We start from the raw sequence: 113239 nt of genomic DNA on the forward strand, positions 1-113239 counted from the left end.
ATTTCTCCTGCAGGCTCTTCACCACGTCCTGGTCCTCGAAGAACAGCACGGTACCGGCGCCGGCGGCGAAGGAATCCATCTTGGCCTCGGTCGAGGCGAAGCTGTCGGCCGGCACGATCTTGCGCAGGATTTCCTTGGTCAGGTGCCAGAATTTGTCGCTCTGCTTGCCGAACAGGATCACGGCGCGCGAGCTCTGCGAATTGAACGAGGAAGGCACATGCTTGATCACGTCCTGGATCAATCTGCTGATCTCTTCCTCGCTCTTGGGCAGCGTCTTGCCCAGGGCGTATTGGGTGCGGCGGGTCTTGATATGGTCGATGAAGGACTTGGACATGAGAAGAATTTCTCTCTCAATGAAAATTTGCCAATGCGGAAGAGGTGCTCAAGCAACCTCGACGGCAGACTTGCATGCCCTGAAACGGACATGTCGAAAACCTGCATAATCTCGATCGTTAAGTTCGATGAAATTGATATGTCGATCGCGGCGCCCGTCAGCCGCCACTGTCGACACCCGTCTCGGCCACGGCTTCCAGGCGGGCGGCGATTTCGCGGCGTAGGGTGCGGCGCAGTTCCGCGGCCTTGTAACGCCGCTCCTCGGTCGGTCCGCTGACTTGGAGCGTCGGCACGGCCGAGGGGCGCCCCTCGTCATCCACCGCCACCATGGTGAAGTAGCACGAATTGGTATGGCGACGGGTGCCGGAGCGGATGTTCTCCGCCTCCACCCGGATGCCGACCTCCATCGAGGTCCGGCCGGCATGGTTGATCGACGCCAGGAAGGTCACGAGTTCCCCGACCTGGATCGGTTCCTTGAACATCACCTGATCGACGGAGAGCGTCACCGCATATTGGCCCGAAAAGCGCGAGGCGCAGGAGAAGGCGACGCGGTCGAGCAGGTTGAGCAATGCGCCGCCATGCACCTTGCCGCTGAAATTGGCCATGTCCGGCGTCATCAACACGGTCATTTCCAGGCGGCGGCGATCCATGGTTCTTCCCCTGATCTCATTGCTCGCCGCCGAGTGTAATGAAGAGGCCGTGGATGAAAAGCCGCGATCAGGTCTTGCTCACCGGTTGGGAACGCAGGCGGCTGGCGATGGCCGGGTCGGCGCGACGGCACAGCTGCGGCGGCAGGCCCTTGAGGATGAGTTCGAGGTCGGCGACCGCCATGCTGCCGATCTCGAACAGGGCGTCCCTGGTGCCGCCGGTGCGATGGGCCGAGAACACCATGTTCGGTGTGGCGCGCACGGGATCGTCGGCCGGGACGGGTTCGACCGGGAAGACGTCGGTGGCCACGCGGATGTGGCCGCTGCGGGCGGCCGCGATCATGGCCTGGAAATCGACCACCGCGGCCCGGCTCATCAGGAGGAAGGCCGAACCCTTCTGCATCAGGGCAAATTGCGGTGCGCCGAGGAAATGGGCGTTTTCCGTGGTGGGGGCGGCGAACACGACGACGAAACGGCTGCGTTCCAGCAGCGTATCGAGGTCGCTTTGCCGGCAATCCAGCCGCTCGATGATCTCGGCCGGCAGCCAGGGGTCGTAGACCCTGACCTCGTTGCGGAACGGGCGGATGAGCTCGCGGAATTTGCGGCCGAGATCCCCGAAGCCGATGATGCCGACCGGGGCGCCCTCGAAGCGGATGGTATCGAGATTGGCTTCGAGGCCATAGGTCTCGGAGCCGGCGCGGAAGGCGCGGTCGGCGGCGCTGATGCCCCGGCCGAGATCGAGGGCGAGGCCGAGCGCCGCTTCCGCCACCGGGGCCGCGAAGGCAGAGGCCGGTGTCAGCACCCAGACGCCGCGCGCCTGGCAGGCGGCGTAATCGATATTGGGCAGGAAATTCGTTTCGACATTGATGATGGCCTTCAGCTGCGGGGCTCGCCCGAGCCGTTCGCGCGGCATAGCCGTCTGCCCGATGATGGCCACGGCGTGGGGCAGCAGCGCCTCGATCTCGTCGTCATGCATCGGCCTGGCCTCGCTGATGACAAGGCGTCCGAGGCTTTCGAGCCGGGCTCGCACCGCCGGCGTCATGATCTGCTCGAGCGTACGCGGGAGGGGATCGACGAGAATGACGGGGGCGGCCATGGCGGGTCCTGTGCACGGGAATCGGCAAAGCATGAAGTGTTGCGAAGGACTCCGCAATGGTCAGACCATAAGGGTTTGACGGCAGCGCCCGTGAATGCGTAAATCAAGGCATGTACAGCGCCACCACACGGCATATCAAAGTGACGGTCCGCCCCCGTTTCCTTGCCGAGGAATCGCGGCCGGCGGAGGGGCGCTATTTCTGGGCCTATACGGTGGAGATCGCCAATATGGGCCCGGAAACGGTACAGCTCCGGTCGAGAGCCTGGGAAATCACCGACGAAAACGGCCGGCGTGAGGACGTCAGGGGCGCCGGCGTGGTCGGCGAGCAACCCGTGCTGGAGCCCGGAGAGCGTTTCGAATATACCTCCGGCTGCCCGCTGGGAACGCCATCGGGCCTGATGGTCGGCACCTATCTCATGGTGGCGGAAAGCGGTGAGACTTTCGAGGTCGCCATTCCGGCTTTTTCTCTCGACAGCCCTTACGCCAAGCGCAGCGTGAATTGAGGCCGCAGACAGCCTCAGATTCAACGCGGTTCGGCTGATGGCGAACGCTTCGATTTGTCCCGGCCATCCAAAACCTACCCTACGGCCAGGCAGGAAGGCTGGATTGCCGGGCGTGTGAGCTCGGATGAGCTTTGAGTGAGCTGCCTGATCTGCAGCCGTGTTCTCGTTCCGATTTTGACCTAGTACACTCGAAAATGGGGCTTGTTTCCTTGAAAGCAACAAAGAAGTGCTTTATGTAACGAAAATGATCGGAAAGTCTGATGCCACAATGGTTTTCGTCCTGGCGCCAACCGCTGAAGATCGTGGCGCATTGCAGGCTACCCTCATCGCCTATCGCCAGGCGATGGCTATTCTCGACAGAACCAAGGGAGCCAATCTCGTCGCCCTGCACGAAGAAGCCTACGAGGAAATCCGCCTGAAGACGGGGCTGCCTTCGCGCATGGCGACCCTGGCCTTGCGCGATCACAGCCGGCGGCAGCCGGGCGAGCTGATCGGCGACATTCCGCTCGACTCCAAGCTGTTCTCCGTGAAGGGGCCGGACAGTGTCAGCATCGCCACCATCGAGGGCCGGGTGGTCATGCCCTATTCGGTCAGCGGCTATCACGACGGCTGGGATGACTTCGCCGAAGCCCGCCTCGTCTTCGAAGGCCTGTCGCTGCGCATCGATGTCGGCGTGCAGGCCAGCATCCACTCTCAAAAGGAGATCCCGATGTCCAACGAAGGTATTCTCGCCCGGCTGGGGCGGGTCATCGCCGGTGTCGTCAACAATGCGGTCGATACGGCCGAAGCTTCCAATCCCACCGCCGTCGCCCAGCAAGCCGTGCGTGAGATCGGCAAGATCGCCGAGGAGGCCCGGGCCGCGCTCGGCATCGCCGTCGCAGCCGGCCACCGCCTCAAGGCCAAGGCCGATGATCTCGACGCCGAGATCCGCGATCTCGACGGCAAGATCAAGATCGGCCTGGAGAAAGGGCGGGAGGATCTCGCCCGCGCCGCGACGGGTGTCCAGATCGATCTGGAAGCCCAGCGCGAGGCACTCTCCAAGGCAATCGCCGAGAATGCCGGCGAGATTGCCGAAGCCGAGGCAACCCTGCGCAGCATCGCCTCGGCTCGCGCCGACGCAATGAAGCGGCTGGAAGATGCCAAGCGGGCGGAGCGTGCCGTTCCTGCCGCCGTGACGCCCTCGCAGCGCAACGACCAGCGGCTCGCCGACGCGCTGGCCGCGGTAGAACGCGTGACCGGCGTGCCGGCCAAGCCCACCACCGGCGCCGCTGAAGTGGAGGAACTCGGCCGGTTGCAGCGCCAGGACGCGATCGAGGCGCGGCTCAAGGCTTTTAGGGAAGGCCAGCGCTGATGGAAGCCCAGTGATGATGGAAACCTTGGTCCAGCCGGGCACGGCACCCTTCTGGGTGGCATTGTTGACGGTGATCGGCATCGGCGTGGTCGAGCTCGTCTCGATGCTGCTCGGTGCCTCCGTCTCAGCCTTGCTCGACGATAGTTTCGGCTTTCATGATCTGGGCCATCACGCCTCCGGCGATCACGAGAGCAGCCTTCTCGGCGCGTGGTCCTCGTGGCTCAACGCCGGCGGCGTACCGCTCCTGGTGCTGATCGTCATCCTGCTTTCAGCCTTCGCGGCCTTCGGCTTCGCCATCCAGTCGGTTGCCCTCGGCCTTGCCGGGCCGCTGCCGGCCCTGATTTCCGTTCCCGGCGCGTTGGCCGCGGCCGTTCCTACCACGCGCTGGATCAGCCGGGGCATTGCCCGCATCATCCCGCGCGACGAAACCAGCGTGCTCAGCCAGGATGAGTTCATCGGCTTGGTCGGCACGGTGACCATCGGCCCGCTCGACCAGGGCAATCCCGGTAGCGTGCGGGTCAAGGACCGCTACGACAATTTCCACGCCCTGCGCGCGAAGGCCGCGCCCGGGCATGTCATCGAAACGGGCGCGCTGGTGTTGATTGTGGATGGGGCCGACGGTCTCTTCCAGGCCATTCCCGCACCGCAGGCACTCGATAGCGACAGCAACAGGAGCTGAACGACCATGGACTTCTTTTCGGTGGGCCTCATCGCCGGTGTCATCGTGACGGCCATCGTCGTCATCGGCATCATCATGACGACCCTCTACACAAGGTCCACGCGCGACAAGGCCTATGTGCGGACCGGGCTCGGCGGCAAGAAAGTGGTGCTCGACGGTGGCTCGGTCATCCTGCCGATCTTCCATTCCTATTCCTGGGTGTCACTGAGCACGCTGAGGCTCGAGGTCAAGCGTTCCGAATACGAATCGCTGATCACCAAGGATCGCATGCGTGCCGACATCACGGCCGAGTTCTATGTCCGGGTGAAGCCCGACGCGGAGAACATCGCGTTGGCCGCCCAGACCCTGGGCGATCGCACCAATGATGCGGATGCCCTGAAGACCCTGGTGGAAGCCAAGTTCGTCGACGGCCTGCGCTCGGTGGCGGCGACCATGTCGCTGCGCGACCTGCAGGAGCAGCGCGCCGAATTCGTCAAATCGGTGCAGGCGGCGGTAGCGCACGACCTGCAATCCAACGGCCTCGAGCTTGAATCGGTCTCGCTGACGCGGCTCGACCAGACCGATATCAAGCATTTCAACCCGAACAACAGCTTCGACGCCGAAGGCTTGACGGCGCTCACCAAGATCACTGAGGAACGCAAGCGCGAGCGCAACCAGATCGTGCGCGACAACGAGGTGGAGATCGCTACCAAGGACCGTGAAGCGGCTCTGCGGCGCCTGACCATCGAGCGCGAGCAGCGCGACGCGGAGCTCAACCAGGAGCGCGACATCGCCAATAAGACGGCGGAAACGCGCGCCGAGACCGCCAAGGCGGAGCAACTGGCGCGCCTGAGCCAGGAAACGGCCAGGCTCGATACCGACCGGGGTATCGCCGAGCGTGACGCCGAGGCCCGCCAGGCCCGCGAGGCGGCCCGCATCGGGGCAGAGCAGGGCATCGCCGAACGTGAGGCCGTGGCCCGCAAGATCACGGAGACCGCCCGCATCGACGCGGCGATCACTGTGGCCCGCAAGATCGAGGAAGAGCAGGCCGCCCGCGCCAAGGCCGATGAGGCGAAAGCGGCCGCCATCACCGCCGAGGAACAGGTGACCACTGCCCGCGAGGTGGAGATCGCCGAGCGCGCCAAGCGCATCGCCGTGATCGATGCCCGCAAGGCCGCCGAGCAGGAGGCGACCGCCATCACCGTCAAGGCCGAGGCCGAAAGGCAGGCGGCGGAGAACCTGGCCGCCGCCGTCAAGATCCAGGCCGATGCCGAAGCGCAGGCCGCCAAGATCCGCGCCACGGGCGTGATCGAGCTCGGCGAGGCCGAGGCCCGCGCAGAGCGGGCCAAGAACGAAGCGCGCAATGCCCTAGCGGAAAGCGTCATCGGCTTCGAGCTTGCCAAGGCTCGCGTGGCGATCGTGCCTCAGGCACTCGAACAGGCGATGAAGCCGATCGAGAAGATCTCGGACATCAGGATCTTCAGTGCGGGCGGGTTGGCCGGCGCTCTTGGCGGTATGGGTGCTGCCGGTGTCAATGGCGGCGGCCAGGCCGGGCATCCGATCGGCGACCTGTCAAGCCAGCTCCTCAGCTTCACCGCTCAGAAGCCTATCCTCGACGAGATCCTGGCTCAGGCCGGCTTCAAGGGGGCCGACCCAACCCAGGCGCTGCTGACAGCTTCACTTGCAAGCGCGGGACACAAGGCGCCTCCCGTCAGTCGCCCGGACGGCATCGTGCCGCCTGTGGACGACGTCCAGCACAAGGGCTGAAAGGGGATTTGACGAGGACATGATGCGGGCTGAATGGCCCGCACTTGCCGGCACAACGCTGCCATTGACACCATCGCCCTCGCGCCTAATATATTTTCGTCGAAACAGCCGCCCTCAAGCAGCAACCTTGGGGCGGCGTTTTGATTTTTTGGCCCAGGCATTCTGCGTTTTGGCGGCACCGCCAAGGATCGCAAGACGCTGGGGAACCAGAAGTTGGAACAAAGGGCGGATTTGTCAAAACGCGCTTTGCTCCTGTCATCATGATGTTCCAGGACTGCCTCAAACCTCTAGAATTGCCAACCTGAAAGCCACACCCGTGAACGCCTCCGTCAAACCTCAGCCGTCCCATGCTTCCGCCCCATCGGCCATCTTGCCGACTTATGCCCGAGCGGACGTGGCTTTCGAGCGAGGCGAGGGCGTGTGGATGATCGGCTCGGATGGCGAGCGCTATCTCGATTTCGGCGCGGGTATCGCCGTCAATTCGCTCGGTCATGCCCATCCCCATCTGGTCTCGGCCTTGACCGAGCAGGCCCAGAAGATCTGGCACACCTCCAACCTGTTCCAGATGCCGGGCGGCGAGAAGCTTGCCCGCCGGCTGGCTGACGCCACCTTTGCGGACAAGGTCTTCTTCACCAATTCGGGTGCGGAGGCGCTCGAATGCGCCATCAAGATGGCCCGCAAATACCAGTCGGCCAACGGCCATCCGGAGCGTTTCCGCATCATCACCTTCGAGGGAGCCTTCCACGGCCGTACGCTGGCGACCATCGCCGCCGGCGGCCAGGCCAAATATCTCGAAGGTTTCGGCCCCAAGGTCGACGGCTTCGACCAGATCGCCTTCGGTGACCACGAGGTGCTGGACCGGGCGATCACACCGGAGACGGCTGCCATCCTGGTCGAGCCCATCCAGGGCGAGGGCGGCATTCGCACCCTGCCTCATGCCTGCCTGAAGGGCATGCGCGAGCTCTGCGACGCCAAGGGCCTGCTGCTGATCTTCGACGAGGTGCAGACCGGCGTCGGACGCACCGGCAAGCTGTTCGCGCATGAATGGGCCGGTGTGACTCCCGACATCATGGCGGTGGCCAAGGGTATCGGCGGCGGCTTCCCGATGGGCGCCTGCCTCGCCACCGACGAGGCGGCCAAGGGCATGACCGCCGGCGTGCACGGCACCACCTTCGGCGGCAATCCGCTCGCCATGGCCGTGGGCAATGCCGTGCTCGACATCGTGCTCGAGGAGAGTTTCCTGGAGCACGTCGCCAAGGCCGGCCTGCTGTTGCGCCAGCGCCTGGCCGAACTCAAGGACCGCTTCCCCGATATCATCGAGGAGATCCGAGGCGAGGGACTGATGCTCGGCCTGCGCACGCGCATGACGCCGGGCGAATTCGTCGGTGCTCTCAGGGCGCAGAAGCTGGTGGCCATCCCGGCCGGCGACAATGTAACCCGGCTGCTGCCGCCCCTGATCATCTCGGATGAAGAACTTCTCGAAGGCGTGCGTCGAATCGAGGCTGCCTGTGTCGCCCTCTCGCGCAAGCCAATGACTGCCGGACATTGACGATGGTAAAGCATTTTCTCGATCTTTCCGATCTTCCCGCCCAGGATCTGCGGGCCGTTCTCGATCTGGCCGCCTCGATCAAGGCCAAGCGCGTGAAGGGCGAGCTCGCCCGCGAACGCCCGCTCACCGGCAAGGTCCTGGCCATGGTGTTCGAGCAACCCTCGACGCGAACCCGCGTCTCCTTCGATGTCGGCATGCGCGAGTTGGGCGGCGAGACCCTGATGCTGACCGGCGCCGAGATGCAGCTCGGCCGCGGCGAGACCATCGCCGACACCGCCCGCGTGCTTTCGCGCTATGTCGATGCGGTGATGATCCGCATGCTCGACCACACCGCGGTGCGCGAGCTCGCGGCCAATGCCTCGATCCCGGTGATCAACGGCCTCACCAAGATCTCCCATCCCTGCCAGATCATGGCCGACATTCTGACCTATGAGGAGCATCGCGGCCCGATCAAGGGCAAGACGGTGACCTGGACGGGGGACGCTAACAATGTGCTGACCTCCTGGATCGAGGCGGCGCAGCGTTTCGACTTCACCATGCGCGTCGCCGCGCCCCAGGATCTTTCGGTGCGCAAGGAAGTCGTCGACTGGGCCCGTGCCAACAAGGCGCGGCTGGAGATCGGCACCGACCCCCGCGAGATGGTCGAGGGGAGCGACTGTGTCGTGACCGATTGTTGGGTCTCGATGGGCGATTCCGAAGGCTATCGCCACAATCTGCTGCGGCCCTACCAGGTCAATGCCAAGCTGATGGCGCTCGCCAAGCCCGATGCCCTGTTCATGCACTGCCTGCCGGCCCATCGCGGCGAGGAGGTGACGGACGAGGTGATCGACGGGCCGCAATCGGTGGTGTTCGACGAGGCCGAGAACCGCCTGCATGCCCAGAAGGGCGTGCTCGCCTGGTGTTTCGGACAGGCCGCGGCATGAGTGAGCCCCATCTGACGGAAGACGATCATATCCTGCCCTTCCAGGCGGAGGGGCTGGACGTGCGAGGCCGCGTCGTCAGGCTCGGCCCTGCCATCGATACCATTCTGCGCCGACACGATTATCCGGCGCCGGTGTCGCGCGCCGTCGGCGAGGCGACGGCGCTGGCACTGCTGCTCGGCACCACACTGAAATTCGACGGCCGCTTCATCCTGCAGACCCGCACGGATGGCCCGGTGAGAATGCTGGTGGTGGATTTTCAAGCGCCGGACCGCGTGCGGGCCTGCGCCACCTTCGACAAGGACGCCGTGGCTGCCGCCATCGAGGCCGGCAAGACGAGCACGATTGAACTGCTCGGCAGCGGCCACCTTGCCATGACGATCGACCAGGGGCCGGACATGGCGCGCTACCAGGGCATCGTCGCCCTGGAAGGCGAGAGCCTGGAAGCGGCAGCGGACCAGTATTTCCGTCAGTCCGAGCAGATTCCCACCCGCGTCCGCCTGGCCGTGGCCGAGAATTACGTGGCCGGGGAGGGGGCGAGTTGGCGCGCCGGCGGCATGATGATCCAGTTTCTGCCGTCCTCGCCCGAGCGCATGCGCATGGCCGACCTGCCGCCGGGCGATGCGCCCGAGGGCGCCGAGGTGATGCAGCATCGCGAGGACGATGCTTGGGTGGAAGCCAAGCTGCTGATGGGGACGGTGGAGGATCACGAGCTGACCGATCCAAACGTATCGGCCGAGGAACTGCTCTATCGCCTGTTCCACGAACGCGGCGCCCGCGTATTCGAGAGCTCGGCCATCATCGAGAAATGCCGCTGCTCGCGCGAGGCCGTCACCACCATGCTGCGCAATTTCTCGCAACAGGATCGCCGCGACATGGTTGCCGACGACGGGTCGATCACGGTGACCTGCGAGTTCTGCAATGCCCGCTACGATTTCGACAAGGCGGAGACGGAAGAACTCGTGAACGCGTAGGGGCGGCCAGGAAAGAGCGGACGGGACGTCCCGTCCGCCTTAAGGGACGTCCAAGAATAAGCGCGCTGTCATTCCCGGCCCCTGGATCCCCTTCCGGCGGCGCGGGGCATGACAATCGATAGAGCGCTCATTTTTGAACGGTCTCCAAGGAAACGTCTTGCTCTCAGGATGAACATGCCCCTTCGCTATACGCCCGCCGAACTCACCGCCAAGCTGGTCTCCTTCGATACGGTCAGTTCGCGGTCCAATCTGGCGCTGATCGATTTCGTTGCCGATTACCTGGCCGGGCATGGCGTCGAGAGCGTTCGCCTGCCCAATGCCGCCGGTGACAAGGCCGCGCTTCTGGCCACCATCGGCCCGGCGGACAGGCCGGGCGTGGTGCTCAACGGCCATGTCGATGTCGTGCCGGTCGAGGGGCAGTCCTGGAGCGCGCCGGCCTTCGAAGCGCGGGTGGAGGGAGAGCGCCTTTACGGCCGCGGCACCTGCGACATGAAGGGCTTCGTTGCCACCGCACTTGCCCTGGTGCCTGATTTCCTGGCGATGAATCTGAAGGCGCCCCTTCACATCGCCATCTCCTATGACGAGGAGATCACCTGCCTCGGCAGCCTCGACATGATCCGCCGCTTCGGCAAGGACCTGCCGCTTCCACGCGCCTGCATCGTCGGCGAACCGACGCTGATGGAGGTGGTCGACGCCCAGAAATCCCTTGCCTCCTATGTCACCCGCATTTCCGGCCGCCCGGCTCATTCGGCCATGCCGGCCCTGGGGGCCAACGCTCTGCATGCGGCTGCCCGCGTCATTGCCCATCTCGACGATATCGCCGATGAGCTCCAGGCGGCGGGCGATCCTTCGGGCCGCTTCGAACCGGGCTATTCCACGGTGCAGGCGGGGTTGATCCAGGCGGGGAAGGCGATCAACATCGTGCCGGACGAGGCGCGCATCGTATGGGAATGCCGCGGCCTGCCCTCCCTGCCGATTGCCTTCGTGCCGGATCGTATCCGCGCCTTCAGCCAGGAGATCGTGTTGCCGCGCCTCCGGCGCAATGCGCCCGAGGCCGAGATCGTCACGGAGCTCGATATCGCGGTGCCGGCCTTGTCGCCCGAGCCCGGCTCCTATGCCGAGACGCTGGCCCTGCGTCTTGCCGGGCGCAACCATACCCAGGCCGTTTCCTACGGCACCGAGGCCGGCCATTTCCAGCTCGCCGGCATTCCCACGGTGATCTGCGGCCCGGGCTCGATCAAGCAGGCGCATGGAGCCGACGAATGGATCGCCCTGTCCGAGCTCGAGGCTTGCGCCAGCTTTCTCAGGCGGCTTGGCCAGGCGCTGGAGGTCTGACGGAATGTTCTACGAACCGCGCAAGGGTGACCACGGCCTGCCCCACGATCCGTTCAAGGCCCTGGTGACGCCGCGCCCGATCGGCTGGATCACCACACAGTCGGCGGCCGGGGCCATCAATCTGGCGCCCTTCTCCTTCTTCAACGCCTTCCAGTCGCGGCCGCATCTCGTCGGCTTCGCCGCCGATGGCCGTAAGGACAGCGTCGTCTTCGCCGAGGAGACGCGTGAATTCGTCTGCAACCTCGTCACCGAGGATTTGATCGACGCGATGAACGCCACCTCCGCGAGGCTGCCGCGCGGACAGAACGAAATGGAGCATGCCAGGCTCGAAGCCGCATCCTCGCGCCTGGTGAAGCCGCCGCGCGTGGCCCGGGCCGCTGCCGCGCTGGAATGCCGCTGGACCCAGACGATCCATCTCGTCGATTCGGAGGGAGCGCCGAGCGACGCCTGGCTCGTCTGCGGCGAAGTGGTCGGCATCCATGTCGACGACCGCTTCATCCGCGACGGGCGTGTCGATACCGCCGCGATGCGCGTGGTCTCGCGTCTGGGCTATCGTGACTATTCCGTAGTGGAAAGCACGTTCGAACTGGAGCGTCCGGGTTAACGCGGCTTGCATCCCCAGTCGCGGGAGGTAATTGTTACCTCTCTACGGTGACGGATCTTGGGGCGGCGCTGGTATGTTAGGGGGCCGACGCAAGATGTCGGTTGCGTCGATGCCGACCCAGATACGTACAAGCGGAGGCTGCATGCTCAAGGAATTCAAGGAATTCGCCCTCAAGGGCAATGTCGTCGACCTCGCCATCGGTGTGATCATCGGTGCGGCGTTCACCAAGATCGTGACGGCGGTGGTCGAGGATTTGATCAATCCGATCATCGGGGCACTCACCCCCGGGGGCCTCGACTTTTCAAACATCTACCTCATGCTGCGAGGTACGGCACCTGAAGGCGCTTCCCTCGCGGATGCTCGCAAGCTCGGTACGCCTCTCGCCTATGGTGATTTTGTCAGCGTCGTCGTGAACTTCCTGATCGTCGCGTTCATCCTCTTTATGATCGTGAAGGTGATCAATCGCTTGCGTCGCGAAGCGCCGGCCAAGGAAGAAGCTCCTGCGGCACCACCCGCCGACGTGCAATTGCTGACGGAAATCCGTGACCTCCTCGCCAAGAGGTGAGGCCATCCTGCGGCACCGTTTGTGACAGGTCGGGAAGGCTGCCGGCATTCATGCATACGGGCGATGGAAACCATTCCAAGTTTTGGTTTCTGCCGCCCGCGCTGATGTCATAAAGTCCGGCATTCCCATTGCAAGGATGATGCCGTGACTGCCGCCGTCGAGTCGATTCCAGCCGCCCCCTCCTTCCTCGATGGCCTCAGGCCGGAAGCGCTCGGCGCACCGGAAAGCGGTATCGTCGAGGTGATGAATTACGGGCGTACGCGCCAGGGCATGATCCCGCTCTGGGCCGGCGAAGGCGACGTGCCGACGCCCGCTTTCATCACCGAAGCGGCAACGCGGTCGCTGGCCGCGGGCGAGACCTTCTATACCTGGCAGCGTGGCATTCCCGATCTGCGTGAGGCCCTGGCGCGTTACCACACCAATCTCTTCGGCAAACCCTTTGCGGCCGATCGCTTCTTTGTCACCCAGTCCGGCATGCATGCGATCCAGACCGCGGTTCGCCTGATCGCCGGCGTCGGCGACGAGGTGATCGTGCCGACACCGGCCTGGCCGAACTTCGCGGCCGCCATCGGCGTGGCCGGCGCCAAGCCGGTGATGGTGGCGCAGATCTTCACCGAGCAGGGCTGGAAACTCGATTTCCAGCGGCTCGCCGATGCCATCACGCCGCGCACCCGCGGCATCTTCATCAATTCGCCGTCCAACCCCACCGGCTGGGTCGCCACCGCGGAGGATATCGCCTTCGTGCTCGATCTTGCACGCCGGCACGGGCTGTGGATCTTCGCCGACGAGATCTACACGCGCTTCCACTATGCCGGCGGCCGCGCGCCCTCCTTCCGCGACATCCGCACGCCGGAGGACCGCATCATCTTCACCGATACCTTCTCCAAGAACTGGGCGATGACGGGCTGGCGCATCGGCTGGATGGAAGCACCGCCCGAACTGGGGCAGACCATCGAAAACCTCCTCCAATATTCCACCTCGGGCGTGGCCACCTTCCTGCAGCGTGCCGGCATCGCGGCGCTCGAGCGGGGCGAGAGCTTCGTCGAGCACCAGATCGCCCGCGCGCGCCAGGGCCGCGACATCGTCATCAAGGGCCTGAGCGCCACCGGCAAAGTGCGCTTCGCCCCGGCGAGCGGCGCCTTCTACCTGTTCTTCTCCGTGGAAGGGAAACCGGACGTGCGCCGCCTGGGGCTCGAGATCGTCGACCAGGCCAATGTCGGTCTGGCGCCCGGCACAGCCTTCGGCGCCGGCGGCGAGGGCTTCATGCGGCTGTGCTACCTGCGCAGCCCCGAGCAGCTCCAGGCCGCCACGCAGCGCCTGGTCGACTGGCTGGAGAAGATCTGAGCGACGTACGCGGCCCCAGCCTTGGCGGTCGCATCGCAGACCTTGCCGAGGTTACGCGGGAAACGGCGCGGCTGGGACCGCGGATATCTTGTCCGCCTCTTGCTTTCCCATAAGTCCGGTGCTTCCGGGAGAGGACGAGAGGCCCGCCCTTCCCGGGTTTACGGCTTCGCCCCGAGCCGGGACAGGCCGCCCTTGGCCGGTTTGTTGGCGGGATCGAGTTCCAGCGCCTTGTTGAAATCGGCAATGGCGTCGTCGCGCTCGCCCCGGCTCTCACGGATGCGGGCGCGCGTGACGAAATAGTCGGCGACTTGGCTATCGGCTGCGATGGCGGCATCGGCATCGCGTAGCGCCTCGTCATAGCGATCGGCGGCGAGATAGGTCAGGGCCCGTTCATTGAGGGTATCGGGCTTGTCCTTGGTGAGCTCGAGTGCCTTGGCGAGGTCCGCCAGGGCATTGTCATAGTCCCCGAGTTCGCGCCAGGCGATGCCACGGGAGACATAGGCCTGGTCGCTGCTGGGCTGTTCGCGGATGGTCTCGTCGTAATCGGCCATCGCCTCGTCATAGCGATGCAGGGCGGCGAAGAGTTGTCCGCGTTCCAGGCGGGCGGAAGGGAAATTGGTATCGAGCGCGAGCGCCTTGGTATAGTCGGCGATGGCAGCTTCGGTGTCGCCGAGCTGCCACTGCACGAAAGCACGGCTGAAATAGGCGGAATCGAACTCGCTGTCGAGGTCGAGCGCCTTCTGCAGGTCCTCCAGGGCGCGGGTATAGTCCTTCATCTCGATGAGGGAGCGGGCCCTGGCGTAAAAGGCGTTCTTGTAGGTCTTGTCGAGGCGGATGGCCTGCGTGTAGTCGTCGATGGCCGCCATATGCTCCTCGAGGGCGCGGTGGGCATCGCCACGGCCCTTATAGGCCTCTTCCTCACGTCCGTTGAGGGCGATAGCGGCATCGAAATCCTTGATCGCCTCCTCGTTGCGATCGAATTGGAGCAGCGCAAAGCCGCGATTGATCAGCGGGAGCGCGGAGCGCCGGTTGACGGCGATCACGGCGGCGTAGTCGGCCAGCGCGGCATCCATCTCGCCGAGGCGGGACTGGGCGTCGGCCCGCGCGGTCAGGCTGGCGGCATCGCGCGGCCGCACTTCCAGCGCCGCGCTGAAATCCGCCACCGCCTTGGCGTCGTCGCCGTTTTCCGCGTAAGCCTGCCCGCGCCGGAAATACACCAGCGCGCGCGTCGACTTGGCCAGTTTCCGGTCGAGCAATTGCGTGCAGGCGGGAATGCGCTGCTCGGCCGCCCCTTTCGAGCAATCCCGGTCGGCGCTGTCGGCAAAGGCGGGCGTACTGGCCGCAACAGCGAGCAGAAGGAGAGCAGGGCGCAGAGAGGCGATCATACCGGATGGGGTTCCGTAGGCAGGTCAGGAGGGCAGGCGAAACAGGAAGGCTGTAGACCAAGCCGTGGCAGCTGGGAATGGCAGAACTGTGATCTTTCTCGTCTCTTGGGCCGGCTTCGGGCTCGCCCTTGTGAATTTCGACAAACCTGTGTTATCGATTTAGCGTCATTTGGCCGGACGACTGGGCCGGTGCGTCCATGCTCGAGCAGGGCGCACGTTCAGGACACCTCCCCAAATTTCGCAAAACCCGGGCGGAGCACGGATTTCCGTGGGACGTCCATGCTTTGGAACGAAGTAAAGGACTATCTATGAGCACGGGAACCGTAAAATGGTTCAACACCCAGAAGGGTTACGGCTTCATTCAGCCTGATGACGGTGGCCGCGACGTGTTCGTGCACATCACCGCCGTCGAGCGCGCCGGTCTGCCCGAACTGCGTGAAGGCCAGAAGATCGGTTACGAGATCCTGACGGATCGCAAGACGGGCAAGGCTGCAGCCGGCAACCTCAAGGCTGTGTGACCCGACAAGCATCTTCAGGCGGAGGGGTTACCGGTTCGCGTGAAGGCAATCGACGATAACAAGAATGGAGAGCCTCTCCGGGTCGCATGACCGGAAGTCCTCTCACCCAATCCCATTCAGAGGCGCGCCCCGGCGCGTCTTTTTTATTGGCCGCAGCAGCGCGTGCCGAGGACAGCGCTTCACGAAGTGCTGAACCACCTTACCATTTGATCATTTGTGATGGCCGGCAAAGGATGCTCAATATCCGTTCGCTCGGGGGCGGACGACAGGGTTGTATTAACCTTAATTCCGCATGGTCGAAGGCAATGGATTCCTCGCCTGGCCGATGGCGTATTTCTGAAAGGCCGTCTTCATGATCAGACTTCTTGCGGGCCTCTCCGGTCTCGCTACCCTCGCTTTTGCGACCGGCAGCGTATTGGGAGGGGTGCCCTTCTACCTGCCTATCCTATCGTTGGTCGTCACAGGGGTATTATTGATCGCGGACGGCGTGCCTGTATCGACCAGCCGCGTACCATTGGTGGTGCGCTTTTTGATCGGGCTGTTCGCTTTTTCTTTCATCGTGCTTGCCGGCCTCGTCTGGGCCGATGAAGCCGGCTTGGTACCGGAGGCCCTGCAGTCGTTTCTGCCGCGGGCTTCGTCGCCCATTATCGCAGCAATCCTGGTGATCGTGCATCTGGTGATCTGCTACGTCCCGGTGGTCCGTCGGATCATCGACATGGCCAACCCATTTTTCGAGGCCAGGACTCCGACACGCCTGAGCATGGGCTATCTCGGTTCCTGGCCGATGAGCCTGCGTACCCTGGGTCTCGGCCTGTTCGCGATCATCATCGTTCTCAATGTCGTCCAAGTCTATCTGTTGGTACGGTTCAACTACTGGCAAAATTTGTTCTTTACCGCGCTCCAGCAGAAGGACGGGCCCGTATTCTGGACCCAGTTGGCCGTTTTCTCCATGCTTGCGACGGTGTGGGTTATTCGCGGCATGCTGGAGATGTATTTTACAGGCGTATTAAAGCTCTATTGGCGCCAGTGGCTTTCAGAACGGTATGTCGCACAATGGCTTTCGGATAAGGTTTCCTATCGATTGGCACTCGACAGGAAATCCACCGACAACCCCGATCAGCGTATTTCCGAAGACGTCAGGGATTTCATCGATCAGGTATTCGATTTCTATGTAAATATATTTATGACATCTCTTAGTCTGTACGCTTTCGTGCAGATACTTTGGCAAATATCGGCAAACTTCCCCTATAGTATTGGGAACTTTGATCTGAGTTCCGTACCCGGCTATCTTGTCTGGGTGGTGTTGATCTATGCAATTGGCGTTACCTATCTCACGCATTTGGTCGGTCGCCCACTTATCGCTCTGCAGTTCCGGTTCCAAAAAGTCGAAGCCGATTTTCGCTACAACCTCGTGCGCGTGCGCGAGAACAGCGAGCAGATTGCATTGCTCCACGGCGAGGAGGTTGAACAGAGGGGCCTCAAGGAACGGTTCGGCGCCATATTTGGGACCGGCCTCAGCGTCCTCTACCGTCGGATCAAACTGACTTGCGTGACCCTGGCCTATGCCCAGGCCAATGTCGTGCTGCCATATCTTCTGCTGGCACCGGCTTATTTTGCCACCCAAAACATGACATTCGGTGTTCTATCGCAGACCTCCGATGCTTTTGGTAATGTTCAGAGCGGGGTCTCGTTCTTCATTACCTCCTACGCCTCGCTCGCTGTCTTCAAAGCCGTCGTCGACCGCCTCACGACTTTCGATCATGCTATTGAGCAGGCTGACGCGGCACGCAATCAGGGGGTCAAAATCGAGCGTTCCGTTGATGCCAACGCCTTGTCAGGCAGCGCGGTCGACATTTTGCTTCCGTCCGGCGAAACGCTGCTAGAGAAGGTCGGATTCGATATTCGTAAGGACGAGCGTACTCTGGTGACAGGTGCGTCGGGATCCGGCAAGACCACTCTGTTCCGAGTGCTCGCCGGCATTTGGCCCTACGGCAAGGGCAAGATCTCGGAGCCTGACGAGGGTGCCATTATGTTGCTCCCGCAGCGTCCCTACTTTCCATTGGGTACACTGGCCAGGGTGATGGCCTATCCGCTGAATGCGGACTCCTTCAGCAAACAGGAACTTGCGGAGGTGTTGAAAAAAGTAGGGCTCTCGCATCTCGCCGACATGCTGGATGTGGAGCAGAATTGGGCGGGCATGTTGTCCGGCGGCGAACAGCAACGCGTGGCAATCGCGCGGGCAATCCTGCGTAAGCCCACCTGGCTTCTCCTGGACGAGGCAACCTCGGCGATGGACGAGAAAAGCGAAGCAAGCGTTTACAACCTTATCAGAGAGGCGCTGCCTGAAACCACGATCGTTTCCATTGGTCATCGCTCGTCCCTGGCGGCACACCACGATCGGCGGTTGGATGTCGTCAGGGAAAATGGTCAATCGCGCATCGAGGAGCAGCCACTGGCGGCATTCGGAACAACTTGACCCGCGAAAACGGCGACGATGCAGAAAAGGCCGGTCTTTCGACCGGCCTTTTCAATTCCGTTCCGAAGCTTGTGGTTACGCCGCCGGCTGGAACTTCATCTCGCCATAGGGGCCGCGCAGGGTCAGCGTGTAGCCGTCATAGGACCAGTCGGTGGAGGTGCGCATCACGAACAAGAAGACCTGCTCATTGTGCATCAGGCGGTCGGCGCATTTGCGCTTGCTGATGGCCACCGGCCCGATGGCCATGCGTTGGTCGGCGCGTGGAATGATGGTGGCGGACCAGTTGTTGCAGGCCGAGAAGCCGGTGCCGCGATAGCTGTCTGAGACCAGGATCGTGGGCCGGTCGTCCTTGAACTGCTGATCCTTGTAGGAAATCGCCGCAAAGGTACGGTTCATCGGGAAGGGACGGGAGGCCTTGCTGTCCATGGGCTTGGGCAGAGTCGGCGGCACGTTGTTCGGCGGCACCGAGCCGAACATCGAACAACTCGTCAGGGTCACGGCCGACAGGGCGGCAAGGGCAAGGGAACGCAGAACGCGCATCAAATCCTCCGGTTCATTGCCGCGCACGATAGAGGCGGAGCTGAAAAATCGCAACGCGGCTTATACAGGATACACGGCCCGGAGAGAAAGATGTTCGCCGCCTTCAGCCTGTTCCGGCGGATACAGTCCGAAGGCGGCGCGGCAGCAGCGGTCTCAGCCCAGTCTCTCGGTGATCCTGTCGATCAGGCCGTCACGCAAGGCGCGATAGGCGTCGAGCTTCTGCTCGCGGTTGCCGCTGACGATGCTTGGGTCCGGCGTCGGCCAATATTCGACGTCGGCGGCCAGGGTGCGCGTGAGGTCGAGCGCCTTGTGGTGGGCTTGCGGAGCGAGGGTGATGATCAGGTCGAAGTTCAGCCCTTCCAGTTCTTCCAGATCCTCGAAGCTCTGAGGGCGGTGCTTGCCGAGGGAGATGCCGATCTCGTCCAGCGCGGCGGCGACGAAGGGATCGGGCTCCCCCGGGCGCACGCCCGCCGAACCGAAAAAGATGGACCGTCCGAAATAATAGCGCGCGATCGCCTCCGCCATGGGCGAGCGGACGACATTGTGCGCGCAGGCGAACAGGACCGACTGTGGACGGCGGCCCTCCTTCACGCCTCAGCCTTTCCAGTAGAGTGCGGAAACAAGGGTGAAGAGCCGCCTGGCGGTGGAAAGGTCGAGAGCGATCTTGCCGGCCAGCCTTTCGCGCAGGATTTCAGAGCCCTCATTGTGCAGGCCGCGCCTGGCCATGTCGATCGTCTCGATCTGGGAGGGCGTGGCGCTGCGAATGGCCGCGTAATAGCTGTCACAGATGGTGAAATAGTCGCGTACCACGCGCCTGAGCGGCGTGAGCGAGAGGATATGCACCACCACCGGCTGGCTGTCGGCGTCGCGAATGTCCAAGACGAGGCGGCCATCCTGCAGGGAGATATGCAGTCCGTAAGGGCCGGAATCATAGCCGACCGGCGAGAACACATTCTCCTCGATGAGGTCATAGGCGGCGACCCGCCGCTCATGTTCTTGATCCTGGCTGCCGCGCCCGATGCTGCGCTCATCGAGATGAACGGCGATCAACCGGCAGGTGGGGCTGAATTCCTCATTGTCCATGGCATCTCATAACATGGTGCATGGGCTCTCATAGAGCAAAGCGCGCTGAAACGACACGTCCTAGAGGCGATTGCTGCGGATCGAGACCGAGCGGGCATGAGCGGCAAGGCCCTCCGCCTCGCCGAGCGCGACCGCAGCCGGGCCGAGAGCCGCAAGCTGCTCCGGCCCGCATTTGAGGATGGACGTGCGCTTCATGAAATCGAGCACGCCCAGACCCGAGGAGAACCTGGCCGAGCGGGCCGTCGGCAGCACGTGATTGGAGCCGCCGACATAATCGCCGATCGCTTCCGGCGTGTGCGGCCCCAGGAAAATGGCGCCGGCGTTGCGGATGCGGTCCGCCAGGGCTTCGGCGTCTCGGGTGATGATCTCCAGATGCTCGGCAGCGAGGCGGTCGGCCAGCGGCGGGGCCTCATCCAGCGAGGACAGGATGATCAGGGCGCCATAGTCGCGCCAGCTCGTTCCCGCGATCTCGGCGCGGGGCAGGGTAGCGAGCTGGGCTTCCACTTCGCGCTCCACCGCCTGCGCCAGGGCGGGGCTGTCGGTAAGCAGGATCGATTGGGAGGCCGTGTCGTGCTCGGCCTGGGCCAGCAGGTCGGCGGCAATCCAGGCCGGATTGGCGCTGTCGTCGGCGATCACCAACACTTCGGAGGGACCGGCGATCATGTCGATGCCGACATGGCCGAAGACGCGGCGCTTGGCGGCGGCCACATAGGCGTTGCCCGGTCCGGTGATCTTGGCGACCGGCGCGATGGTCGGCGTGCCATAGGCCAGGGCGGCGACGGCCTGCGCGCCGCCTATACGATAGACCTCGTCGACTTCGGCGAGCCTGGCTGCCGCCAGCACCAGAGGGTTGAGGACGCCGCCCGGACTCGGCACCACCATCACCAGACGAGGGCAGCCGGCGACCTTGGCCGGAATGGCGTTCATCAGGACTGAGGAGGGATAGGCGGCCGTCCCGCCGGGAACGTAAAGGCCGACGGCCTCGATTGCCGTCCAGCGCCAGCCAAGCTCCACCCCGAGGGCATCCCTGAACAGCGTATCGGTCGGCTTCTGGCGCTCATGATAGGCGCGGATGCGGCTGGCCGCCAGTGCCAGGGCCTGGAGCGCGCCGGCATCACATCGGGCCTGCGCCGCTTCGATCTCCTCCTCGGTGACCCGCATGGTTTCGGGGCTGAGCGTCAGGCGGTCGAAGCGGGCGGTGTAGTCGATCACCGCCGCATCGCCGCGCGCGACCACATCCTCGATGATGGCCTTGACGGAGGCGTCGACATCCTCGGAGATCTCGCGCTTGGTGGCGAGCAGGGTAGCGAAGGCGTCGGCGAAATCGGCTTGGGCGCTGTTGAGCCGAACCGGCATGGCATTTCCTTGTGCGGCGGGAAGAACGAAGTCAGCGGGCCGCTAATGACAAGAAACCGGGGCCGGCTTCAAGAGAAATGCGTCGAGGGCGCGATCCCGCGGCGTGTTCCGGTTACGGACGAGGCGCTACACCCGCGCGGGTGGCGGGGAGCCGCAGGGCCAGGCCGGACCGAGATCGGACATCGCGGCCTCCAGGCATTCCACTTCGAGGCGGATGGCGCCGCCGCCCTCGAAATAGAGCGTCACCAGTCCAGCTGGCTCGTCCACGACCTCGAAGGAGACGGAAAGCAGCACGGCCTTCTGGCTGGCGTTCTGCTCGAAATGCGAACGCTTGACCCCGAGAACCCGTTCGAAATGCAGGCCCGAGCGCCGTCTCGTGCGTTCGCCGCTCTGGTCGCCGCACCAGTCATAGCGGTCCATCACCAAAGCGAAGCGTTTCTCGTGCGGCAGCCAGGCGATTTCGGCCGGCGCGACGGCGGCGTCCTGGAGATGGGTGGAGATGACCTCCAGGTCCTCTCCATCGAAAGCGAGCAGCTTGAGGGGTTCTGGCGACAACATGAGCTGCATGTAATGTCCCGCGGCCCGCGCGGCAAGAGGTCGCGGAGGAAACGGAATGCCGGCCTCTCGGCGTCGTCGATCGATGGAGCGTGGTCGGCATGGGGCTCGGCGTCAGAGAGGTCGTCCCGAGAATGTCGACCTGGAGGTCGACACTCCACCGTCACCCGGCGTATGACAGGGCGATCCATCCAAGAGTGCCAATGCCCAGAGTGACAATGTCCATGCCGGTGTCCACAGCAGAGCCCAGCTCCAAGTCCCAATCCCGCAATGGCGGCCGCCTGATCGTCGATGCGCTGGTGGCGCAGGGCGTCGAACATGTCTTCTGCGTGCCGGGAGAATCTTATCTCGCCGTGCTCGATGCCCTCCATGATGCCCCGATCAACGTCACTGTTTGCCGTCAGGAGGGCGGGGCGGCCATGATGGCGGAAGCGGCCGGCAAACTCACCGGGCGGCCCGGCGTCTGCATGGTCACGCGCGGGCCTGGCGCCACCAATGCCTCCCATGGCGTCCATATCGCCATGCAGGATTCCACGCCGATGATTCTGTTCATCGGCCAGATCGAAACCGGCATGCGCGAGCGCGAGGCCTTCCAGGAGGTCGATTACAAGGCCTTCTTCGGCTCCATGGCCAAATGGGTTGTGGAGATCGACAAGGCCGAGCGCATTCCCGAACTGGTGACGCGTGCCTTCCGGGTTGCAATGCAGGGGCGTCCTGGGCCGGTGGTGATCGCCCTGCCGGAAGACATGCTGGTCGAAACCGCCACGGTTGCCGATGCGGCCTTCGTCGAGCCGGCGCAGACTTGGCCGGGCCGCGCGGAGATGGCCCAGTTGGAGGCTCTGCTCGGCGAAGCGAAGAAGCCTTTGCTGATCGTCGGCGGCTCCGGCTGGTCGCAGGGGGCCGTGGCGAGCCTCGTCCGCTTCGCGGAGCGTTTCGACCTGCCCGTGGGCACTTCCTTCCGCCGTCAGATGCTGTTTCCGGCCGACCATCCCAATTATGCCGGCGATGTCGGCATCGGGCCCAATCCCAAGCTGGCTCAGCGCGTCAAGGAGGCCGACCTCCTGATCCTGGCGGGCGGACGCCTCTCCGAAATGCCGTCCTCTTCCTATTCGCTGGTGGACATCCCGACGCCGCGCCAGAAGCTCGTGCACATCCATGCCGGTGCGGAGGAATTGGGCCGGGTCTACCAGCCCACCCTCGCCATTCACGCAACGGCGCAGGCCTTCGCCTCGATGCTGGAGGAACTGCAGCCGCCCGGCAGCCTGCCCTGGTCGGCCGAGACGCGCCAGGCAAACCGGGATTTCCACGACTGGACCGACGAGCCCAAGCCCATCCCCGGAACGTTCCAATATGGCGAGGCCCTGCTCTGGCTGCGCGAGCGCCTGCCCGAGGATGCGGTCATCTGCAACGGTGCCGGCAACTACGCAATCTGGGTCCAGCGTTATCTGCGCTTCCGGCGTTACGGTACACAACTCGCACCCACCTCGGGCTCGATGGGCTATGGTGTGCCGGCGGCCGTGGCCGCCAAGGCCCTCGACCGTTCAAAGACCGTGGTCTGTTTTGCCGGCGACGGCTGCTTCATGATGAACGGCCAGGAATTCGCCACCGCCGTGCAGTATGATCTGCCGATCATCGTGGTCGTGGTCGACAACGGCATGTACGGCACCATCCGCATGCATCAGGAACGCGAATTCCCCGGGCGCATTTCGGCGACGAAGCTCAAGAACCCGGATTTCGCCGCCTATGCCGTCGCGTTTGGCGGCCATGGCGAGACGGTGACGACGGCGGCCGAATTCGGGCCGGCTTTCGAGCGGGCGGCCGCCTCCGGCAAGCCGGCCATCCTGCATTGCCGTATGGATCCGGAAGCGATCACGCCGATGACCACGATCACCCGGATCCGCGAGCAGGCGCTGGCGAAATGAAGGGTCTTTCCCAGGACCGCCGGCTTCCAGCCGGCTCTTCCCGTCCTGCAGGCCCGATGTTTCCAAGAGCCGGCTGGAAGCCGGCGATCCCAGGGCTTCTCGCCTTTCTTCTCCTGGCTGCGCCTGCCTTCGCCGGCGATGCCGTCAAGGGAAAGGCCGGTTTTGCCCGTTGCGCGGCTTGCCACCGGGTCGGCGAAGGCGCCAAGAACGTGGTGGGGCCCCAACTCAACGGCATTGTCGGACGTCCGGCCGCCACCGCGCCGGATTATGCCTATTCGCAAGCGATGAAGGCCTCGGGCAAGATCTGGGACGAGGCCTCCCTGCGCCTCTTCCTCACCCGTCCTTCCGCTGCCGTTCCCGGCACCAAGATGACCTTTGCCGGCGTTCGCGAGGCGGCGACGGTGGACGACATCATCGCCTATCTCGCGACCTTCGACGCCGACGGGAGGGTAAAGCCTTGAGCCGCCCGCTCCAGAATCGTGTCACGCCCTTCGGCGACATCGTCGCCATGGCGGCGCGCGGCACGATGATGGGTATTCGCGGCGGCCGCATCCATGACGAGACCAAGCGGCTGACGCGCCGGCGCTGGACGTCCAGGCGCTGGATCTGCTGCGAGCTTTCTTTCAAGGGGCGCTGGCGGGAGGTCATGGGCCCCGGCTACACGCATCTGTTCTTCCTGGACGAAGTCACGGCGCTGGCGGCCGGCCATCGCCCCTGTTTCGAATGCCGCCGGCCCGATGCGCTGGCCTACCAGGCCGCCTTTCCAGAGCCCGGGGCAAGCGCCGATCGCATGGACGAGATCCTGCATGCCGAGCGGCTCGGCGAACATCGGATGGAAGACACCGCGAACCTTCCCGACGGCGCCGTCTGGGCCGATGGCGAGGAGGCCTTCACACGCCGCGAGGGCAGGGTGCTGCGTTGGTCTCCTACGGGCTGGGAGGAGGCGCAGTGGCAGGACCGGCCGGCACGTTTGCTGACCCCGGCGGCAAGCGTCGCGGCGCTCCGCAACGGCTTCAAGCCGAGATGGCATCATATGGGGGATGGGTCTTCAGACCTGGCGGGAAACATCACGCCGGCTGCCAAGGATTAGGCGGATCTGACGATCCGGCCCCCGGTCAGTCCGCCAGCGCTGCCGAAATCCGTTTGTTCAGCTCTTCCGGATTGACCAAAGCGAGGGCCCCGCGGGTCTTGCTGACCAGGCCTTCCTTTTCGAGCGCCGAAAGCTCGCGTGACACCGCCTCGCGGCGGCAGCCGATGCGGGCGGCGAGGTCGTGGTGGAAGGGCGGCGGCGAGAGCACGCGCTGCCCGGGATGGCTCGCGCGAGGCTGGGAGAGGCGGATGAGCTCGGCGTAGAGCCGGTGCTTGGTCTGCAGGAAGGAGTGCTCGGCCAGCTTGGTGTTGAGCGCGCGCACCCGGCTGGCGAGCAGCTGCAGGATCTGCTTGCATACCGAGGCGTTCTGGGTGAGCAGCTCCATGAAGACCGGGCCGGAGATGATGCACATCTGCGAGCGGTTGAGCGCGGTGACGTTGGCCGAGCGGCCGACGCCGTCGATGGCCGACAATTCCCCGAAGAACTGGCCGCCGCCAAGCTCGGCCAGGATCACTTCCTTGCCGGTGATGGTGCGATAGAGCACGCGCACCTTGCCGGAAATCAGGAAATAGACGTCGTTGGAATTGTCGTCATAGTCGACGACCAGCTCGTTCTCCTCGAACTTGGCCCAACGCACCCGGCCGTCGAAGGCCTTGATCGTGGCTTCGTCCAACGCCTGGAACAATGGAATCTGGGACAGGGTATTCGACATCGTTCCTCCGCTGAAGCGCCTGCCGAGCCGTAGAGCAAAGCGCGTCATTCCATGAATGTCACGACCGGATCTCGATCGTGGCGGGCCTCCATCGCCGCGCAAAGTGCTTCATGGCGCGCCTCGTGGCAAGTCCGCGCATCCAAGATCCTGCTACCGCCGGCCTGGCCACGGAATTTCCATGGAACGGCGACGAGATCGCAATTTGCCTGCCGGCTCCCGGCACTTTATTTTCGAGCCAACGATTCGGTTCAATTTCCAAGGAAAAACGATGTCGAAAACGCGCGTCGCGGTACTATTCGGTGGGCGCTCGCCGGAGCATGACGTCTCCATCGTTTCAGGCCTGCAGGCGCTCAATGCGCTCGACAGCTCGAAATATGACGGTTTTCCCGTCTATGTCGCGGGAGACGGCGCTTGGTTCACAGGCGATGCCCTGCGCAACCGCGCCAGCTATATTCCGGATGAGGAGGCCCGGCGCGGGCTCACACGGGTCGATCTCGACCTGTCGGCCGGCAAGGGGCTCCTGATCCCTCGTGGCAAGACGGGGCTTTTCGCCAAGAAACCCGAGCCGATCGAGTTCGACGTCGCCCTGCTCGCCTTCCATGGCAAAATCGGCGAGGACGGCCAGATGCAGGGCGTGTTCGAGACCGCCAATGTGCCCTATACCGGCGCGCGCACCCTGGCTTCGGCCGTCCTGATGGACAAGGCCATCACCAAGCGGGCCTTTGCCGGGCGCGGTATCGGCATGCTGCCGGACGTAGTGGTCTCGCGCCCCGCGACCGGCCTGATGCCTGACAAGGCAGGCCTGGAGGCCGCGCTCAGGAACATTACCTTCCCGGTGATCGTCAAGCCGGCGCATCTGGGGTCTTCGATCGGCGTCGCCAGGGCCGAGGACGTCGACACCGTGCGCCAGGTGCTGCCCGGCATCTTCAAGTTCGACACCCACGCGATCATCGAGCCTTTCGTCGAGAATCTGGTCGAATACAACGTCGCCGTGCGCCGCGAGAAAGGCGAGATCGTCACCTCGGCCATCGAGCGCCCCAAGCGCGAGACAGACCTGCTCGATTTCAAGACCAAATACATGTCCGGCGGCTCCAAGAAGACCGGCGGCGGCAAGCAGCCGGGGGCTTCGAGCCAGGGCATGCTGTCGCTGACCCGCGACATCAATCCCGAGCTGCCGGCGGCGATGGAGAATACGATCCGGCAATGGGCGACGGAGGCCTTCGATGCCGTGAACGGCACCGGCGCACCGCGGATCGACTTCCTGTCCAATGAGCGGACCGGCGAGGTCTGGCTCAACGAGGTCAATCCCTGCCCGGGTTCCTTCGGCTATTTCCTCTGGGAGGCCGCGGCCAAGCCGGTGCTGTTCACCGCCCTGCTCGACCAGCTCATCGAGGAGGCCAAGGCCTGCCACCGCGCCGCCCAGCTGCCGAGCGATCCCACGCCGGCGGATGCGCGTCTGTTCAAGCGGTGACTCCCAGGACCGCCGGCTTTCAGCCGGCACTTCCTTCTTTAGAAATGGCCGGCTGAAAGCCGGCGGTCGCAGAAAGGTCGCGCTCCAAAATCGCGGCCCGGACCCGGTCCGGCGTCGCCGGCACCCGGCGAAGCCTGATCCCGGCCGCGTCGTGCAGCGCGTTGAGGATGGCCGGAGCGGTGGGAATGAGGGCCTGCTCGCCGACGCCCTTGGCGCCGAACGGGCCGACGGGCGAGGCATCCTCGATCAGGATCGTCTCCACCGGCGGCACATCGCCGATGGTAGGAATGAGATAGTCGTGCAGGTTCTCGCCACGGCCGGGGTGGAATTCCTCCATCAGGGCAAGGCCGAGGCCCTGGGCGACGCCGCCTTCGATCTGGCCCTCCACCAGCGTGGGATTGATGGCGCGGCCGACATCATGCGAGGCCGTGATCTTCAGGACCCGGACCGTACCGAGCTCGCAATCGACCTCGATCTCGGCCATATGGGCGCCGAAGCCGTAGAGGGCGTAGGGTTCTCCCTGGCCGTTCGCGTCGAGGGGGCTGGTAGGCGGATCGAAGGTCTGTTCGGTCGACAGGACATAGCCGAGGTCGGTGGCCGGCAGGTCCGCCAGCCAGAGCGTGCGTACCCTCTCGCCGTCTTCCACCGTCAGCACCGCATCGCCGAAGCGGATCGTGGCCGTCTCGCCGGCGTTGGTCTGGCGCAGGATCTGGGCGCGCAGGTCCCGCCCGGCGAGCTCCGCCGCCTTGCCGGTGACGAAGGTCTGGCGGGAAGCCGAGGTCTTGCCGCAATCGGGCGAGAGGTCGGTGTCGGCGGAGACGAGGTCGAAAGCCTCCACCGGGGCGCCGAGCGCTTCAGCGCAGATCTGGGTGATCACCGTATTGGAACCCTGGCCGATATCGACGGCGCCCTGGTGCAGCGCCAGGCGCCCATCGGGCTTGAGCCCGAGCCGGATGGTGGAGGGATTGGGCAGGGAGGTGTTGCCGCAGCCATACCACATGCCGGCAACGCCGACGCCGCGGCGCAGGGAATCGCGCCGATCGCTGTTGAAGGCGGCCGCCGCCTCGCGTGCGCGCCGCCAGGGATCGCGCAGGGCCTCGAGGCATGCCTTGATGCCGACACCCTCGCCGAGCACCTGGCCCGTCACGGTCGGCAGCTCGTCGGTGAGGGCGTTGCGGATGCGGAATTCCAGCCGGTCGATGCCGAGCCTGTCGGCGAGCGCGTCGTAGAGCTGTTCCTGGGCGATCGAGGATTGCGGCACGCCGAAGCCGCGGAAGGCGCCTGCCGGCACCAGATGGGTATGCACGGCGCGGGCAACGGCGCGGTAATGCGGGATGTAGTAGGGGCCTGAAGCATGTACCGGCACCCGATTCGCCACGGTCGGGCCCCAGGAGGAATAGGCGCCGGTGTTGAAGTCGCCGGAAAAATCCATGGCGGCGAGCTTGCCGTCCCTGGACGCGCCGATCCGCACCCTCATCCTGGCCGGATGCCGCTTGGTGGTGGTGGCGATCGATTCGGAGCGCGAATAGACCATGCGGACCGGGCGGTCGAGATGCCAGGCGGCGACGGCGATGAAGGGCTGGATCGACAAATCGAGCTTGGAGCCGAAGCCGCCGCCAACGGCGGTCGGGATGATGCGAACATTTTCGGGCGGGATACCGAGGAGGCCGGCGACATCGTCGCGGTCCATATAGGGCGCCTGGGTGCAGGCCTGGATCTCGATGCGGTCTCCGACACGGCGGGCAAAGCCTGCCTCCGGCTCGATATAGGCATGCTCGACGAAACCCGTCTCGAACTCTCCCTCGACCATGGCATCGGCGGCGGCCAGGGCGGCCTCGACATCACCGCGTGCGACGCGTCCCCGCGTGAGGATATTCTCGGGGCGGGCAGGATGGAGGAGCTCAGCCGAAGCGAGGGCCTCGTCCATGGCCGTGATGGCGGTGAGTGCGGTCCAGCTGATCGGAAAGGCCGAAAGGTCGAGGGCCTCGACGGCGGCCGGCTCGCCGACCACGGCAGCCACGGCCTCGCCACGAAAACGGGTTTCGCCACTGGCGAAGACGGGCTGGTCGGCAAAGGCCGGGATGACGCCGTAGCAGTTGCGGCCAGGCACGTCGCGAGCCGTGAAGACCCTGACGATCCCGGGATGTGCGGCGAGGAAAGCCTCGATGTCGCCGATCTCGAAGGCGGCGCGATGATGGGGGCTGCGGATGGCGCGCAACGCCAGGACATCGTTCGGTGCCTCGTCCGCCCCGAAAATGTCGCGCCCTTCCACCTTGGCCATGCCGTCGAGACGATCGATACGCGAGCCCACCGGGTTTGCAGGACTGGTTGGCTGGAGGGTCGCGGAGCCTTCCGCCACGGCGAGCACCGCAGCGATGATCTTGCGATAGCCGGTGCAGCGGCAAAGAACCCCGCCGAGGGCATCGGCAATGCGGCCTTCCGTTACCTCGGTTCCGCGCTGCAGCAGCGCCGTCGCGGCTGTGAGCATGGCCGGCGTGCAGATGCCGCATTGGGCCGCGCCATAACGCAGGAAGGACGCCTGCAGGGCCTGGGTGAGCGCGTTGTTGCGGGTCAAGCCCTCGATGGTGTCGACGGTATGTCCCTCGACTTGCGCTGCGGCGACGAGGCAGGAACAGGCCGCCTCGCCGTCGAGCAGGACGGTACAGGCCCCGCAGTCGCCGGCATCGCACCCGACCTTGGTGCCCGTCAGCCCGAAGGCTTCACGCAGGACCTGGCTGAGGCGCGACCCGGGCGCGGCGGCAATGGTGGCGGTTTCGCCATTCAGCGTGAAGCCGGGCAGCCTCTGGTCCATCCGCCTCTCCTCGAGCAAAGCGCTTTGGCAGAAGCGCCCTTTTGCTCTCTCTTCGTTTCGACGCGTCTTCATGATTCTAGGCAAGACCGCCGAATCACGAAACGCTTTGTTGCAAGGCCGCATCGAGCGTGCGGGCAATCAAGGTTTTCACCGCGTCACGCCGATACTCCGCGCTGGCACGGACATCGTCGATCGGCGCAAGGCCCGCGAGATGCTCCGGCCGGATCAGCACGCCGAGGCCGGGCTCAGCCTTGGCGCCGATCAGGGTAGCTTCCAGGCCGGTAAGGCGCCGGGCGATTTCCGAGCAGGCACCGACGGCGATACGCGCCTGGCTGATGATACCCTCGTCGTCGCAAGCGATGATGACGGCCACCATCGCAATGGAGATGACGAGATATTTGCGGGCCCCAAGCTTCAGGAAGGCCGAACGGCCGGTCTCGATGCTGCGCGGCACCAGGATCGCGCTCACCAATTCGTCGGGCCGTCGGGCGGTTCTGCGATAGCCCGTGATGAAATCGCCCAGGGTGAGTTCGCGCCCGCCCTTTGCCGAGCGCAGTTCCACACGTGCGTCGAGCGCGAGCAGAGGCGGCACGCCATCGGCCGCGGGCGAGGCATTGCATAGATTGCCGGCTATGGTTCCGGCATTCTGGATCTGGATGGCGCCGACCTCGCGGGCGGCCTGCTGCAGGGCATGCAAAGCCGGCGGCAGCGCAGCCCCGGCGATGGCCGACCAGGTCGTACGGGCGCCAATGCGGATGACGTCGGCGCCGAATTCAATTCCCGACAACCCGTCGATGGCGGAAAGATCGAGCACGGCGCCGGTGAGCGGCCTGTCGCCCAGAGCGGGGAAGATGTCGGTGCCGCCCGCGAGAATGCGCATCGGCTCAGCTGCGAGGGCTTCGCAGGCTTCGTCCACCGTTCTGGGGCGCAGATACATCCCCACCTCGCGCAGTGAGAAATTGTTAGTGTACTAATAAATTATCGAGGTGTCGGAGTCTGTCAAGTGAAGGTTGGGAGCTTGGGGGTGGGTCTTCGACCCGGCTCTCCTCCGCAGCCGGTGCGGCGGTTCCAGGCTGATCTGAAGACCGGCCCGAAGCTAAGCCTCAAGCCCTCTCGATCACCGGCACCTTGGTGGCCGGCGGCGTGTTGCGGCTGCGCTGGGTGCGCACCACGCCATCGATCACGGTCATGCCGATGCCGGGCAGGTCGCCGAGCTCGATACTCTCGAGCAGGTTCTTGCCGGCCGAATGCTGGGCCTTGTCCATCAGCACGAAATCGGCGGCACGGCCGACTTCGATCAGGCCGCAGTCGAGCGAGCGCATGCGGGCGGTGTTGCCGGTGGCAAAGCACAGGGCGATCTCGGCCGGCACGTCGCCGAGCGAGGACAGCATCGAGACCATACGCAGAATGCCGAGCGGCTGCACGCCCGATCCAGCTGGTGCATCCGTGCCGAGGATGACGCGTTCGAGCTGGTTCATCTCGCGCGCGGTGCGCAGCGTATAGAGTGCGGCCCGTTCGTTGCCGTTGTGCACCAGTTCGAGGCCGCGGCCGCAGCCCTCGCAGATACAGCGGATCTGGTCGAGGGGCAGGGCGGTATGGCCGCCATTGATATGGCCGACGACGTCGGTATCGGCTTCCAGCACGACGTCCTTGTCGATCAGACCCGAGCCGGGAATCGACGGGCCGCCGGTATGGATGGTCGACTGGATGCCGTACTTGCGCGCCCAGCTCACCATCTTGCGCGCGGTGGGGCCATCCTTGACGCCGCCGAGGCCGACCTCGCCGAGCAGTTTCACGCCGGCGGCGGCGAGTTCCTTGAAGTCGTCCTCCACCATGTCGGGTTCGATGACCGGCGCGCCGGCATGGATCTTCACGCCGCTGGGCCGGAAGGCCGAGAAGGTGCGCTGGGCATAGATGGCCATCGCCTTGAGGCCGGTGACGTCGCGGGGGCGGCCGGGGGTGTGCACCTCGCCGGCCGATATCATGGTGGTGACGCCGCCATGGAGGTTCGATTCGATCCAGCCGAGCTGGTTCTGCCGGGGCGTCCAGTCGCCGGCGACGGGATGGACATGGCTGTCGATCAGGCCTGGCGTGACGGCGGTGCCCAAGGCATCGATCACGCTGGTGGCCCCGGAAAGGTCGAGATCTTTCTCCCGGCCGATGGCGGCGATGCGGCCGCCGACCGCCACGATCGTGTCGGCATCGAGGATCGGATTGGCGATGTCGCCGCTCAACAGCAGGCCGATATTGCGAATGACGAGCTTGTCATCGGCCCCGCCGTCCCTAGCTTCCTCATGCGCCATGATGCGCTCCTCCGATGGTTCGAGATCGTTAGTCTACAAACAATTTTGAACGGCTCAAGGGCCGATGAGGCGATTGCCTGCGATCGCCTACCACCCAAGCGTGGCTTTGGCCGATGCCGGCGCAGGCGTATTCTAGCGCCATCCGCATCGCTCGGCTTTTGCATCGAGGCGCGATGCGGCTGGAGGGAAAACGTCATGAATGATCGGGCAAGCATGGAAGAGCTCGTGCGCCGGGCCTATGAGCGGCGCAGTGCCGGCGATTTGGACGGCATCATGCAGTGTTTCGGGCCGGATCCGAGCTTCCGGCTCGCAGGGGATGCGGTGCTGGGTGTCCTGACGACCGAGATCCGCGGGCGTGACAATTTGCGACAGGCGATGCGCCAATTGGTCGATGCCTGGGATTGGCGGGACTACCGGATCGACGCCATCCTGGTGGATGGCGATCGCGTTGCCGTGCACGCCAAGGGCACCATGCTATTCGTGCCGACAGGGCAGCGCTTCGACACGGAGACGTTGGATCTGTTGGAGATCGCCGACGGCAGGATCAAGCAGTTCCTGCAATTCTGCGATACCCACATGGCGGCCAAGGCGATGGGTTTTGCCGCCTGACGGTCTCCAAAGGATCGAGAATCGCAAAGACGCGTCAGAACAATGAGTTAGAGCAAATGAGCGTTCAGGCTTGAAGGCGCCTTGCTCTAGGAGAGTCCGGTTTGAGGGCAAGGCCCTCAGCCGGTCTCTTCCTCTTCCTTCGCCTCCTCGGCCGCGTCGATGGCTTCCTTGTTCAGGGTGACGCCCACCGTGTCCGGACGTTCCAGCGGCTCGGGCTTCATCAGGCGCTTGGAATTGATCAGGTCCATGCCGGCATAGATGCCGCCCTGCTGCTGCGCCACGATGCGCCTTGCATCCCGGTCGCGGACGTCCTCGATGATCTCCTCGGCCTCGATATTGTCGACACCGAGTGCTTCCAAGGTCGATCGCCCGAAGGCGAGGGCGCTCTCATAGGTCTCGCGCATGTGGAAGTCGACACCGGCGCTGAGCAGGGCCAGCACATGCTGGCGGTCATAGGCGCGGGCATAGACTTCGGTGAGCGGGAACTCGGCCTTGATCATTTCGACGATCTTCACTGCCGTGGCCCGGTCGTCGATGGCCACGCAGATCACGCGGGCCTCGCCGGCACCGGCCGCGCGCAGCACGTCCAGCCGGCCCCCATCGCCGAAATAGACCTTGGCGCCGAAGCGGGCGGCGACGTCGATCATCTCGACATCCTTGTCGATGATGGTCGTTTCGATGTCGGCGGTGCGCAGGACCTGGGAGACGACTTGGCCAAAGCGGCCGAAACCGATGACCAGGGCCTTGCCGTGAGCGTCGGAATAATCCTCTTCCCGGGTCAGCTCCGCCGGTGCGAAACGGGTGAGCAGGCGCTCGGACCCGGCGGCGATCAGGGGGCCGAACAGCATGGTGAAGGCTGCCAATGCCTTGACGAAGCCGGCCTGCTCGCCCTGGAGGAAGCCATAGGACAGCCCGAGCGGGATCAGCACGAAAGCGAACTCGCCGGCCGGTGAAAGCAGGATGCCGGAGCGGATGGCATCGAGCTTGGTGGAGCCGGTGAGGCGGAAGACGGCGGCGACCGAAACCGACTTGACCAGGATGAGGCCGAGGGCTGATATCACCAGGGCCAGCCAGTGCTGCAGCACCAGCGCGCCGTTGATGTCCATGCCCACGCTCATGAAAAACAGGCCGAGCAGCAGCCCGCGGAAGGGCTCGATGTCGGCCTCGAGCTCGTGGCGGAAATTCGACTCCGCCAGCAGCACGCCGGCGAGGAAGGCGCCGAGGGCCATCGACATGCCGGCCCATTGCATCAGGAGAGCGGTGCCGAGCACCAGCAGCAGGGCGGCGGCCGTCATCACCTCGCGGGCGTCGGTGGTGGCGAGGATGCGGAACAGCGGGTTGAGCAGATAGCGTCCCGCCAGGACCACCACGGCGATCGAGCCGATCATGATGCCGGTACGGGTCCAACCGCCGCCATCATTGGCGGCGTGGGCCGCTTCGACGGCGAAAAGCGGGATCAGCGCCAGGATCGGCACTACCGACATGTCCTGGAACAGCAGGACTGCGAAACTGCGCTGGCCGTAGGGCGCCTGCAGCTCGCCGCGCTCGCCCAGGACCTGCAGGGCGATGGCGGTGGCGGAGAGGGCGAGGGCAATGCCGGTGATCGCGGCGCCCATCATCGAGAGGCCGAGCGCATGGGCGATACCGCCGATCACCAGGGCGCAGACCACGAGCTGCAGGCCGCCGAGGCCGAAAATGTCCTTGCGCATCGCCAGCAGGCGCGAGAGCTGCAATTCGAGCCCGATGACGAAGAGCAGCAGGACGATGCCGATCTCGCCGATATGCTGGATGGTGACGGTGTCGGTGAACAGCGCGAAGCCGGACGGTCCGATCGCCAGACCGGCGATCAGATAACCGAGAATGGCGCCGAAGCCGATGCGCTTGAAGATGGGAACCGCGACGACCGCGGCACCGAGGAAAAGCAGAAGGCTGGGAAGAAAACTGGCGTTGGAATGTTCCATGAGCCTTCATGCAATTGGAGAGCGGCGAGGTCAATTCTTTAGGGACAACCAGTGTCCGGAAAGGAATTGGAGGTGCACAGGGACGGTAGGAAAAAGAGAGGGTTATCTCCCAGATTTAATCTCCCCGCATGCCGGTTCAAGAGCGCTCTCGATCGGCCCGCTTTCGGCAAAGAAAAAGGGCGGCGCCTTGCGGCACCGCCCTCTCGTCATCAGCCGGTTGGCTGGACTTCTTAGAAGTCCATGCCGCCCATGCCGCCGCCCGGCATTGCCGGAGCAGCAGCGGCCTTGTCCTTCGGCGCTTCGCCGATCATCGCTTCCGTGGTGATCAGGAGCGAAGCCACCGAAGCGGCGTCCTGCAACGCGGTGCGCACGACCTTGGCCGGGTCGACGATGCCCTTCTCGAGCAGGTCGACATATTCCTCGTTCTGCGCGTCGAAACCGAAGGTCTTCGACTTGTTCTCGAGGATCTTGCCGACGACGATCGAGCCTTCGACGCCCGAGTTCTCGCAGATCTGCCGGATCGGGGCTTCGAGAGCCTTCTCGACGATCTTGATGCCGGCGCGGATGTCCGAGTTGTCGGAGGAGAGCTTGGCGACCGCAGCCTTGGCGCGGAGCAGAGCCGTGCCGCCGCCGGGGACGATGCCTTCCTGAACGGCCGCGCGGGTGGCGTTCAGAGCGTCGTCAACGCGATCCTTCTTCTCCTTGACTTCCACTTCGGTGGAGCCACCGACGCGGATGACGGCAACACCGCCGGCGAGCTTGGCCAGGCGCTCCTGGAGCTTCTCGCGGTCGTAGTCGGAGGTGGTCTCTTCGATCTGGGCCTTGATCTGAGCGACGCGGCCTTCGATGTCCTTCTTCTTGCCGGCGCCGTCGACGATCGTGGTCTTCTCCTTCTCGATCGACACCTTCTTGGCGCGGCCGAGCATCTGGAGGGTCACGGTCTCGAGCTTGATGCCGAGGTCGTCGGAGATCACCTGGCCGCCCGTGAGGATGGCGATGTCTTCCAGCATGGCCTTGCGGCGGTCGCCGAAGCCCGGAGCCTTGACGGCAGCGATCTTCAGGCCACCACGCAGCTTGTTGACGACGAGCGTCGCAAGAGCTTCGCCTTCGACGTCTTCAGCGACGATGAGCAGGGGCTTGCCGGTCTGCACGACGGCTTCGAGCACCGGCAGCATGGCCTGCAGGCCCGAGAGCTTCTTCTCGTGGATGAGGATGTAGGGATCCTCGAGGTCCGCGATCATCTTCTCGGCATTGGTGATGAAGTAGGGCGACAGGTAGCCGCGATCGAACTGCATGCCTTCGACGATGTCGACTTCGGTGTCGAGGCTCTTGGCCTCTTCGACCGTGATCACGCCTTCATTGCCGACCTTCTGCATGGCCTTGGCGATTTCGCCGCCGATGAAGGCGTCGCCATTGGCCGAGATGGTGCCGACCTGGGCGATCTCGGAGGAATTCGCGACCTTCTTGGAACGGTCGGCGATGTCCTTGACGGCAGCCTGGACAGCCAGATCGATGCCGCGCTTGAGGTCCATCGGGTTCATGCCGGCGGCAACCGCCTTGGCGCCTTCGCGGACGATGGCCTGGGCGAGAACCGTGGCGGTGGTGGTGCCGTCACCGGCGGTGTCGTTGGTCTTGGAGGCAACCTCGCGGACCATCTGGGCACCCATGTTCTCGAACTTGTCCGAGAGCTCGATCTCCTTGGCGACGGTGACGCCGTCCTTGGTGATGCGGGGCGCGCCGAACGACTTCTCGATCACGACATTGCGGCCCTTCGGGCCCAGCGTGACCTTGACGGCATTGGCGAGAATGTCGACGCCGCGCAGCATCTTGTCACGCGCGTCGGTGGAGAATTTGACTTCCTTGGCAGCCATGTGGGTGTCCTCAGAATGAATGGGGAAAGCGGTAGCTGCCGATTAGGCAACGATACCCATGATGTCGGATTCCTTCATGATGAGGTAATCCTCACCATCGAGCTTGATCTCGGTGCCCGACCACTTGCCGAACAGGACGCGATCACCAGCCTTGACATCGAGGGGGGTGAGCTTGCCGGATTCGTCGCGGCCACCCGGGCCGACGGCGATGACCTTGCCCTCCTGGGGCTTTTCCTTGGCGGTGTCGGGGATGATGATGCCGCCCTTGGTCTTTTCTTCGGCATCGACGCGCTGGACGACCACGCGGTCGTGGAGCGGACGGAACTTCATGGTTGTCTTCCTCTTGTGCGAGGGGGCTGGCCCCTGGTCCACATCGAAGGGATTTTTATGATAGGTCGTTAGCACTCACCGACGGTGAGTGCTAACGACTGACCCGCATTTAGTCAGGGCCCTGCGCACTGTCAAGGAGCGCCCCCGCAAACAATTCCGACCAAAATGAATTTGGTGAATGGGGGGCAGGGGCAAACCGGGCACGACCTCAGGCCGCGCGGGCCCGCGGTACGCTGAAGGTGGCGAAAAGGCAGGCTGCCATGATCAGCGCAGCGCCCGCGAGCGTCCAGTTCGTCGGCACTTCGGCGAAGAGGTAATAGCCGAAGATCATCGCCCAGACGAAGGCGGTATATTCCATGATGCCGAGCCGAGCGGCATGGCCGCGCGCATAGGCCCAGGCGAGGCACAGATGACCGAAAGTGCCGAACAGGCCAACCGTGGCCGTGATCAGCCAATGCTCCAGCTTGACCGGCTGCCATTGCCACGCGCCGGCCGGCAGCACGAACAGGAAGGCGAAGCAGTTGGAGAGCAGCACGATGGTCAGCGTCGAATCCTGGCTCGACTGCTGGCGCATCAGCACCATCGACAGGGCATAGAAGAAGGCGCAGCCGAGCGCCGCCATCAGGCCGATCACGTCGAAGGCGTGGGCCCCGCCCGCCTCCTGGCCGCGTGCGATCACCAGCACGCCGGCAAAGCCGACCAGGATGGCGACCAGCGCGCGCACGGCGATCGCCTCCTTCAGGATGATGCGCCCCAGCACCGCCATCAAAAGCGGGGCGAGGAAGGTGAGGGTGATCGCCTCGACCAGCGGCAGCCGCGAAATCGCGGTGAAAAAGCAGGCCGCCGTCGCCAGCACCACCACGGCGCGCACAGCGTTGCGCCGGAAGGCGGCGGGGCTCGGCCAGCCCTTGGCGAAGAGGAGATAGATCACCATAGCCGTCACGGCGCCGGCGCCGTAGCGCATGGTGATGGCCTGCATGAGGGGATAGGTGGTCGAAATCACCTTCATGCCGGTGTCGAGAAAGGCCAGGAAGGTGACCCCCAGCCCCGACATCAGGATAGGGCGCAAAGAAGCCTCGTTCCTCATGGCCACACCGGCCGCGGCAGCCTCGCCCGAAGGGCCGGCAAATGTCCGATGTCTTGCAGATTCCATTCGATCACGCCTGCGGCACGCTCAAGTGGAATCCGGCTGGCGATTGCACCATCCCTGCGACGGGCTTCGGGAGTCTCGATATCGGGGAGGAACACGGGGTAGCCGCCGAGCATCAGGAAATCTTGTTTCCTTTCATTAATAAGGATGGAGGTGAATCGTCCATCGGGCGCCGAAAATATTTCTGATCCCGACCCGTTGGCGATCCTGCTGGAAGCACTTTCCAGCAATCGGAGCAAGCCGTCCCCACGGCTATGGCTTATTTTCGCGCGGCAGGTTGCGCTGCGTGCCAAAGCGCAGGGACCCGCGACCAATCGCCGTCTTTACTGCCCATCATGGTGCATCGGCCCGAAATCCGGGTTATGACTGAGCCAGATTGGAAGAGTTCGAAGCGGGCGACGGCCTCTCGGGGCCGGCAACGCCGGATACAGGCCATCGCCGGCCAAGGTCGGCTGAAGGCGAGTTTGGGTTGAGATGATGAACTATACTGCGATTTTCGAAACGGCCGTCGACGCTCTCCGGCGCGAGAAGCGCTATCGGGTCTTCGCCGACATCGAACGGATCGCGGGGCGTTTTCCCCATGCCCTCTGGCATGCGCCCGATGGCCCGCGCGAGATCGTGGTGTGGTGCTCGAACGATTATCTCGGCATGGGGCAGCATCCCGCCTCGATCGCGGCGATGGTGGAAGCGGCCCAGCAACTCGGCGTCGGCGCCGGCGGTACGCGCAACATCTCGGGCAACAGCCATCAGGTGGTGATGCTGGAGCATGAGCTGGCCGATCTTCACGGCAAGCCGGCGGCCCTGGTCTTTACCTCCGGCTATGTTTCCAACCAGACCGGCATCTCCACCATCGGCAGGCTGCTGCCGGATGGCCTGATCCTGTCCGACCAGCTCAACCACAATTCGATGATCGAGGGCGTGCGGCAATCGGGCTGCGAGAAGGCGATCTTCCGCCACAACGATCTCGACCATCTCGAAGACCTCCTGCGCAAGGCCGGCAAGGAACGGCCCAAGCTGATCGCCTTCGAGAGCGTCTATTCCATGGACGGCGACATCGCACCGATTGGCCGGATCTGCGATCTGGCCGAGCGCTACAACGCCATGACCTATCTCGACGAGGTCCATGCCGTCGGCATGTACGGCGCCCGCGGCGGCGGTATCGCCGAACGTGACGGCGAGATGGGACGCGTGGACGTGATCGAGGGCACGCTCGCCAAGGCTTTCGGCACGCTCGGCGGCTACATCGCCGCCAATGCCCCCATCATCGATGCCGTGCGCTCGCACGCGCCGGGCTTCATCTTCACCTCGGCGCTGCCGCCGGCGGTGGCGGCGGCGGCGCAGGCTTCCGTGCGTCATCTCAAGGTCTCGCAGAGCGAACGCGCGGCCCAGCAGGCCAATGCCGCCCGCACCAAGGCGGCGCTGGCCGATGCCGGCCTGCCGGTGACGATCTCCGAGACCCATATCGTGCCAGTGACCGTGGGCGATGCTGAACGCTGCAAGGCGGCCAGCGACCTGCTGCTCGCCGAGCACGGCATCTATATCCAGCCGATCAACTATCCCACCGTGCCGCGCGGCACCGAGCGCCTGCGCATCACGCCGACGCCTTTCCATGACGAGGCCTTGATCGCCGAACTGACGAGGGCGCTGGTGGCGGTGTGGCGCAAGCTCGACCTGCCCTTCCGGCTGCGGGCCGCGGCGGAATAAATCGGCTTCACGCAGGCAATTGCAGTTCACTTGAACGTCGAGGTTGCACGACCTTGGTCATGGCCGGGGCACGCCCGGCAATGACAAATCGGAGCGTTTTTTCCCCGAATGAAATGCATTGGCATTCGGCACCAGGCTTTTCATCGTTACGAACGCGTGAGGCGTCGCGGGTGGCTGGCGGTGCTTGCGACGACGGCATTGACCGGGATGGGGCGGCCAGCCGAAACGAGCAGCGGCGGTAACCATGATTGCTAGCCGAAAACTTACCATATTCCGGGAATGGCGCGCCTTGTGGCCCGAAATCAACGGCTCCGCCTTTTGATTCAATCTTTGTTGGCGATTTACGCACAAACGTTTGGTTACGGCTTCCGGGGGGACTGGGGCCGATCGTTCCGGCGTTTGTTGACGTGAGTATCCATGCGCGTACTGGGCCTGCCAGCCATTCTCGTCGCCTGTCTCGCCCTCGCGAGCTGCAGTGCCATCAGCGGCGATCCTGACCGGCCCATCCGGCCGCCGGAGACCACGGGCTCGGTCGCTTCCTCCATTCCGGCGCCGCCGGAGCCGGAACCGATCCAGCAGCCCCTTCCCGAAAGCGTGCCGCCGGACACGGTGGCCATGGCGCAACCGCCGATTTCCAGGCCGCCGCTGCGGCCTGTTGCGCTTCCCGTCGAGCCAGCGGCAGCGACCATGACCGCGCCGGTGATCAGGCAGAGCCTGCGCGAGCGCATCTATGGCCGCCGCTTCCGGGATGCCAAGCCGATCAATTTCGGGAAGGCCTCGCCCCGCGCCTTCGCGGTCCACGGTGTCGACGTCTCGCGCTGGCAGGGCGACATCGACTGGCAGACGCTTCGCCAGCAAGGCGCCAACTTCGCCTTCATCAAGGCGACCGATGGCGGAGACCATCTCGATCCCCTCTTCAAGCGCAATTGGCGGGCTTCGCATGAGGCAGGCCTCAAGCGCGGAGCCTACCATTTCTTCTACTGGTGCCGCAGCGGCGCCGAGCAGGCACGCTGGTTCATCCGCAACGTACCGCGTGTCGACGGGGCGCTGCCGCCGGTGCTCGACGTCGAATGGAATGCGGACTCCGCCTGCAAGCGGCGGCCATCGCCGACCGAGATCCGTGAGAAGATGCGCGTCTTCCTCACCATGGTGGAGCAGCATTACGGCCAGCGGCCGATCATCTACACGGCGCCGGGCTTCTACCACGACAATCTCGAAGGCGCCTTCCTCGATTATCCCTTCTGGCTGCGCTCCGTCGCCCAGCACCCCTCCAAGGTGTTCGAGGGCCGGAAATGGATCTTCTGGCAATATTCCGGATCGGGTCTTTCGCACGGCGTCAGCGAGAAGATCGATCTCAACGTCTTCAACGGCAGTGCCGAGGCCTGGTATCGCTGGGTCGACCAGAATACGGGCGGAGGAGGCGCAGGCTCCGACCGGTATGCTTCCCGATAGAACACTATTTTAATGCGCTTTGACGTCGGTGCCCAAATGACGGATCGTCGGCTCGATCGGATTTCGAGTCGACGGATCCTCCAATGCGCATCATTCTTGCCGCCTTTTCCGCCTGCCTCCTGTTTCTCGCCCCGCTCGGGGCGGTCCGGGCGGCCGAGCGCTGGGAGACGCTGCCGCCGACGCCGCCCCCGGTGGCCAAGGGCGGTTTTGCCGACATCAACGGCATCAAGCTCTATTACGCCACCCTCGGCAAGGGAGCGCCGGTCGTGCTGCTGCATGGCGGGCTCGGCAATTCGGACTATTGGGGCCTGCAGGCCAAGGTCCTGGCACGCCGCCACAGGGTGATCCTCGTCGACAGCCGCGGCCATGGCCGCTCGAGCCGGGACGGCAAGCCCTTTGGCTATGACCTGATGGCCGATGACGTCGTCGCCCTGCTCGACAAGCTCAAGATCCGACAAGCCGATATCGTCGGCTGGAGCGACGGCGCCATTCTCGGCATCGATCTGGCCATCCGCCATCCCGACCGTGTCGGCAAGATCTTCGCCTTCGCGGCCAACACCGTGACTTCCGGCGTCAAGGAGGGGGTCGACAAGAATCCCACCTTCGCCGCCTATATCGAACGGGCCGGCAAGGAATACGCCAAGCTGTCGCCGACCCCGAAGGGGTATGAGGCCTTCGTCGGGCAGATCAGCCAGATGTGGGCGACCCAGCCGAGCTGGACCGACGTGCAGCTCAAGGCGATCAAGTCACCGGTGCTGGTGGTCGATGGCGATCATGACGAGGCGATCAAGCGCGAGCATACCGAATATATCGCTGCCACCATTCCCGGCGCCGGCCTTCTGATCCTGCCCAATGCCAGCCACTTCGCCTTCCTGCAGGACCCGGCCCTGTTCAACGCGGCTCTGCTGGCCTTCCTCGACGGGAAGTGAGCGCAGGCCCGGACGTTTCCCGGGACCGCCGGCATCCTGCCGGCTCTCGACCGCTGGGCGAACCGCCCTTATCGGTCCGCACCTACGGCATGAATGGTGCCGTTTCCTGGAGGCCAGCAGGATGCCGACGGTCCCAGGGACGCAGTCTCAGGCCTCGCTCGATCTGGGTGCAGCTTGCGCTCCAAGCTTTCGAAGCCGCGACCGAGGCGATAGACGCCGTTGACGACGGCACCGCCCTGGGCCGCCAGGCCGGCGATCCCCGGCGGCACCGACCCAATGCCGCACGCCGGGCTTGTCCGGACATGATCGGTTGACGGGGGGATGTCATCCAACCGCCGTCCGCCATGCCCTGAGACGTTGCAACAGCCGACGAACGATGCCTGGCGCTGCCGCCCCGCCGGTCTCGATGATGAAGCCATTGCGGCGTGGGGCATGGCACCAATGCCGGCCCCAGGGATCGTCCTGATAGTCGGTGCTGGACATCCGTCGAACTCCCAAAACGGTTGTCTGACGGAGTATAGGCTTTGCCTGCTGACCGCGGCTTGTCAGCAGTCGATGTCGCCCCGCCATGCCCGGCGTTCCGGCTCCGAGCGATGCAGGTAGCCGGCGAAGACGTCGACCGAGGCGGCTGGTGCGACCTCAGGCAGGAGACGGCCGATCTCGCCGCGGTGATAGCCGCCATGCGTGATGACATGGGCCAGCATTTCCTCACGCGACATCCGGCCCGGCTGCCCGTCCGTGAACCGGAAGCGGATGGGTGCCTGCAAGTCATCCGCCGACAGGCCGGCGACGTAATCGATATAGGCTCTGTCCGTCTGCCGAATGTCCGCGGACAGGCCTGTCAGGGGCGGCAGTTCGTCCGGTTCGTTGTCGTCATAGGCATGGCTGTACCCCTGAAGATGCGCCATGAAGATGCGATCGACGATGTGAGCATGATTGAGAAGGCGCAGCGCCGTGTCGAAATTGGAGGCCGGCCCGGCCTGGGCGAGATCGACCATCGCCTCGAGCAACAGCCCGTCGGCCCAGGCCTTGTAGCGATACAGCGACGTCAGAAGGGACTGCGCGCCCATGCGCTTTTTCCTCTCGCTCGGCTGCTCCAGACTTGCATTGCCCATGCATTCGCGCAAATTCGAAATCGGCCTTCAAGGATAAGCAGATGTTATGAAGTCTCCCATCAATCTGAGACAGGTGGAGGCCTTCAGGGCCGTGATGCGCACCGGCCAAATGACACTGGCGGCCGACCTGATGGCGGTGACGCAGCCGGCCATCAGCCGCCTGATCGCCGATCTGGAGCGAGCGACCGGCCTGGATCTGTTCGAGCGCAAAGGCAATCAGATCAGGCCGACCCGTGCCGCGACCGAGCTGATGGAGGAGGTGGAGCGGGCTTTTGTCGGCCTGGACAGGATCGTCTCGCGCGCCAGGGAGATCGGGCGGCATTCGGCCGGAACCTTGCGGATTGCGGCCATGCCGGCCCTGGGCAACGGCCTGCTGCCGCGCTTCCTGGCTCGTTTCCTGCGCGACAAGCCGGGTCTGAACCTGTCCCTGGATACGCTGCCCTCCGCCATGGTGATCGAGGCGGTGGCTGTCGGCCGGGCCGATCTCGGCTATGCGGATGAGCCGCTCGACAGGAGCGGTTTCATCATCGAGGCCTATCCTGCCGCCGCACTCGCCGCGCTTCCGCAGAGCCATCCTCTGGCCCGCAAAACCGTTATCGAACCTGGTGATCTAGCCGGCGAACGCGTCATCAACCTGGATCCCGGCACCCTGTTTTCGATGCGGGTGGAACTGGCGCTTGCCGGCGTACCACGCCTTGCCGCGCTTGAAACGAGGCTCTCCTACACGGCCCTTACCCTGGTGGCCGAAGGTGCGGGCATCGCCCTGGTCGATCCGGCTTCGGCGAGCGAATTCGCGGGCCGGGACATCGCCTTTCGCCCCTTCGGCGTTTTCATCGATGCCGGTTTCCAGATGATCCGCTCGGCGAACCGGGTCCGCCTCGACGTGGCGGAGCGCTTCGCCATGGAATTCGACGCCTATCTGAAGGAACGCCTCGGCAAGGCGCTTTGATATCGCCTGGCAAAAGGATCGATCTCTCGTGCGACGGCCCTGTCATCCCGGCCGTGTCGCAGACCCGAGAAGCGGATTCGGGGCTACAAGTCGCGCCCCACGGCCCCAGTCACAAGCAAGGCTTGTGACGGTACCCCACCCTCTCGCTGTACTCGCGAGCGGCTCGGCCAGGGATGACCGATGAGGGATGTCGGCCCTTTATAACTTGCGGAATGGGAGGAGACCCACCTCTCAAAAGGCGAGCCGGCCACGCAGGTCGTCGAACGGAATCATGACATGGTCGCGATAGGGCGCCCGTGCCTCGAGGCGCTCATACCAAGCCCGCACATACGGAATTTCAGGGCGGGAGATATCAAGATTGAAATAGCGATAGAGCGTGGTCCCGACGGCAATGTCGGCCAGGCTGAGATCATCACCCAGCATATGGCGCCTGCCCTCCAGCCAGCGGTCGAGCAGCCGGAAATAAGCGCTGCAGTCTTCGATGCCCCGACGGATGCGGGGCCAGTCCCTTTGGGTTTCCGGTGTGCGATAGAAGCCCCAGAACACGTCCGTGAGGAAGGCCGGTTGCAAGGCTGTCTGCGACCAGTCCATCCAGCGCTCGAATAGGGAGCGCTCGCCCGCATCGTCAGGCCAGAAACCTGCAGTTCCGAAGCGAGCTGCGAGGTAGCGCAGGATCGTGTGCGATTCCCATACGATAGTGCCGGCGTCGTCGATGATTGGCACCCGGCCATGCGGGTTCAGCGCCAGGAATTCGGGTCGATCCAGGCTGCCGAAATCGCCGCCTGCGGGAATATGCTCATGGACGATGCCGAGTTCGCCCACTAGCCACATCACCTTCTGGACGTTGAAGGAGTTGCGGCGTCCCCAGATCTTCAGCATGCCCGCCCGTCCGTAATGTCAAAGGGGCGCGAACCGGCGTGGTTGCGCCCCGATTGAAAGACCGCAAAAGCGGCGCCGCCGCCAGGCGGACGGCCTCAGCCCTCGCCCGAGATCCGCTCGATCTGGGCGCCGCAGGCCGCGAGCTTGCGCTCCAGGCTCTCGAAGCCGCGATCGAGATGGTAGACGCGGTTGACGACGGTATCGCCCTGGGCCGCCAGGCCGGCGATCACCAGCGACACCGAGGCGCGCAGATCCGTCGCCATCACCGGGGCGCCCTTGAGGGTGGAGACGCCCTCGACGATCGCCGTCTGGCCGTCAAGATGGATATGAGCACCGAGGCGGGCCAGCTCCTGCACATGCATGAAGCGGTTCTCGAAGATCGTCTCGGTGATGCGCGACTTGCCCTTGGCCTTGGTCATCAGGCCCATCAGCTGGGCCTGCAGGTCGGTCGGAAAACCGGGGAAGGGCTCGGTCGTCACGGCCACCGGATCGATGCCATGGCCGTTGCGGCGCACGCGGATGCCCTCATTGGTGGCGGCGATCTCGGCACCGGCCTCGCGCAGCACATCAAGCGCGTTCTCGAACAGCTCGGGCTGAGCGCCTTCGAGCATGACGTCGCCGCCGGCCATCGCTACGCACATGGCATAGGTGCCGGCCTCGATGCGGTCGGAGATCACGCGGTGATGCGCGCCCTGCAGGCGGGAGACGCCCGATATCTCGATGGTCGAGGTGCCGGCGCCCTTGATCTTGGCGCCCATCTTGATCAGGCAGTCGGCGACATCGACGATCTCGGGCTCGCGTGCCGCATTATGGATGACGGTGGTGCCTTCGGCGAGCGTCGCCGCCATCAGCGCGACATGGGTCCCGCCCACGGTGACCTTGGGGAAATCGATCTCGGCGCCTTTCAGGCCGTTCTTCGCCTCGGCGACGGCATAGCCGTTTTCGATTTCGATCTTTGCGCCGAGCCGCTCCATCGCCATCAAGAGGAAGTCGACCGGACGCGTGCCGATGGCGCAGCCGCCGGGCAGGGAGACGCGGGCATGGCCCATGCGGGCGAGTAGCGGGCCGAGCACCCAGAAGCTGGCGCGCATGCGCGAGACCAGTTCATAAGGCGCGGTGGTGTCGACGATGGACCGGGCGTCGAGGCGCACCGTCTGGCCGGTCAGCTCCAGTTCGCCCGGGCGCTTGCCGGCAATGGTGACGTCGAGGCCGTGATTGCCGAGGATGCGGGCCAGCAGGGCGACGTCGGCCAGGCGCGGCACATTGGTGAGGGTGAGCACGTCTTCGGAGAGCAGGCTCGCGATCATCAGCGGCAGGGCAGCGTTCTTGGCGCCGGAAATTGGAATGACGCCGTGGAGCGGCGCGCCGCCGGTGATCTTGATTCGATCCATGGTCGATCCTTCGGAATGGCTTCGGCCTCGCCTGCGACTGGGGCGTCGGCGGCCGGGAGGCAAGCAGTCGAGCAACGTAAGGGATAAGGTTAACCGGTTTGAGTAAACGAAGCGCAAAGGCCGGACAAGGGCGAAGCCGGGGCAGAATCGCGGCGGCGGCTATTCGCTGTCATCCTGTGGCATTTTCGCATCGGCATCGGCGGTTTCCCGGCCTTCGCTCGACAGTGCGTCACGCCCGCGCGTCTGGCTCTTGCGCCGGCCGAGATTGGCACGCAGGGCCTTGGCAAGGCGCTCGGCCCGCTTTTCGGCTTCGGTTTTCACGGGTGTTTTCATCAAATGACGACTTTATGCAGCAACCGGCTTGCGCCGGAGCCTCCCTTGTGGCACTAGAGCGCCGCGCCGGGCAAGTCCCTAGGCAGAAGCTGCAGTAGCTCAGTGGTAGAGCACTCCCTTGGTAAGGGAGAGGTCGAGAGTTCAATCCTCTCTTGCAGCACCATCTCGATCCCCGAAATATTTGGTCGTCCCGGTGTTTTGCGCCGTGCCGTTGCGCCGGTAGTCCTCGATGGCTCTGCGAAATCGGCAGGACGGTGCTGCCTCCGGGAGCCCTCGAGGCAAGCGGATTCGCGAGGAACCGTCGTGGGGGGCGAAACCGCTGGACAAAATGAAACGGGCCGGATGTCCGGCCCGCAAAAGCATCGTCCCTGGCTTGATGAACGCCGATATACCCTCAAATCTCCGGGCGAACCAATTTCTTGGCCGGCGGACGCAGATCATAGATCGCTTCCAGCTCTGCCAGCACATCCGGCAAGGACTTGGCCCCGGCTGCGAGAGAAGGAGCTTCCTCGGTCACGTCGCCATTGCGGATATGCTCCTGCCATTGAGCTTCGCTCATCTGGCCGGAAAGATAGCAGGCGCGAAGGAGATTGGCTTGTTCGCTGGTCATCGCCGTCGATTGCTGAAAGGGAAAGGACATCGCCATGATAGAACGAGGCGTCGCGCGGCCAAGTCAGCAATTAGGGGTTGGCCTGCCACGAAAGGACTAGGCTGAAGGGAGTAAGCCTCGTCCGGGGCCATGTTGAGGCCATATCAAGGAAAGTCTGTGATACCGGATGCGATGGCGGCGAGGCGGAGGGCTGTCCCCGAAGGGGGGCGAGCCCGAATTTTCCGCTCAGGCAAGCGCCGCAGGACGTATGGCGATGCCAGGCAGATGCGCCTCGATTTTTTCCGGCGTCGTTGAAGTTGTCGGCGTGGTTGACGCTGCGTTAAGTTTCCGCTCATTCAAGACGAACCAGCGGTGAGCAATTAAAATTACGAGAGCTACAATAAGATCGAGGACGATCATGCTGAGCATGGTCGAATTAAAAAAATAACTGAACCAGTCGCTGGAAATCTGAGCGTTTTGCGAAATATCTGTCATTCCCTGGTTGAACTCCAGTTCACCTGCAGCGCCCCGTCGCCCAGTAGCCTTACGCTAGGGATGATTAGGTTGCACAAAGGTTAACGCATGTCTCGTTATTCCGCCGTGACCGAGCGCACAATCCGCGCGGCACGATGCCGCGCCACGGGCGACGCCGCGGCGGCCTACCTTGTCGGCGCCCGTAATGGGCCTGAACGTCAGAGCGGAGACGAGCGGTGAGCTACGGACTTTATATCGGCCGGAACCATACGGCGGACGGCGTCGCCTATCTCGCCGGCTATGGCGACGAACCCTCGAGCCACTGGCTCGAGCTCCGGCCGCGCTGCCGGCATGAGGCCGACGCGCGCATCCCGGTCGGCGTGACGCCGCAGGCCGATCTGCCCGGGCGGATGAGCGAGATTCCGCAGGTGCCCGAAACAGCGCGGCATCTGCGTGTCAGCTACAGCTATTATAAGGGCGTGCCGGCGCCGCTCACCAATGGCGGCCTCAACGAGCATGGCGTCGCGGTGCGCGACATCTGGTCGTCCTCGCGTGCCGAACTGGTGGCGATGACGCCGGCGGACCAGACCGGCCCCAATTATAGCGATCTTGCCTGCCTCGTGCTGGAGCGGGCGCGTAGCGCCCGCCAGGGGGTCGAGATCATCGCCGACCTGATCGCCCGCCATGGCTATGCCGACTATGGCGGCAATTCGCACCTGATCGCCGACGCCAGGGAGGCCTGGGTGGTGATCGAGTTCTCGGGCGGCCAGGGCCTGTGGGTGGCGGAGCGGCTCGGACCCGATGCCATTCGCGCCTCCCGGCCGGGCTATGTCGGGATGGTGCCGGTCGAGGATCCCGCACGGACGGACTTCCTCTATCCCCCTCATTTCGTCTCTTTCGCGCAGGAACAAGGCTGGCATCGGCCCGGCACGCCTTTCGATGCCAATGCCGTCTATGGCGACGGCAAGGGCCGCTGGGCCGGCGTGCAGTGGATCGAGGCGGAAATGGCGGCGCGCGCGGCCCGGCCGGAGAAGATCGGCCTTGCGGACGTCTTCTGGGCGGTGCGCACGGAGCGGCTGACGGGCGACACCGCCGGCTATGGCCAGGTGGTGCCATTGCTGGGCGCGGTTCCCGATGCCTTGCGCCTGATCTGGCATACCCCGGTCGGCGCGGTGGCGGCGCCCTTCGTGCCGGTGTTCCTGGGCAGCGCGGCCGTGCCGGAGGAATATCGCCAGCACCGTTATCTCAGCGATGGGGAGGCCTCGCGCTTCCTCGATAGCCGCCATGCCGAGAACGGGCGCCCGCAGACGTTGTCGGCGGTGCCGCAGGGCATCGAATCGACCCGGTCGGCGAGCTTCGCCGGCAAGCGGCTGCTCAACCTGCTCTTCCAGAACCATGAGGCCTTCCTCGCCGAAGCGCTGGCGCTGTGGCAGGCGATCGAGGCGAGGTTGGCGGTGGAGCAGGCGAGAATCACGCGCAGCGCCGCGGCACTGATCGAGGCCGGCGAGCCGGATCTCGCCGCGCATCTGCTCACCTATTTTACCGACACGGAGCTGCGGCGCGCCCTCGATGCGATGGAGCAGCTGGCGCAGGCTCTGGAGGTCAGGACCCGCTACCTTTTCGGCTTCAGGACGGAACCCGTCCCGCGTGCTCCGGCGCAACTGTGGTGACGGGGCCGGCGCGCCCCAGCATCGCTGCCATCCCCGCAAGACTCAGCACCAGGGCGAAGGGAATCAGGCGGAAGGTGAAGGAGGCGTGCTGGATGGTGTGGTTGGCCTTCACCTCCAGCACCAGCAGCGGCAGGAGTGTCAGCGCCAGGACGGCGAGCGCGCCCGCTGCCCGGCTACGCCGCAGCGCCAGCGAAAGCAGTGCAAGCCAGGCCAGCAGGCAGGCTGCGATCGGCCACCAGCCCAGAGGCATGCTGGCGCTTTCCAGGATCAGTTCGTAGAGGCTTTGCAGGGGCCGATAGACCCCGCCGCCGCCTGCGAACCAGCGGGCGAAATCCTGGCTCGGCACCGAGGTCTGTTCTCCGAAAATCCGGCCGGCGGCGACCACCAGGCCCCATTTCGCCGCCCACATGGCGAAATAGCCGGCGATGACGGTGCCCTGCAGAAGGATCGCTTGCACCAGGCTGGCGCCGAGCGGGCGCTGCTCCGCCAGCACGGCACGCAGCAGAAAGGACCAGCCGATCACATAGGCCAGCAGGTCGGGATTGTAGAGAAAATCGAAGAAATTGTAGATCGCTCCCATGGCGAAAGCCCACGGCGCGAAGCCAAGCAGTTCCATCGGCCCCCGCTTGCGCAGCGCCACCGCCCAGCACAACAGCAGGACGGAAAGCGAGACCATGTGGGTCGGCGTGAGGCCCGATAGCGGCAGATCCGTCATCGCCAGGCCCAGGGCCGTCGTGGCGAGGAGCGTGGCGATCCGCGCCCGGTTCGCCGTGCCGCGGAGGACGGGGGGCAGGAACGGCGCCAGCACCAGAAAGGCACACAGGATGAGAAAGCCGCCGCCCCAGAGCTGCAGGCTGTGATAGGAGAAGAACGACAGGAAGGGCTCGGTAACGAGGCGATAGCCGTGCCAGTAGCGCGAATAGGCATAATGCGGCTGCTCGGTACCGGCGAGTTGGTCGCGCAGGCTGTCGCAGATTGATTTCGGCGGCTGCCACAGCAGGGCCGGGGACTGCAGCGTGAAGGTAATCGGGTTGGCCGCGATCGGCGCGATCGCCGTCGACAGGCCGACGCATTCGCTGAAATGGCTGAGCCGGTGCCGGCCGATGCGCTCAAAGGTTTCGTGGTCGCCGAAGGAGTGGTCGGCGAAGGCCTGCCGGACGGCATCCTTGATGGCTTCGGGCCGGCGCAGGCCGTCGGCCAGCCCCAGCGAGAGGCTGGCCAGCAAGATGACGATGGCGAGGGCGGCGAGCGCCTGCGCGACGGTTTTGGCGATGGCGGTCAGATCCACGCGGTGGGCCCCGAGTTCCGCTAGCAAGGCGTCGGAACTGGCGGCAAATGCCGCATTTTGTCAATTCATTCGAGGTGAAGCGCGAACAAGTGGCACGGCCTGCCGGTTTGCTGGAAACAGTTTACGGTTCGATTGCCCAAACATTGGGCGCTCCCATGGATCGGGAGGCCTGTACATCCAGGGACAAAGGCGGCATAGCGCAGGGAAAGGATCGATGCGCCCGGGGCTTGCCGGGCAAACAGGGAGAAGCCGAAAGTGGCACAGGCAGATATCGCAGTCATCGGCATGGCGGTCATGGGGCGCAACCTCGCCATGAACATTGCCGAGAAGGGATTCAAGGTCGCCGTCTACAACCGTTCCTCGGCCCGCACCGACGAGGCCTTGGCCGAAGCGGGCGATCTCGCCGGCAACATGATCCCCTGCCATTCCATCGAGGAACTGGTCGCCGCCCTCAAGCCGCCGCGGGCGCTGCTGCTGATGGTGAAGGCGGGCGCCGCCGTCGACGAGACCATCGCCCAGCTCAAGCCGCATCTGGCCAAGGGCGACATCATCATCGATGCCGGCAATGCCAATTACCGCGACAGCGTCGCCCATGACCAGGCCCTGTCGGCCGAGGGCTTCGAGTTTCTCGGCGTCGGCGTCTCCGGCGGTGAAGAGGGCGCCCGCCACGGCCCATCGATCATGGTTGGTGGCAGCAAGGTTGCCTGGGAGCGCGTCCAGCCCGTGCTGACGGCGATCGCCGCGCGTTATCAGGGCGAATCCTGCTGCGCCTATATGGGTCCGGCCGGTGCCGGCCACTTCGTCAAGACGCTGCATAACGGCATCGAATATGCCGACATGCAGATGATCGCCGAAGCCTATGGCCTGATGCGGGCCGGGCTCGGCATGACGCCATCTGCCATTGCCGACGTGTTCGAGGGCTGGACCAAGGGGCCGCTCGCCTCCTACCTCACCGAGATCACCGTGCAGGCCCTGCGCACGACCGATCCAGCTACCGGCAAGCCGCTGGTCGACATCATTCTCGACAGCGCCGGCCAAAAGGGCACGGGCCGCTGGTCGGCTATCGAGGCGCTGGATCTCGGCGTGCCGGCGAGCGCCATTGCGGCGGCCGTCGAGGCGCGCGGCCTGTCCGGCATGCGCAGCCTGCGCCAGGCCGTGAACGGCGCCCTCGGCGATGCCGAGCGGGCTGCGATCGGCACGGCGACGCCCGAGATCATCGCCGAGATCGAGAAGACCCTGCTCACCGGCAAGATCCTGGCCTATGCCCAGGGCTTCGACGTGTTGGCCGCCGGTTCCAAGCAGTTCGGCTGGAACCTGCCGCTCGCCGAGATCGCCAAGATCTGGCGTGCCGGCTGCATCATCCGCTCGCGCATGCTCGACAGCATGTCGCGCGCCTATTCGGCGACGCCGGCACCCGAATCGCTGATCCTCGATCCGGATTTCGCCGGCGAGCTCAAGGCGAGCCTGCCGGCCGCCCGCAAGATCCTCGGCCTTGCCGTCGCCAACGGCCATCCGGTCCCGGCGCTGACCTCGGCCCTCAATTATCTGCAGCAATTGCGCGCCAGCCGGGCCACCGTGGATCTGGTCCAGGCCCAGCGCGACATTTTCGGGGCCCATGGCTTCGAGCGCGTCGACCAGCCCGGCGCGCATCACGGCCCGTGGCATACCGGCGCCGAATGACCTTGAGTAAAGTGCGGTTCAGCAGAATCGCACTTTACTCCAATTCTGTATGTTAACGCGTTTTCCTGGCCGACGTGCCTGCCCGCTCTTCCGGAAAATGCTCATGAAAAAGAGGGCTTGGTCCAAGGCGGTTCGCTTGAGGGGTCTTCGAGCTTGCACGACCTTAAGCGAACCGAATGAGACCATGCCCCTTCAATATCGGCAGCGACGCCTTCGTCAGAAGCGATTGGGAACGCAGCGCCGGCCGGACGGGGTCGGATGCGTGCCGCGCGGGCAGATCGGGCGGCGATAGGCTGGGCCGGGCCGCTGGAAGCGGTCGGCGCGGCGGAACTCGCAGCGCCCGAAGCGGTTGCGCTCCATGCCCGGACCGCAGCGGAAGGCAATTTCGTTGACGACCAGCGAACCCTTCGTCATCGGCGCGGAGGCAGGCATGGCCTGCGCGGCTCCCGATGCTGCAGCAATAAATCCGAGAGCAGCAGCAATCTTTACAATTCTTAACATAGTATCGGTCTCCATTAGGGAATATTAATAGCCGCCCAGCCAATGTAACGTAAGGGAAAGTTACATCATCGGGTATATGGAGACGGGCGAAAGGTGTCAACGCATACCAATTGATCGGGCGTGACTGCGCACACGCGCCGGCATGCGTGGTAAATTTTTGGTTTTCGCCGGGGTGCGCCTATTTGTTCGGGCTGGCCATCTTTTTGAACACGCTGTCTATGGCGTTCATCAGCAGCATGTCGGGCTGGTGCTGACAGACGCCTTTCACCGCCAGGATGATGCCATTGCCGTCGGTACGGCTGCCGACCCAATGATTGTCGTTGCGGCTGTTGAGGCCGGTCCACCAGCCGAGAATCCAGCTATTGCCCTCGCCTTCGAGGCGCGTGGTGGAGAGCCAGTATTTGCACGGCATCGTGCCGACCCCGAGCGCCATATAGTCGTAAGCCTTGGCCGGCGTGCCGATGAAACCCGCCGCTGCCGCAAGGCAGAGCGCCCCGGCAAGGCCCGTTCGAAAGCCTTTTTGGGACGTTCTGCGAAGGCTCGCTCCCAAACAGATCTCGCCGGCTCGTGCCGGCGGCTCGGTCGGGTGAACTCTGCCGGGGGCCAGATCGAACTTCCTCACCCTTCATTCCCGTCGCTGACATGGTCGAACTGCGCGCCTCGCAGCAGGCGATGGCGTGCCAGCCGGACGCCGACGCCGCGGCCATGCTCCGAAATGAACTCCACCCCGCCGGTCTCCAGCGCCCGGCGGATGGCGGCGGCGTTTGCGCTGGTGATCTGCGGCACATCGTCAAAGGCATCGGCTCGCCGGATCGTCGCCACGCCGAGGCTGGAGGCATCCGCCAGCTTCTGGGCGGTCCAGCGCAGCAGGGCACGGCCGGCCCGGATCTGCGCACCGGTAATCGGGGTAGCATGCATGACGTCAGTCCCCTCTCTTATCGGATGATCGGATAGCGATCAGGACTATACGCCGCCGGCTGTTGGGACGAAACCGGTTGCTAGGCTCGCGCGCCAACAAATCCGCCGATTCCCACGGTACCGCTTCAGCGATGCGTCTATAATGCATATTCCATGCACTATGCTTGACTTTGCTGGAGCGGGCCGCTCTGATGGCTCGGGAAGAGAGCCGAAATATAGTCTCCTTCCCGGCGGTATTCGTATGGCCGGGTGGTGGAATATGCGAATGCCTCGGCGAAATGGAGGAAGCCCGTATGGCCAGGATCGAACGCGTCGAATTGTCGATGGTGGTGCTCGAACCCAAGGTGAAGCGGGTCGATGCCATCCAGTCCTTCGTGGCACAGGAGACGCCGATCGTTCGCGTCTTCGACAGCGATGGGGCGATCGGCATCGGCTATAGCTATACGATCGGCACAGGCGGGCATTCGGTCCTGGAGCTCCTGGCGCGCACCTTCGCGCCGGCCCTGATCGGACGCGAGGCCGCCATGGTGGAGCAGATCTGGCGCGATCTGCTCTTCCTCAGCCATGCCACCTCCGTGGGGGCCATCACTTCGCTCGCGCTCGCCGCAGTCGATACGGCGTTGTGGGACCTGCGCTGCCGCAAGGCCGGTCTGCCCCTCCATGTCATGGCCGGGGGCGCCCAGGACAAGGTCCGCCTCTACACCACCGAGGGCGGCTGGCTGCAGCTCGACCAGGCGGCCATCGTCGCCGATGCCCTCAAGGCCCAGGCGGATGGTTTCGGCGGCTGCAAGATCAAGGTCGGCCGGCCGGTGCGCGAAGACGTGGGCCGCCTTATCGCCGTGCGCGAAGCCGTCGGCGACGGTTTCGAGATCTTCACCGATGCCAACCAGGCTTTCGCGGTGGATGAGGCGATCCGGCGCGCCCATCATTATCGCGAGGCGGATATCGGCTGGTTCGAGGAGCCTCTGCCGGCCGACGATGTCGACGGCCATGTGCGCCTGGCGGCTTCCACCTCGATCCCGATCGCGGTGGGAGAGAGCATCTACAGCCCGTCGCATTTCCGCGACTATCTGCAGCGGCGCGCCTGTTCGGTCGTGCAGGTCGATGTGGCCCGCATCGGCGGCATCACGCCCTGGCTCAAGGTGGCGCATGTGGCGGAGAGCTTCAATGTCGCCGTCTGCCCGCATTTCCTGATGGAGTTGCATGTCGGCCTGTGCTGCGCCGTGCCGAATGCGCGCTGGGTGGAATATATTCCCCAGCTCGACGGCGTGACGGGCCGGACCATGCGCATCGAGGGCGGCTATGCCCTGCCATCGCAGGAGCCGGGCCTGGGGATCGACTGGGACGAACAGGCCCTTGCGGCCTTGCAGGCGGAGGGCTCGGCGAGGCGGATCACGGCTCGCTGATCGGGGGAGAACTGTCATGGCAAGGCGGCTGAAGCTTCAATTCGTCGCCGTGACCTGCGACGAGGATTTCTTCCGTCCGGTCCGCAAGGGCATGGCGGATGCCGCTGCGCTGATGGATGTCGAAGCGGTGTTCACGGGAACGAAGGGGGTGGACGCCGCAGAGATGGCCGCGCTCGCACGCCAGGGCATGGCCGATGGCGTCGACGGGCTGGCATTGGTTGCGTTTGACGCCACCGCCTTCGCGCCATTGGTGGCCGAAGCCCATGCCAGGGGCGTTCCGGTGGTGGCTTTCAACATCGATCAGGGCAAGGGCAGTGCCGGTACGCTCAGCGGTATCGCGCAGGATTTCGGCGCGGCCGGCCGGGCCCTCGGCCGGCGCGCGGCAGCGTCCATCGCGCCCGGCAGCCGCGTGCTGCTCACCCTTCACGATGCCGGCATCTCCGCGCTGGAGGAGCGCCGCGACGGCATCAAGGCTGCCCTGGAGGGACATGACATCGTGTGGATCGAGACGGTGACAGGCCATCAAGTCAAGGAGGCCGCCCGACGCATCCTGGCGATCCTGGCCGAAAAGCCCGGCATTTCGGCGATACTCGCCACGGGGCAGGCCGATACAGAGGGAGCCGGGTTGGCGGCGGAGCAGGCGGGCCGCATGCTCTATGCCGCCGGCTTCGATCTGTCGCCTGGCATATTGCGCCTTGTCGAAACAGGACACCTTGCCTTCACCATCGACCAGCAACCCTATGCCCAGGGCTTCTACCCGGTGATTCAGCTCGTGCTCAATCTGCGGTATGGCTTGATGCCGGCGAGTCTCGACGCTGGAGCGGCGATCGTAGATCGTGCCAATGCCCGCCGAATTCGGGCCCTGTCGGAAGCGGGTTATCGTTGAGATCGTGAGGCCAGGAAGAGTATTCTGAGCCGCGCCGCGGGTAAGATCAGGCAACGCTGCCTGCGGGCGAGGGGAGGGGCGGCATGGGCATCCCGGCGACAAGACGGCGATTGAACGAGATCGTCGCCGAAACGCTGGCCTCCCATATCCGCTCGGGAGCGTTGCCGGCCGGCTTCGTCATTCGGGAAAAGGCGGTCACCGATCTTTTCGGGGTTGGCCGCATGCCGGCCGTGGTCGCCCTGGCCCGTCTGGAGGCCGAACGTCTGGTCCATCGCCGGCCGGCGCTGCGAGGGGTAGTCGTGGGGCTCAGCCGAACGGTGCCGGCAAGGCCGGGCGACCTTGCCAGCCATATCGCCCTGCCGGAGGGGCTTGGGCGCGAACTCAGACAGCGCAATTGGCGCAGCCTGATCTATCCCGCTTTGGAGCGCCAGGTGGCGTCGTGCCTGCTGTTCGGGCGCTTCCAGATTCGTACCCCGGCCCTGGCCGAGTATTTCGGCGTCAGCCGGACTATCGCCCATGAGCTGCTGCTGAGGCTCGAGCGCGTCGGCCTGGTGCGCCAGGAAGTCAATGCGCGCTGGTATGCCGGCCCGCTGACGCCGGCTCGAATCGACGAGCTTTACGAAATGCGCATCCTGTTGGAGCCTGCGGCTCTGCGCCAGGCCGTCGGGCGGCTCGAACCCTCGATCATCGAGGAGAGGCTCGAGCGGGTGTCGCAGGCACACACGGCCGAGGCGCGGGCGGATGCTTCCCTGCTGCACCGGCTCGAAACCGATCTGCACCAGGATGTCGTGCTGCGCTGTGCCAATGAGGAGTTGCGCGCCACGCTTTACCGCTGCCAATTGCCGCTGATTTCCGTGCATCTGTCCTTCGGCAGCTATGGCGAGCGCACCGACATTCCTCACATGATCGGCATGCACAAAGCCGTACTCGAGCATCTTGCCGGGGGACGGGTGGAGGCGGCGGCGTCTGCCCTCGAAAGCCATTTGCGGCACTCGCGCGAGGACAATCCGGCGCGCCTTGCGGATCTGCCTGCACTCGCTCCGTCGCAGCTGGATCCCTATCTCGACCCGATTTGACCCTGAAACCGCTCAAATCGACCTAAAATCAATGTCAAATATGACGGGCGCGGCCACGCTTGCATTTCTGCGCCGATGCCAGCATAAAAGCCCATCGATCTCGGCCGGACGTTTTGGCTGTGTGGTCTCCTGACCACGCTTGCTGATGACCTTCCTACCAATTTCGACCCATGGAGCTTCGTGCCGCCGGTCGGTTGCAGGAAGTTCGATCGTGCCCATAGGAAAGGTTCGTCATGAGCACAGGTACTGTCAAGTGGTTCAACTCCCAGAAGGGTTATGGCTTCATTCAGCCGGATGATGGCTCGAAGGACGTCTTCGTTCACATCAGCGCGGTGGAGCGCGCCGGCCTGCGTGATCTGCAGGAAGGCCAGAAGGTCACCTATGAGCTGACCGAGGACCGCCGTTCCGGCAAGCTGGCGGCTGACCGCCTGCAGGCTTCCTAAGCCCTGCCCCCGCGTCCCAGGACGCGCCTGAATTCGAGTTAGGACGGGTTGATGCCCGTTCGACGCCTCCGGCAGCACCGGGGGCGTTTTTGTTTGCATGGATGCGGCTGGAATCGATTCGAGTCTGCGGCGGTCGGCTATTGGACGATCCAGGGATATCAAGCTTGGGTTTTTCGCCGACCCGCCGGCAGGAGCGCCTGGGGAAAGCTGACTGGCCGCCAAGGCGGCGCCAAGGCATTGGCAGGCGCGAGAGGGCAGGGGGGCGATGTCGTATTTCTTGCGCCACCCCCGATGTCGCCGCAATTTATAGGCTCAAGAGGCGAGAAGACACTCTCTGCGCGACTAATCCGGCAGTGCCTCGGCGAACGGGGTTTTTAGAGTGCAAAATGGATATCGGTACCATCGCGGCATCAAGGCTTTGCGATGGTACAGTTGGGTGGACTCGAACCACCGACCTTCGGAGCCACAATCCGACGCTCTAACCAACTGAGCTACAACTGCATCTGGGCATGCGTTTAGCGGGATCGTTTCGCTATTTCAAGTGTGCAGGCAGGGGATTTTTCATCCAACCAAAGAAAAAGGCCCGGACAAGTCCGGGCCTCGAAACGTCAGCGGACCTGAAAATCAGGCAACGCTCTTGAAGGTCTTCTCGACCTGAGCCTTGACCGGAGCGATCGTCTCGTTGGCGACCTTCTGGGCGAGCTCGCCGAATTCCTTGGCCTGGGCCGAGACGGCTTCAGCCTGCTTGCGCAGGAAGGCGGTGTTGAGCTCGATCACATCGGAGAAGGTCTTCACGCCGAACAGGGCGATGGCATGATCGAAGGAAGCGTTGGTGTTGGTGCGAGCGGACTCCAGGACCTTCAGGCCGAGGGTCGAAACGCCCTTGGAAGCAGTGCTGTAGGCGCCTTCGAAAGCGCTGGAGGCTTCCTCGGTAGCAACCTTGATCTTGGCATAGGTGTCCTTGGCCTGGGCGGCGCCCTTCTCAGCGAAGTCACGGACGGAAGCAGGAATTTCCAGTTTGGAGAGATTTTCGAAGGCCAGTTCAGTTTCAGTCTTGTTCTTGGCGGCAACCATAGAACGCTCCTTGGAAGTAAGGGTGAAATTGGACTTAACGAAACGTCTGGAGGAGCCTTCGGCACGACATGCTGCAACGAGGGGCAACCTCACCTGCCACAATCTATATCAAATGCCCTTGTGCGATGCAATAACTCTGTTGCAGTGCACAATCGTCAGATAAAAGCGCAAATTTTGGGCGATTCATGCCCAAAGTTATGCCTTTCGGTGAATTTTGGCGGCCAGCCGAAGCACAGGCAATTGACGCAATATCGACCGATATTGCGTTGCAATAGCCCCTTTTGTGGCAATTTCCGGCCGAATTGACGCTCTTTCGCTCCGAGGAGGAAGGGGGCGTTACGCAACGGAAAGTAAAAGCCGCCGTCCGTACGAAGAGACATGCGTCATTCGCAGGACAGGACTGTCTTTTTGCGATGACCGCAAGAATAGTTCAGTTATGTTGAATTATTGTCGTGTAAATCCTGAGCAATATTTTACCTCGCGCCGAGCGGATTTTCCACCGAAGGCCCGGCTCGGGGCCTTTTCGTGAGGTCTTGCAGTCATCTCGGCCACCCGGCAGGCTGGCAAGCCCGTTCCGTGGAGTCGAGGAGGCCGCAGCCTTGCCAGGCTGCCTGGCGGCAATCCGGGCAAGGCCGATTCGCCGAGGCCTGTCTATTTCTTCGGCTTGGTGACGTCAGTGGCCAGCTTGCTCGCCGTGGCGCCGATATCCTTGGCCTGCTCGCCGAAGGCCTGGAGCTGGGCCTTGATGAAATCGCTCTGCAATTGCAGCACTTGCTGGGGGTCCTTCGCCTTGACCAGGCTCGAGGCGAAATCCAGGGCGGCCGCAACGTTCTGCTCGGCATAGGTCAAGGCCTTGCGGCCGATATCCTTGCCGCCGGTTTGAATGGCATCGCTCGTGCCTTCGAGAGTACCGGCTGCCTTGTAGGCGGCGCCCATGAAACCATCGAATGCCTTCTTGGCCTGATCGACGCTCTTTTCCGCCAGGTCGCGCATCTCGGACGGAATTTCGAAGTTCGGCGGCTTGGTTGTCATTGGCGTCTCCTCCGTTGCCCCGTCCCCTGGCCGGTGACGGTGAGGTGACGATAGCGCAGGCTCGGCGTTTTAACCATGCCTGAGATCAGCGGGGGATGACGGGGGAGGGGCGATTTACCCTTTTGTTTTCCATCTGTATTCATACTTTGTTAGTCATTTCGGCAGGTTCTTGGAAAACGGCATGATCGAGGCGATGTTGCGGACGGCTTTGATGGCCGATCAGCGCCTGCAGGCGCTGATGGATGATCCGCGCCCGGCCTTTGTCTGGCATCTGGACGGGCGCGCGCTCGCCTGGGCCAACCGTGCCGGCGCCCAAAGCCTGGGGCTGCTGCCGGCCGACATCCTGCGTCAGCAGTCGAGCCCCGCTCTGGTCTCGCTCTCGCCCCAGATCGCGGCCATTGCCCGGAAACTGCCGAGACCGGGGGCCATGCGGCTCGACCGCCTTCGCCTGCCCGGCATGGGGGCCCTCGACACCCTGTCCTGCGCCTGCCGGTCTTTCGACGGTCCGGAGGGGTTTCTCGGGCTGCTGGTGCAATCGCTTGATCTTCCGCGCGGACGGCGCCAGCAGAGCTGGGCGCCGCCCTCGGTGACGGACACGCTGCCGCCCTTGCCGGGCACGGAGCCGGCCTCGACTGCTTCCGGTGAGCCGCCCGTCGCCAAGCGCTTCGAGCAGAGCGGCGCTTGGCGCTGGGTCGAGGCCGATGGCGAAAGGGCAGAGCCGGCCAGGCCCGATGCCCCACTGTCCTCGCCGCCGGAGCCCATGCAGAGACAGCCGTCCGAGCCGTCGCCGGCGGCCCGCACCAAGCCCTTGCGCTTCGTCTTTCAGACCGATGCCGAGGGACGTTTCGTCTCCGTTTCAGCCGAATTGGCGCAAGCCCTGGGCCCTCGGGCCGCCGATTGGACGGGCCGGCGCTTCGCCGACATCGCTGCGGCACATGGATTGCGCGACACCACGGCCATTACCACGGCCTTTGCCGGCCAGCGCACGTGGACGGGCCTGTCCTTCCTGTGGCCCGATTCAGTCACACGTCAGGAAACGCCAATCACCTTGAGCGCGTCGCCGCAATTCCGGGGCGAGGGGCAGTTTGCCGGTTTCCGCGGCTTTGGCATGGCCGGCTTGCCGCGGTCGCTGTCGACCCCGCCCGATGCCGAAGCACCATCGCCCAAGCCTGCGATCGTCTGGCAGGACGCCGATCCGGCGGAGGAAGAGGAACCGGCAGCGGCACCTGCTCCGGAATCGCCGGCGCTCCGTGCACCCGCCGGGAAGGCCGGCAGCAATGTCGTGCGCTTGCCGAGCAAGCCTTCTCAGGAACGGCAGGTTTCCGAGCGGCCTGTATCAGAAAAACCCGCCTCGGAGCGGTCGCCCCTCGAACGGCACAGCCTGACGCCGACGGAACGGATCGCCTTCCACGAAATCGCGAAAGCGCTCGGAGCGCGTATCGAGGGCGAGCGCCGGGTGGAACCGGCAAAGCCGGAACCACGCCCTGCGCCTGCGCCGGATCATGGCGACCGGGAGAAAGCCGGAACCACGCCGGAACCGGAAGCCCGCGCCGAAAAGCCTGGTGCGGAGATATCTCCTTTAGAGCCGGATCCCAAGCCCGCCGAACCCGCCATCGCGCCGGTCTTGAGCGCCGACGAGATCCGCTGGCTGGAGGACGTCGCTGCGGAGCCGGAGGAGACCTCGGGCGAAGCGGCGCCTGCCGGCGAGCCGGAGCCTGTGGCACGGCCGATCAAGCTCGGGCGTCTCGACAAGGTACCGGTCGCCCTAATCGACCGGCTGCCGATCGGCATCTTCATCGCCCGTGGCGAGGATCTGCAATTCGCCAACCGCACCATGCTCGAACTGCTCGGCTATCCCGATGTCGAGGCGATCCGCCAGGCCGGCGGTCTCGACCATGTCTTTGCCGGCAGCGGGCCTGTCGCAACCGGCGATGATGCCAATCCCGGTGTGCTCCTGAAGACGGCCTCGGGCGAAACCATTGCCGTCGATGGCCGCGTGCAGACCACCCATTGGGACGGGGAAAGCGCTCTGCTCATCTCCGTTCGCCGCCCGCTCGGCGAGGTCAGTGCCGACAAGCTCCGGGCCGCCGAGCGTCGGGCCGACGAACTTCAGGCCGTGCTCGACACGGCCACCGACGGTGTGGTGATTCTCGATCGCCAGGGCCGCATCGTCAGCGTCAACCGCAGCGCCGAGGCGCTGTTCGGCTATGAGCAGCGCGAGATCATCGGCAAGGACCTCCTGCTGCTGTTCGCGCCGGAAAGCCACAGGGCCGCCTTCGACTATCTCGACAGCCTGCGCTCTAACGGCGTGGCCAGCCTGCTCAACGATGGCCGCGAAGTGATCGGGCGCGTGCGCCAGGGCGGTTCCGTGCCGTTGTTCATGACCATCGGGCGCCTCGGCGGCGAAAGAAATGGCGAGGAGGCCAAGCGCTTCTGCGCCGTGCTGCGCGACGTCACCAGTTTCAAGAAGGCGGAGAGCGAGCTGACGGCGGCCAAGCGTCAGGCCGAGGAAGCCTCTTCGCAGAAATCCGACTTCCTCGCCAAGATTTCGCATGAGGTGCGTACGCCGCTCAACGCCATCATCGGCTTTGCCGAGGTGATGATGGAGGAGCGCTTCGGCCCGATGGGCAATGAGCGCTATCGCTCCTATGCCCGCGATATCCACACCTCCGGCGAGCATGTGATCAGTCTGGTCAACGACCTGCTCGATCTATCCAAGATCGAGGCCGGCAAGCTGGATCTCAGCTTCTCCAGCGTCAATCTCAACGAAGTCGTCCAGCAGTCCGTCAGCCTGATGCAGCCCCAGGCCAGCCGTGATCGCATCATCATCCGCATGGCGCTGGCCGGAAACCTGCCCAATGTGGTGGCCGATGGCCGCAGCATGCGCCAGATCGTGCTGAACCTGTTGTCGAACTCGATCAAGTTCACCCAGGCGGGCGGGCAGGCGATCATCTCGACCACTTTGTCGGAGCGTGGCGAGGCCGTGCTGCGCGTGCGGGATACAGGCGTCGGCATGACCGAGCGCGAACTCGCCATCGCCATGGAGCCCTTCCGCCAGGTCGCCTCGACCACTTTGGGCGGCACCGGCCTCGGCCTGCCCCTGACCAAGGCGCTGGTGGAGGCCAACCGGGCCGCCTTCACCATCCAGTCTACCAAGAATTCGGGCACGCTGGTGGAAGTGACCTTCCCATCGACGCGGGTTTTGGCGGAATAAAGCGGGATGTATTCATCGGAATTCAGAACAAGGCTGCAAGATCGCGCCGCCCGTCCACGATGCGTATGATTTCGACCTCGCTTACCGGTCCCGCTTCATCGTCGGGCCTGACCCGGTAAAGAATGAGATAGGGTGGATGCACAAGAATGCGTGCGAATTTACCGACTTCGGGACGAGCGGCGCCTAGTCGGGGATTGTCGCGTAGTAAGCGTATTGCGTCCCTCAACCGGTCGTAGATTCGGTCTGCGGCAGTCGGATTGTCGATGCCGATCGTCACATAGATATCGAGCAGATCTTCTTCCGATTGCGGCGTCCAGATCAGGGACGCCGGCATCAGAGCGCCGCCTTGATTGCCGCGAGCCGGCGGCGGCCTTCCTCTCTGAGTTTTTCGAGATCGGTCTTGCGGCTGGGGCCGCTGGCAATGCCCTCTTCCCAGGCCTGGCGCAGCCGGTTGATCTCCTCCAAACGAGCCTCACGCTTGAATTCCCAATCCCGTAGTGCCTCACGTACGATCTCAGAGGTCGACGCGTATTCACCTGCTTCGACCGCATTTCTGAGACTGGAAATCTGTTTGGTTGTCAGGGCGACGCTTACTTTCTCAACCGAGGCCATGAAGGGTCCTCCCATTACCGCGCAATCTTGCTACTTCTTCCTACCATGGCGCGGCGGCAGGCTCAAACTGTCCAGGGCAAGCCGCCGATGTCGTACCTCTATAGCTTCCCCTATGTGGTCGTAGCGGCAATCGTCGCCTCCAACAGCAGGCGGGCGCCGTCCCTTATGCTGGCGGGCTCGACATATTCGGCCTCGTTGTGGCTGATGCCGTTCCGGCAGGGAACGAAGATCATCGCCGTCGGCGCCACGCGGGCGAGGAACAGCGCGTCGTGAAAGGCGCCGGACACCATTCTCTTGCAGGGCAGGGACAGGCGGCGGGCCGCGGCTTCTATCGTATCGATCATCTCAGGCGCAAAGACACCGGGCGCCATGTCGAAGGCGGTGGCGATCTCGACCGAGCAGCCCTGCTTCGCGCCCTCGGCACGGCAGATCGCCTGCACGTCGCCCACGATGGCATCGAGCCTGCCAGCGGAGGGATGGCGGATGTCGAGGCTGAAGGTCACGGCCTTGGGAATTGCGTTGACCGATCCCGGGATGGTGGCGATCCGCCCGACCGTCAGCCTTGCATCGGCATCGGAGGGCATCACGCTCGCCTGGAGTTGATGCATCATGCCGACGGCCGCCACCATCGGATCGCGGCGATAGGGCAGGGGTGTGGTGCCGGCATGGCCGGCCTCCCCGGTGACGGTGACCTTGAGCCAGCGGGTGCCCTGGACCCCCGTCACCACGCCGATGGCGAGGCCCTCTTTTTCGAGGGATGGCCCCTGCTCGATATGAAGTTCGATATAGCCGGAGAGGGGCATGCCGAGCGGGCGCATCGCTGCTTCGGGCAGGGCTGCGAGCGTGGCGGCCAATTCGTCCGCGAAGGAGGCGCCGTCGCTGCCGGCCAGAGATTGCCATTGGGCCGGATCCGCCGCGCCGGCAAAGGCCATCGATCCCATCACGCCGGGCGCGAAGCGGCTGCCTTCCTCATTGGTCCAGGCCACCACCTCGATGGGGCTCGGCGTCTGCGCGCCTGCGTCCTCCAGCGCCTCGAGGACCTCGAAGGCCGAGAGCGTGCCCAGCGCCCCGTCAAAGCGCCCCCCCGTCGGCTGGCTGTCGAGATGACTGCCGATCAACAGAGGCGGTAGGCGGTCGTCACGGCCGCTGCGGCGGATGAAGAGATTGGCCATCGCGTCCTGGAAGACCCCAAAGCGCCGAGCCTTGGCCAGTTCGGCCAGCAGGCGCCGCGCTTCCCGGTCTTCCGGGCTGAGCGCCTGGCGGTTGACGCCGCCCGCCGGCGTGGCGCCGATGTCGGCAAAGGTTTCCAGACGCTGCTGCAGCCGTTCGGCCTTGATTGCCGGCGACGTCATCTCGCCAGCCCGGCGATGAAGGCGGTCACGCGGGCGGGATCGACCGGGTTCCACCACACGCCGTCATGCTTGAGCGCGCTGGCGATGATCACGCCATCGACGATGCCGAGGATGTCGTTGGCATTGTCGGGCGTAACGCCGCTGCCGACCAGGGTCGGCAGGCCGGCCGCCTCCTTGATCATGCGGATATAACTCAGATCCGCGGCATGGCCGGTGCGCTGACCGGTGGCGATGATGGCATCGGCATCGAAGAAGACGAGGTCCTTGACCAGTTCCTCCACCGGCCGGTCGGCGACGATGGCATGGGCGCCGTGCTTTACATGGGCGTCGGCGAAGATGCGGATGCCATGAGCGCGCAATTTGGCCCGGAAGCGCATGGCGCGGGCGGCTTCGCCCTCGACGAAGCCTTCATTGGCGACATAGGCATTGGCCCATTGGTTGACCCGGATGAAGCCGGCGCCGGCGGCGCTGGCAATGGAAAGCGCAGGAATGGCGGCATTGGCGAGCACGTTGATGCCAATGGGTCGGCCGAGCGCGCGCCGGATGCGGTCGGAGACCACCGACATATAGGCCGAGGTTTCCGGGCCGATGTCATCGGGCTTGGCGAAGGGGATGTCGCCGTGGTTCTCGACGATCACGCCGTCGCAGCCGCCATGCAGATAGGCCTTCGCATCGTCGAGGCCGCGCTGGTAGATGGCCTCGACAGCCTCGCCCTGATAGCGCGGAGAACCGGGGAGCGGGGCAAGATGCACCACGCCGATGACGACCTTGGATCTGCCATAGAGGCTCGTCAGCGCGTCGCCGGCAGCCTGGCCGATGGGTTTGGGAGAAGGTGTCATGGCTTTTCCGTTTCCAATGTCCTGATGAGGTTCCCGATTTCTGCCGTGCTGGGGCAGGAATCCGAGGTGCCGTTGCGGCTGACGGCGATGGCAGCCGCGGCAATGGCAAGGCTGGCGGCGTCGGCCGGCGTCATGCCGAGATCGATGCCGCCGGCGAAGACGCCGCAGAAGACATCGCCCGCTCCGCTGGTGTCGACGGCGATGACCGACGGGGCAGGCAGGCGGCGGGTGCTTCCCGTCTCGTCTTCGGCAATGAGGCAGCCACGGGAGCCGAGGGTGACGAGAACCACGCCTGCTCCCTGCCGGAGGAGTTCCGCGGCAGCCTGCGCGGGATCGCCGCTGCGGGTCAGCGTGCGGGCTTCCCCCTCATTGACGATGACGATATCGGCCAAGGGCAGGGGCAATGTGGGAGTGTCGACCTTCGGGTCGACGTCACTGTAGTCGCGCGACGATATGTCGATCTGAAGATCGACACTCCGATTCCGTGCCTTCCCCGCATCTGCGGGCAGCGGGCTGGGGTTGAGAATCGTACGGGCACCGCGATGCCGGGCCAGTTCCAGGCAGGCCGCGGTGGCCCGGGTCGAAAGATTGCCCTGCATCACCACGATGTCGCCGGACGTGATCCTGGCTGCAATATCCGTTTCCGCGAGCGGATCGAAGGCTTCCGCGCACAGGCTCCCGGTGACGATGATGTTCTCGCCGCCGGCTTCGACCAGCACCGCCGAGCGATCGGTGGGCGGGGGCTTGGCCGTGAGGCGGCAGGTCAGGTTTTCAGCCGCGAGACGATCGGCGATCCAGCCTCCCGCCGCGTCGTCGCCCACGGCGGTCCACAGCGTCACGTCCGCGCCCGTGCGGGAGGCGGCGATGGCCTGGTTGGCGCCCTTGCCGCCGACGCCGTCGGCGTGACCGGAGGCATTGAGCGTCTCGCCGGGAACCGGGAAACGCTCCAGCCGGAAGGTCGTGTCGACACAGACATTGCCGACGACATGCACGGCCATGGCTCAGCCCTTCGTGGTCGCCCAGACCAGCATCTGCTCGAACAGTTTCTTGTAGCCGTCCCAGGCGATGAAGCCCGGCGGCAGCCAATGCGGGCCGACATCGGAGGTCCAGGCCACGGTGCGGCCCCTGCCATAGGTGCCGGTCACCAGCAGCGGCTGGGAGCCATAGTCGGACGAGACGGTGGCGAGTACTTCGGCGTCCGGCTTGAGCATCACCTCGTTATAGCCGAGCAGGACGGGCCATTCCGTGCCCAGGCCCTGCAGGATCGGATGGCCGGCCGGGCCGATGACGACGGGAGCGTAGCCCTCGGGCACTTCCACGCGGTCGTCGAAGGCGAGGCATTCGACCGGCAGCACCTCCTCGACCGGGGTCTTGCGGTAGCGCGCGCCGCCATTGATGCCCTGGAAGCTGAAATAGCCGCCGAACATCAGGAGGCCGCCGCCGTTCTGCACATAGTCGCGCAGGAGGCGCAGGCGGTTCGGCGTGGGCTTGGAGTGGATCCAGGTATCGGGATGGAGCAGCAGCGTGTTGGCGCCGATATCGGACAGGACCACGGCGTCATAGGCCGAAAGCGCCTCGATATCCTGCGGAAAATGGCGCTGCGCCTCATGCGCGGGCATGAAGGTGATGTCGAAGGCGCTGTCCTTCAGGGCGGCGAGAAGCTCGTCGGCGCCGGTGTGGTAGGTCGCGGTCGGGAACTGGTCGAAGCCCTTGATATGGGTCGAGGTCGAGACCCAGGATTCGCCGGCGAGCAGGATCTTCTTCTTGGACATGGTCACTCCTTGAAACGGATGGGTGCGCTCACGCCGCGGCGGAGAACACGGATCTGGGATTGTCGACGAGCATGCGGTCGATGGCGGCCTGCTCCACGCCATGGCGCAGGAGGCGCGGCACGAAATGCTTCAGGATGAAGCCGTAGCCGAAGCCGCCATAGCGGGTGAGCATGATCTTCAGGAAGACGTCCTGCGACAGCAGAAGACGGTCGGTGAACCCCATGTCGACCAGAGCGCGGATCGCGGTGGCATTCTGCTCGTCGGAGGGGGACTGGGCGTCCTGGTCGGCAAAATAATAGTCCATGCCGATCATGTCGTATTCGAGGAAGGCGCCGCGCTCGGCCAGGGCCCGCTGATAGGGCAGGTCGGCATGGCTCGGATTCATGTGGCAGAGCACGGTGTGGCGGAGATCGGCCCCTTCGGCCTCGACGATGTCGAGCACGCGATGACCGAGACGCTCCCAGCCGGGCAGATGGATGGAAAGCGGCAGGCCGGTGATCCCGGCCGCGCGCGCCGAAGCGCGCAGGGACTTCTCTTCCTCGGCCGTGAAATCCTTGCTGACGCCGACTTCGCCGATTATCCCGGCCATGATCGGCGGCTGCTCCTCCCCGCCGCCGACATCGTCGACGATGAACTGCGTCACCTCTTCGACATCCATCGCCTTGAGCCAGTCGGGATGGGTCGGCTCCAGATAGAAGCCGGTGCCCATGATGATCTTCATGCCTGAGGCGCGGGAGATGCGCGCCAGCTTCTCGGGCGCCCGGCCGATGCCGATATTGGTGGCCTCGATCACCGTATGGCCGCCGAGCGCCTGGAAACGCTTGAGCTCGGACAGAGCGAGGTCGCTGTCATCGAGCGAGACATTGTCGCGGTTCATATAGGGGTTCATCCGCAATTCGCCGATGATCTCGATATTCACCGCCTGCTCGGCGATCGCCTTCTCGTCCGGGTGGCACGGGCATTTCCAGGTGCGGGCGCCGTCGAGCAGGATGTGCTCGTGCATCAGGGTGATGCCGAGGTCGTCCACCGGCACGGGGCCGAGCACGGTCATGGCGGTGCCGGATCGGATGCCGATCGGCTTGCGCTCGGCGGGACGGGGCTGGAACAGGTGATCCATGCTCAGTGGCTCCAGTTCAGTGGCTTCTCATGGCGCCCTTGAACAGGCGGAAATTGAGCCAGATGGCGATCAGGATGATCGAGCCGGTGACGATGGGCGTCAGGAAGGGCGACATATGCGCCAGCACCAGGCCGTTGGCGATCACCGCCACCGTCAGGGCGCCCAGCACCGTGCCGATCACGGTTCCGCGCCCGCCGAACAGGCTGGTGCCGCCCAGCACCACGGCCGCGATGACATCGAGCTCGAAACCCTGGCCCGCATTGGAGGAGCCGGAACCGAGACGCGCGGCCAGGATGACGCCGGCGGCGGATGCCGCCATGCTGGAGAGGATATAGACGCACAGCACCACCAAGCGGGTGTTGACGCCCGCCCGCCTCACGGCCTCGGCATTGGCCCCCACACCGGTGACATAGCGTCCGAACGGCGTCCGGTTGAAGACGAGGAAGGCGATCACCAGCACCACGAGGGCGATCAGGGCCGGTACCGGCACGCCGAGGAACCAGGCGCGGCCGATCGCCGTGAAAGGACTCTGCGCCTCGACCGGGATCGAATAGCCGGCGGTGATCAGAAGGGCGAGGCCGCGGATCACCGACAGGCCCGCGAGGGTTACGATGAAGGCGGGGATGCGCTCATAGGCGATGAAGAAGCCCTGTATGGCGCCGATCACCCCGCCCATTGCCAGCATCAGCACGATGACGAAGGGCCAGGGAATGCCGGCCTGGAGCGAGGCCGCCGACAAGGTCGCCGCGAGCGCCAGCACCGAGCCGACCGAAAGATCGATGCCGCCGGTGGTGATCACGAAGGTCATCGCGGCCGCCACGATTAGCAATGGCGCCGACTGGCGCACGATGTTGAGGAGGTTGGGGGCCGTGAGGAAAGCGCTGGTCCAGATCGAGAAGACCAGGCAGACGAAAATGAAGAACAGGGCGATCGAGATGATGCTGCCATTCGCCATCGCCTTGTCACGCCAGCGGGCCTTATGCACACGGGGGCGATGGGCAGGAGTGGTGGATGAGGCCGTCATGCGCGGGCTCCATTGTCCTGGTGAGAGCCGTTCGTTTGGACACCGGCGGAGCGGGCGCTGAATTTGCGGCCGACGATGAGGTTGACCACCTCCTCGATATTGGTGTCCTCGATCCGCCGCTCGGCGACGTTGCGGCCCTCATACATCACCTGGATGCGGTCGCAGACGAGGAAGAGATCCTGCAGGCGGTGGGTGATCAGGATCACGCTGACGCCGCGGGCACTGACGGTGCGGATCAGGTCGAGCACCGCCTCGACTTCGGCAACGGCGAGGGCCGCCGTGGGCTCGTCCATGATCAGCACGGAAGGGTTGAAGGAAGCGGCGCGGCCGATGGCGATCGACTGGCGCTGGCCGCCGGAGAGATTCTCGACCTTCAGCCGGGTGTCGGCGATGACGATGCCGAGCTTGTCGAGCATGTCGCGAGCCTCGCCATGCATGCGGCGCTGGTCGAGGAAGGGGACGCCGAGGATGCGGTGCCGGGGCTCGCGGCCGAGGAAGAGGTTGCCGGCGACGTCGACGCTGTCGCACAGCGACAGGTCCTGATAGACCATCTCCACCCGCGCGGCGCGGGCATCGGCGGGCGAAGAGAAGGACTGTACCTTGCCGTCGATCTCGATCGTGCCGGAGTCGGGGATCACAGCGCCCGAGAGCACCTTGCTCAAGGTCGACTTGCCGGCGCCGTTGTCGCCGACCAGCCCGAGCACCTCGCCGGGCCTGAGCATCAGCGATACGTCATCCAGTGTCTGGATCGTGTTGTATCGCTTGGAGATACCGGTCATCCTGACGCGGTAGGGTTCGCCACTGTCCATCATGGTTCCGCCTGGCAATAAAAGGTCTGTCCCGAATTGTGCGGGCTTTTGCCGAATGAGGCTCAGGAAGCCTTCTCCCCTTGCGGGAGAAGGTGGCGCGAAGCGCCGGATGAGGGGAGATGCGCGACCCTGGCAGGAGATGCCAACACCCCTCATCCACCCCTTCGGGGCACCTTCTCCCGCAAGGGGAGAAGGGAGTCGCGCCTCGTTCAGAAGGGTAGAGGGCCGCCGCTCCTACTTGAACATGCCCCGGAACTTGTCGACGTTCTCCTTGGTGACGATGGTCACGGGAACGTTGATGATCGGCTCGATCTTCTCGCCCTTCTTGAGCTTGGTCAGGGCCTCCACCGCGGCCTTGCCTTCGCCGGCCGGGTCCTGCTGGATCACGCCCGTCACCCAACCCTGGTCGATGCCTTCGATGGCCTGCTTCGTCAGGTCCCAGCCGAAGACCTTGACGCCGTCCGTCCGTCCCTGACTGGTCACGGCGGAGACGGTGCCGAGCAAGGCGGGCTCGCCGGTGGCGTAGAGCGTGGTCATGTCGGGATTGGCAGTCATCAGGTTTTCGGCGGCGCTCAGCGCTACGTCCTGCACGTTCTGGCCGTCGACGGTGTCGAGAAAGGTGACCTTGAGGCCGCTGGCGGCCACGGCCTTCTTGAAACCATCCAGCCGCTGGTTCTGGATGTAGGAATTGAGAGCGCCGACCACGCCGATCTTCGCGGTGCCGTTGAGCTTGGACTTGACGTAGTCGGCGTAGAACTTGCCGATATCCTCGCCGGCCTTGAGATTGTCTACGCCGACGAAGGAGACATTGTCGCCGTCGGGGATCTGGGCATCGATGGCGATGACGGGGATGCCGGCCTTCTTGGCGGCGGTGATTGCGGGCTTCACGCCGTTGACGTCGATGGCAATCAGGATGATGCCGTCGACCTTCTGGGTGATGTAGTTCTCGATCGCGTCGTTCTGAGCGCTCGGGACGTTGTTGGCGTTGAAGATGACCAGCTTGGCGCCGGCCGCCTTGGCGGCTGTCTCTGCGCCTTCGTTGATCTGGTTGAAGAACAGGGCCTGCTGGTTGATGGTGACCAGGGCGAAGGTGTCGGCCAGGGCGGACACCGATCCGAGGGACAGCGTCAGGGCTGCCGCTGCCGCGCAACCGGCGAGATAGTTTGAAAGCCGCATTTCAGTTCCCTTCATGGATGGCCCGTGCCGGGCTCATTCTCAGTTCTAACATCCGCATCATTCAAGAGACTTGAATTCATGTCAAGTTACTTGAATGACGGTTGCAGGGATTCTTGAAACGCCGGCGGCGTGAGACCTCAGAAGGTGGCGGGCGTGTTGACCCAGAAGATGCTGGCGCGCTCCGTCCCGGTGTTGCGGTACCAGTGCGGCAGTTCGGACTTGAACACGAAGGTATCGCCGACGGAGAGCTTGAAGGTGCGCTCGCCCACCATCAGCTCCACGGCTCCGGCCAGGACATAGCCGACTTCCTCGCCCTGGTGCTGGATCGGCCCGGCGCTCTCGCCCCCGGCCTCGATATGGTGGATGTTGCACTGGAGGAGATGGCCGGGCGAATAGGGGATCACCCGTTCCAGCGAGATGCCCTCGCCGCGCCGGAGCGGATCCAGCGAGATCAGCGGGCGCGTGCCGGCGCGAAAGACGATGCCCTCCTCGCTGTCCGTCTCCTCGAACATCCAGCCGATATTGGTGCCGAGCACCTCGACCAGGCGATGCAGCATGGGCAGGGAAGGCGAGGCCTTGCCGTTCTCGATCTTGGACAGCAGGCTTTCCGAGCAGTCGGCGGCCGTGGCCAGGGCCTTCAGCGTCAGCCCTCTTGTCTGCCGCGCCAGGCGAAGGCGCGTGCCGAGGCGCATGGGATTGGCCTGTTCCAGGGGATCGGGCTGATCGCCGGCGTGCCGTTTGAGATCGATCTTGTTCATTTTGCTGTTGCCAGGATGCTTATTGCCCGAGAGCCTAGCAGGCGATTCTAGGCCACAAGCCTGCACCCTGTCCACTTTGCTGCCCGCCGACCTAGGGCTCCGACTTCAGGTTAACGCCAAGCGCGTCGACCCTCCCCATGGAGGGGAGGGTAAGTAAAGCGCTCATTGAGCCCTGCATCGACGCCCCGGATGGCTGGGCAGCCGCCACCTCCCATGCTACACCCGCGATACCTTCGGTGCCCGCTTGCGGGAGAATCGGGAACGCGGTTCGAAACCGCGACGTGCCCAACGCTGTAAGGGGGACTATCCGGGCAGGTTTCAGGTCACTCGCTCTGCGGGGAAGGCGTCCGGATGGGAGGATCCCGAGTCAGAAGACCGGCCGGAGGCGATAGATCGGCGCGCGCGGACGGCGCGGCGATTGCCATCGCAAGGGGAATGACGATGGACCCAACCAAGGGAGCGCTCCAGCCCTCCGGGCCGTTTTTGCCGGCCGAACGTGAAGCCGTCTATCGCGCCATCTTCACCCGGCGCGACGTCCGCAGCCAGTTCAGTCCGCAACCCGTGCCGGACGACGTTCTCGCCCGCATTCTCACGGCTGGGCATCACGCCCCCTCGGTCGGTTTCATGCAGCCCTGGAGTTTCCTGGTGCTGCACTGCCTCGACACCCGGCACAAGGTGCGGGCCCTCTTCGAGGAGGCCAATGCCGAGGCCGTGGCGATGTTCCCGCCCGAGAAGCAGGCGCATTATCGCTCGCTGAAGCTGGAGGGCATCGTCGATGCCCCGGTCAATCTGTGCATCACCTGCGACCCCGACCGCGCCGGCCCCGTCGTGCTCGGCCGCACCCATGACATGGCCATGGACCGCTACTCCACTGTCTGCGCGGTGCAGAATATCTGGCTGGCAGCGCGGGCCGAGGGGGTAGGGGTTGGCTGGGTCAGCATCGTCGATCCCATACGCCTGCGCCAGGTGCTAGGCATTCCCGAGCGCGTAATTCCGGTTGCCTATCTGTGTCTTGGCTATGTGCACGAAGCCTATGCCCGGCCCGAACTGGAGGTGAAGGGCTGGCGCCGGCGCCTGCCGCCCGAAGACATATTGAGCTTCGACGGCTGGGGCGGCCAGCGGCCCGACCATCCCTTGCTCGTCGCCATGCGGGCCGCTATGGGAGAAGCAGGTTCCTAGGATGGCTGGCGCGGGATGCGCGCCGTGCCGATCGGATGAGACGGCCGATGGATTTCCTGCGTAAGAATGCAATCTGGATCATCGCGCTGCTGATCGCCAGCCTGGTCATGCTGGAGGGGCCGAGAGCACTCTTGATCGGGGCGTTCGTGGCCGCCGTCGCTGGCCTGTTCTGGCTGTTGCGCGGCAAGGCCCGCAAGCCGGCGGCAGCCCGGCGCATCGAGGCCGTGCCGAAAGTGGTTCCCCTTCCGCTCGACCGGGGATCGGACACGGTCCGGCCGCAGGTGCTCGAGCGCGTCTCGCTCAAGACCATCGACGATCCCAGGCTGGCCGCGGTCGTCCTGATGATCCAGCTCGTCCGCACCAATGGTCTGCTGACCAGGGCCGAGCGGGACGCCATCCTCACCCTGATGAGCGACCCGCTCGGCATCGGCGACCGCGAACATGTCTATGAACAGGCCCTGCAATTGACGGATCGCGGCCGGGTGTTCACGCCGGTCGCCGAGGATCTGGTGCCGCTTTTCCGCGCCCGCCTGTCTTTGCCGGAACGCCAGCAACTCATCGATATGCTGGGTCAGGTGGCGAGTGCCTATGGCGACGCCAGCGATCTGCAGCGCGAAGCGATCGTTCGCCTGAAGCGACGCCTGTTCGCGCCGGATGCCGCAGCTGGACGTCCGCTCAATTGAAGTAGAAGGCGTAGCTCGCCACGTCGCCACCGAAGATGCGGGTCGCCTGGCTCCAGGCCTCGGCATCCATCACCTTGCCATTATCAAGGAACGGCAAAGCGCCCGGGCCGGTAATCCACAGCATCAGGTCGAAATTGCCGGGTTGCTCGAACACCCTGGCGAGATTGACGCCCTTGGTGAAACGCCAATGCGGCATCAAGAGCTTGCCGTCCAGCACCTGATCGACCTGACCGAGCAGCGCAAGCCATGAGTCGATGCGCTCCTGCGTCACATCGAGGGAGGGCAGGACGCCGCTCTTCTGCCGCGGGCCGGGCAGCCATTCGTGGTCGTCGTCGGTTTCCTTGGCGATCAGCGCCCAGGTTTCATGGTTGAGCCGGATCACCCTCTTTAAATGGCCGCGTACCTCCAGCCACATCGCTTGGTCGGCCACCGGCCAGTCGATGGTGTGCACCAGGCTGATCAGGTCGGCGATGGCCTCGGCGTCGCGCTTGCTCGTGCCGAACGGGGTCACGCCCGATCCGTCGTCGACGCCGACGCCATTGGCCGCGGCAAGGCCTGTGACGGCGCGCGGAAACAGGCTGCCGAAGCCGGCGTCCCAGCTGCGCGACATGTCGTGCGACAGCAGGGTCTTGGTCAGGGCCATCAGGATATTGCAATAGCCGCGCAGCCATCTGGCGTCCGCCGTGTCGAAGGCGACGACGAAAGGCCTGGGCTTGCCGGCATCGTCGAGATCGGAGATGGCAGCGCCGATATGGTCCCGTTCGTCGATGATGCCGTCGCCGTTCCAGTCGAAGCGGGTGACGGAGAGGTCGACTGTGAGCTTGGCCTCGATGTCGCCGACCTCCGCCAGGGTCTGGTCGGCCTTGTCGAGATCGGCCGCGAAAGTGGTGAGGATGCCGCGAAAGTCCTGATAGGTGATGGATTGCGGATCGGGATTGGTGCTGAACACGGTACCCGACAGGCCCAGCAGCCGCATCGCCGGTATCTCTGAGGCGAACCCATATTTGTAGAGGGCCTGCGACAAATGCTCGAGGGCGCGGGCTGTGCGCACCATGCCGAGGCCGAGCCTGGCGTCGGCATTGCCGCTCGCCTTGGTGGCGAGAGCCAGCATCTGCTCGTCCGCCTCGCTGATGCGCCCCTTGCCGAGATAGCTCTGGAACAGGGCAGAGGCCGCGCTGTCGGCCTTGGCCGGCGCGGCGCTCCAGCCGAATGCAGCAGTCATCAGCATGGCGGCTGCCATCTTGAAGAGAGAACGCATCGTCACCCCCCGGGGGACCGGCACATCCGGGAATCGAGTGCCGCCAACCCCGAGCATCTCTGATAGGCTGGCCACGGTGCTTGCCGCAAGGGCATCGCCAGACTCGATCCTCGATGGAGGCTGTTTCGCGGCTTGCTCTCAGTCGAAAATGTTCGCCACGGTACCGTTCAGGTCGATGCCTTCCTTGAGCACACGCAGGCGGTAGGCGGCGATCGAATAGATCCCCGCCATCCAGGCATACATCAAGGGAAAGGCCAGTAGCATCAGGATGATGGCCACAATGCTCCCGTTCGTGCCAAAAGCCCGGCCCAGAAGATCGGACACCACCAGATAGGCAAACCAGATCACGAAGGTGAGCAGCATCATGCCGAAAAGAGGCCAGCGATAGCCCTCGCTCAAAGAACGGCTGCGGCCGAGCGCGCGGATCGGCCCCACGCCCTCATTGATGCAGATGACGAAGGATAGCAGATAGGGGAAGACGAGATAGACGGCAAAACAACCGGTGGCCAGGAATACCAGGATGAGCGCGAACGCCGGTGGCCTGAAAACGAACAACGTCACGGCCAGGTGGATCAGGAAATAAGCAAGAAAATAGATCAGAACGAGGCCGAAGGTCGGCAGGAACCTTTTGGCACCGGCCAGGCAGGTCGTGTGTACCGGTCGCGCCGCATCGACATGCCGATCATGAACCAGGCGTATCATCGCGCAATAGAGGGCGAGCGCGACGAGGCCGGCGACGAAGAACAATAGGTAGAACAGCCAGATATTCAGGGTGGTGTCCACGGGCAAGAATAGCGAGTCTTCGGTGAATGCGGCCCAGGAAAACGAATCGAAAAAGCCGAAAAGAGCGGCGAAGACGCCCAGATTCAACAGGAGTGCCCAGCCGTAATTCCGCAGGCTGACAGCAAAGGCATCGGAAATGATCTGCCCGATCCTCAAAGGTGCGTTGCTTGTTTGGCCTGGCGACGAGGAGGCGACGGACATGCGGGTTCCCGTGCTCTTGATTGGTTTCGGCAGGAGGAACGCGATGACGATAGTGATCTTATCTTCAGTCGATCAGGAATAGAGTGCTGTGCGGCACAGAAAAACACTGCGAAGCGTGCCATGGGCGATGAGGTGTTTCGCGCCGCTTGGTGTTTCTTCGCAAGCGGTGTTTGTCGGCGCGTGCACGGGACCCGTGCCGGAGCCCGCCTCGAACGATTATCCGGCAGGCCGGCCGGCCAGGAAGTTGGGCCATCAGGCAAAACGCGCTCAAGCGTTCTGCCTGTTTTCTCTAACGCCTTATTTTGACGTGCCTTTGCGTCCCGGGTGAATCCGACAGATCGCAAAACGCTTCGATGCGGGGCCGATTGACCTTTGTAGCCCGATCCGCCACAAGGTCCGGCACACCTTCCCGCCCCATCCGGACAACGCAGCATGGCCGCCGAAGCAAAGTTGAAGAAAGCCGTCGAGCATCATCGCGCAGGCCGGCTCGATGCCGCCGAGGCGGCCTATCGCGAGATTCTGGCCGGTCGCGCCGGGGACTTCAACGCCCTGAACCTGCTCGGCACGCTCCTGCTGCAGCGCGGCGCCCATGACGAGGCCGAGAAGGTGCTCCGACGGGCGGTCGAGGTCAATCCCGGCAGCGCCGACGCGCAGATGCGGCTAGGGCTCGCCAATCGCGGCCTCGGCAATGAGTCGCGTGCGGAATATTGCTTCCGCTCTTCCCTGAAGCTCGACCCCAAGGCGGCCGACACCCATTACAATTACGGGAATCTGCTGGCCGCGCTCGAGCGTGGCGACGAGGCGCTGCAGGCCTATCTTGCCTGCCTGAAGCTCGAGCCGAACCATGTCGAAGCCCATATCGGCCTGGGCGATCTCCTCTTGCACAACGAACGGGCCGAGCCCGCCGCCGCGCATTACCAGCAGGCCGTGGCCCTCAGGCCCTCCTCACCGGAGGCCCTTCGCGGCCTTGGCCTTTCGGCCCGCGCGCTCGGCAAGACCAAGGAAGCCCGGCAGGCCTTCGAGAAATTGCTGGCCCTCGATCCCGAACACGATCTGGCCAAGCAGAACCTGGCCGAATTGGGGTAACCGCCCTGGTAGCGCTGTGTTTTCACCACAACGCGTTTTGCCTCACCGCGTCGTTTGCCTGGGGGTGCTGCCCCTCACCTTACCTCTCCCCGTAAGAACGGGGCGAGGTAAGGTGAGGGGCAGCGTCACGGTGCGTGAACATGCTGCCAGGCTTTCCGGATAATGCGCTAAGCTTGCGCCGCCTTGAATTCGCGCCGTCGCGCATGAAGCAGCGGCTCGGTATAGCCGGATGGCTGCGAGCGGCCCTCGAAGACCAGATCGCATGCCGCACGGAAGGCCACGCCGTCGAAACCGGGAGCCATAGCGCGGTAGTTGGGATCGCCGGCGTTCTGGCGATCCACGACCTCCGCCATGCGCCGCATGATCTGTCGGACCTCGTCCTCGGCAACGACGCCGTGATGGAGCCAATTGGCGATATGCTGCGCCGAGATGCGGCAGGTCGCGCGATCCTCCATCAGCCCGACATCGTTGATGTCAGGCACCTTCGAGCACCCGATGCCCTGGTCGATCCAGCGCACCACATAGCCGAGGATGCCCTGCGCATTGTTCTCGACCTCACGCCGGATCTGCTCGGGCGTCCATTTCTGGTAGCTCGCGACCGGGATTTCGAGGATCGTCTCGACATAGGCCCGCCTGCCGCCCTTCGCCAGCGCGGCCTGCACCGCGAAGACGTCGATCTTGTGGTAATGCAAGGCATGGAGCGTGGCCGCCGTCGGGCTGGGTACCCAGGCGCAATTGGCGCCGGACTTGGGATGTTCGATCTTGGCTTCCAGCATCGCCGCCATCTTGTCCGGCATCGCCCACATGCCCTTGCCGATCTGGGCCTTGCCCGAAAAGCCGCATTGCAGGCCGATGTCGACGTTCTGGTTCTCATAGGCGAGAATCCAGTCCTTGCGCTTGATGAAGTCCTTGCGGCTGAAGGGGCCGGCTTCCATCGAGGTATGGATCTCGTCCCCCGTCCGATCGAGGAAGCCGGTGTTGATGAAGACGATGCGATGCTTCGCCGCTCGGATGCACTCCATGAGATTGACGCTGGTGCGCCGTTCCTCGTCCATCACCCCCAGCTTGACCGTATGCTTGGGCAGGCCCAGCACCGCTTCGACATGGGCGAAGACCTCGTCGGCGAAGGCGACTTCTGCGGGGCCGTGCATCTTGGGTTTGACGACATAGATCGCGCCGGTGACCGAATTGCGCAGGCCCTCGGACTTCTTCAGGTCATGCTTTGCGATCAGCGTGGTCACCATCGCATCCATCAGGCCCTCGAAGACTTCTCCGCCATCCTGGTCGAGGATGGCCGGATTGGTCATGAGGTGGCCGACATTGCGCACCAGCATCAGCGCCCGGCCCTTGATCGTGACCTCGCCGCCGTTCGGTGCGGAGAAGGTCAGGTCGGGGTTGAGCTTGCGCGTCACCTCGGCACCGTCCTTGCGGAACGTCTCCGTGAGGGTGCCCTGCATCAGTCCGAGCCAGTTGCGATAGGCGACAACCTTGTCCTCGGCATCGACGCAGGCGACCGAATCCTCGCAATCCATGATCGCCGAGATGGCGCTTTCCAGCCGGATGTCGGCGAGGCCCGCCTGATCGCGGCTGCCGATCGGGTGGGTCCGGTCGAAGATCAGCTGGACATGCAAGCCATTGTTGCGCAGCAGAACGGCGTCGGGCGCGCGCGGATGGCCGCGATAGCCGATGAATTTCTCCGGCTCGACCAGCGGCATGTCGTCGACCAGGAGCGCGCCGTTGCGGATATGATAGCGCCGGGCATCGGCATGGCTCGTACCTTCGAGCGGGAAGGCCTCGTCGAGGAAAACCCGCGCCCTTGCCACCACGCGGGCGCCGCGGCCGCGGTTGTAGCTGCCGGCAGGCGGCGGGCCGCCTCCCGCGTCGGTGCCGTAGAGGCTGTCATAGAGGCTGCCCCAGCGGGCATTGGCAGCATTCAGCGCGAAGCGCGCATTGGTGATCGGCACGACGAGCTGGGGGCCTGCGACCGTGGCGATCTCCGGATCGACATTCTCGGTCTCGATGGTGAAGTGGTCACCCTCGGGTAAGAGATAGCCGATTTCGGTGAGGAAAGCCTTGTAGGCGTTGCGGTCATGCGGCTGGCCGCGGCGCGCGAGATGCCAAGCATCGATCTGGGCCTGCAATTCGTCGCGCCGCTGCAAAAGCGCCTTGTTGCGCGGTCCGAATTCACGGACCAGCGCAGAGAAGCCATCCCAGAAAGTCTGTGCCTCCACTCCCGTGCCGGGCAGTGCCTCCTGCTCCAGAAAGGACGCGAGCTCGGGGGCAACAAGCAGGCCGCCGCGTGCCACGCGCGTGGCCAAGTGTCCGGCTTCAGCCTTATCGTTCATGGTGATCCCTTATCAGTCTGCAATTGTCACGGCGGCTCCGGTTGTGGATACGCCAAACGTCCCTGGTTGGGTACCGAATTTCCACCTGATGATGACACGTGCCCAAGCGCCCGGCTTTGGAAAGGGCCGCTGAAGTCGAAGCCGGCCTTACGATGCCGGCATCCGCCTGATGCACAAGGCGCCGAGCAGCAGGGCGACGAAGAGGCCGATGGCGCCGACCCACATGGCCGTGCTCATGCCGGAAAGCGAGCTGCCGCCGGCGCCGATCACGCCGAACACTGCAACGCCGACCGCGCCTCCGGTCTGGCGGAGGGCGTTGAGAACGCCAGAAGCGATACCGGCCCGGGTCTTCTCCACCGTGGCGAGCAGGGCGCCAATCATGGCAGGCACGGCGAGCGCCATGCCGAAGCCGATGAGCAGCAGCGGCCACCAGATATGGGCGTAGCCGGCATCTGCCCTCAACTGCAGCGCCAGGCAGACGAAACCGAAGGTGTCGATGGCGAGGCCGAGCACGATGGGCAGACGATTGCCCCACCGCACGGCCACGCGCCCGGACATGATGTTGGTGATCGCGATGAGGCCGGTCATCGGCAGGAAGGCGAGCCCTGCGCTCAGGGGAGACATGCCGAGCCCATCCTGGAAATACAGGCTGAGCAGGAAGATGGCGCCGTAGAAGCTGACATTGAGCAGGGTGCCGATCAGGGCCGCGGCCGTGAAGATCGGGTTGCGGAACAGGCTGAGCGGCATCATGGGCTCTGCCGTGCGGGATTCCACCGCCAGGAACAGAGCGCCGGCCAGGAGGAAGACGGCGACTGCGCCGAGAATGGCCGGGTGGTTCCAGCCCAGGGGCTCGCCCTCGATGATGGCCGCCGTCAGCGCCACCACGGTGAGAATGCCGAGAATCTGGCCCGGCAGGTCGATGGCGCGCGCATGGCGCTCGGTCGTTTCTTCGGTAAAGCGCAGTGCCATCCACAGTGCGAGCAGGCCGACGGGCAGATTGATCAGGAAGATGCTGCGCCAGCCGAACAGGGCGATCAGCAGGCCGCCGAGCACGGGACCTGCCACCATGGCCAGGCCGCCGACGGAACCCCAGACGCCGATCGCCTTGGCGCGCTCGGACGGGTCGCGATAGGCATGCACCACCAGGGCCAGCGACGGCGGCATCAGCAGGGCGGCGCCGATGCCTTGCAGAACGCGCGCGGCAATCAGGGCGGTGCCGCTCGGCGCAAGGCCGCAGGCGAGCGAGGCGAGCGTGAACAGCGCCAGGCCGAGAAGGTAGAGGCGCTTGGCTCCGAAACGGTCGCCGAGCGCACCGCCGGTGAGCAACAGGCCGGCAAAGGCGAGCGTATAGCCGTTCACCACCCATTGCAGCCCGGCGACGCCGCCGGTCATCAGACCACGCATCTGGTCGAGCCCGACATTGACGATGCTGACGTCGAGCTGCACCAGCGCGACACCGAGACTGAGGGCGGCCAGGCGCGCCGCGCGGCGGACCGGCTTGCGCAGATCCGAGTCAGCGGGCTTGCTTGCCGTCCTGCATGATTCCGGTACTGCCGGCTGCAGACTGGTCATGATGAAAATCTCTTCTTGAATAAGTATCGCGTCGGCGATGACATTTGAGTATGATATTATTCATACCTAGAAGTGGTTCGATTGGCAATCGACCAATGCGGGATACCCTGGCGGCAGGGGTTCGGACGCGGATCGCAAGGGAGGGGATAATATCCAACGAAGACGATCACCCAAGCCGGGAAGAGATCACTCTCGGCCCCGTGTTGGCAGCCCTTGCCGATCCGCACCGGCGGCGCGTGGTGGCGACACTCGTGCTCGCCCCCGACGGTACGGAGATCGGCTGTTCGTCCTTCGGCCTGCCGGTGACCAAGGCCACGCGCACCTATCACTTCCGCATGCTGCGCGAGGCTGGCCTGATCGGCATGGTCGACTACGGCAATTGCCGCAAGACCTATCTGCGCCGGGCGGATATCGAGGCGAAATTCCCGGGCTTGCTCGCCTGGGTCGTTGCCGAGGTCGAAGCCGCGTCGGGCTGAGAATGGCCTTCGGGGGGAGTGGCGATTTGGGTTTGGTCCATCCATCGGGCAGCTCCGCGAGCGAAAGCTATCGAGATACCCGGATTTAACGGCCCGGAGACAAGGACGCTTCGGTAGCAACCGAAACATGGCTCGTGTCAGGGCGTGGCCTTTGCCGTCGGGCAATCCGGCTGGTCGAACAGGGCGGCGAGCCCGCAGGACGAGGTCAGCATCTTGTCGCCATTGTGCCCCACGCCCTCCACCAGCCACAGGCTGTGATGCGGCGTGCCGCCGTCGCGCTGGCGCATCGCAGAGACATAGGCCTCGCCGCGCGCCAGGCGGTAGGGGCCCTGGGCTTCGGCCATGCAGGTCTTGTCGAGCGCGGGATGGTTGGGATCGGTATCATCCGTGCCGAGGAGGTAGATCACGCGCCGGGCGGCATAGGCCTTTTCCAGAGCAGCCGGTGAGGGTGAGGCGAGATAGGACGGGCGGGCCTGCATGCCGTATTTCCAGTCGTCGAAGCCCTTGCAGCTGGCGGCGATCGCCTGCGCGGGCCGTTGCGATGTGAAATAGGCATAGGAAGAGGGATTGGCGACGACATAGCGCACGTTGATCCCCGCGGCAGCCAGGGCAGTTTCGCCCTTGCCGGCAATGGCGTAGCGCTGCACGACCTGCCCGCCGCCGGAATGGCCGGCGACCACCACGTCCCGCAGATGCGGGAACAGCCTGCGGTCGGCGAGGCGGGCGAGGATGGCATCGAGGGCTGCAAACGAACTCACCGGTTTGGGCCCCAGCGCATCTTCGCCGCCCTGCCAGCTTGTCAAGGTCCAGCGCAGGACTTCGGGCGGCAGGCCGAAGGTCTCGGCGTCAACCTCGGCGAGGAATTGCGGCGCGATCATCAAGGTGGTTTTCCCGGCCGCGCCCGCGGCGGCCTGGGCCTTGAGGGCAGAGCGGAAATAGACATCGGCGTCCCGCAGCCTGCCATGCAGCACCAGCACGGCGCGATCGATCTGCGGCAAGGGCTTGGACCAGTCGGTCGAGACATAGAGCGGCAGTTCGCCACCTCCGGGAACGGCGATGCGACCGTCGGCGATGACCTTGACCGGCTTCTCGTTGGGAGCCCGTTCGTCCTGGGCTAAGGCACTGCCGGTCATGGCAAGGAGCATGGCAAGGAACAAGCCGCCGAGCTTCGTCATCGAGTTCTCCTTTTTTGGAGCGCGGACATCTCAGCGACATGCATTCATGTCGCTGAGATGTCCGCGCTCCCAGCAAAAGTTACAGCCCCTTCGGTTTCGGCCCTCCCGTCGCCCAGTCCAGCAGTTCCACCGTGTGCACGATCGGCGTCGTCGTTCCCTGCGCCAGCTGCGTCATGCAGCCGATATTGCCGGCAGCGATGATGTCGGGCCGGGTGGCGGCGATATTGCCGAGCTTGCGCTCGCGCAGGCGCTCCGAGATCTCGGGCTGCAGCATGTTGTAGGTGCCGGCCGAGCCGCAGCATAGATGGGCTTCCGCCGCCTCCTTCACCTGGAAGCCGGCGCGCTTGAGCAGGGTCTTGGGCGCGGCTTTGATCTGCTGGCCGTGCTGCAGCGAGCAGGCCGCGTGATAGGTCACGCTTTGGCCGGTCTCGACCGTCACCGGCAGCGCCGGCAAGGTTTCCAGATATTCGCTGATGTCCTTGGCGATGGCCGAAACCGCGGCGGCCTTGTCGGCATAGGCGGGATCGCCGCGCAGCATGAAGCCGTAATCCTTGATGGTGGTGCCGCAGCCCGAAGTGGTGATCAGGATGGCATCGAGCCCCTTGGCCATCTCCGCCGTCCAGGCGTCGATATTGGCCCTGGCGTAGGCGAGCGCGGCGTCTTCCTTGCCCATATGATGGACGAGGGCGCCGCAGCAGCCTTCGCCCCTGGGCAGCACCACTTCGATGCCATGCCGGTTGAGCAGGCGGATCGCGGCCTCGTTGATGCCGGGCGCGAGCTCGGCCTGGGCGCAGCCGGTCAGCAGCGCCACCCGCCCCTTCTTCTCTGCCTTCGGCGCGAAACTGCCGGGGCGCGTGGCGGAGGAGGCGGGCGGCAGCGAGGCCGGTGCGAGCGCCAGCATGGCAGCAAGGCGCCTGCCCTGTGGCAGCCTTGCCGCCAGCCCCGCAAAGGGGCGGCCCAACCGCGCCAGCGCCATGCTCCAGCGGAAGGCCCGGCGATTGGGCAGGACCTTGGCCATCAGGGTGCGCAGAAAAGCCTCGCTTGCCGGGCGGCGATAGGTCTTGTCGATATGGGCGCGGGCATGGTCGACCAGATGCATGTAATTGACGCCCGAGGGGCAGGTGGTCATGCAGGACAGGCAGGAGAGGCAGCGGTCGACATGCTTGACCACCTCGGCCGTGGCCGGCTTGCCCCCTTCGAGCATGTCCTTGATCAGGTAGATGCGCCCGCGCGGGGAATCGAGTTCGTCGCCGAGCAGCACATAGGTCGGGCAGGTGGCGGTGCAGAAGCCGCAATGCACGCAGGTGCGCAGGATCTGCTCCGATTCCTTCATATGCGGGTCGGCGAGCTGGGCCGGGGAGAAATTCGTCTGCATGCGTTGATCCGGTCCAGTTATGCCGTCATTGCGAGCGTAGCGAAGCAATCCACAGGCCTGCAAGCACCGTATCTGGGGTTGCTGGATTGCTTCGCTGCGCTCGCAATGACGCGACACAGATTGTGTTGTTGCCACTCAACCCAGCCGCCCGGTATTGAGGATGTTGGCGGGGTCGAAGGCCTGCTTCACCCTGGCGCTCAGGGCGGCGAGCGGCCCCTCCTGCGCACCGAAGTGAAAGGAGCCGGCCCGGAAATCGGCGCTGGCCTTGATCAGCATGGCATGGCCGCCTTCTGCCTTGGTCGCGGAGACGATAGCCTTGGCGAATTCCGCCGTCTCGGGTGCCAGCAGCCAGATCAGGCCGCCGCCCCAATCGTAGAACAGCCTGATCTCGCCGAGCCAGCGCAGAGAGGCGCCCAGGGCGGCGGCCTTGGAGGGTGCCACCGAAAGGCGCCAGATCATGCCGTCCTGCTGGGCCAGCGGTGCGACATCGGCGATGTCGAACCAGAAGCTGCGGCAATCCTGCTGCCCGAGCACCGCATAGTCACCGAAGCGCTTGAGCAGGCTGCCGAGCCGCTCCTGCCGATAGGCTATCGAGCTTTCGAAATTTTCCAGCCGCAGCACCGTCAGGGCCGTGCCGGAGGCAAGATCGGCCGGCACGTGTGCGGCCGCCGAAACCTCGAAGGGGCTGCCCAGGCCCGAAGACATCAGGGCGACGGCCTGGCCATCGTCGAGGCCCTGCCAGACCAGGCTGGCACTGGCCTCCGGCTTGGGCAGCACCTTGAAGATCGCCTCGGTCAGGATGCCGAGCGTGCCCCAGGAGCCCGCCATCAGCTTGGTGAGGTCGTAGCCGGTGACGTTCTTCATCACCCGACCGCCATTCTTGATGGTCTCGCCCTTGCCGTTGACGAAGCGCACGCCGATCAGGCTGTCCCGGCAGGCGCCGGCGACGATCCGGCGTGGCCCGGAAAGATTGGCGGCGACCAGGCCGCCGACCGTGGGTTCGTTCGGAGCGGTGTCGAGCAGCCGCCGCCAGTCGCCCGGCTCGAAGGGCAGCATCTGGCCGCGGGCGTCGAGGGTTGCGGTGAGCTCGGCCAGGGACGTGCCGGCCCTGGCGCCGATCACCATCTCGGCCGGTTCGTAAAGCGTGATGCCGGTGAGGTTTTGCGTATCGAGCTGAGTTGCGGCGCTGACGGGCCGACCGATGCCGGCCTTCGAGCCGCCGCCGGTCACGGCGAGGGGAATCGTATTCCGGAAGGCTTCGGCGACGATGCCGGCCATTTCCGCTTCGCTGCTGGGCGAGAACACCGTCATGCCGCCCAGCCTCCCGAACGCATGTCGAGGGGGAAGACCTTGGCCGGATTGAGCAGCCATTTCGGATCGAAGGCGAGCTTGAGGTCACGCTGCTGGTCGAGATCGGCCTGAGCGAATTGCTCGCGCATCAGATCGCGCTTTTCGATGCCGACGCCGTGCTCACCGGTCAGGCAGCCGCCGGCCTCCACGCAGAGCCGCAGGATGTCGAAGCCGCAGGCCTCGGCCTTCTCGCGCTGGTCGGCGTCGTTGACGTTGTAGAGCACCAGGGGATGCAGATTGCCGTCGCCGGCATGGAAGACATTGGCGACGCGCAGGCCATGGCTTTCGGTGATCTCATCGATGCGCTTGAGCACCATCGGCAGCTGGCCGGTCGGGATGGTGCCGTCCATGCAGATATAGTCGGCGATGCGGCCGGTGGCCCCGAAAGCCGATTTCCGCCCCTTCCAGATCGCCGCGCTTTCGGCTTCGGACTTCGAAATCTTGATCGTGGTGGCGCCGTGCTGGCGCGCCATGGTGGAGATCAGGCCGAGCAGCCGGTCGATCTCGGCATCCGAGCCCTCGACCTCGATGATCAGCATGGCGCCGGCATCAAGCGGATAGCCGGCATGCGCAAAGCCCTCGGTGATCTCGATGGCGAGCTTGTCCATATATTCGATGGCGACGGGAATGATGCCGGAGGCGATGATGGCGGCGACGCAGCGTCCCGCTTCCTCGGGCGTGGCGAAGCCCACCAGCATGGGGCGGGCGCCTTCGGCCATCGGCAGGATGCGCACCGTGGCCTCGGTGACGATGCCGAACTGGCCCTCCGAGCCGATGACCACGCCGAGCAGGTCATAGCCGTCGGCATCCATGGCATCGCCGCCGATGTCGAGGATCTCGCCCGCCATGGTCACCAGCCTGACGCCGAGGATGTTGTTGGTGGTGACGCCATATTTCAGGCAATGCGCCCCGCCGGAATTCATGGCGATATTGCCGGCGATGGTGCAGGCGAGCTGGCTGGAGGGATCGGGCGCGTAGAAGAAGCTCTCATGCGAGACGGCGCCGGAAATGCCGAGATTGGTGATGCCGGCCTGCACGCGCGCCAGCCGGTCCTCGAAGCGCAGTTCCAGCACCTTGCTCATCTTGGACAGGCCGACGACCACGGCATCCGCCTGGGGCAGGGCGCCGCCGGCGAGCGAGGTGCCGGCGCCCCGGGGAATGACGGGCACGCCTTCCTGGTTGAGGAATTTCAGGATCGCCGCCACCTCCTCGGTGGTCTCGGGCAGCACCACGGCAAGCGGCACGGCGCGATAGGCGGTGAAGGCGTCCGTCTCATAAGCGCGGCGCTCGTCCTCGCTGACGATCAGGTTCGCCGGAGGCACCAGCCCGGCCAGCCCGTCGACGATCGCCTGCCGCCGCGCCAATATGGCGGGATCGGGAGGCGGCATCGGAATGCCGGTGGTCAGCGGGGTCCCTTCAGGCATGGTCGATTTCCTCCTGCAGCGCCGAATCCGGCACCGCGCCGATGCATTCAGCTCTACCAGAGCAAAGCGCGTTCAAGCGTGAACGCTTATTTGCTCTAACTCCTTGTTCCAACGCGTCTTTGCGATTCGAAGTGCCTCCTTCAAATCACAAAACGCTATAGGGGCCATTTTTACGGCCTCAAGGTAGTAATCATGCATGTCCTATTGAATTTTTGCCGCCATTATCGCGCGAGCCGCATGAAATTTCGATAGACAATGGCGGCGTTGGCCTCGAAGCCCTCGGCATGGGCGGCGATGTCGGCCTGCAGGCGTTCCATGGCGCCTTCGCCATTGGTGCGCTCCAGGGCGGCCCTGTATTCGGGCACGCAGCCCCATTGCTGCACGGCGGCATTCTCGGCCTCGACGTGATATTGCATGCCCCAGGCGCGCGGCGCGGCACGGATGGCCTGAACGGGGCAGAGGGGCGAGGAGGCCAACACCTCGGCGCCCTCGGGCGCCTGGGCGACGCGCACCGAATGCCATTGCAGCACCGGAAAGCGCGGCGCGAGGCCGTCGAAAAGCGGGTCTGCCCGGCCGGCCTGCGTCACCTCGACATCGAAGACGCCGACTTCGGGCGGGATCTGCGGCCCACAGGTGCCGCCGAGCGCATCGGCGAGCAATTGGTGGCCGAGGCAGATACCGAGATAAGGCTTGCCGAGTTCGCGCACCCAGCGGCGGATGACACGCTTTTCCTCAATCAGCCAGGGAAACTGATCGACGTCCCAGACATCCATGGCGCCGCCCATGACCCAGAGCGCATCATAAGGTTCGAGCGCCGGGATGGTGCCGCCCTCGTCGAGCTCCACCGCGTCCCATTCGACGCCGTCGCGGGCGAAGAAGGAGCGGAAAATGCCGGGATGCTCGGAAGAGAGGTGCTGGAGGACGAGGATGCGCATGGCAGAATGAAAGCCGTCAGAAATCGAATGGTCAGACCATCCGACAGGCAATCATCGCTTCGTGCAAGCCCTATTGTCGTCCGCAAACCCTCATCCGGCCGGCAGGGGACCCGTAACGGGCGCGGTGCGTCGCCGCAGGCCGAGCCAGAGGGCTCCGCCGATCAGAAAGGCGAGACCGCCGAAAGTCGCCAGGCTCGGGGGATGCCCGGGCACCTCGCTCCAGCGCGGCGACACCACGTCGGCGGTGTTGAACGCCTCGCCGCTGAAGCGGCAAAGCACCAGCGCGGCATTGTTCCTGGCCATGTCGAGCCCGACCTTCTCGACGAGGGCGCGCACCTCCGCGCGGTCTCCACGCGTCTGCCTGAGCTCGAGAAGCAGGGCCTGCGTGCCGGCGAGATAGGCATGGCTGCATTCGTTGAAGGGGCTTTCCTCGTCCTTCAGGCTGCCCGGGACCAGCCCGCGGAAGCAGAAGAAATACTGCCAGTCGACGAAGGCGCGCAGCCGGCGCGCGGTCTCGTCGAGCCCCGTCTGACGATCGGCGAGGGCAAGAATCGCGGGCATGTTGTCGGCAATCACGGCCATCTGGCCATGGGTGAGATTTGGGATGGGAATGCCGGCCCCGCTGCCATCGCCGGAGGGGTGGTGGGCAAAGGCGGCCGGCGCCTGGGCGCCGGCAAGCAGCAGGGCGCACAGCCAGAACAAGGCTGTCCGCCAGTGCTTTACCGTCCGTTTGCCCGCCAAGCCCGTTGCTCCCCGTTTTAGGCAGAGCCAAACCGCGAAGCGGGCCTCATGTCAACTGCGCCTCCGTTCCGCGAAACGCCGACGTCCTTGTCCGCCTTTCAAAAACGGCATGCTCGCAAGTGGAAGATGCGGACGGGACATCCGCGCTCCCGGGGTTCCTCTATCCGAAGGCGCGGCGCAGAGGCGGCACGGTGCGGATGACGAGGAGATCCAGCGCCACCATCACCATGATGGCAAGGCCGGTGACAGGGAAGGCGAGGCCGACGGCGATGGCGACAATCCACAGGCCGCGGTAGACGCGCGAGTCGCTGGGATAGGGCGGCACGCCGAGCTTGCCGGTGGGGCGGCGCTTCCACCACATCATCACGCCGGAAACGCTGGCGAGGACGACGGCCAGGCACGTCGCCAGCATCACGAGCTGGTTGGCAAGGCCCCATTGCTGACCCTGATGCACGTTGATGCCGAACTCGATCGCCTTGGCGACGCCGCCGAAATCCCCGAATTTGAGGTCGACGATCGGCCTGCCCGAATATTGGTCGATATGGATGGTGCGCTCCTTGGACAGATCGTCCGGGAAGATCGCCGCGGTGTAGACGCCGTTTTCTTCGGTCGGCAGCGCCATTTCGAAGCCGGGCGCGATGCCGAGGCCGCGCGCGACGGCGACGGCGCGATCGAGCCCGATCGCATGGGTGTAAGGCAGGGCCGATTGGGGCACCGGCGAATTCTCCACCGTCCAGCCGGCCTTGCTGACGACGTCCTGCAGCGGCACGGTGGAAGTGGGGGTATTATCCCAGAGCTGGGTGGGATAGCCGAGGCCCGCCTGCGTCGCGAACCCATTGAGCTGCTTGCCCCAGAAACCGGCCCAGGGCAGGCCGCTGGCCGCCAGGAAAAAGATCACCAGCCCTGCGAAGGCGCCGGTGACGGCATGGAGGTCGCGCCACCACACCCGGCGTGCCGGGGTGCCGCGGACAGTCACCACGCCCCCGCTCTGGCCGCGTGGCCACCACAGATAGATCCCTGTGATCACCAGGATGAGGGCAAAGCCGCCCACGGCCTCGATCAGCCGGTTGGTGAAGGTGCCGAACAGTTCCAGGCTATGGATCTTCTTGATCAGCCACATCGGTTCGCGGTCGGCGCGCAGCGTGTCGAGCACGGCGCCGCTATAGGGATCGAGGTACACATAGTATTTGCCGCTGTCGTCCCTGTAGGTGACCTTGGCCGAAGAGGTGGCGTCGGCGGGCTCGGCGTAGGCCGTGGCGGCGGCTTCGGGCCTGCCTTCGAGAGCCTTGTCGACCAGCTCTTCCGGCGACAGGGCCGGCGTGCCGGGATTGGCGACGACGGTTCGGTAGGCAAAGAGCGTGTGGTTGATCTCGTCCTTGAACAGATAGAGCGAGCCCGTGACGGCCAGCAGGATCATGAAGGGAACGCAGAGGAGGCCGGCATAGAAATGCCAGCGCCAGATGGCGCGCTGCAGCGACAGGCGCGAGGGCGGAACGATCGCGAGGGTGTCCGCGCCGTGGGAGATGGTCATGGCGGTGTCCTGAGTTGCCGTCCGCCTGCTCGCAACCGAAAGCTGCGGGCGGCGTCAGGCCGAAAGCGAAGGGGTGGTCGTTCTCAGGTCACGCCATCGGCGGTCCGCGCGGGTGGGCAGCCGCGCGATGGAGGGAAGGGGGAATGCGGCTGTCCGCCGCCAAGGGGGCAAGGGCCGCCAAGATGGAAAGGCGCCGCGGCAGGTCGATGCCGGCGGGTGAGGCCGGCCCGCCGAAGCCGGGGCAGAGGATGCAGCACTCCGCCTCATGGCCGCGATGGTCTGCTGGCGGGACTGATCCCGCGTCGGTGATGCCCATGCCGTTGCCGGCGCAGACGATTTCGAGCGCGGCGAGATTGCGGTCGAGCGTGTCGGCCCGCAATTGCGGCGCCATCAGTACGCCCATCAGCAGGCTGTTGACCAGCAGCGCATAGACGGCGAAGGCCGTGACAGCGGCCTTCGTGATGTCCCTGCCTATGCGCGAAGCGTGCACTGTTGCCGGTTCCTGATGGGTTTTGAGGCGCGCCGGACATGCCGGCGCGAGGATCATCTTGTCATTGCCGGGTCGGCCCCGGCAAGAAACAACATTGTCGCGATTTTGAACCTGCCGATCCGAACGGCTCGTAAGCGGGGCCTCTTTCTCAATCCCTCAGCGCCGGCAGGTCCTTGTAGAGAGCCAGCGCTTCGGGGTTGGCCAGGGCCTCCTGGTTCTTGACAGTGCGGCCGGCGACGATGTCGCGCACGGCAAGCTCGGTGATCTTGCCGGATTTCGTGCGCGGAATGTCGGTGACGGCGATGATCTTGGCGGGCACATGGCGCGGCGAGGCACCGGTGCGGATCTGGCGCTTGATGCGATCGACGAGGGCGTCGTCCAGGGCCATGCCTTCGCGCAGGCGCACGAACAGCACGATGCGCACGTCGCCCTGCCAGTCCTGGCCGATGGCGAGGGATTCCAGCACCTCGGGGATCTTCTCCACCTGGGCGTAGAGCTCGGCGGTGCCGATGCGCACCCCGCCCGGATTGAGGGTGGCGTCCGAGCGGCCGTGGATGATCAGTCCGCCATGGCGGGTCCATTCGGCGAAGTCACCATGGTGCCAGACATTGTCGAAGCGCTCGAAATAGGCAGCCCGGTATTTGTGGCCCCCTTCATCGTTCCAGAACATCACTGGCATGGAGGGGAAGGGACGGGTGCAAACCAGCTCACCCTTCTCCTCGCGCACGCTCTGGCCGTCGTCGTTCCACACATCGACCGCCATGCCGAGGCCGGGCGCCTGGATCTCGCCGGACCATACCGGCGAAGTGGGATCGCCGAGCACGAAGCAGGAGACGATATCGGTACCGCCCGAAATGGAGGCGAGGTGGAGATCGCTCTTCACGTCCTCATAGACCCAGCGGAAACCCTCCGGCGACAGGGGCGAGCCGGTCGAGGTCATCAGCCGGATCGCGCTCATATCATGGGTTTCGCGCGGCACCAGTCCGGCCTTGTGGGCTGCGTCGATATATTTGGCGGAGGTGCCGAACATCACGCCCTTCTCGCGCGTGACGAAATCGAACAGCACGCTCGCATCCGGGTGGAAGGGTGAGCCGTCATAGAGCAGCAGAGTTTCGCCATTGGCCAGGCCCGCGATCAGCCAGTTCCACATCATCCAGCCGCAGGTGGTGAAATAGAAGCTGCGCTCGCCCGGCCGCAAGTCGCATTGCAGGCGATGTTCCTTGACCAACTGCAGCAGCGTGCCGCCGGCGCCATGCACGATGCATTTGGGCACGCCCGTGGTGCCGGAGGAATAGAGGATGAACAGAGGCTGGTGGAAGGGCAGCGCTTCGAACGCTACCGGCTTGGCCCGGTAGGGCGCGGTGAGGATGGCCAGCGTGGTGCCTTCCGGGATCTTGGCCGCCACCGTCTCGGCCTCGCCGAGATAGGGCACCACCACCGTCTTGCAGCCGAGTTCGGCGGCGATGGCGATCACCTTGGCGCCGTTGTCGATGCGCTTGCCGGCATACCAGTAGCCGTCGATGGCGAAGAACAGCTTGGGCGTGATCTGACCGAAGCGGTCGAGCACGCCGCGTTCGCCGAAATCGGGGGAGCAGGAGGAGAAGATCGCGCCGATCGAGGCGGCCGCCAGCATGATCGCCACCGTCTCGGGCCGGTTCGGCATCATCGCGGCGACGCGATCGCCGACCTGTACCCCTTCAGCCCGCATGGCCTGCTGCAGGCGCGAGACGAGGTCGGTGAGCTCACGCCAGCTCAAAGTGAGGCTCGCCTTGTCCTCGCCCTGGAAGATCAGGGCAGGCTCGTCGTCGCTGCGCGCTAGCAGGTTCTCGGCGAAGTTCAGCCTGGCATCGGGAAAGAAGCGGGCCTTGAGCATGTCGTCGAGATCGCTGGCGAGCCGCTCGCCCTTCTCGCCCTTGATGCCGCTGTCGTCCCAGATCAGGTTCCAGAAGTCGGCGGCGCTTTCGACCGACCAGCGATGCAGGTCGCGATAGGTCTTCAGGCTCAGGCCGTGGCGGGCATTGGCGGCGGCGATGATGGCGGCGATCTGCGTTCCCGCGACGCGTGCGGGCGAGGGGGTCCATAGCGGCTTGTCGTCGGCCGGTTCGGCAGGGACCTCGATGTCACCCGCCAGCACCTCGTCCGACGCCGGCTTGGCTGTCTTGCGGTCCTTGGCGGGCTTGCCGGCGGGTTCCTTGGCAGCGGCTTCCTTGGCAGTGGTTTCCTGGGCAGTGGTTTCCTTGGCCATGTCCTCGGCTGTTTCCCTTTGCTTCGGCGCTTCCCTTTGCAGAGTTTCCGGCATTGCCGCATCGCTCTTCGCAACTGCAGTATGACGATTTCGCGATCTAAGGAAGAGGGTAATGCACCAATCCGTTTCGACCGGGATCCGAGCTTGGCTCGAAAACCCCTCGGCGGCGCCGGCCGATCGCAGGCCCGCGGCAAGGGCTGAAGCCTTTGCCGTCGCCCCTGCTATAAGACCGTCTCCTGTAGGATGGAGCGGGTGATGGAGATCTGGACGGAACTCGACAGCGTGGTGACGGCGCAGGGAGACCGGATCGTCCTGCGCCGCCGCGGCGGTCTCTTCGACATCCGCTTCAATGGCTGGGAGCTGATGTCGAACCATGATCCCCGCTCGGAGATCGTGCTGGCCGAGACCGTCTGCCGCCGCCTCGGGACGCAGGCGCCCCGCATCCTGATCGGCGGCCTCGGCATGGGCTATACGCTGAGGGCGACGCTCGATGGCGTCGGTCCGCAGGCGCATATTCTCGTCTGCGAACTCCTGCCCGAAATCGTTGCCTGGAACCGGGGCGTCCTCGCCCCGCTCGCCGGCCATCCGCTGGCGGACGGCCGCGTGACCGTGCGCACCGGCAGCGTGGCCGAGATCATCGCCGCCGAGCCCGCCGGCTTCGACGCCATTCTGCTCGATACCGACAATGGCCCCGATTATGTCGTGCACGAGCCCAACCACGCGCTCTATTCGGGCGAGGGGATCGATCGCATCGCCCGCGCCCTTGCTCCGGGCGGTGTTGCCGGCCTGTGGTCGGCCACCCGGTCGGCGCCCTTCGAGGCCAGCCTGTCGGCCTCGGGGCTGCCGTGGCGGTGCGAGAGAATATCGCTCGGGGAGCCGGGGCAGGAGCCGTTTCATATGGTGTATCTGATCGGCGTGCCTGCCGGATAAACGCAGAAAAGCCCCATGGAAGAGGCGCGCGCCGGCTCTTCCGGCTTTCTTAACCATGGCGGCCCATGCTGGCGGAATGGAAGGCACGCGATTGTATCGTACCCGTCATGGCCGGCGACCGCTGCTTTTCCCCGCATGGCGGCTTTGCCATAACCAAGCCTCGCTTTTACCACGATGGACTGCCATTTATAATGCATCGAGTTTGTGATTCAGCTCCGTCGCCCGGGCGCATGGCAGAGGTCACCAACCACCCTTTGATCGAGCGAGGCGCGGAAACGGCATGAAGCGTATTGGGCTATTCCTGGCCGCTATCGCTGCTGCGCTTCTTGCCGTGGTGCTGACGGTGCCGTGGATGACGCCGGAAAGCGTGCTGCGTGATACCTTCACCCGTGAGATCGTCGCCCTGACCGGCCGTACGCCCGTCATAGAGGGCCAGGTCCATCTGGCCTGGGCGCCGTTGCCGACGCTGATGATCGAGAAGGTCACCATTCCCGGTGCCGAAGGCCTGCCGCCGCTGCTGGTGGCCGACAAAATGCAGGGCACGCTGCGCCTGGCGCCGCTGGTGATCGGGCGCATCGAAATATCGGGCCTGATGCTCAAGCGTGCCAGCATCGGCCTCACAGCCGGCAAGAATGGCGCGCGCTCGTGGGAATTCAAGGAGGGCGTGCTGGCCGAGGCCGCCGCCGGGCGCTTCGACAAGCCGATGCCGGTCAAGACCATTCGTCTCGTCGACGGCACCATCCGTTATGACGACAGCGCCCTGGGCCGGGTCACCTCCGTTTCGGTCGATGACGTCACGTTCGCCTGGGCCGGCCGCAGCGATGCGATGTCGGCGGCCGGCGTGATCAATTGGCGCGACCGCGAGGCCGAAATTGCCGTGGCGCTCGCCGATCCCGCCAGCCTGATCGCGGGTGGTAAGTCGGACATGCGGGCGCGCATCAAGGGCGATACGCTCAATCTCGCCGCCAGCGGCACGCTGGACGGGGCGGGGCGGCTGGACGGCAAGGTCTCGGCCAGCGGCACGTCGCTGCGCGACACGCTGCGCTGGCTCGGCTTCGGCCTGCCGGCCGGGCGCAGCCTCGCCGCCTATGACCTGCAGTCGCCCCTGACGCTCGATCACAGCGCCATTTCGCTCAACGAGGTTCAGCTCTCGCTCGACGGCAACGAGGCCGAAGGCTCGCTCACCGTCGAATTCGGCAAGGAGCGCCCCAAGGTCAGCGGCACGCTTGCCGCCGATACGCTCGACCTCAGCGCCTATTCCAATGAACTCCACCTTGCCGATGGCCGTCCGCGCAAATGGCGTGCCGATCATATCAGCATCAACAGCCTGCTGGTCAGCGACCTCGATCTGCGCATTTCGGCCGGCGAGACGACCATCGATAAGGTTCGTCTCGGCCGCGCCGCGGCAACCGTCTCCACCCGCAACGGTCAGCTCGAGCTCGCCCTCAGCGAGGCCGTCGCCTATGGCGGCACGCTCAAGGGCACCATTGCGCTCAAGCCTTCCGACAAGATGACCGAACTCGCCGCCGCTGCCAGCTTTGAGGGCGTCGACATGGGCGGCGCACTCGGCGATCTCTTCGGTTTCCGGCGTCTGGAAGGAACCGGCACCGGGACGATGGCCGTCAGCGGCACCGGCGCTTCCATCGCCGACCTGTCGCGCTCGCTGCAGGGACGGGCCGATATCAGCGTCGCCGGCGGCTCCCTGGTCGGCATCGATCTCGCCAGCCTGATGCAGAAGATCGAGCGGCGGCCGCTCTCGGCCCGTTTCGAATCCTCCTATGGCGGCCGCACTACCTTCGACCTCGCCAAGGCCAGCTTCAAGATCACCGATGGCATGGCCAAGACCGCCGACTGCCGCATGGAGAACGGTTCCCTTTCGGTGTCGTTGACGGGGGATGCCAATATCGCCCTGCGCAGCCTCGACATGGCCGGCGTGGCCAATTGGAGCGATGCCGATGCTGCCAATCCCTTCCGCCTGCCCTTCCGCGTCTATGGCGGCTGGGAGGTGCCGGTGGTCGAGCCCGACACCGAGGCTCTGATCCGCCGTTCAGGTGCGGCCGCTCCATTGCTGCGCAGCTTCATCCGGCCGGGGCGGGACGTCACGCAGGACACCGGCAAAACGCCACCGGCTTCGGCGGCGCAGTAGGACCCGTTCAGCGCCAGGCTTCGCCGGCCTGCGAGCGCTCCAACACGGCGAAGAAGATCACCGTGAGGGCGAGCACGATCACCAGGAGCACGAAGGCTGCTGCCGCTCCCTCGTTGAGCGAGAGGCCGAGGAAGGCCCGGCGATAGGCGAAGAAGCTCAGCACCTCCGTGGCGTTGCCGGGGCCGCCCTTGGTGAGCACATAGGGCAGGTCATAGGTGCGGAATTCGTTGATCAGCTGGATGATGACGGTGATGGCCGCCACCGGCCGCAGCATCGGCAGGGTGATGTAGAAGAATTGCTGCCATGCCCGCGCGCCGTCGACCTCGGCGGCCTCATAGGGATCACGCGGCAGGGCGGCGAGACCGGCGGCCAGGATCAGCACCACGAAGGACATCTGCTGCCAGATGTCGATGGCCGCCATGGTCCACAACGCCATGCCCGGCGTGCCCAGCCAGTCGAGCCGGGGCAGGCCGAAGCTCTCCATCAGATGGTTGGCGATGCCGAGATTGGGCTGCAGCAGCATGCGCCAGATCAGGGCGACCGAGATCGGCGACATCGCCATCGGAATGGTGAGGATGGCGAAATAGACCGGCTTCATGTGCACGGTACGGTTGAGCATCAGGGCGATGCCGAGGCCGATCACAAACTCGCCGATCACGGTGATGGCCGAATAGCGCACGGTAAGCCACAGGGCATTCCAGAACAGCGGGTCGGCCAGCATCGACGCGAAGTTCTTGAAGCCCACCAGCGGCATCAGGCTGGGCTTGATCAGCGTCATCGACGAGATCGACAGGATGCAGGCATAGACCAGCGGAAAACCCATCACGATGGCGAGCAGCAGGAGGCCGGGCAGGGCGAAAGCCCATCCGATCCGCCATTCCCGGCTGCGTCCGGCCAATCCCATCACGCTCATCTGTCGCACCACTGGAGCGTTTTCAAGAAAAGTTGGCAGACTTTTCGCCTGAGAAAACGCGTCAAAACAAGGGGTAGAGAAAAGATGCGATTTATAGAAATCGCGCTTTGCTCTGGTTTCTATAGCGTTTTGCGATTAGACGGAGTCACCTAGAATCGCAAAGACGCGTCAGAACAATGAGTTAGAGCAAATAAGCGTTCACGCTTGAACGCGCTTTGCTCTAGGGCAGGACCGGCGCGGCCCGAAGACCGCGCCGGGGCAAGGTCACTTGTCGAGCAGTTGCTGCAAACCGTCGGAGGCCGCCTTCAGCGCCGCCTCGGACGTCGCCTGGCCGCCGGCCGCGAGTGAGAGTTGCGTGCCGAGCACGTCCTCGTACTGGGCCGAATAGGTGAAGATCGGGAAGGACTTGCCGCTCGCCACCACGGATTCGGCCGTCGCGTAGAAGGGGTACTTCTTCAGCACCTCGGCATCCTTGTAGACGTCGGAACGCACGGGTGCGTGGCCCTGCAGGGCGCGCTTGACCGATATCTCCTTGCTCTGCACCCATTGGATGAAGGTCCAGGCCGCTTCCTGCTCTTCCGGCGTGGTGTTCTTGGGAATGCCCCAGCCCCAGCCGCCGCTCTCGCCATGGCCGCCGGGCATCACTGATAGCCCGACCTTGCCGGCCACCGTCGGGCATTTGGCGGCATCGTCCATCTGCGGCAGCATCCACCAATAGGTCACCATGGAGAAGGCCGCGCCCGAGCACATCAGCCGCATGGTGTCGTCGAGCGTGGCCGAGGTCGCGCCCTGCTGGGCGCCGTTCTGGATGTTGTCGACATAGAGGTCCAGGGCCTTCTTGGCCTCCGGCGTGTTCAGGCTGGCCTTGCCGGCGGCGTCGCGATAGGCCCCGCCCGCCGAGAACAGGTAGTTGGAGAATTCCATGCTGTTCGGATCGCCGCGCTGGCCTTGCATCGCTGCGCCCGCGACCTTGGCGTTGGCCTTCATGAATTTGGAAATCGCCACATAGTCTTCCAGCGAGGTGGGCAGGGCGAGCTCCTTGCCGGTGGCGCTCTTATAGGCCGCCTTCAGCTTTTCGTCGGCGAGAAGGTCCTTCCGATAGAGCAGGCCCATCGAGTAATTGTACATCGGCACCAGGTTGAGCTTGTCCTGGCTGCCGCCGAGCAGCTCGACGGTGGAGGGTATGAAGGCCCCGAGATCGTATTTGCTCTTCTCGACCAGGGGCTTGAGATCGACGAGCCAGTTCGCCGCCGGGAATTCGCCGGCCCAGAGGAAATCGACCTCGAGCAGATTGTAGTAGCTCTGCGGCCCCGTGAGCTGGGCCACCAGCTTGTCGTGCATGTCGGGATAGCCGATCTTCTCGAATTCGACCTTGATGCCGGTCTTCTGCTCGAATTCCGGCAGCAGCGCCTCGATGATCTTGGTCTCCGGCACGTCCTCCATCAGCGCGCGCAGGGTGACCGTCTCCGCGGCCGCCGGCGACAGCGAAGTGCCTAGCAGCATCGCCGTGCCGGCTGCCGCCAGCAGGGTCTTTTTCAGGCGATTCTCGTTCCAGATCATGGCTCTATCCCTCTCTCCGTGATGTGCGGCTTTGTTGCCGCTCTGTGTTGCCGGCCTATTTGACGCTGCCGAAAGTCAGTCCCTGGACGATGAAGCGCTGGATGAAGCGCGAGGCGACGACCAGAGGCAGGATGGCAAGGATGACCCCGGCCGAGACCTTGGCGATCTGCACGCCGTTGGAGGTCTGCAGCGCGGCGAGCGCCACCGGTATGGTCGCGGTGGCCGGTCCGCTCAGCACCAGCGCGAACAGGAACTCGTTCCAGGCCAGGATGAAACCGAGCACGCCGGCGGCAGCGATGCCGGGCAGCGATACTGGCAGCACGATGCGCCAGAACGCTCCCCAGGCGGTGGCGCCGTCGGTCATGGCGGCCCATTCGAGATCGATCGGCACGCCCTCGAAGAAGCCCATCAGGATCCAGGTCAGGAAGGGCAGGTTGAGGGCGGCATAGACGATGATCAGCCCGGTCAGCGAGTTGGAGAGTTCCAGGCTGCGGAACAGCGTGAAGGTCGGCAGCACCAGCGCCACCGGTGGCAGCATCTGGGTGGCCAGCACGATGAACCGTGCCCAGCGCCCGCCGGTGCGGAAGCGGGCGAAGGCATAGCCGGTGGTCGCCGCGAAGGGCAGGGCGACCAGCACCGAGCCGAGGGCCACGACCAGGCTGTTGAGATAGGAGCCGCCGAAGCGGCTGGAGATCAGCGCGGCGTAGTTCTCGGTGGTGAAGGCCGGCATCAACTCGCTGCTGTAGGAGAGCTGCTCGGGCAGGAAGCTGGTCCTGAGCACCCAGAGCGGTGGCAGCAGGATGAGGGCGCAGGCGAGGCAGAGGCCGAAATGCAGGCCGAAGCGTCGGCGGAAGGGAATGGTCTCACTGTCGCTGCGCATCGTCGTCAGGCTCCTCCCGTCAGCGCCGGCCTGGCGATCACCTGCTCGGTTTCAGGGTCGAACAGGTGCATGGGCAGGGTATCGACATAGAGCTCCACCGTCGCTCCGATCGGGGCGGTGAAATTGCGCCCGAGGCGCGCCGCGATCTCCAGTGGCTTGTCGCCGGTCCCGCTTTCGCCGGCGATCTGGCCGATCAGGATGTTCTCGGCGCCGAGGGCTTCGATGGCGACGACGCGGATCGCGATTTTCTGCCAATCGGGATGCTGCTGGGTCTCGTAGAAGTCCTCAGCCCGGACGCCGAGGATGACGCGGCGGCCGGCGCGCCCGCCATAGGGGGCATGGTGGCGGGCCGGCACGGCCAGCCTGGCGCCGGCATCCGTCACCACCGCAAGGCCTTCGGCCGGCGTCCCTGCCAGCCTGGCCGGGATCAGGTTCATCGGCGGTGTCGCGAGGAAGCGGGCCACGAAGGTGTTGGCCGGATTGGCATAGACCTCGAGCGGCCGCCCGGACTGGACCAGCCGGCCCTCCCGCATGATGCAGATGCGATCGCCCATCGTCATCGCCTCGACCTGGTCATGGGTGACATGCACGATGGTGCGGCCGAGGCGGCGATGGAGCTTGATGAGTTCGAGGCGCATTTCGGCCCGAAGCTGGGCGTCGAGATTGGAGAGAGGCTCGTCGAGCAGGAAAGCGGCGGGCTCGCGCACGATGGCCCGCCCCAGGGCGACCCGCTGGCGCTGGCCGCCCGAAAGCGCGGCCGGCTTGCGGCCGAGCAGGTTCTGCAGGCCAAGCAGCTGGGCGGCATCGGCGATCTTGGCATCGATGGTGGCGGCGTCGGCGCCGCGCATCTTCAGGCCGAACGCCATGTTCTGGCGCACGCTCATATGCGGATAGAGGGCATAGCTTTGGAACACCACGGCGATGTTGCGGTCGCGCGGGGCAACATGGGTCATGCTCTTGCCGCCGATGCGCAGATCGCCGGAAGAAATGCCTTCCAGCCCGGCGATCATGCGCAAGGTGGTCGACTTGCCGCAGCCGGAGGGGCCAAGAAAGATGACGAACTCGCCGTCCGGGATGGTCAGGTCGACGTCGCGTACGCCATAGGCGCCATTGGCGTAGAGCTTGGAGACATGGTCAAGTTCGATAGATGCCATGATGCTTCCTAGCGCGCTGCGAGAGAGGCGAGCGTCGAGACCCGAAAAAGAACAGAATCAAACATGATTGCCAGCCGCTTCCATCGCCGATGTGCAGTTCCCTATGGCGCTTCGGCTTCCCATCTCTCGGCAAGACTGCGTCAATTCTGATAAAAATGACGAGAATCACTGAGAAAATGATGAGTATGGCCGATTTTTTCTAAGCCGAACTCGGATGCGCCTACGGCAGCGCCTGCCGATTCCGTCGATTGAACGGCATGCTATTCAACAAAATATAACATCGCAAGAGCGATTATGTTAGAAAATGTTTGATTTAGGTCTATTGAGGTCTGTCATGAGGAGTGGCGGGCAGGGGGCGCGTCAGGCGCGGACCACAGGCCCAGGGTGGCTAAACGAAAAGGCCCCCGCCCATGGGGGCGAGGGCCTGAAACTCTCCTGGGGTCGTGATTGGCCGTATCAGCCGGCCGCAGCCAGCCTCTCCGCGCGCTCGCGCTCTCTCTCGGCCCGGCTGGTATAGATGGCGGCAATCACCACGCCGAGGGCGACCACGGCCAGCATCAGCGTGCAGGCCGCGTTGATTTCCGGCGTCACGCCGAGGCGCACAGAGGAATAGATGCGCATCGGCAGCGTGTTCCAGCCCGGGCCGGAGGTGAAGCTCGCCAGCACGAGATCGTCGAGCGACAGGGTGAAGGCCAGCATCCAGCCCGAGATCACCGCCGGCGCGATGATCGGCAGGGTGATCAGGAAGAAGGCCTTGAAGGGATGGCAGCCCAGATCCAGGGCCGCTTCCTCGATGGAACGGTCGAAGCTGAGCAGGCGCGACTGCACCACCACGGTGACGAAGCACATGGTGAGCGTGACATGGGCCAGGGTGATGGTCCAGAAGCCGCGGTCGACGCCGAGCGAGATGAAGAACAGCAGGAGCGACAGGCCGATGATGATTTCGGGCATCACTAGCGGCGCGTAGACCATGGCCGAGAAGGTCATGCGGCCGCGAAAACGGCCCATGCGCACCAGGACCACGGCGGCGAGCGTGCCGAGTATGGTGGCGATGGTGGCGGAAACGGTCGCCACGATCAGGGTGATCCTGGCGGCATTCATGAAGGCTTCGTCGTGGAAGAGCTCGGCATACCAACGCGTCGACCAGCCGCCCCAGACCGTCACCAGCTTGGAATCGTTGAAGGAATAGATCACCAGGATCACGATCGGCAGATAGAGGAAGGCGAGGCCGAGGGCGACCGAGGTCATGTTGAACCAGGAAGAACCTTTGCTCATCGGTCGGTCTCCAGCGCCTTGGCCTGGCTGTGCTGATAATAGGTGATCGGCACGACCAGGATGATCAGGAGGATCACGGCGACGGCGGAAGCCGCCGGCCAGTCTCGGTTCGAGAAGAACAGGTCCCACATCTGCTTGCCGATCATCAGCGTGGAAGAGCCGCCGAGCAAATCCGGGATGACGAACTCGCCCACGGCCGGGATGAAGCAGAGCATGCAGCCGGCGATCACGCCGGGCAGGGAGAGCGGGAAGGTCACCAGCCAGAAGGCCTTGATCGGCTTGCAGCCCAGATCCGCCGCCGCCTCCAGCAGGGTATGATCCATCTTCTCCAGGGTGGAATAGAGCGGCAGGATCATGAAGGGCAGGTAGGAATAGACGATGCCGATGAAGATCGCCCAATTGGTGTTGAGGATCTGCAGGGGCTCGGAAATGATGCCGAGCTTGATCAGCACCAGGTTGAGCAGGCCTTCCGGTTTGAGAATGCCGATCCAGGCATAGACCCGGATCAGGAACGAGGTCCAGAACGGCAGGATGACCAGCATCAGCAGGGTCGGGCGCATGCTCTTGGGTGCGCGCGCCATGCCGTAGGCGATGGGATAGCCGATGATCAGCAGGAGAATCGTCGAGACGAAGGCGATCACCACGCTGGACAGATAGGCTTTGAGATAGAGCGTGTCGCCATCCTCGCCCCAGATGTTGAACATCGTCCAATAATTGTCGAAGCTCAGCCCTGAGACAAAGTCCACAATGCTTTGCCAGGTGCCGTCGAAGTTGAAGACCGGCGTGTAGGGCGGCTGTCCCAGCTCGATTTGGCTCAGCGAGATCTTCAGCACCATCAGGAAGGGCAGGGCGAAGAAGATGGCCAGCCACAGATAGGGGATGGCGATCACTCCGGTGCGGCCGGAGAAGAAGCCCTTTCGGGTCGTGTCTGCCATGTCGCCCTCCTATTTGGTCAGGACGACGCCGGCATCCGGCGCAAAGCTGACATGGACCTTGTCTTCCCAGGTGATCGGGCGTTCGACGAAGCGGCTCATATTGGCCTGCGACACCCGGATGCGCTGCCCGGTGCCGGCGACGTCGACGAGGTAATTGGTCCAGTCGCCGAGATAGCCGATGTCGAACACCTCGCCCGCCAGCGAATTGCCCGGCGTGGCCGGCGCATCGAGCGAGATGCGCATCTTTTCGGGGCGGATGGCCAGGAAGACGTCCTGGCCGACGGAGCAGCGTTCGGCACTGTCCACGCTGAAAGCCTGATTGCTCGGCGAGGTGATGGTGAGGGAGCTGCCGTTCTGGGCGGAGACCTTGCCTTCGAGGATGTTGATGTTGCCGATGAAGTCGGCGACATAGCGGGAATTGGGCTGCTCGTAGATCTCGCCGGGCGGGGCCACCTGCACCAGTTTGCCATGGTCCATCACGGCGATGCGGTCGGACATCGTCATCGCCTCTTCCTGGTCATGCGTGACGATGACGAAGGTGATGCCGAGCTCGACCTGGATGTCCATCAACTCGAACTGGGTTTCCTCGCGCAGCTTCTTGTCGAGGGCGCCGAGCGGCTCGTCGAGCAGCAGCACCTTGGGCTGCTTGGCCACGGCACGGGCGAGGGCCACGCGCTGGCGCTGGCCGCCCGAGAGCTGGTGCGGCTTGCGGGTGGCGAATTTCTCCAGCTTGACCAGCTTCAGCATCTGCCCGACGCGGGTCTCGATCTCCGCCTTTGGCATCTTGTCCATCTTCAGGCCGAAGGCGATGTTGTCGGCCACGCTCATATGCGGGAACAGCGCATAGGACTGGAACATCATGTTGACCGGGCGTTCATAGGGCGGCACGCCGGCCAGATCCTTGCCCGCCAGGGTGATGCGCCCCGATGTCGGCTGCTCGAAGCCGGCGAGCATGCGCATCAAGGTGGTCTTGCCGCAGCCGGAAGGGCCGAGCAGGGAGAAGAATTCGCGGGGGTAGATGTCGAGCGAAACCTCGTTCACCGCCACGAAATCGCCAAAGCGCTTGGTGACGTTCTCGAAGCGGATGAGGGGAACTTCTTTTGGATCGGCCCAGGGCTGGAATTTGCGGCGAACGCCGCCGATCGCCTTCTGCGACTTCACGGGCGCCGTGGCGCCGCCCCCGCCTGTATCAGACATGGTATCCCATCTGTTTGTGGTGATTGATTCCAGCCTAAACCGGGAAGTCGGCGGCGGTCTACAGGGGAAATGCGAATCCACGCAAAAATGTGATCACATTTTTTGTGATCACATTTTTTGGCCATTCCGATTGACTTTTGCCTGCCGCTAAAGGCAGTGTGGCGCCAGCGTCGGTCCACCGATGCCTCTTTTGCGCGTCTTCCCCGATGCGCGGCGCGTGCGCCTCCGCCCTCCTAAACCAAGGGCCCGAACCGGAGGTTAGTCGCGTGATGGCCCCCTTCTGGGCCGTCAAACAGGTCGCCGGCGCATGTTTCGGGTCGCCGCTCCGCACTTCCTGCGGGGTGGAAGCCGCATGTGTGCGACGATGAGCAAAAAGAAGAAGTCAGACAAGCCCGAGCATTCTGGCGTGCCGGATATCGAATCCGCGCGCGGCATCTCCGGTGTCGAGAGCGCGCGGGACTGGTTCCGCGCGCGGGACATCGAAGAGATCGAGTGCCTGGTTCCGGACCAGGGCGGGGTCGCCCGCGGCAAGATCATGCCGGTGTCGAAGTTCCTGGCCTCGCCGGTGATGAACCTGCCGCTTTCGATCTTCTATCAGTGCATCACCGGTGAGTATCCCGCCTATGACGGGCTGGTGGACGCGGTGGAAGCCGATACCGACATGTTCATGCAGCCGGATTGGTCGACCCTGACCTCCGTGCCCTGGGCGATGGATCCGACCGCGCAGGTCATCCATGACGCGATGACGCGCGACGGCCGTCCCGTCGAGCAGGCGCCGCGCCAGGTGCTGCGCCGCATTCGTGAACTCTACCGCAAGAAGGGCTGGCAGCCGGTGGTGGCGCCGGAGATCGAGTTCTATCTGGTCGAACCCAACACCGATCCCGACTATCCGCTGAAGCCACCGATCGGCCGTTCGGGCCGCCCGGAACTCGGCCGGCAGGGTTATTCGATCTCGGCCGTCAATGAGTTCGACGCTCTCTTCGAGGACATCTACAAATATTCCGAACATCAGGGCCTGGAGATCGATACGCTGATCCATGAGGATGGCGTGGCGCAGATGGAGATCAATCTGCGCCATGGCGATCCGCTGGAATTGGCCGACCAGGTCTTCCTGTTCAAACGCACCATCCGCGAGGCTTCGCTGCAGCACAAGATCTATGCCACCTTCATGGCCAAGCCGATGTCGGGCGAGCCGGGCTCGGCGCTGCACATCCACCAGTCGATCGTCGATGCGGAGAGCGGCCAGAACATCTTTTCCGATCCGGAGACGGGCGGGCCGACCCCGCTGTTCTTCTCCTTCCTGGCCGGCCAGCAGAAATATCTGCCGGCGATCATGTGCATGCTGGCGCCCTATGTGAACTCCTATCGCCGGCTGACGCGTGATTCCATGGCGCCGATCAACGTGCAGTGGGGCTATGACAACCGCACGGCGGGCCTGCGCGTGCCGCCCTCGGGCCCCGACGCAAGGCGCGTCGAGAACCGGGTTCCCTCCTCCGACGCCAATCCCTATCTCGCCATCGCCGCGAGCCTGGCGGCCGGCTATCTCGGCATGACGGAGGAACTCGAGGCGACGGCGCCGATCGAGTCGGATGCCAAGAACCGCGATTTCGAACTGCCGCAGAGCCTGCTCGAGGCCGTGACGGAAATGGATGAGAGCGAGGCGATCCGCCAGGTGATGGGGTCGTCCTTCGTCACCGCCTATGCCGCGATCAAGCGCCAGGAATACGAGACCTTCATGAAGGTGATCAGCCCCTGGGAACGCGAGCATCTATTGCTCAATGTGTAACATTTCTGGGAGCGCGGACATCACAGCGACATGCCTTATGTCGCGATGTCCGCTCTTTCTCCTCCAAGCACAATGTTTTCAAGAGCGGACAGGATCCGCGCTCCTGACATCATGACCGACAACACCGGCCATCCGGCCAATTCCTATTATACGGCGACGGCCCGCAAGCTTTCCGTCCAGCCTCGGCTCCTGGGTGCGGAACGCGCCGATGTCTGCATCGTCGGTGCCGGCTATACCGGGCTCGGTGCCGCGCTCGCCTTTGCCGAAAAAGGGCTTTCGGTGATCCTGCTCGAGGCGGCCGAGATCGGCTCTGGGGCCTCGGGGCGCAATGGCGGCCAGGTTCATTCGGGCCAGCGCCGCGACCAGGATTATCTGGAGAAACTGGTCGGCCTGGACGGCGCCAAGGCGTTGTGGCGCATGGCCGAGGACGCCAAGGCCCATCTCAAGGGCCTGATCGCCAGGCACCAAATCGCCTGCGACTACAAGTCGGGCATCCTGATCGCCGACCACAAGCCGCATTATGTGGCGATGTCGCACGCCTATGCCGAAAAGCTCAGGACGGTCTACGGCTATGACAAGGTCGAGGCGATCGGCAAGCCCGAGCTCGACGCCGTGCTCGGCGCGAGCGGCTATTATGGCGGCTTCGTCGACCATGATGGCGGCCATCTCCACCCCCTGAACCTGGCCTTGGGACTGGGGGTGGCGGCGCTCGATGCCGGGGTACGGGTCTTCGAGCGCTCGCGCGCCGTCAGCTACCGGGCCGAGGGCGGCAAGGCGGTCGTCCGCACGGCGCAAGGCAGCGTTTCCGCCGACTGGCTGATCCTCGCCGGCGATGGCTATCTCTCCGGGCTCGACGCCTATACCGAGGCGCGGGTGATGCCGATCAACAATTTCATCCTGGCGACCGAGCCTTTCTCGGACAATGAAGCCAGGGCGCTGATCGCCAACGACTATGCCGTCGCCGACAGCCGCTTCGTGGTGAACTATTATCGCCTGTCGGCGGACCGACGCCTGCTCTTCGGTGGTGGCGAGAACTATCGTTCGGGCTTTCCGTCGGACATGAAGGCCTTCGTGCGCAAGCGCATGCTCAAAGTCTTCCCGCAGCTCGAAAACAAGCGCATCGACTATGCCTGGGGCGGCACGCTCGGCATCACCACCACGCGCCTGCCCTTCGTGCGGCGGCTGGCGCCCAACGTACTGACAGCCTCGGGCTATTCGGGGCAGGGCGTGATGCTCGCGCCCTATTTCGGCAAGATCCTGGCGGATGTCACCGCCGCCAGCCTCGGCGAGTTCGACCGTCTCGCCGCCCTTCCGACGCCGCCCTTCCCGGGCGGACGCCTGCTGCGCTGGCCGACCCTGGTGGCCGGCATGAGCTATTATGCGCTGAGGGACCGGTTATGAGCCCCTGCACAGCGTGTTCGGGCAGGACGCCTGTCTGCGCTGGCTCCCCATTCTGACGCGTCTTTGCAATTCTTCTCGAGTCAGGAAAATCTCGAAGGCGTTTTCGCCAATCGGGCTGTCGCAAGCATGCGCACCCAGTGTCCGGCTTGCAAGATCCGGGAAAACATCACACTCTCCCGGCGCTTCGGAAGTCTTCCGCACGGCAGTGCTGGATACTTCCCCTCTATACGCAATCAGACAACGTCATTTTACAATATTGTCAAAGCGGGATGGAAAGCGCCATGGTTTCCTATTTGGACTATTATAAGCCTGGACCGAGGTTGCGCCGGATCGTGCCTGCGCGATTGATCGGATGGGCGGTCGGGACTTCATTTGTCGTGGGAGCACTGATCTTGGCCGCGCTCCCGGCAAGTGCGGGGGGGTCGGAGCCCTGGATCACCACATGGGCCGCCACACCCGCCCCCCGCTGGGCCGAGGAATTGCCGGCACCCTTCGACGTTCCCGAAGTCCTGGGCGATCAGACGGTTCGCCAGATCGCGCGCATCAGCGTCGGAGGCGAGCAAGTGCGCGTGGTCATCTCCAACGAGTTCGGCACGCGCCCGGTAACCATCGGATCGGCCAGCGTGGCCCTGTCCAAGGGCGGCAGCGCCATCGATGAGGCTTCCCTCAAGGCCTTGACCTTCGGCGGCAAACCTTCGGCCGTGATCCCGCCCGGCGCTCCCCTGGTCAGCGATCCCGTGGACCTGCCGGTCAAGGCCCTGTCGGATCTCGCGGTCAGCTTCTATTTGCCCAAGCGCGCCGGCATCACCTCGGTGCATTGGGACGGTGTTCAGACCAGCTATATCTCCGGGCCTGGCGACAAGACCAAGGAGGCCGATTTCGCGCCCGTCAGCACCAACAAATCGCGCCTGCTGCTCAGCCGTATCCTGACCACGGCCAAGCCGGAGTCGAAGGCGATCGTGTTCTTCGGCGATTCCATTACCGACGGAAACTGCTCCACGCCGGACAAGAACAATCGCTGGCCCGATCATATCGCGGAGCGGTTGCAGGCCGAGGGTCATGCCGATGTCGCCGTGGTCAACGAAGCCTATTCGGGCAATCGCGTGCTGTCGAACGGCATGGGAACCAACGCCCTCAGCCGCTTCGACATGTCCGTGCTCAGCCATCCCAGGGTTTCGACCGTGGTGATGATGATGGGGATCAACGATATCGGCTGGCCGGGCAAGGACGCCATCACCCCGGCCGATCCCGAGCCGACCGCCGAGGACGTGATCGCCGGCTACAAGCAGATCATCGATCGGGCCCATGCCCATGGCATCCGTTTCGTCGGCGTGACCCTTACGCCCTTCGTCGACACCTTCAAGGGGCTGCCGACCTCCGGCTACTACACGCCCGAGAAGGAAAAGATCCGCCAGGAGGTCAATGCCTGGATCCGGACCAACAAGATGGCGGATGGGTTGATCGATTTCGACAAGGTGCTCGAGGACCCGGCCAAGCCCAACAGCATCAATCCCGCCTATGATTGCGGCGACCACCTGCATCCCAACGATGCCGGCTATCAGGCCATGGCGAAGGCGGTGGATCTCGGCGTGCTCGTGCCCAAGCAATAAGGCGGCGTTTCAACCCCGCCAGGCAGGGTGGAAAGGATGGCGGCCGGTCAGGTCCGGTCGCCATCCTCGTCGAACCTGTAACGGAAGGTGCAATGGCTGGCACCGTCCATGATGGTCTGTTTGCGCTCCAGCGTGATGCGGGGATCATAGCCGGTGCAGAACACGCCGTCGCGGTTGCAGGAGAGAAGGTGGCCGATGGCGCCGAGCCCCATCTGCCGATAGCTCTCCGCATAGCGGCAGCGATGGACATCGAAGTCGAATTCGGTATCGTTCGCCTTGAGCACCTCGATCTCGAGGGCATCGTCCTGGGTCCACAGTGCCTGCAGATCCTGGAAGCTGCGCAGATCCGTGCCGCCGGGCGTCTTGGCGGCGAAATTACGTCCCGCTGCTATCGCCGCCTTGCGGACGGCGGCATCGAGGATGGCTTGTGCCTGCTCCTCTCCCAGGCGCTCGCGCATCTCCTCATAGAGGGGAGCGATGATGCCCGCCTCGATCCGCCGGCGGGCCAGAATGCCGATTTCGCCTGCCATGGCCGCCTTGGAACGTTCTTCCCGGTCCGGGTCTGCAGCTTGGCTCATGGTGCGACTCCACTGGCTGATCGATCACGCCGCCAGTGGAGCACCCTTGGAACCGCATGCAAGCGAAAAATCGACGGCGGCGGCTGCGTGGATCGCAGTGGAGTCGAAGCCGGGCAGGGTCAGGCCATCTGGAGAGAGGATCAGGCAGATCTCGGTGCAGCCGAGAATGACGCTGTCGGCACCGTCGGCCTTGGCCTCATCGATCAGGGCCTCCAGCTTGCGGCGCGAGCTTTCCTCCACCCGTCCGGCGCAGAGTTCGGAGAAGATGATGTCGTGCACGGCGTCCCGCCCTGCCGCATCGGGAACCATCACGTCGATGCCGTGCTCGCGCATGCGTTCGGCATAGAAGCCGTGCTCCATGGTGTAGCGGGTGGCGAGCAGGAGAGGCCGGCTGTGGCCGGCCGCTGTCAGCGTCTTGGCGGTTTCGTCGATGATGTCGATCAGCGGGCAGGCAATCGCCGCCTGCACCGGGCGGGCGACCAGATGCATGGTGTTGGTGCAGATCAGCACGCAGCCGGCGCCGGCATTCTGGAGATCGCGCGCCACGCTTGCCAGCCGTTCGGCAGCCGCATCCCAGCGGCCGGCCTTCTGCATGTCGACGATGTCCTGGAAATTGACCGAATGCAGCATGACTTCGGCCGAATGCAGCTCGCCGCGCCGGGCGCGCACGGCTTCGTTGATCAGCTTGTAATAGATTGCCGAGCTCTCGAAGCTCATGCCGCCGATCAGGCCGATTTTCCGCATATCCGTCTCCCCTTCCAGGGCTTGGTTGTCACGTCGAGATAATGCCTCGAAGCCGGCGAAAATGGGTTGCATTCTCTAGGCGTTTGTACTTCGATTTCGGCAAACATATTGCGAAATTCGTGTACTTACGCAAAAATTTTGCATATTTGATTTCTCATGCACAATCTGGACGCGCGAAGGAATCATGAAGCTCGATCAGCGGGACAAGCAGATCCTGGCGATGCTCCAGCTTCAGGCCGACCATCCGCTCGCCGATCTCGCCGAAAAGACGCATTTGTCGCCTTCGGCCTGCTGGCGGCGTATCAAGCGGCTGGAGGAGGAGGGCTACATCCTCCGGCGCGCTGCCCTGCTCGACCGCAAGAAAGTGGGTGTGCCGACCACTGTCTATGTCATGGTCCGTACTGCGAACCATTCGCTGGACTGGCTGGAACGCTTTCGGGCTCTCGTCGCCGACACGCCGGAAATCATCGAGATGCACCGCCTCACCGGGGATATCGATTACCTGCTCAAGATCGTGCTGCCCGACGTCGAAAGCCTCGATCTGGTCTACAAGAAGCTGGTCGCCAAGCTGCAGTTCAACGACATCTCCTCCTACATTTCGATGGAGATGTTCAAGGACACCACGGTACTGCCGCTCACCAATGCCTGACGGGCGAGCTCAGGCGACGGGGATGAGCGCCTTCAGTCGCGCCAGGCGCCGGCCGAACAGGGCGGGATCGCCGAGCGCGCGTGCCGTGACCAGGGCGCCCTGGATGCCGGCGACGATGTCTTCGGCGAGCTCGGCCGCCGCACCGGGTTCCTTGCCCAGCCGCTGCAGGGCTTGCGCCAGGGCATCGCGCCATTCTGCGAAATAGGCGTTGATGCGTTCGGCGAAACGATCGCGCACGTCGGAGAGAGCGAAGACGCCCACGATGCAGACCCGACCGCCCGAATGGAAATAGCGATCCGTTGCCTCGAACATGGCCGAGATCGCCCTTGCCGGGTCCGAAGTGGCGCGCAGCGGCTCGAAGACATGGGTGCGGAACCAGCCATCGATATGGTCGAGCACCGCAGCCGCCATCTCCTCCTTGCCGCCGGGAAAGAAATTGTAGAGGCTGCCCTTGCCCAGGCCCGTGTGCTGGCCGATGAGGGCGAGGCTGGCGCCCTCATAGCCATGGCTGCGAAAGACCTCGGTGAGGGCCGGGATAATGTCGGCGCGCTCGCGGATGGTCTTCATCTAGAGGCCGAGATCGCTGAGGCCCGGGTGGCCGGCGGGGCGGGGAGCGCTGCGGTCCCAGTGGAACTTGCGCTCGCTCTCGGCGATCGGCAGGTCGTTGATGGAGGCATGGCGCACTGCCATCAGGCCGTTCTCGTCGAATTCCCAGTTCTCGTTGCCGTAGGAGCGAAACCAGTTGCCGGCATCGTCATGCCATTCATAGGCGAAGCGCACGCCGATGCGGTTGTCGCCATAGGCCCATAATTCCTTGATCAGGCGATAGTCCTGCTCGCGCTGCCATTTGCGCGTGAGGAAAGCGACGATCTCCGCACGCCCGTTCAGGAACTCCGACCGGTTGCGCCAGCGGCTGTCGGGTGTGTAGGCGAGCGAGACGCGCTCGGGGTTGCAGCTGTTCCAGCCATCCTCGGCGGCACGGATCTTCTGGATCGCGGTGTCCCGGGTGAAGGGAGGCAGCGGCGGGCGTTGTTCGGGCATGAGGATATCCTTTCTTGTACCGACTGGTCCACAATGGACCGATCGGTACAAGAGTCAAGCCTTTCTTTGAAGAGCGGACAGATACCCGCGCTCCGCCTCATGCCTTTTGCGGCAGGGTCAGTCCATACTGGCCGGCGAGTTCTGCGAAGGCCTCTTCGCTGACCGGATCGACCGGTACGCCGTTGCGGGCCCGTTCCTCTTCGACGGCCCATTCGCGATCGCCCGGGGCCATCGGCTTGCCGGTCGCACCCTCTGCCGGCACGGCGGCACGGATATTGGCGAGGTAGCGAATCATGATCGCGCCATAGATCTCGGGGGCAATGAAGGCCGAAGGATTGATGGCGAGGGCGAAGCCGCCCATGTCGCGTGGGGCACCGGTCGAGGGCTGGCCATACATCGGCACCAGTTCGGTGGAGAGGGCCATGCCGGTGAGGGGCGCCGACAGGATCTCCACCAGGCCGGCCAGCGCCGCGCCCTTGAAGCCCTGCTCGCCGCCAACCGGGGAGAGCACGCGGGCGGCCTCGGGATCGGTGGTGTTGACGCCCTTCTCGTCGACCGCCACGCCCTGCGGCAAGCGCAGGCCGAGCGAACGGTAGAGCAGCACGCGGTTCTGCGGGATTGCGCTGGTCGCCATGTCCATCAGCCAGGGGCGCTGGCCGGGCACCGGTGCGCCGATGGCGATCGGGCTGGTGCCGTGGAAGGCGTCGCGCCCGTCGAACAGCCTGACGGCCGCGTCGGAATTGGCGGTGAGGAGGCCGATGAAGCCCTGCTCGGCCGCCCACATCGGATAGGCGCCGGCCGCGCCCATATGGGAGGAGCGCCGGATGGTGACCGCGCCGATGCCCTGGGTCCTGGCGATGTCCACGGCGACTTCCATGGCCCGGTAGCAGGCCAGATGCCCGATGGCGCCATCGGCGTCGAGAACGGCGGTGGCGCCTTCGCCCCGCAGCACCTCGATCTGGGGATGGCCGTTGATCTCGCCGCTGGCCAGCACCGACAGATAATAGGGCAGCAGCCGGACGCCATGGCTGTCCACGCCGAGGCGCGAGGCATGCATCATGGCGCGGGTGGCGGCCCGTGCCGAGGGGACATCGGCCCCGCCGGCCAGGAGGGCGGATTCGAGAAAGGCTTCGAGGCTGCTGCTCGTATAACGCTGCGGTTCGCTCATCGGTCACGCTCTGTCTTCGGATAATCGTCCCGGTTGTCAGGATCGGCCTGGTCGGCCTCCTCGCCGGGAATGGCGTAGACGCCCTTCAGCCAGCGCGACAGATCGATGTCGGCGCAGCGCTTGGAGCAGAAGGGTTTGCTGGCCTCGACGCTGGGCTTGCCGCAGATCGGG

Annotated in this window: 107 protein-coding genes, 2 tRNA genes and 1 riboswitch (1 of these 110 cut by a window edge); of the genes, 41 read left to right on the forward strand and 68 right to left on the reverse strand. The window is 64.6% G+C overall.

Annotation, left to right across the window (positions count from 1 at the left end; all coding sequences use genetic code 11):
• The 3 genes from C5L14_RS07060 to C5L14_RS07070 form a co-directional block, all read right to left on the reverse strand.
• The coding region (locus C5L14_RS07060) for a nitroreductase family protein (protein WP_181161062.1) at positions 1–334 on the reverse strand (334 nt) is incomplete at its 3' end.
• A gap of 157 nt (positions 335–491) precedes the next feature.
• On the reverse strand, positions 492–983 hold the full coding sequence (locus C5L14_RS07065) for an acyl-CoA thioesterase (RefSeq protein ID WP_105861361.1): 492 nt from the start codon (positions 981–983) through the stop codon (positions 492–494).
• A 67-nt stretch (positions 984–1050) separates the two neighbouring features.
• Positions 1051–2076 (reverse strand): hydroxyacid dehydrogenase, encoded by a 1026-nt coding sequence (locus C5L14_RS07070; protein WP_105861362.1) that lies wholly within the window; start codon positions 2074–2076, stop codon positions 1051–1053.
• A 110-nt stretch (positions 2077–2186) separates the two neighbouring features.
• On the opposite strand from C5L14_RS07070, the gene apaG reads away from it, so the two are divergent.
• The 11 genes from apaG to C5L14_RS07125 all read left to right on the forward strand — a co-directional run bounded on the left by apaG (position 2187) and on the right by C5L14_RS07125 (position 13646).
• Positions 2187–2579, forward strand: a complete 393-nt coding sequence (gene apaG, locus C5L14_RS07075; protein ID WP_105861363.1) for a Co2+/Mg2+ efflux protein ApaG — start codon at positions 2187–2189, stop codon at positions 2577–2579.
• A gap of 268 nt (positions 2580–2847) precedes the next feature.
• Positions 2848–3930 (forward strand): PspA/IM30 family protein, encoded by a 1083-nt coding sequence (locus C5L14_RS07080; protein ID WP_105861364.1) that lies wholly within the window; start codon positions 2848–2850, stop codon positions 3928–3930.
• Between the two features lie 13 nt (positions 3931–3943).
• Positions 3944–4609 carry an OB-fold-containig protein gene (locus C5L14_RS07085; RefSeq protein ID WP_245196527.1) on the forward strand — a complete coding sequence of 222 codons (666 nt, stop codon included), beginning with the start codon at positions 3944–3946 and terminating at the stop codon, positions 4607–4609.
• Positions 4610–4615: 6 nt separating this feature from the next.
• On the forward strand, positions 4616–6355 hold the full coding sequence (locus C5L14_RS07090; protein ID WP_105861365.1) for a flotillin family protein: 1740 nt from the start codon (positions 4616–4618) through the stop codon (positions 6353–6355).
• A 316-nt stretch (positions 6356–6671) separates the two neighbouring features.
• Entirely contained in the window at positions 6672–7904 is a 1233-nt protein-coding gene (locus C5L14_RS07095) for an aspartate aminotransferase family protein (RefSeq protein WP_245443291.1), read from the forward strand.
• Positions 7905–7906: 2 nt separating this feature from the next.
• Positions 7907–8827, forward strand: coding sequence for an ornithine carbamoyltransferase (argF, locus tag C5L14_RS07100; protein WP_105861366.1), 921 nt, complete (start codon positions 7907–7909; stop codon positions 8825–8827).
• The gene (locus tag C5L14_RS07105; RefSeq protein WP_105861367.1) at positions 8824–9798 is read left to right on the forward strand and encodes an Hsp33 family molecular chaperone; all 975 of its coding nucleotides are present in this window, start codon (positions 8824–8826) and stop codon (positions 9796–9798) included. Before argF ends, C5L14_RS07105 begins: the two co-directional genes overlap by 4 nt.
• A 168-nt stretch (positions 9799–9966) precedes the next feature.
• A complete protein-coding gene (argE, locus tag C5L14_RS07110; RefSeq protein ID WP_105861368.1) occupies positions 9967–11133 on the forward strand; it encodes an acetylornithine deacetylase in 1167 nt (388 codons plus the stop codon).
• A 4-nt stretch (positions 11134–11137) separates the two neighbouring features.
• A complete protein-coding gene (locus C5L14_RS07115) occupies positions 11138–11737 on the forward strand; it encodes a flavin reductase family protein (protein ID WP_105861369.1) in 600 nt (199 codons plus the stop codon).
• Between the two features lie 142 nt (positions 11738–11879).
• Positions 11880–12302, forward strand: coding sequence for a large conductance mechanosensitive channel protein MscL (gene mscL / locus C5L14_RS07120; RefSeq protein ID WP_105861370.1), 423 nt, complete (start codon positions 11880–11882; stop codon positions 12300–12302).
• Between the two features lie 144 nt (positions 12303–12446).
• The gene (locus tag C5L14_RS07125; protein WP_281062563.1) at positions 12447–13646 is read left to right on the forward strand and encodes a pyridoxal phosphate-dependent aminotransferase; all 1200 of its coding nucleotides are present in this window, start codon (positions 12447–12449) and stop codon (positions 13644–13646) included.
• A gap of 158 nt (positions 13647–13804) precedes the next feature.
• Here the strand turns inward: C5L14_RS07125 and C5L14_RS07130 are convergent, their stop codons facing one another.
• Positions 13805–15031, reverse strand: coding sequence for a tetratricopeptide repeat protein (locus C5L14_RS07130; protein ID WP_105861371.1), 1227 nt, complete (start codon positions 15029–15031; stop codon positions 13805–13807).
• A gap of 308 nt (positions 15032–15339) precedes the next feature.
• Here C5L14_RS07130 and C5L14_RS07135 point away from each other — a divergent pair, with 308 nt between their 5' ends.
• A complete protein-coding gene (locus C5L14_RS07135) occupies positions 15340–15549 on the forward strand; it encodes a cold-shock protein (RefSeq protein WP_068286760.1) in 210 nt (69 codons plus the stop codon).
• 352 nt (positions 15550–15901) lie between these two features.
• Positions 15902–18025, forward strand: a complete 2124-nt coding sequence (locus tag C5L14_RS07140) for an ABC transporter ATP-binding protein/permease (RefSeq protein WP_105861372.1) — start codon at positions 15902–15904, stop codon at positions 18023–18025.
• A gap of 75 nt (positions 18026–18100) precedes the next feature.
• Here C5L14_RS07140 and C5L14_RS07145 read toward each other — a convergent pair whose 3' ends face one another.
• The 5 genes from C5L14_RS07145 to C5L14_RS07160 all read right to left on the reverse strand — a co-directional run bounded on the left by C5L14_RS07145 (position 18101) and on the right by C5L14_RS07160 (position 21571).
• Entirely contained in the window at positions 18101–18565 is a 465-nt protein-coding gene (locus C5L14_RS07145; RefSeq protein WP_105861373.1) for an META domain-containing protein, read from the reverse strand.
• A 153-nt stretch (positions 18566–18718) separates the two neighbouring features.
• The gene (locus C5L14_RS30270; RefSeq protein WP_281062564.1) at positions 18719–19156 is read right to left on the reverse strand and encodes a low molecular weight phosphatase family protein; all 438 of its coding nucleotides are present in this window, start codon (positions 19154–19156) and stop codon (positions 18719–18721) included.
• Between the two features lie 3 nt (positions 19157–19159).
• Complete coding sequence (locus tag C5L14_RS30275) at positions 19160–19648, reverse strand: UPF0262 family protein (protein ID WP_181161063.1); 489 nt, start codon at positions 19646–19648, stop codon at positions 19160–19162.
• Between the two features lie 60 nt (positions 19649–19708).
• A complete protein-coding gene (gene hisD / locus C5L14_RS07155; RefSeq protein ID WP_105861374.1) occupies positions 19709–21004 on the reverse strand; it encodes a histidinol dehydrogenase in 1296 nt (431 codons plus the stop codon).
• Positions 21005–21130: 126 nt separating this feature from the next.
• Complete coding sequence (locus C5L14_RS07160) at positions 21131–21571, reverse strand: DUF2948 family protein (protein ID WP_245196529.1); 441 nt, start codon at positions 21569–21571, stop codon at positions 21131–21133.
• 212 nt (positions 21572–21783) lie between these two features.
• On the opposite strand from C5L14_RS07160, the gene C5L14_RS07165 reads away from it, so the two are divergent.
• The 3 genes from C5L14_RS07165 to C5L14_RS07175 are packed head-to-tail and all read left to right on the forward strand — an operon-like array spanning position 21784 to position 24571.
• On the forward strand, positions 21784–23481 hold the full coding sequence (locus tag C5L14_RS07165) for a thiamine pyrophosphate-binding protein (RefSeq protein ID WP_105861935.1): 1698 nt from the start codon (positions 21784–21786) through the stop codon (positions 23479–23481).
• Between the two features lie 56 nt (positions 23482–23537).
• Positions 23538–23942, forward strand: a complete 405-nt coding sequence (locus tag C5L14_RS07170; protein ID WP_105861375.1) for a c-type cytochrome — start codon at positions 23538–23540, stop codon at positions 23940–23942.
• Entirely contained in the window at positions 23939–24571 is a 633-nt protein-coding gene (locus tag C5L14_RS07175) for a hypothetical protein (RefSeq protein WP_245443293.1), read from the forward strand. The genes C5L14_RS07170 and C5L14_RS07175 overlap by 4 nt, the downstream gene beginning before the upstream one ends.
• Before the next feature lie 25 nt (positions 24572–24596).
• Here the strand turns inward: C5L14_RS07175 and C5L14_RS07180 are convergent, their stop codons facing one another.
• Positions 24597–25283: a Crp/Fnr family transcriptional regulator gene (locus C5L14_RS07180; RefSeq protein ID WP_105861376.1), complete on the reverse strand. Its 687-nt coding sequence runs from the start codon at positions 25281–25283 to the stop codon at positions 24597–24599.
• Between the two features lie 268 nt (positions 25284–25551).
• Here C5L14_RS07180 and C5L14_RS07185 point away from each other — a divergent pair, with 268 nt between their 5' ends.
• On the forward strand, positions 25552–26754 hold the full coding sequence (locus C5L14_RS07185; protein WP_105861377.1) for a D-alanine--D-alanine ligase: 1203 nt from the start codon (positions 25552–25554) through the stop codon (positions 26752–26754).
• 19 nt (positions 26755–26773) lie between these two features.
• On the opposite strand, the gene C5L14_RS07190 is transcribed toward C5L14_RS07185, so the two are convergent.
• The 3 genes from C5L14_RS07190 to C5L14_RS07200 all read right to left on the reverse strand — a co-directional run bounded on the left by C5L14_RS07190 (position 26774) and on the right by C5L14_RS07200 (position 31869).
• Positions 26774–29566, reverse strand: a complete 2793-nt coding sequence (locus C5L14_RS07190) for a molybdopterin-dependent oxidoreductase (protein WP_105861378.1) — start codon at positions 29564–29566, stop codon at positions 26774–26776.
• A 94-nt stretch (positions 29567–29660) separates the two neighbouring features.
• Positions 29661–30503 (reverse strand): FAD binding domain-containing protein, encoded by an 843-nt coding sequence (locus C5L14_RS07195; RefSeq protein ID WP_105861379.1) that lies wholly within the window; start codon positions 30501–30503, stop codon positions 29661–29663.
• Between the two features lie 166 nt (positions 30504–30669).
• Positions 30670–31869, reverse strand: coding sequence for an amidohydrolase family protein (locus tag C5L14_RS07200; protein ID WP_105861380.1), 1200 nt, complete (start codon positions 31867–31869; stop codon positions 30670–30672).
• 195 nt (positions 31870–32064) lie between these two features.
• On the opposite strand from C5L14_RS07200, the gene C5L14_RS07205 reads away from it, so the two are divergent.
• Positions 32065–32478 carry a nuclear transport factor 2 family protein gene (locus C5L14_RS07205; protein ID WP_181161064.1) on the forward strand — a complete coding sequence of 138 codons (414 nt, stop codon included), beginning with the start codon at positions 32065–32067 and terminating at the stop codon, positions 32476–32478.
• Between the two features lie 116 nt (positions 32479–32594).
• Here C5L14_RS07205 and C5L14_RS07210 read toward each other — a convergent pair whose 3' ends face one another.
• From C5L14_RS07210 to C5L14_RS07225, 4 genes are all read right to left on the reverse strand, one after another.
• Positions 32595–34439: a monovalent cation:proton antiporter-2 (CPA2) family protein gene (locus C5L14_RS07210; RefSeq protein ID WP_105861382.1), complete on the reverse strand. Its 1845-nt coding sequence runs from the start codon at positions 34437–34439 to the stop codon at positions 32595–32597.
• 230 nt (positions 34440–34669) lie between these two features.
• Positions 34670–36310, reverse strand: a complete 1641-nt coding sequence (gene groL / locus C5L14_RS07215) for a chaperonin GroEL (RefSeq protein WP_105861383.1) — start codon at positions 36308–36310, stop codon at positions 34670–34672.
• A gap of 42 nt (positions 36311–36352) precedes the next feature.
• The gene (groES, locus tag C5L14_RS07220; RefSeq protein WP_105861384.1) at positions 36353–36640 is read right to left on the reverse strand and encodes a co-chaperone GroES; all 288 of its coding nucleotides are present in this window, start codon (positions 36638–36640) and stop codon (positions 36353–36355) included.
• A gap of 208 nt (positions 36641–36848) precedes the next feature.
• Positions 36849–37709: a DMT family transporter gene (locus C5L14_RS07225; RefSeq protein WP_181161065.1), complete on the reverse strand. Its 861-nt coding sequence runs from the start codon at positions 37707–37709 to the stop codon at positions 36849–36851.
• A gap of 59 nt (positions 37710–37768) precedes the next feature.
• On the opposite strand from C5L14_RS07225, the gene C5L14_RS30280 reads away from it, so the two are divergent.
• From C5L14_RS30280 to C5L14_RS07240, 4 genes are all read left to right on the forward strand, one after another.
• Positions 37769–37978 (forward strand): hypothetical protein, encoded by a 210-nt coding sequence (locus C5L14_RS30280; protein WP_181161066.1) that lies wholly within the window; start codon positions 37769–37771, stop codon positions 37976–37978.
• Between the two features lie 289 nt (positions 37979–38267).
• On the forward strand, positions 38268–39494 hold the full coding sequence (hemA, locus tag C5L14_RS07230; RefSeq protein ID WP_105861937.1) for a 5-aminolevulinate synthase: 1227 nt from the start codon (positions 38268–38270) through the stop codon (positions 39492–39494).
• 417 nt (positions 39495–39911) lie between these two features.
• Entirely contained in the window at positions 39912–40946 is a 1035-nt protein-coding gene (locus C5L14_RS07235) for a glycoside hydrolase family 25 protein (RefSeq protein ID WP_105861386.1), read from the forward strand.
• 83 nt (positions 40947–41029) lie between these two features.
• Positions 41030–41875 carry an alpha/beta fold hydrolase gene (locus C5L14_RS07240; RefSeq protein ID WP_105861387.1) on the forward strand — a complete coding sequence of 282 codons (846 nt, stop codon included), beginning with the start codon at positions 41030–41032 and terminating at the stop codon, positions 41873–41875.
• A 324-nt stretch (positions 41876–42199) separates the two neighbouring features.
• On the opposite strand, the gene C5L14_RS30285 is transcribed toward C5L14_RS07240, so the two are convergent.
• On the reverse strand, positions 42200–42358 hold the full coding sequence (locus C5L14_RS30285; protein WP_181161067.1) for a hypothetical protein: 159 nt from the start codon (positions 42356–42358) through the stop codon (positions 42200–42202).
• A gap of 62 nt (positions 42359–42420) precedes the next feature.
• Complete coding sequence (locus C5L14_RS07250; protein ID WP_105861389.1) at positions 42421–42945, reverse strand: DinB family protein; 525 nt, start codon at positions 42943–42945, stop codon at positions 42421–42423.
• A 91-nt stretch (positions 42946–43036) separates the two neighbouring features.
• Between C5L14_RS07250 and C5L14_RS07255 the strand changes: the two genes are divergently transcribed.
• On the forward strand, positions 43037–43939 hold the full coding sequence (locus tag C5L14_RS07255) for a LysR substrate-binding domain-containing protein (protein ID WP_281062565.1): 903 nt from the start codon (positions 43037–43039) through the stop codon (positions 43937–43939).
• A 231-nt stretch (positions 43940–44170) separates the two neighbouring features.
• Here the strand turns inward: C5L14_RS07255 and C5L14_RS07260 are convergent, their stop codons facing one another.
• The 3 genes from C5L14_RS07260 to C5L14_RS30290 form a co-directional block, all read right to left on the reverse strand.
• A complete protein-coding gene (locus tag C5L14_RS07260) occupies positions 44171–44818 on the reverse strand; it encodes a glutathione S-transferase family protein (protein ID WP_105861390.1) in 648 nt (215 codons plus the stop codon).
• 95 nt (positions 44819–44913) lie between these two features.
• Entirely contained in the window at positions 44914–46209 is a 1296-nt protein-coding gene (gene murA / locus C5L14_RS07265; RefSeq protein WP_105861391.1) for a UDP-N-acetylglucosamine 1-carboxyvinyltransferase, read from the reverse strand.
• A 159-nt stretch (positions 46210–46368) separates the two neighbouring features.
• Positions 46369–46530: a hypothetical protein gene (locus C5L14_RS30290; protein ID WP_181161114.1), complete on the reverse strand. Its 162-nt coding sequence runs from the start codon at positions 46528–46530 to the stop codon at positions 46369–46371.
• A 100-nt stretch (positions 46531–46630) separates the two neighbouring features.
• Between C5L14_RS30290 and C5L14_RS07270 the strand changes: the two genes are divergently transcribed.
• Positions 46631–46705, forward strand: a tRNA-Thr gene (locus tag C5L14_RS07270).
• A gap of 231 nt (positions 46706–46936) precedes the next feature.
• Here C5L14_RS07270 and C5L14_RS07275 read toward each other — a convergent pair.
• Positions 46937–47152, reverse strand: coding sequence for a hypothetical protein (locus C5L14_RS07275; RefSeq protein ID WP_105861392.1), 216 nt, complete (start codon positions 47150–47152; stop codon positions 46937–46939).
• 225 nt (positions 47153–47377) lie between these two features.
• On the reverse strand, positions 47378–47626 hold the full coding sequence (locus tag C5L14_RS07280) for a hypothetical protein (protein WP_105861393.1): 249 nt from the start codon (positions 47624–47626) through the stop codon (positions 47378–47380).
• Between the two features lie 215 nt (positions 47627–47841).
• Between C5L14_RS07280 and C5L14_RS07285 the strand changes: the two genes are divergently transcribed.
• Complete coding sequence (locus C5L14_RS07285; protein WP_105861394.1) at positions 47842–49275, forward strand: C69 family dipeptidase; 1434 nt, start codon at positions 47842–47844, stop codon at positions 49273–49275.
• Here the strand turns inward: C5L14_RS07285 and C5L14_RS07290 are convergent.
• Positions 49232–50563: a hypothetical protein gene (locus C5L14_RS07290; RefSeq protein WP_105861395.1), complete on the reverse strand. Its 1332-nt coding sequence runs from the start codon at positions 50561–50563 to the stop codon at positions 49232–49234. The two genes, C5L14_RS07285 and C5L14_RS07290, sit on opposite strands and share 44 nt — an antisense overlap.
• Positions 50564–50818: 255 nt before the next feature.
• On the opposite strand from C5L14_RS07290, the gene gndA reads away from it, so the two are divergent.
• Complete coding sequence (gene gndA, locus C5L14_RS07295) at positions 50819–52243, forward strand: NADP-dependent phosphogluconate dehydrogenase (RefSeq protein WP_105861396.1); 1425 nt, start codon at positions 50819–50821, stop codon at positions 52241–52243.
• A 216-nt stretch (positions 52244–52459) separates the two neighbouring features.
• Here the strand turns inward: gndA and C5L14_RS07300 are convergent, their stop codons facing one another.
• The 3 genes from C5L14_RS07300 to C5L14_RS07310 all read right to left on the reverse strand — a co-directional run bounded on the left by C5L14_RS07300 (position 52460) and on the right by C5L14_RS07310 (position 53662).
• Entirely contained in the window at positions 52460–52675 is a 216-nt protein-coding gene (locus C5L14_RS07300; RefSeq protein WP_105861397.1) for a hypothetical protein, read from the reverse strand.
• A 247-nt stretch (positions 52676–52922) separates the two neighbouring features.
• On the reverse strand, positions 52923–53366 hold the full coding sequence (locus C5L14_RS07305) for a hypothetical protein (protein WP_105861398.1): 444 nt from the start codon (positions 53364–53366) through the stop codon (positions 52923–52925).
• Positions 53363–53662: a transcriptional regulator gene (locus tag C5L14_RS07310; protein WP_105861399.1), complete on the reverse strand. Its 300-nt coding sequence runs from the start codon at positions 53660–53662 to the stop codon at positions 53363–53365. The genes C5L14_RS07305 and C5L14_RS07310 overlap by 4 nt, the downstream gene beginning before the upstream one ends.
• A 293-nt stretch (positions 53663–53955) precedes the next feature.
• On the opposite strand from C5L14_RS07310, the gene C5L14_RS07315 reads away from it, so the two are divergent.
• The 4 genes from C5L14_RS07315 to C5L14_RS07330 all read left to right on the forward strand — a co-directional run bounded on the left by C5L14_RS07315 (position 53956) and on the right by C5L14_RS07330 (position 57473).
• On the forward strand, positions 53956–55068 hold the full coding sequence (locus tag C5L14_RS07315) for a mandelate racemase/muconate lactonizing enzyme family protein (protein ID WP_105861400.1): 1113 nt from the start codon (positions 53956–53958) through the stop codon (positions 55066–55068).
• A gap of 16 nt (positions 55069–55084) precedes the next feature.
• A complete protein-coding gene (locus tag C5L14_RS07320; protein ID WP_181161068.1) occupies positions 55085–55954 on the forward strand; it encodes a substrate-binding domain-containing protein in 870 nt (289 codons plus the stop codon).
• 110 nt (positions 55955–56064) lie between these two features.
• Positions 56065–57030 (forward strand): GntR family transcriptional regulator, encoded by a 966-nt coding sequence (locus C5L14_RS07325; protein ID WP_181161069.1) that lies wholly within the window; start codon positions 56065–56067, stop codon positions 57028–57030.
• A gap of 233 nt (positions 57031–57263) precedes the next feature.
• The gene (locus C5L14_RS07330) at positions 57264–57473 is read left to right on the forward strand and encodes a cold-shock protein (protein ID WP_105861403.1); all 210 of its coding nucleotides are present in this window, start codon (positions 57264–57266) and stop codon (positions 57471–57473) included.
• Between the two features lie 424 nt (positions 57474–57897).
• Here C5L14_RS07330 and C5L14_RS07335 read toward each other — a convergent pair.
• The 3 genes from C5L14_RS07335 to C5L14_RS07345 form a co-directional block, all read right to left on the reverse strand.
• Positions 57898–57974 (reverse strand) — tRNA-His (locus C5L14_RS07335).
• A 123-nt stretch (positions 57975–58097) separates the two neighbouring features.
• Entirely contained in the window at positions 58098–58547 is a 450-nt protein-coding gene (locus C5L14_RS07340) for a phasin (RefSeq protein WP_105861404.1), read from the reverse strand.
• 651 nt (positions 58548–59198) lie between these two features.
• The gene (locus C5L14_RS07345; protein WP_105861405.1) at positions 59199–59579 is read right to left on the reverse strand and encodes a phasin; all 381 of its coding nucleotides are present in this window, start codon (positions 59577–59579) and stop codon (positions 59199–59201) included.
• A 181-nt stretch (positions 59580–59760) separates the two neighbouring features.
• Between C5L14_RS07345 and C5L14_RS07350 the strand changes: the two genes are divergently transcribed.
• Positions 59761–62793 (forward strand): PAS domain-containing protein, encoded by a 3033-nt coding sequence (locus tag C5L14_RS07350; protein ID WP_245443295.1) that lies wholly within the window; start codon positions 59761–59763, stop codon positions 62791–62793.
• Between the two features lie 22 nt (positions 62794–62815).
• On the opposite strand, the gene C5L14_RS07355 is transcribed toward C5L14_RS07350, so the two are convergent.
• The 11 genes from C5L14_RS07355 to C5L14_RS07405 form a co-directional block, all read right to left on the reverse strand.
• Positions 62816–63127, reverse strand: a complete 312-nt coding sequence (locus C5L14_RS07355) for a type II toxin-antitoxin system RelE/ParE family toxin (protein WP_105861406.1) — start codon at positions 63125–63127, stop codon at positions 62816–62818.
• Positions 63127–63405 carry a ribbon-helix-helix domain-containing protein gene (locus C5L14_RS07360; RefSeq protein ID WP_105861407.1) on the reverse strand — a complete coding sequence of 93 codons (279 nt, stop codon included), beginning with the start codon at positions 63403–63405 and terminating at the stop codon, positions 63127–63129. Before C5L14_RS07360 ends, C5L14_RS07355 begins: the two co-directional genes overlap by 1 nt.
• Before the next feature lie 110 nt (positions 63406–63515).
• On the reverse strand, positions 63516–64757 hold the full coding sequence (locus tag C5L14_RS07365) for a Zn-dependent hydrolase (protein WP_105861408.1): 1242 nt from the start codon (positions 64755–64757) through the stop codon (positions 63516–63518).
• Positions 64754–65596 carry a BtpA/SgcQ family protein gene (locus C5L14_RS07370; protein WP_105861409.1) on the reverse strand — a complete coding sequence of 281 codons (843 nt, stop codon included), beginning with the start codon at positions 65594–65596 and terminating at the stop codon, positions 64754–64756. Before C5L14_RS07370 ends, C5L14_RS07365 begins: the two co-directional genes overlap by 4 nt.
• A complete protein-coding gene (locus tag C5L14_RS07375) occupies positions 65593–66594 on the reverse strand; it encodes a ribokinase (RefSeq protein WP_105861410.1) in 1002 nt (333 codons plus the stop codon). Before C5L14_RS07375 ends, C5L14_RS07370 begins: the two co-directional genes overlap by 4 nt.
• Positions 66595–66597: 3 nt before the next feature.
• Complete coding sequence (locus tag C5L14_RS07380) at positions 66598–67368, reverse strand: glutamine amidotransferase (protein ID WP_105861411.1); 771 nt, start codon at positions 67366–67368, stop codon at positions 66598–66600.
• A gap of 28 nt (positions 67369–67396) precedes the next feature.
• A complete protein-coding gene (locus tag C5L14_RS07385; protein WP_105861412.1) occupies positions 67397–68485 on the reverse strand; it encodes a phosphotriesterase family protein in 1089 nt (362 codons plus the stop codon).
• A 16-nt stretch (positions 68486–68501) separates the two neighbouring features.
• A complete protein-coding gene (locus C5L14_RS07390) occupies positions 68502–69509 on the reverse strand; it encodes an ABC transporter permease (protein WP_105861413.1) in 1008 nt (335 codons plus the stop codon).
• Positions 69506–70321, reverse strand: coding sequence for an ATP-binding cassette domain-containing protein (locus tag C5L14_RS07395; protein ID WP_105861414.1), 816 nt, complete (start codon positions 70319–70321; stop codon positions 69506–69508). Before C5L14_RS07395 ends, C5L14_RS07390 begins: the two co-directional genes overlap by 4 nt.
• 231 nt (positions 70322–70552) lie before the next feature.
• Positions 70553–71494: an ABC transporter substrate-binding protein gene (locus tag C5L14_RS07400; RefSeq protein ID WP_105861415.1), complete on the reverse strand. Its 942-nt coding sequence runs from the start codon at positions 71492–71494 to the stop codon at positions 70553–70555.
• A gap of 137 nt (positions 71495–71631) precedes the next feature.
• Positions 71632–72252: a cupin domain-containing protein gene (locus tag C5L14_RS07405; RefSeq protein WP_105861416.1), complete on the reverse strand. Its 621-nt coding sequence runs from the start codon at positions 72250–72252 to the stop codon at positions 71632–71634.
• Between the two features lie 217 nt (positions 72253–72469).
• A riboswitch (cobalamin riboswitch) is annotated at positions 72470–72650 on the forward strand.
• Positions 72651–72693: 43 nt separating this feature from the next.
• On the opposite strand from C5L14_RS07405, the gene bluB reads away from it, so the two are divergent.
• Together bluB and C5L14_RS07415 are read left to right on the forward strand one after the other, a co-directional pair.
• Positions 72694–73431: a 5,6-dimethylbenzimidazole synthase gene (gene bluB, locus C5L14_RS07410; protein WP_105861417.1), complete on the forward strand. Its 738-nt coding sequence runs from the start codon at positions 72694–72696 to the stop codon at positions 73429–73431.
• A 47-nt stretch (positions 73432–73478) separates the two neighbouring features.
• Complete coding sequence (locus tag C5L14_RS07415; RefSeq protein WP_181161070.1) at positions 73479–74114, forward strand: TerB family tellurite resistance protein; 636 nt, start codon at positions 73479–73481, stop codon at positions 74112–74114.
• On the opposite strand, the gene C5L14_RS07420 is transcribed toward C5L14_RS07415, so the two are convergent.
• Both C5L14_RS07420 and C5L14_RS07425 read right to left on the reverse strand, forming a co-directional pair.
• Positions 74107–75372, reverse strand: coding sequence for a hypothetical protein (locus tag C5L14_RS07420; protein ID WP_245443297.1), 1266 nt, complete (start codon positions 75370–75372; stop codon positions 74107–74109). The genes C5L14_RS07415 and C5L14_RS07420 overlap by 8 nt on opposite strands.
• Positions 75373–75510: 138 nt before the next feature.
• On the reverse strand, positions 75511–76155 hold the full coding sequence (locus C5L14_RS07425) for a DUF975 family protein (protein ID WP_245443332.1): 645 nt from the start codon (positions 76153–76155) through the stop codon (positions 75511–75513).
• 633 nt (positions 76156–76788) lie between these two features.
• Here C5L14_RS07425 and C5L14_RS07430 point away from each other — a divergent pair.
• A complete protein-coding gene (locus tag C5L14_RS07430; RefSeq protein ID WP_105861420.1) occupies positions 76789–77442 on the forward strand; it encodes a tetratricopeptide repeat protein in 654 nt (217 codons plus the stop codon).
• Positions 77443–77609: 167 nt separating this feature from the next.
• On the opposite strand, the gene C5L14_RS07435 is transcribed toward C5L14_RS07430, so the two are convergent.
• The gene (locus C5L14_RS07435) at positions 77610–79787 is read right to left on the reverse strand and encodes a malate synthase G (protein WP_181161072.1); all 2178 of its coding nucleotides are present in this window, start codon (positions 79785–79787) and stop codon (positions 77610–77612) included.
• A gap of 147 nt (positions 79788–79934) precedes the next feature.
• Entirely contained in the window at positions 79935–81359 is a 1425-nt protein-coding gene (locus C5L14_RS07440; RefSeq protein WP_105861421.1) for an MFS transporter, read from the reverse strand.
• A gap of 200 nt (positions 81360–81559) precedes the next feature.
• Between C5L14_RS07440 and C5L14_RS07445 the strand changes: the two genes are divergently transcribed.
• Complete coding sequence (locus C5L14_RS07445) at positions 81560–81835, forward strand: ArsR family transcriptional regulator (protein ID WP_245443299.1); 276 nt, start codon at positions 81560–81562, stop codon at positions 81833–81835.
• A gap of 137 nt (positions 81836–81972) precedes the next feature.
• Here C5L14_RS07445 and C5L14_RS07450 read toward each other — a convergent pair whose 3' ends face one another.
• The 9 genes from C5L14_RS07450 to C5L14_RS07490 form a co-directional block, all read right to left on the reverse strand.
• A complete protein-coding gene (locus tag C5L14_RS07450; protein WP_105861422.1) occupies positions 81973–83010 on the reverse strand; it encodes an alpha/beta hydrolase in 1038 nt (345 codons plus the stop codon).
• Positions 83011–83089: 79 nt separating this feature from the next.
• A complete protein-coding gene (glcF, locus tag C5L14_RS07455; protein WP_105861423.1) occupies positions 83090–84385 on the reverse strand; it encodes a glycolate oxidase subunit GlcF in 1296 nt (431 codons plus the stop codon).
• A 135-nt stretch (positions 84386–84520) separates the two neighbouring features.
• A complete protein-coding gene (gene glcE / locus C5L14_RS07460) occupies positions 84521–85696 on the reverse strand; it encodes a glycolate oxidase subunit GlcE (protein ID WP_105861424.1) in 1176 nt (391 codons plus the stop codon).
• Positions 85693–87159 (reverse strand): FAD-linked oxidase C-terminal domain-containing protein, encoded by a 1467-nt coding sequence (locus tag C5L14_RS07465; RefSeq protein ID WP_181161073.1) that lies wholly within the window; start codon positions 87157–87159, stop codon positions 85693–85695. Before C5L14_RS07465 ends, glcE begins: the two co-directional genes overlap by 4 nt.
• Positions 87160–87380: 221 nt before the next feature.
• Entirely contained in the window at positions 87381–88094 is a 714-nt protein-coding gene (locus C5L14_RS07470) for a type 1 glutamine amidotransferase (protein WP_105861425.1), read from the reverse strand.
• Positions 88095–88184: 90 nt separating this feature from the next.
• Positions 88185–88835 carry a hypothetical protein gene (locus C5L14_RS07475; RefSeq protein WP_146126860.1) on the reverse strand — a complete coding sequence of 217 codons (651 nt, stop codon included), beginning with the start codon at positions 88833–88835 and terminating at the stop codon, positions 88185–88187.
• Positions 88836–88995: 160 nt separating this feature from the next.
• Positions 88996–90366, reverse strand: a complete 1371-nt coding sequence (locus C5L14_RS07480; RefSeq protein ID WP_105861427.1) for a PepSY-associated TM helix domain-containing protein — start codon at positions 90364–90366, stop codon at positions 88996–88998.
• A gap of 88 nt (positions 90367–90454) precedes the next feature.
• Entirely contained in the window at positions 90455–90856 is a 402-nt protein-coding gene (locus C5L14_RS07485) for a DUF2946 family protein (protein ID WP_146126861.1), read from the reverse strand.
• A 148-nt stretch (positions 90857–91004) separates the two neighbouring features.
• The gene (locus tag C5L14_RS07490) at positions 91005–93101 is read right to left on the reverse strand and encodes an acetoacetate--CoA ligase (protein WP_105861429.1); all 2097 of its coding nucleotides are present in this window, start codon (positions 93099–93101) and stop codon (positions 91005–91007) included.
• A gap of 255 nt (positions 93102–93356) precedes the next feature.
• Between C5L14_RS07490 and C5L14_RS07495 the strand changes: the two genes are divergently transcribed.
• Together C5L14_RS07495 and C5L14_RS07500 are read left to right on the forward strand one after the other, a co-directional pair.
• Positions 93357–94031: a hypothetical protein gene (locus tag C5L14_RS07495; protein ID WP_181161074.1), complete on the forward strand. Its 675-nt coding sequence runs from the start codon at positions 93357–93359 to the stop codon at positions 94029–94031.
• A gap of 280 nt (positions 94032–94311) precedes the next feature.
• On the forward strand, positions 94312–96177 hold the full coding sequence (locus C5L14_RS07500; protein WP_105861430.1) for an AsmA family protein: 1866 nt from the start codon (positions 94312–94314) through the stop codon (positions 96175–96177).
• 7 nt (positions 96178–96184) lie between these two features.
• On the opposite strand, the gene C5L14_RS07505 is transcribed toward C5L14_RS07500, so the two are convergent.
• The 7 genes from C5L14_RS07505 to C5L14_RS07535 all read right to left on the reverse strand — a co-directional run bounded on the left by C5L14_RS07505 (position 96185) and on the right by C5L14_RS07535 (position 104091).
• The gene (locus C5L14_RS07505) at positions 96185–97090 is read right to left on the reverse strand and encodes a carbohydrate ABC transporter permease (protein ID WP_105861431.1); all 906 of its coding nucleotides are present in this window, start codon (positions 97088–97090) and stop codon (positions 96185–96187) included.
• Between the two features lie 264 nt (positions 97091–97354).
• Positions 97355–98650 carry an ABC transporter substrate-binding protein gene (locus C5L14_RS07510; RefSeq protein WP_105861432.1) on the reverse strand — a complete coding sequence of 432 codons (1296 nt, stop codon included), beginning with the start codon at positions 98648–98650 and terminating at the stop codon, positions 97355–97357.
• A gap of 55 nt (positions 98651–98705) precedes the next feature.
• A complete protein-coding gene (locus C5L14_RS07515) occupies positions 98706–99530 on the reverse strand; it encodes a carbohydrate ABC transporter permease (protein ID WP_105861433.1) in 825 nt (274 codons plus the stop codon).
• A gap of 5 nt (positions 99531–99535) precedes the next feature.
• Entirely contained in the window at positions 99536–100684 is a 1149-nt protein-coding gene (locus C5L14_RS07520; protein ID WP_105861434.1) for an ABC transporter ATP-binding protein, read from the reverse strand.
• A 456-nt stretch (positions 100685–101140) separates the two neighbouring features.
• Positions 101141–101959 carry an ABC transporter permease gene (locus C5L14_RS07525; protein ID WP_105861435.1) on the reverse strand — a complete coding sequence of 273 codons (819 nt, stop codon included), beginning with the start codon at positions 101957–101959 and terminating at the stop codon, positions 101141–101143.
• A complete protein-coding gene (locus C5L14_RS07530; protein ID WP_105861436.1) occupies positions 101956–102894 on the reverse strand; it encodes an ABC transporter permease subunit in 939 nt (312 codons plus the stop codon). Before C5L14_RS07530 ends, C5L14_RS07525 begins: the two co-directional genes overlap by 4 nt.
• Positions 102895–102903: 9 nt before the next feature.
• A complete protein-coding gene (locus tag C5L14_RS07535; protein ID WP_105861437.1) occupies positions 102904–104091 on the reverse strand; it encodes an ABC transporter ATP-binding protein in 1188 nt (395 codons plus the stop codon).
• Between the two features lie 352 nt (positions 104092–104443).
• Between C5L14_RS07535 and C5L14_RS07540 the strand changes: the two genes are divergently transcribed.
• From C5L14_RS07540 to C5L14_RS07550, 3 genes are all read left to right on the forward strand, one after another.
• On the forward strand, positions 104444–105877 hold the full coding sequence (locus C5L14_RS07540) for a glutamine synthetase family protein (protein ID WP_209430385.1): 1434 nt from the start codon (positions 104444–104446) through the stop codon (positions 105875–105877).
• Positions 105878–105988: 111 nt separating this feature from the next.
• Positions 105989–107278: an NAD(P)/FAD-dependent oxidoreductase gene (locus tag C5L14_RS07545; protein WP_105861438.1), complete on the forward strand. Its 1290-nt coding sequence runs from the start codon at positions 105989–105991 to the stop codon at positions 107276–107278.
• 392 nt (positions 107279–107670) lie between these two features.
• Positions 107671–108888: an SGNH/GDSL hydrolase family protein gene (locus C5L14_RS07550; RefSeq protein WP_245443301.1), complete on the forward strand. Its 1218-nt coding sequence runs from the start codon at positions 107671–107673 to the stop codon at positions 108886–108888.
• A gap of 47 nt (positions 108889–108935) precedes the next feature.
• Here the strand turns inward: C5L14_RS07550 and C5L14_RS07555 are convergent, their stop codons facing one another.
• Together C5L14_RS07555 and C5L14_RS07560 are read right to left on the reverse strand one after the other, a co-directional pair.
• Positions 108936–109466, reverse strand: a complete 531-nt coding sequence (locus C5L14_RS07555; protein WP_210203213.1) for an L-2-amino-thiazoline-4-carboxylic acid hydrolase — start codon at positions 109464–109466, stop codon at positions 108936–108938.
• Between the two features lie 24 nt (positions 109467–109490).
• Positions 109491–110210, reverse strand: a complete 720-nt coding sequence (locus tag C5L14_RS07560) for an aspartate/glutamate racemase family protein (RefSeq protein WP_105861440.1) — start codon at positions 110208–110210, stop codon at positions 109491–109493.
• A gap of 184 nt (positions 110211–110394) precedes the next feature.
• Between C5L14_RS07560 and C5L14_RS07565 the strand changes: the two genes are divergently transcribed.
• Positions 110395–110859, forward strand: coding sequence for an Lrp/AsnC family transcriptional regulator (locus C5L14_RS07565; RefSeq protein WP_105861441.1), 465 nt, complete (start codon positions 110395–110397; stop codon positions 110857–110859).
• 9 nt (positions 110860–110868) lie between these two features.
• Here C5L14_RS07565 and C5L14_RS07570 read toward each other — a convergent pair whose 3' ends face one another.
• The 4 genes from C5L14_RS07570 to yacG form a co-directional block, all read right to left on the reverse strand.
• The gene (locus C5L14_RS07570; protein WP_105861442.1) at positions 110869–111426 is read right to left on the reverse strand and encodes a TetR/AcrR family transcriptional regulator; all 558 of its coding nucleotides are present in this window, start codon (positions 111424–111426) and stop codon (positions 110869–110871) included.
• Positions 111427–111900 carry a DUF1348 family protein gene (locus C5L14_RS07575; protein WP_105861443.1) on the reverse strand — a complete coding sequence of 158 codons (474 nt, stop codon included), beginning with the start codon at positions 111898–111900 and terminating at the stop codon, positions 111427–111429. It lies immediately after the preceding gene.
• Positions 111901–111997: 97 nt separating this feature from the next.
• On the reverse strand, positions 111998–113068 hold the full coding sequence (locus C5L14_RS07580; protein ID WP_105861444.1) for an Ldh family oxidoreductase: 1071 nt from the start codon (positions 113066–113068) through the stop codon (positions 111998–112000).
• Positions 113065–113239, reverse strand: partial view of a DNA gyrase inhibitor YacG gene (gene yacG, locus C5L14_RS07585; protein ID WP_105861445.1) — the 3' portion only. It continues 41 nt past the right edge of the window; the window shows 175 of its 216 coding nt (coding positions 42–216); its start codon lies off the right edge, out of view — the gene reads right to left on this strand; its stop codon occupies positions 113065–113067. Before yacG ends, C5L14_RS07580 begins: the two co-directional genes overlap by 4 nt.

It is taken from the genome of Labrys okinawensis, from assembly GCF_002982075.1.
GTDB lineage: Bacteria > Pseudomonadota > Alphaproteobacteria > Rhizobiales > Labraceae > Labrys > Labrys okinawensis_A.

Bases quoted from the DNA above. Each gene is read 5' to 3' on its own strand.
- C5L14_RS07065 (WP_105861361.1), bottom strand. From the start codon at position 983: ATGGATCGCCGCCGCCTGGAAATGACCGTGTTGATGACGCCGGACATG.
- C5L14_RS07070 (WP_105861362.1), bottom strand. From the start codon at position 2,076: ATGGCCGCCCCCGTCATTCTCGTCGATCCCCTCCCGCGTACGCTCGAG.
- apaG (WP_105861363.1), top strand. From the start codon at position 2,187: ATGTACAGCGCCACCACACGGCATATCAAAGTGACGGTCCGCCCCCGT.
- C5L14_RS07080 (WP_105861364.1), top strand. From the start codon at position 2,848: ATGGTTTTCGTCCTGGCGCCAACCGCTGAAGATCGTGGCGCATTGCAG.
- C5L14_RS07085 (WP_245196527.1), top strand. From the start codon at position 3,944: ATGATGGAAACCTTGGTCCAGCCGGGCACGGCACCCTTCTGGGTGGCA.
- C5L14_RS07090 (WP_105861365.1), top strand. From the start codon at position 4,616: ATGGACTTCTTTTCGGTGGGCCTCATCGCCGGTGTCATCGTGACGGCC.
- argF (WP_105861366.1), top strand. From the start codon at position 7,907: ATGGTAAAGCATTTTCTCGATCTTTCCGATCTTCCCGCCCAGGATCTG.
- C5L14_RS07105 (WP_105861367.1), top strand. From the start codon at position 8,824: ATGAGTGAGCCCCATCTGACGGAAGACGATCATATCCTGCCCTTCCAG.
- argE (WP_105861368.1), top strand. From the start codon at position 9,967: ATGAACATGCCCCTTCGCTATACGCCCGCCGAACTCACCGCCAAGCTG.
- C5L14_RS07115 (WP_105861369.1), top strand. From the start codon at position 11,138: ATGTTCTACGAACCGCGCAAGGGTGACCACGGCCTGCCCCACGATCCG.
- mscL (WP_105861370.1), top strand. From the start codon at position 11,880: ATGCTCAAGGAATTCAAGGAATTCGCCCTCAAGGGCAATGTCGTCGAC.
- C5L14_RS07130 (WP_105861371.1), bottom strand. From the start codon at position 15,031: ATGATCGCCTCTCTGCGCCCTGCTCTCCTTCTGCTCGCTGTTGCGGCC.
- C5L14_RS07135 (WP_068286760.1), top strand. From the start codon at position 15,340: ATGAGCACGGGAACCGTAAAATGGTTCAACACCCAGAAGGGTTACGGC.
- C5L14_RS07140 (WP_105861372.1), top strand. From the start codon at position 15,902: ATGATCAGACTTCTTGCGGGCCTCTCCGGTCTCGCTACCCTCGCTTTT.
- C5L14_RS07145 (WP_105861373.1), bottom strand. From the start codon at position 18,565: ATGCGCGTTCTGCGTTCCCTTGCCCTTGCCGCCCTGTCGGCCGTGACC.
- C5L14_RS30275 (WP_181161063.1), bottom strand. From the start codon at position 19,648: ATGGACAATGAGGAATTCAGCCCCACCTGCCGGTTGATCGCCGTTCAT.
- hisD (WP_105861374.1), bottom strand. From the start codon at position 21,004: ATGCCGGTTCGGCTCAACAGCGCCCAAGCCGATTTCGCCGACGCCTTC.
- C5L14_RS07160 (WP_245196529.1), bottom strand. From the start codon at position 21,571: ATGCAGCTCATGTTGTCGCCAGAACCCCTCAAGCTGCTCGCTTTCGAT.
- C5L14_RS07165 (WP_105861935.1), top strand. From the start codon at position 21,784: ATGCCGGTGTCCACAGCAGAGCCCAGCTCCAAGTCCCAATCCCGCAAT.
- C5L14_RS07170 (WP_105861375.1), top strand. From the start codon at position 23,538: ATGTTTCCAAGAGCCGGCTGGAAGCCGGCGATCCCAGGGCTTCTCGCC.
- C5L14_RS07180 (WP_105861376.1), bottom strand. From the start codon at position 25,283: ATGTCGAATACCCTGTCCCAGATTCCATTGTTCCAGGCGTTGGACGAA.
- C5L14_RS07185 (WP_105861377.1), top strand. From the start codon at position 25,552: ATGTCGAAAACGCGCGTCGCGGTACTATTCGGTGGGCGCTCGCCGGAG.
- C5L14_RS07190 (WP_105861378.1), bottom strand. From the start codon at position 29,566: ATGGACCAGAGGCTGCCCGGCTTCACGCTGAATGGCGAAACCGCCACC.
- C5L14_RS07195 (WP_105861379.1), bottom strand. From the start codon at position 30,503: ATGTATCTGCGCCCCAGAACGGTGGACGAAGCCTGCGAAGCCCTCGCA.
- C5L14_RS07200 (WP_105861380.1), bottom strand. From the start codon at position 31,869: ATGGCGCATGAGGAAGCTAGGGACGGCGGGGCCGATGACAAGCTCGTC.
- C5L14_RS07205 (WP_181161064.1), top strand. From the start codon at position 32,065: ATGAATGATCGGGCAAGCATGGAAGAGCTCGTGCGCCGGGCCTATGAG.
- C5L14_RS07210 (WP_105861382.1), bottom strand. From the start codon at position 34,439: ATGGAACATTCCAACGCCAGTTTTCTTCCCAGCCTTCTGCTTTTCCTC.
- groL (WP_105861383.1), bottom strand. From the start codon at position 36,310: ATGGCTGCCAAGGAAGTCAAATTCTCCACCGACGCGCGTGACAAGATG.
- groES (WP_105861384.1), bottom strand. From the start codon at position 36,640: ATGAAGTTCCGTCCGCTCCACGACCGCGTGGTCGTCCAGCGCGTCGAT.
- C5L14_RS30280 (WP_181161066.1), top strand. From the start codon at position 37,769: ATGTCCGATGTCTTGCAGATTCCATTCGATCACGCCTGCGGCACGCTC.
- hemA (WP_105861937.1), top strand. From the start codon at position 38,268: ATGAACTATACTGCGATTTTCGAAACGGCCGTCGACGCTCTCCGGCGC.
- C5L14_RS07235 (WP_105861386.1), top strand. From the start codon at position 39,912: ATGCGCGTACTGGGCCTGCCAGCCATTCTCGTCGCCTGTCTCGCCCTC.
- C5L14_RS07240 (WP_105861387.1), top strand. From the start codon at position 41,030: ATGCGCATCATTCTTGCCGCCTTTTCCGCCTGCCTCCTGTTTCTCGCC.
- C5L14_RS30285 (WP_181161067.1), bottom strand. From the start codon at position 42,358: ATGTCCAGCACCGACTATCAGGACGATCCCTGGGGCCGGCATTGGTGC.
- C5L14_RS07250 (WP_105861389.1), bottom strand. From the start codon at position 42,945: ATGGGCGCGCAGTCCCTTCTGACGTCGCTGTATCGCTACAAGGCCTGG.
- C5L14_RS07255 (WP_281062565.1), top strand. From the start codon at position 43,037: ATGAAGTCTCCCATCAATCTGAGACAGGTGGAGGCCTTCAGGGCCGTG.
- C5L14_RS07260 (WP_105861390.1), bottom strand. From the start codon at position 44,818: ATGCTGAAGATCTGGGGACGCCGCAACTCCTTCAACGTCCAGAAGGTG.
- murA (WP_105861391.1), bottom strand. From the start codon at position 46,209: ATGGATCGAATCAAGATCACCGGCGGCGCGCCGCTCCACGGCGTCATT.
- C5L14_RS07275 (WP_105861392.1), bottom strand. From the start codon at position 47,152: ATGACCAGCGAACAAGCCAATCTCCTTCGCGCCTGCTATCTTTCCGGC.
- C5L14_RS07280 (WP_105861393.1), bottom strand. From the start codon at position 47,626: ATGACAGATATTTCGCAAAACGCTCAGATTTCCAGCGACTGGTTCAGT.
- C5L14_RS07300 (WP_105861397.1), bottom strand. From the start codon at position 52,675: ATGCCTGCCTCCGCGCCGATGACGAAGGGTTCGCTGGTCGTCAACGAA.
- C5L14_RS07310 (WP_105861399.1), bottom strand. From the start codon at position 53,662: ATGCATGCTACCCCGATTACCGGTGCGCAGATCCGGGCCGGCCGTGCC.
- C5L14_RS07315 (WP_105861400.1), top strand. From the start codon at position 53,956: ATGGCCAGGATCGAACGCGTCGAATTGTCGATGGTGGTGCTCGAACCC.
- C5L14_RS07320 (WP_181161068.1), top strand. From the start codon at position 55,085: ATGGCAAGGCGGCTGAAGCTTCAATTCGTCGCCGTGACCTGCGACGAG.
- C5L14_RS07330 (WP_105861403.1), top strand. From the start codon at position 57,264: ATGAGCACAGGTACTGTCAAGTGGTTCAACTCCCAGAAGGGTTATGGC.
- C5L14_RS07340 (WP_105861404.1), bottom strand. From the start codon at position 58,547: ATGGTTGCCGCCAAGAACAAGACTGAAACTGAACTGGCCTTCGAAAAT.
- C5L14_RS07345 (WP_105861405.1), bottom strand. From the start codon at position 59,579: ATGACAACCAAGCCGCCGAACTTCGAAATTCCGTCCGAGATGCGCGAC.
- C5L14_RS07350 (WP_245443295.1), top strand. From the start codon at position 59,761: ATGATCGAGGCGATGTTGCGGACGGCTTTGATGGCCGATCAGCGCCTG.
- C5L14_RS07355 (WP_105861406.1), bottom strand. From the start codon at position 63,127: ATGCCGGCGTCCCTGATCTGGACGCCGCAATCGGAAGAAGATCTGCTC.
- C5L14_RS07360 (WP_105861407.1), bottom strand. From the start codon at position 63,405: ATGGCCTCGGTTGAGAAAGTAAGCGTCGCCCTGACAACCAAACAGATT.
- C5L14_RS07365 (WP_105861408.1), bottom strand. From the start codon at position 64,757: ATGACGTCGCCGGCAATCAAGGCCGAACGGCTGCAGCAGCGTCTGGAA.
- C5L14_RS07370 (WP_105861409.1), bottom strand. From the start codon at position 65,596: ATGACACCTTCTCCCAAACCCATCGGCCAGGCTGCCGGCGACGCGCTG.
- C5L14_RS07375 (WP_105861410.1), bottom strand. From the start codon at position 66,594: ATGGCCGTGCATGTCGTCGGCAATGTCTGTGTCGACACGACCTTCCGG.
- C5L14_RS07380 (WP_105861411.1), bottom strand. From the start codon at position 67,368: ATGTCCAAGAAGAAGATCCTGCTCGCCGGCGAATCCTGGGTCTCGACC.
- C5L14_RS07385 (WP_105861412.1), bottom strand. From the start codon at position 68,485: ATGGATCACCTGTTCCAGCCCCGTCCCGCCGAGCGCAAGCCGATCGGC.
- C5L14_RS07390 (WP_105861413.1), bottom strand. From the start codon at position 69,509: ATGACGGCCTCATCCACCACTCCTGCCCATCGCCCCCGTGTGCATAAG.
- C5L14_RS07395 (WP_105861414.1), bottom strand. From the start codon at position 70,321: ATGATGGACAGTGGCGAACCCTACCGCGTCAGGATGACCGGTATCTCC.
- C5L14_RS07400 (WP_105861415.1), bottom strand. From the start codon at position 71,494: ATGCGGCTTTCAAACTATCTCGCCGGTTGCGCGGCAGCGGCAGCCCTG.
- C5L14_RS07405 (WP_105861416.1), bottom strand. From the start codon at position 72,252: ATGAACAAGATCGATCTCAAACGGCACGCCGGCGATCAGCCCGATCCC.
- bluB (WP_105861417.1), top strand. From the start codon at position 72,694: ATGGACCCAACCAAGGGAGCGCTCCAGCCCTCCGGGCCGTTTTTGCCG.
- C5L14_RS07415 (WP_181161070.1), top strand. From the start codon at position 73,479: ATGGATTTCCTGCGTAAGAATGCAATCTGGATCATCGCGCTGCTGATC.
- C5L14_RS07420 (WP_245443297.1), bottom strand. From the start codon at position 75,372: ATGCGTTCTCTCTTCAAGATGGCAGCCGCCATGCTGATGACTGCTGCA.
- C5L14_RS07430 (WP_105861420.1), top strand. From the start codon at position 76,789: ATGGCCGCCGAAGCAAAGTTGAAGAAAGCCGTCGAGCATCATCGCGCA.
- C5L14_RS07435 (WP_181161072.1), bottom strand. From the start codon at position 79,787: ATGAACGATAAGGCTGAAGCCGGACACTTGGCCACGCGCGTGGCACGC.
- C5L14_RS07440 (WP_105861421.1), bottom strand. From the start codon at position 81,359: ATGACCAGTCTGCAGCCGGCAGTACCGGAATCATGCAGGACGGCAAGC.
- C5L14_RS07450 (WP_105861422.1), bottom strand. From the start codon at position 83,010: ATGACGAAGCTCGGCGGCTTGTTCCTTGCCATGCTCCTTGCCATGACC.
- glcF (WP_105861423.1), bottom strand. From the start codon at position 84,385: ATGCAGACGAATTTCTCCCCGGCCCAGCTCGCCGACCCGCATATGAAG.
- glcE (WP_105861424.1), bottom strand. From the start codon at position 85,696: ATGACGGTGTTCTCGCCCAGCAGCGAAGCGGAAATGGCCGGCATCGTC.
- C5L14_RS07465 (WP_181161073.1), bottom strand. From the start codon at position 87,159: ATGCCTGAAGGGACCCCGCTGACCACCGGCATTCCGATGCCGCCTCCC.
- C5L14_RS07470 (WP_105861425.1), bottom strand. From the start codon at position 88,094: ATGCGCATCCTCGTCCTCCAGCACCTCTCTTCCGAGCATCCCGGCATT.
- C5L14_RS07480 (WP_105861427.1), bottom strand. From the start codon at position 90,366: ATGACCATCTCCCACGGCGCGGACACCCTCGCGATCGTTCCGCCCTCG.
- C5L14_RS07490 (WP_105861429.1), bottom strand. From the start codon at position 93,101: ATGGCCAAGGAAACCACTGCCCAGGAAACCACTGCCAAGGAAGCCGCT.
- C5L14_RS07495 (WP_181161074.1), top strand. From the start codon at position 93,357: ATGGAGATCTGGACGGAACTCGACAGCGTGGTGACGGCGCAGGGAGAC.
- C5L14_RS07500 (WP_105861430.1), top strand. From the start codon at position 94,312: ATGAAGCGTATTGGGCTATTCCTGGCCGCTATCGCTGCTGCGCTTCTT.
- C5L14_RS07505 (WP_105861431.1), bottom strand. From the start codon at position 97,090: ATGAGCGTGATGGGATTGGCCGGACGCAGCCGGGAATGGCGGATCGGA.
- C5L14_RS07510 (WP_105861432.1), bottom strand. From the start codon at position 98,650: ATGATCTGGAACGAGAATCGCCTGAAAAAGACCCTGCTGGCGGCAGCC.
- C5L14_RS07515 (WP_105861433.1), bottom strand. From the start codon at position 99,530: ATGCGCAGCGACAGTGAGACCATTCCCTTCCGCCGACGCTTCGGCCTG.
- C5L14_RS07520 (WP_105861434.1), bottom strand. From the start codon at position 100,684: ATGGCATCTATCGAACTTGACCATGTCTCCAAGCTCTACGCCAATGGC.
- C5L14_RS07525 (WP_105861435.1), bottom strand. From the start codon at position 101,959: ATGAGCAAAGGTTCTTCCTGGTTCAACATGACCTCGGTCGCCCTCGGC.
- C5L14_RS07530 (WP_105861436.1), bottom strand. From the start codon at position 102,894: ATGGCAGACACGACCCGAAAGGGCTTCTTCTCCGGCCGCACCGGAGTG.
- C5L14_RS07535 (WP_105861437.1), bottom strand. From the start codon at position 104,091: ATGTCTGATACAGGCGGGGGCGGCGCCACGGCGCCCGTGAAGTCGCAG.
- C5L14_RS07540 (WP_209430385.1), top strand. From the start codon at position 104,444: ATGTGTGCGACGATGAGCAAAAAGAAGAAGTCAGACAAGCCCGAGCAT.
- C5L14_RS07545 (WP_105861438.1), top strand. From the start codon at position 105,989: ATGACCGACAACACCGGCCATCCGGCCAATTCCTATTATACGGCGACG.
- C5L14_RS07555 (WP_210203213.1), bottom strand. From the start codon at position 109,466: ATGAGCCAAGCTGCAGACCCGGACCGGGAAGAACGTTCCAAGGCGGCC.
- C5L14_RS07560 (WP_105861440.1), bottom strand. From the start codon at position 110,210: ATGCGGAAAATCGGCCTGATCGGCGGCATGAGCTTCGAGAGCTCGGCA.
- C5L14_RS07565 (WP_105861441.1), top strand. From the start codon at position 110,395: ATGAAGCTCGATCAGCGGGACAAGCAGATCCTGGCGATGCTCCAGCTT.
- C5L14_RS07570 (WP_105861442.1), bottom strand. From the start codon at position 111,426: ATGAAGACCATCCGCGAGCGCGCCGACATTATCCCGGCCCTCACCGAG.
- C5L14_RS07575 (WP_105861443.1), bottom strand. From the start codon at position 111,900: ATGCCCGAACAACGCCCGCCGCTGCCTCCCTTCACCCGGGACACCGCG.
- C5L14_RS07580 (WP_105861444.1), bottom strand. From the start codon at position 113,068: ATGAGCGAACCGCAGCGTTATACGAGCAGCAGCCTCGAAGCCTTTCTC.